Genomic DNA, 115343 nt, shown 5'->3' with positions numbered 1-115343 from the left:
GGGCGGCGCCCCGGTATCCCAGCGCAAGTCCCGACCCGCGCAGCTGCGTGGTTGAACGCCTATGACGTGCTGGACATCGTCGCCCTCGTCCACCCGTTGGCGGGAGCATTCGACGAGTCCTTCGCCGGCCAGCTCGCCGATGAGCGAACCCACAACCCGACCGGACCCCATGCCATCGAAGACTATCTCGCCGACCCGGACGTCGCGGTGCCGATCGCTCGTGCGATGGAACGATGACCCTCCTAGCTGATCCTGATCTGTGGATTCGGCGAGGCGGGATTGTCGGCGCGCATGCATAACAGGTGAACGGGGAAGCGACATGGTTGAATCTGCGGAGTCTGGCGACCTGGCTCGCCTGCACGAGGACCTGCGTGCCGAGTACGCGCAACTGCTCGACATCGTCAACGGGTTCGATCAACGACTGCTCACCATCAAGGGCTGGGGGGTCACGCTGAGTCTGGCCGCCCTGGGCCTGGGATTTCAGCAGAACCACTACGGCTTGTTCCTCGTCGCTGCCGCCAGCGGGGTCGCGTTCTGGCTGCTCGAGGCATTCACCAAAGCTCACCAGGTGCACTACTACCCCCGCATGCGTGCCATCGAAATGACTGCGCACACACTGTTCTCGGTAGTGTTGCCCGGCGGCGAACGTGCATCCTCACCGCTCATCGACTGGAGTTGGTGGGTCGCCGAAAACCCGGTCCGACCCGACGGGCACCGGGCCGACCCTGCCGATCCCAAACCGGGGGAGCGCCCATCCTCGTGGTGGCGGCGGCAGCCGTGGTTCTTTGCTCACGTCATGTTTCCACACGTCGTCGCTATCGCGTTGGGAACCGTGTTGTTCGTACTCGGCCTCGCCGGGGTCTTCGGCCCGATCTGAGAGCCTGATTTCGCCGAGACCAGTGGATCTCAGCGTTGCCGCCCGATACCGGAATTCACCGATAGACGACGTCCGAATTCACAGCAGCTGGGGGCCGCGGAGTAACGGTCGCGTGTGGTGGTGATTTGGACGGCGGCCCCGGGGCGGTGGAAACTCCGATCCGACGTGGGCGCCGAGGGTTGTCAGCGTCGCTCGGGGGAGGATAGTGCCGTGTGTGATGGTGTTCTCCTGACCCACCGACCGAGGAGTGCGTAGTCCGGCTCGATAGGTGCAGACATGAGCGACAGTTCCGACTCCGGGAATGGGTTCGGGCGACCAACGGCGGGAATCGAATTCGGCGCCGTGGCTGCTTTCGCCGCCGCGTGGGAAGCCGATGTCGAGCCGCCGCTCATCGCCGACTACCTGCCGGGCGCACGCCTGGATGCGCTGATCGAACTGATTCGGATCGACCTGCGGCATCGGCGGCTGCGCCGACCGCCCGCGACCCACCCCGACGATCCCGTCGCGGCCACCCCCAGGCCCAAGCGGCTGCGCGAATACTGTGCCGAATTTCCCGAGCTGACGCGGGATCGAATTCCGGCCAGTCTGGTGTACGACGAGTTCGTGATCCGCCGCCACAGCGGCGAACGCGTGGATGCGGGCGAATATCTGCGGGAGTACCCCGAGCAGGCGGCGCGGCTGCGCGAGCTGCTCAACGCCGACCACGAGGACCAAACCACCCGGCGCGGCGGCCCGGAACTTACCGCCGCGACCTCTGTCGATTCGATCACCTCGTCGGGGGATGCGACTCGCACTGCCGCCGACCCCCGCACCGCCAACGACCCGACCGGTGCCCCGGCCACCAGACTGGGCCGTCTCGTGATCGGCGATCGCATCGATGATTTCGATCTGCTCACGGCCCTGGGCAGCGGTGCGTTCGCTCGGGTGTTCCTGGCCCGGCAGCGCTCGATGCAGCGGCTGGTCGCGGTGAAGATCTCCGCCGACCGCGGCACCGAACCGCAGACCCTGGCCCAGCTCGACCACGACTACATCGTGCGAGTCTTCGATCAGCGGCTGCTGGACGAGCCCGACCTGGACAGAGATCCCGGTGGGCCTCGGCTGCGACTGCTGTATATGCAATTCCTGCCCGGCGGCACCCTGCTGGGCGTGTTGCACCGGGTACGGGCCACCCCACCGGACCAGCGCAGCGGACAGCTGCTGCTGGACGCGGTGGATGCCGCGATGGCGGAGAAGGCCGAGATCCGGCCGACCGATTCCAGTGTGCGCGCGGAGATCGCGAGGCTGTCGTGGCCGGAAACCGTCGCCTGGCTCGGGCGCAGGCTCGCCGAGGCGCTGGCCTACGCGGACGCGAATGGCGTGCTGCACCGTGACGTCAAACCGGCCAATGTGCTGCTCACCGCCGAGGCCGTGCCGAAGCTCGCCGATTTCAACGTCAGTTTCAGCCGCGATCTCGACGAGACCAACCCGGTCGCCTATTTCGGCGGCACATTGTCGTACATGGCGCCCGAACAGCTGGAGGTCTGCCACCCTGGCTACGACCGGTCCGTCGACGATCTCGATACCCGCGCGGACATCTATTCGCTCGGCGTTGTGCTGTGGGAGCTGCTCACCGGGGACAAGCCATTCGACGACACCACCGCGGGCGAACACGACGATGCCACCACGCTGGCGGCCATGGTGCAGCGCCGTCGCACCGGGGTGGATCCGGGCGCGCTGGAGCGGATTCCGCCTGACTGCCCGGCGGGGCTGCGCCGGGTGCTGCTGATGTGCCTGGCGCCCGAGCGTGACCAGCGGTGGGCCGGTGGCGCGGAATTGGCTCAGCAGCTGGAAGTGTGCCTCGACGAGCGCGCCCGCGACCTGGTGGACCCGCCACCGTCCAGCTGGCGGCTGCGACTACGGCCCTGGCTGGTGCCGGTGGTGGCGCTGGCCCTTGTCGTCCCGAATGCGCTCGCATCGGCGTACAACATCGAGCACAACGCGACGCTGATCTTCGAACGGCTGAGCCTCCCGGCGCAGCACGCGGCACGGTTCACCGCAGCCATGACGAACGTGGTGTTCTTCCCGTTGGGCATCGCCCTGGTGCTGTACATGGCGCGGTATCTGCTCATCGTCCCGCGCGGCCTGCGCCGGGGTCGGGAATACGACGCACGGGTGCTGGCCCGGGCACGATCGGATGCCCTGTTGTTCGGTGATCGTGCTGTGCTGGTGTCGTTTTCGCTGTGGACTCTGGCGGCGATCATCATCCCGCTCGTGATGCACTTCACGACCAAAGAGCTCACCGGGGAGATGCTGCTGCACTACCTGGGCGGAGCAGTGGTCTGCGGTGCGATGGCAGTGGCCTACCCATTCTTCCTGGTGACGTTCTACATGGTGCGCTGTCTCTATCCGATGCTCCTCTCACACGGCGACATCACGGCGGTCGATGCGCTGCGCCTGCGCGGACTCGATCGCCGGTGCACCGTGTATCTCGCCGTGGCGGCGGCGGTGCCGCTGCTGGCGATTGCCGGGGTGACCTTGCTTCCGCCGGACGACATGCCGTTGGTGCTCCTGGCCGTGCGAGTGTTGTGCGTTGGCGCGGTCCTTGCCTTCATCGTCGTGTATGTGCTGTTCCGGGCGATCGAGGCCGATCTGAGCGCGCTGCGACGTGTGGTGGATCCGGTCGGCGGACAGCGGGAGCCGGACGCGATGCGATCTTGACCGCTCTCGTCACAGCGGCCTCTCGACTTCGTGCGGAGTGGGTCGCCGATAACCAGGCTTGCTCGATCTCGCTACGCGGGTGCGACGGTGAAAAGCCGGGTTGCGCCACGACGCCTACCCCCATAGCTGGTGACGTCCCTCCGCGGTACCGAAACATGCTGCCTTGGAATAGCTTTCGGACGTCAAAGTAGATACCGACACTCTGGCGGAATCGCCACTGTCATCGGCTGTTTGCCTGTGGAATAGGTCCCGAGTCGTCTGAACGCAGACGCACGAGCGGAGGTCGGCGCCGAGGAGGGCTCCGTAGAATCGTTCGACGTCCGGCAACGCCTCGCTGCATGCACGCTCATGAATCTCGGAAAAATAGTCGCGAAGCAGTGCCCTCGCGGCGTGAACAACGGGCTCACTACCGCCGGCATCATCCATGCCGAGAATCTCGCGGACCCGGGCCCGAAATTGGTTACGGGACAATGAGAAGCCGTCGCGGATCTCCTCCGCCGACGGCCCGCCGACCGGCTGTAGCCGGAGGGCGAAGTCGATGATGGCTTCTTCTTCGGGGTGCATGCTCGCAACCCGGTCAGAAGGCGGCTTCGTCGAGGTCCATGATCTCGCGGTCGAGATTGGCCAGGACACCACGGGTAGCAGTCAACTGCGGCAGCACGTTGCGGGCGAAGAACCCTGCCACGGCGACCTTGCCGCGATAGAAGGAGGCATCACGCGCTGCCGTGCCGGCGGTCAACGCCGCCTCGGCGACGATAGCCTGCTCCAGCAGCCGCCAGCCGATCAGCAAATCACCCACGGCCACAAGGAAACGCACCGAACCGAGGCCGACCTTATACAACTCGCGCGGGTCCTTCGCGGCGGACATCATGTAGCCGGTCAGCGCGACAGCCATGGCTTGGACGTCGGCCAGAGCGGTGGCCAGCAGTGGCAAATCGGCTTTGACGGCCGCGCAGTCGGATTTCACGGTGAGTGTGATCCGGTCGGTGAGATGTGCCAGCGCGGCGCCCTGCCCGCGAACGATCTTGCGGAAGAAGAAGTCCAGAGCCTGGATGGCGGTGGTCCCCTCGTACAGCGAGTCGATCTTGGCGTCCCGGACGTACTGCTCGATCGGATAGTCCTGCAGGAAACCCGAGCCACCGAGGGTCTGCAGTGACTCGGTCAACATCTCATACGCTCGTTCGGACCCGACGCCCTTGACGATCGGCAGCAGCAGATCGTCGACCTGACGCGCCATCTGTGCATCCGCGCCCGAGACCGCCTGGGCGACAACACTGTCCTGATGCGCTGCCGTGTAGAGATAGACCGCGCGCAGACCTTCGGCATAGGACTTCTGCAGCATCAGACTGCGCCGCACGTCAGGGTGGGCGATGATCGGCACCCGCGGAGCGGTCTTGTCCAGCATCTGGGCCATGTCGGCGCCTTGGACCCGTTCTTTGGCGTAGGCCAGCGCGTTGAGATACCCGGTGGACAGGGTGCCCGCAGATTTCACGCCGACGGTCATGCGAGCGTTCTCGATCACCTTGAACATCTGGGCGATGCCGTCGTGCACGTCACCTACGAGATAGCCAACGGCCGGGATTCCGTGTCCGCCGAAGGTGATCTCGCACGTCGGCGAGGATTTCAGGCCCATCTTGTGCTCGACGCCGGTGACGAAGACACCGTTGCGGTCACGCAGATCCAGGGTTTCGGGATCGAACAGATGGTTCGGGACATAGAACAGGCTCAGCCCCTTGGTCCCCGGACCCGCGAACTCGGGACGGGCCAGCACGAGGTGGAAGATGTTCTCGGCGGTGTCGCCGACATCGCCACCAGAGATGAATCGCTTGACGCCTTCGATGTGCCAGGTCCCGTCGGCCTGGGCGATCGCCTTGGTGCGTCCGGCGCCGACATCGGAGCCGGCATCCGGCTCGGTGAGCACCATCGTCGCCGACCAGCCTCGTTCGATGCCGATCTTGGCCCAGCGCTTCTGCTGCTCGTTGCCCACGCCATACAGCACAGTGGCCATTGCCGGGCCCAGGCTGTAGAAGAAGGCCGCCGAAGGGTCGGCACAACTGAGTATCTCGTTGACCGCCCAGGTCAGTGCCGCCGGCGCCGGCTGGCCGCCCATGCCTTCGGCCATCCCGACCCGCCACCACTGTGCGTCCTTTGCCACCTTCACGGTGGCTGCCAGCGCCTCGGACACCACGATGCGATGTTCCTCGGGGATGAACGTGGGTGGGTTGCGGTCGGCGACGGCGAACGATGCGGCCAGCGGACCTTCAGCCAAGGCGGCAGCCTCGCTCAGCATCACCTTCGCGGTCTCGGAGTCCAGGTCGCCGAATGCCCCGGAATCAAGAATGGAATCCAATCCCAGTACTTCGAACAAGTTGAATTCGATGTCCCGAACATTCGCGATGTAATGGCCCACGTTCCGACTCCATTTCCCGGCGTTGACGGTTATGGGGAAACGATGCACAACAATCCGGGATCTACGCAACCGTAACCCGGGAAACCTACGGCAACGAAACCGTAGGAAACCAGGAACGGCCCCTTTGTGAGCTCGATCACTGCCAGTTCTGGTCGCTTGCCCATCTCGCTGTGTTGCGTCTCGAATGGGAGCGCGCCAAAACCTTGCGATGTTCGTCGACTCGCGAGCGCGAGATAGAGCGCCGCGGCGTCTTACGTCAAAGTTGCTATGCGTGTTGCCATTTCGGCAACCATGGGTCAACCTCGCGTTGCACGTAAAGAGATGCGAACACCGTCGACAACCAGCTCGGCCGACTGCATGTCCTTATTCAACCCGACGGCGCCCATCATGAGATGGGCATTTCAGAGCAAGGCATCATGCCCTTGTCTGGAGATTCCTGTGTCCGAAAATCTGAGTGCCCACAAGGCTCAGGATCCAACTAGGCTCGAAATAGTCGCAATGCCGAGCCCTTGACATTGCTGCAACCCACTGCTGGACATTCCATGACGGACTGTAGATATCGATTCTTTACTGTCTCGCAGCGGGTCCTTGAACACCCAATGGTGAGCACGTCGTTGTCGGCGGCGATCGTCGCTGCGGCGTCGGTCTCGATGACCGCGGCGGTCGGTGTCAGCCCGGCGCTGTACCCGATGGCGCCGAGTCGGGCAGCGAGGTGCGCTTTTCGGCCGGTCAGGCGCCGGGGTCGATGAGGACTTTTCCTTCGACCTGTCCGGCGGCGAGGCGGTCCAGGCAGGCGCCCAGCTGCGCCAATCCGACCGGTGGTTCGGCGAATTCCTCGCCGAGGATGGGCATTTCGGTCAGGATCTGCAGGGCGGCGGGCAGGTCGGTGTCGCAGACGTGTGCCAGTGTGGTTTCGAGGGTGATCTCGCGGAAGATCATCGAGTGCAGGTCGAGTTCGGGTTTCTGCTTCGGGATACCGACGGCTTCGACGCGGCCGCCGTCTGTGACCAGGTCCAGCGCGAGTGCCAGTTGGCCCGGCGCGCCGCTGGCCTCGATGACCACATCGGGTTTGGCGCCGTCGAGGGCGTCAGTGATGTCCGCTGTCAGCGACGACGACGCGGTCACGGTGATGTCGGCACCGAGGCGCTGGGCGCGAGCCAGGCGTGAGTCCGCGATGTCGACGACGGTGATCTCGTAGTCGCCGAGATGACGTAATCCGGCCAGCACGAACGAGCCGATCGCACCCGCCCCGATCACCACGACGCGATCTCCCGCCACGGCGCCGGCGCGGCGCGCGGCGTGGATGCCCACGGCCAGCGGTTGGGCGAGGGCGCCGTGGTCGCTGCTCAGGCCGGGTGGCAGGGTACGCAGTGTCGCGGTGGGCACCGCGACGTATTCGGCCATCCCGCCGTGGATATTGAGGCCCAGCGTCCGGTACCGCGTGCACTTGTTGGTCCGGCCCTGGTGGCAGCGCCGGCACTCACCGCACCAGATGCCTGCGCCGCTGGCGACCAGGGTGCCCGGCACCAGCGGGGACTGTGGGTCGACCTCGACGATCTCGCCGACGAATTCGTGCCCGGGGATGAGCGGACCGAGGTGCCCGCTGTGCGGGTGCGGCTGGTGGACGGGAAAGACTTTCGGCCCGGCGGTCCACTCGGCGGCATCGGTGCCACAGATTCCCGATCGCAGGACTTTCACCAGAGCTTCCCCGGGACCGGGGGTCGGAATCCGGACTTCCTCTACCCGAATGTCCTGTGGCCCATGGTAGAAGGCGGCTCGCATCGTCGATGGCACAGCAGTGTCTTTCTGCTCGAAAGGAGGAGTTCGGTCTCAGTGGGGGTTTGGATCCGGGCCGGTGAGGGCACCGGCCCGGATCCGCGGTGTCACACGGTGGCGGGAGCGCCGTCGCGCGGGTCGGAAACCGTTTGGGCGGCAACAGTTTCAGTGACGGCTCCGGTGCGCGGCAGCAGCAACGCCACTACCGCGGCGAGGGCGAAGAAGCCCGCGCAGACGATCAGACCGCCCTGGAAACCGATGCTGGCGGCCAGCCCGGCCAGGATGAACGGCGCCAGCGCCGAGACACCGCGTCCGACGTTGAAGCAGAACCCGGCACCGGTGGCGCGGGCCCTGGTCGGGAACAGTTCGCCGAGGTAGGAGCCGAACAGGCCGAAGAAGGCGGTGAAGGCGCCGAAGAGGGGGCCCAGCCACAGCAGAGCGGTCAGATCGGTGGTTATCGCGTAGATCGGCAGGGTCGCCGCGACCCCGAACAGGGTGATGACGATGGTGCGGTGGCGGCCGATGTGGTCGGCGAGGTAGCCGAATCCGTTGTAACCGGCGAACATTCCCAGGTTGACGATGGTGACGAACAGTGCGACCGATCCCTTGTCGAGGCCTCGCTCGGTGGTGAGGTAGGTGGGCAGCCAGGTCATCGCACCCCAATAGCCGAACAGGGCCAGGGCGGCCATGAGGGTGCCGAGCAGCGTGCGGCGGCGCAGCGAAGAGCCCAGCACATCACGGACGGAGACGACCTCGGCGGCCTTCTGCGCGGCCCAGGTGGCGGATTCGGTGAAGAAGATCGCCACAATGGCGATCGGCAGCACGACCGCGGCGCCTGCTACCAGGAACATCAGCCGCCAGTCGGGCAGGAACCAGCCCGAGATGGTGGCGGCCATGGCACCGCCGGCGGGGAATGCGCTGATCACGAACGCCGCGGCGCGACCACGGTGCTTTTCCGGCCAGGTTTCCACAACGTAGGCCGAGACCACGCTCCAGACCGCGCCGAGGCCGATACCGGCCAGGAACCGCAGCAGGAGGAAGACCTCGAAACTCGGGACGACCGCGATGGCGGCGGTGAACAGGCCGAAGGTGGCCAGCGAGGCGAGCAGTGCCTTCTTGCGGCCGAAGTTGTCGGCGATGTAGCCGCCCAGCACGCTGCTGACGCCGATCCCGACCAGGGTGGCGGTGGCCAACAGGCCGCCCTGGGTGATCGTCAGGCCCATGTCCTTGCGGATCGCGGGCAGCCCCATCGACAGCAGGACGATTTCCAGGGCGTCGAACAAGTAGGCGAGGAAACACCCGCCGAGCACGATCCAACGTGTACGTCGCATCGTTGTACCTCCAGTGTGAGCTGCTGGGGTCGTGCCCCGGGCAGCGGTGATCTTCGAAAGCGGGCAGAAGCGTTGCCACGCTGGGTGTGGAATCAGAACCTGGGCACGCCGCCGGCACATGCTGGTGAGAGCTTCGGCTTGTTCCGTTCGATCCGTGCCTCGACGGGCCGGTCGTATGGTTCCGGGGGCTGCGCCGCCCGGACGAGTTGCCGCTGGTGAGCGGGCTATCGGGCTTCGTGGGGAGCGAGCACCAGATCGAAGGTGATGCTCGTCCACTCACCTCGGGGGTGAGCGCCGTCGGGTGCGGCGGTGTCGGTGTGCCGGGTGACCTCGACGACGAGGCTGTTCTTGACACCGAACACTGCGTCGCAGTCCAGGTAGGCGTCGCCGGCGACGAAGAGGTGGGTGATCAGCTGCCGGAAGCCCGGTGCGGTGACCAGGAAATGCAGGTGTGCGGGCCGCATGGGGCCGCGGCCGGTGGCGGTGAGCAGGTCGCCGACCGGTCCGTCGTGTGGGATCGGGTAGGGGGCGGGAAGCACCGACCAGAACCGGTACTCGCCATCGGCGCCGGAGTTCAGCCAGCCGCGGCCCGCGGTGCGGTTGTCGGGGTATTGGACGTCGTAATAGCCGTCGTCATCGGCTTCCCATACCTCGATCCGGGCGCCGACCACCGGGTCGCCGGTGGTCGAGCGCACCTGGCCCGACACATGACAGGGAACTCCCGATGCGCCTTGGGCGATATCCCCGCCCAGGGCGATCTCGGGGGCGTCGTCGACGAAGAACGGCCCGAATACCGTCGACTCCGTGGCGCCGGGTGCGTCGGGTTCGTTGATCGCGACGGTGAGCATCGACAGGCCGAGGACGTCGGAGAGCAGGATGAACTCCTGCCGTCGGCTGTCGGTGATATGTCCTGCGCGGGTAAGGAATTCGATCGCGGCTTCCCACTCGGACTCGGTGAGCCGGATGTCTCGGGCGAAAGCGTGCAGGTGCTGGACGAGGCTGTGCATCACCGCGCGCAGGCGTGGGTCGGGAGTGCCGGCGAAACTGGCCAAGACTTCCGCGGTGACGGCGGCTTCCCGATCCGTTGCGAGAGCCTGCTCGGCGCTCATTGCTGCAGTCCCGCTGGATCAGATCCGGCCCACGCACCGGACAGGATGGCGCGCACTCCTTCCTCGGTGACCGGCGTGGGGTTGTCGGCAGGGGCGATCGCGGTGATGTCGTCGATGACGGTATCTATCTCCGCTTCGCTCATGCCCAGCTCACCAAGGCCGGCGGGAACGCCCAGCCCGGCGCCGAGTTCACGCAATGCGTCGACGATGTCGGTGCGGCCCAGCGCTCGGGTGATGCGGTCGGTGGCTTCGGCGGCGTTGGGGGCGTTGTAGGCCAGTACGTAAGGCAACACGATGGCGTGGGTCTGGGCGTGGGGCAGGTCGAACGCACCACCGAGCACGTGACAGATCTTGTGGTGCAGGCCCGATCCGGCTACGGCGAACGCCGATCCGGCCAAGTAGGCACCCAGCAGCAGTTCACTGCGACTGGCCGGGTCGGTCGGGACATCGGCGAGGGTGGCCAATCCGGCGACGAGATGACGGATGCCGTCCTCGGCAACCGCGCTCGACACCGGGCTGCGCCGCGGCGCCCAGAACGCCTCCACACAGTGTGCCACCGCGTTCAGGCCGCTGGCCACGGAAAGGTCCACCGGCAGTGAGGCGGTGAGCTCAGGGTCGTAGACCACGGTCTTGGGCAGGACCCGTTGATCGGTGCCGGTGGTCTTGCGGCCGCGATCGGTCATGCCCCACACCGGGGTGACCTCGGATCCGGCGTAGGTCGTCGGGACGGCGAGGATCGGCAGTCCGGTGGTGTGGGCGACAGCTTTGGCTGTGCCGGTGGTGGATCCGCCGCCTACCGACAGCACCAGATCGGCATCAGCCTCCGTGGCGGCCTTGCGGGCCAGTTCGGCGACCTCGACGGGAACATGGGGCCGGACTTGGGCGAAGGTGGCCACGACGCGGTCGGCGAACGGCGCGCACATCCGGGTCGCGACCTCGCCTTCGGCGTCGGTGGCGATGAGCAGAATGCGCTGGGCGCCGAGCAGATCCAGTTCGACGAGCAACCTGGTGCGAGCCGTGCCTGCGCCGAAGACGACACGGCCGGGGAGGCCGTCGTAGGTGAAGGTTGTCATCGGATCTCCCCGGGAATGACGGTGGGCCCGTAGGCCAGCAGCAGCCACTGGTCGTTCGCGCGCACCCAGATCGCCTGGGCCCGGTTGGCCAGCTGCTTGCGCACCCCGCCTGCGGTGATGTCGGCGTGCATCTCCCCGGAGACCACCGCGGTGTCGCCCACGACGACGATCTGGTGCACAGGATGGTCGATGGAGTGGTAGACGTAGTGGCCGGTACGCAGTTTGCCCAGGTAGGTGTCGAGTGTGTCGACTTCGGCGTTGGAGTGGGTGTAGAGCAGTCGCGGGTGCGCCGTAGCGGCGAAAGCGTCGATGTCACCGGCCAGCACGGCGGCGTAGCGTGCGTCCTCGAGTGTGCGGATGGTCGATTCGATCTCGGTGGTGTCGAGGGTGTCGCCGGTCATGAGAGTGCTCCTGTCTGCGGTGTGGGGGAAAGGGTTTCGGACAGCGCAAGTGCGCTGCGGCGGCGCAAGGTGGTCAGGACTTCGGCCATGTCGGCTGCTGCCAGCCCGCTGGTGACAGCGTCGTCGAGCACGGCGAAGGCGGCCTCGGATCCGGGCAGGGTGAGCCGGTGGCGGTGGGCCAGCTCCAGCGCCAGGGCCAGGTCCTTGCGGATCAGCGACACCGGTGCCGCGACCGGGGTCGATTCCGGGGCGAGGTAGGCCTGCTGCTTGTAGCCGACATACGGCGCACCCGCCGCGCTGCTTGCGAGGATGCCGTAGTAGGTGGCGGGGTCGAGGCCGCCTGCTTCGGCGAGCATGATTCCCTCCGCCACAGCCTGACTCAGGCCCGCCAGGACGGCGTTGACGGCGAGTTTGGCCGTGGACCCGGCACCGACCGGGCCGGCGTGGAACTGTGCTGCGGTCATCGCGGCCAACACCGGGCGCACCCGCTCGAACTGTTCGGGACCGGCGCCGACCATGGTGGTGATCGTCGCCGACTCGGCCATGGACACGCTGCCCGAGACCGGTGCGTCGACGACTTGCAGCCATGGCAGAGCGGCGAGTTCGCGCACGACCTCGGGACCGACGGTCCCCATGACGATGTGCAGGTGGCCGGGCGCGACGGTACGCAGGCTGTCGGTGACCAGCGCACGGGTGACCGCACCGTCGGGCAACATGCTGATCGACAGTTCGGTGTCGGCCAGCGCGTCGGGGGCCTCGACCAGCGTCACCGACGCGCCGGCCTGATCGACCATCGGGTCATAAGCGTGGACGGTGTGCCCGGCGGCGGCCAGGTGGTCGGCCATGGGCCTGCCCATCCGGCCGAGGCCGGCGAACCCGATCAGCATGAGTACCCTCGCCCCGCCGCAGAGTTTGTCGCCGGGTGCTGGACCATGGTGGTGGAAAGCTGGGACAGCCGAATCGGCCGAGGTGGAGCGAGCGGGGAAGACACGGGTCTCCTTCGTCGTCGATGACGGAAGTGGGGCGAAAGCCACCGAATGTGTTCAGTATCATTAAACATATGGCGAGTGATGTCAACCACTTCGCGGTGGTTATCTCATGAGAGTGAACAAGTTGCCGTCGATGGTTGCGTCTGACAGTTGCCTGTATGCAGCCTGTGAACAGCGAAGTCCCTGCGCCGCAACGGGTTAGCCGGGGTACGCCACATCGGGGCGGTATGTTCATTTCGGGTGAACGGATATTGTTCATTGATAGTTGACGAGTGGACGAGGAGTGCGCTGATGCAGGACAGGATCGGGCCCGCGCTGAAGCGGGCACGTCAGGACCGCGGGTCGAGCCTGCGCGCGGTGGCGGCTGCGGTCGGCATCTCGGCCAGCCAGCTCTCCCAGATCGAGAACGGCAAATCCCAGCCTTCGGTGAGCACCCTGTACGCCTTGGTGAACCACCTCGAAGTCTCCCTCGACGAGCTTCTGGACATCAGGTACGGACGAAACGCCGAACCGTCCGCCGAACCCGTCGACGATCCCGCGACGCGAGTGGTGCAGCGCGGTGCGACCAATCCGGTGCTCGAGATGGCCGATGGCGTGCGGTGGGAGAAACTCGCGGTCGGCTCGGGCGCTGATGTGGATGCCCTGCTGGTCACCTACGAACCGGGCGCGGCGAGCTCGGCGGACCGGATGCCGATGCGCCACTCCGGAACCGAGTACGCCTACCTGTTCGCCGGGGAGCTGACCCTGCTGCTCGACTTCGACAAATACACCGTCACCGCCGGCGACTCGCTGTGTTTCGACTCCACCCGTCCGCACCTGTACGTCAATCAGTCCGACGAGCCCGCGCGCGGAGTGTGGTTCGTCGCCGGCCGTCACGAGTCCGGTCCCAGTCGAGCGTGGGTGGCTGAACAGCTGGGGGAGTCCACGACCGGATCGCCGCTGCGTGTGAGCAACGCGGTCGATGCGCTGCTCGGAGGAGCCCCGGGGCGGCCATCGGCCACCGGCCGCGACTCCTAGCCGCGAGCGGTGCCGTGGAACCCGCGGGTCGTCGAGCGCAATCTTCCAGCTGCGTAGCACTGCCAGTGTCTGGGCGGCGAAGGCCTCGTTTCGTCGCTGCGGCCCCGTCGAGCTGGCGCCGCGGTATTGTCGCTTCCTCGACCACACGCCGAAACCAACACGACGCGTCAGCAGCAATCTGCCGACGCCCAACAGGAGACCTGAGGTGGATTCCGGTACCGGAATCCGTTGTTGGCGAGCAGCTTCGAACCCGCGACGCCGAGAGTGGTAGTTCGGCCGGCGTCGGCTCACATCTTCACGGTCGCAGCCACCGATGAACGACCGTCCATGCCCAAACCAGGGCGTGCCGGGTCCAGGCCAAGGCCGCTGGGATCGTCACCGTCAACACCGGTGTGTGCCGGAGCTCGTCGGTCATGCTGGACCGTCGGGGTTGGCGGGGGTGATGACGGCCAGGGCTCCGGGCGCAGCCGCGAAGTCGGAAGGCCTGCGGACAGCGACCCGGGCACGGGGTTGCCGTGGCATGTCAGCCCGGGCGTTACGGGTGATGCACTGCCCCAATGGTATTCCCAGGAAGACGGTGGTCGCGACGGTGCCGGTGGGGTCACTCATGGTGCTGTGCTCCTATTCGGGGTGGGGTGCGGGTTACGCCGGTGTCCGCTTCATTGCGCTGGTCCCCTCCTGCGTGGGTGACGGTCGCTTGCCGACGACGCGGGACCGACTGAGGATCTGATCACGAGAGTGATGAACTTCGGCCTCCCGACGGTCCGTCACCGGGCGGTTTGCCCCGCCGCGTCGGCGATTCGTTCATGTCGATGTGCCGGACTCGATGCCGAGCGGAATGCGTTCACGGCCTCCGGCGAAGCTGGTGAGCCGCTCGTCGAGCGTGGCGTGGCCACCGGCCGGCACCATCCCTACAGCCGAACCAATTCTGACACGAAAGCTATGCGCGGACAACGGGTTTGGTGCCAGGCGGGCGCGGTAGCCGAGCCGAAGCTTGGCATCCCTATCGCTACCGGGACGGTATAGGCGTGGAAGCGGCTGTGACGGGGGCATTCAGTCTGAAGCGCTGTCGAAATGCTCGAAATACCCACTGTCTCAACGTGAATCACCGTAGACTGGTGCTCGGCGGGCCATCATGTGATGGACGCGAGTCGAGCCGACCACGATAGGGCAGCGGCTCCATGACGTCGCACGGGCTGCTCGTTGCGAAATGTCATGGGATCGGTAAGTCGCGGTCGTTGCCACCATTTCCGCTGCCGGTGGAATAGTTCCGCGCCGGCGTCAGTCGTAATACTCCACGCGCTCATGGCGATTGTCGGACTGCGAAGATCTGTGAAACAGGAATGGCTTGTCGCTGCGAGAGTTTGACCGACTGCCTGGTCGGATTGCTGAAATATAGCTTCGGGGCGAGCAAATTCTCTGCGTCTTGTCGCTTCTCCGGCCACTATTGACAGCGCATCAGTGGTGAGGCAATCTTGGTTTACCCAGCAGTTCCACCCTTATTCGACCTTCGCAAGCTTTCCAGTCACCGAGTGGGACTTTACCCGGACATCTGATCGAATACCTTGTAGGGGCCAGTGTGAGTGCAAATAGATCCGATGTAGAGCACGCAGAATTCGCCGTGGTGGAGAATGATCTCAACTGTCTGGAATATTCGCTCATCGAAAATCCCGACGACCTATTCGACGACAGCTTCGAGCCGCAAGTGTGCGACATGGCGGACCTCGGCGGCGATGCGGCGGCGCAGAGTCGCTTTATCGATCAACTCGGGGCAGCCATGGAGGACGTCGGACTGGCCATCTTGATCAACCATGGTGCTGAAACGGTCCTGCCCGGCGCCGCTGACGCGGCACTGCAGATGTTCACGGCGACACCCATCGAAGAAAAGATGAGGTACATCGCGACGGACTGCACATTCGGCGAGCCGCTGCAAATGGGGTACATCCCACTCCAGGAAAGTACGGCTTCACTGCCGAATTCGGTAGAAGCGTGGGAACTCGACAAAACGGCTTTCCGTATTCCGGGCGAAGACCCGGAAAAGGCTCTCACCTTCTGGCCGGGTGAACGTTTCGAAGTGGCGCTGCGACCCTACTGGCAGGCTTGTGAGCGGATGGTGCTTCCACTCGTGCACGCCATGTTCCGATATCTGGGCGTCGCCCCTTCGTTGTACGACGAAGAACTCTCTCCACCGAACAGCGTGCTGAGGTTCAACCACTACCCGCCGATCGCCGATGCCGTCGCGGATGCCGGGAACACGGGCCGAGTCATCGCCCACGAGGACTACGGGCTGATCACGCTGTTGCCCGCTACCCCGGTAGAGGGCCTGCAGCTCTACCACCCGCGACACAAGACGTGGAGCAGGGTCCACGCGCCGGCCGGGTCCTTCGTCCTGAACAGCGGCGACTGGCTGAAGATGATCAGCAACGATCGCTTCCATTCCTGCACCCATCGCGTCAGCGTCCCTCGCGACCGCACCCAGCGGGCCGTGCCCCGCCTCACCATTCCCTATGTCGTACACCCTCACGAGACGTCGATCGTGGAAGTTCTGCCGGGCTTCGATCCGAAGTATCAGCCGATCAGCGGCCGGGATTTCATGACGAGGCTGGCTGCCAGGTATCTGGATCGCTGAGGTCTGCTGTGCGTCGGATCGACGCCGTGCGCAAATGTAGTCGTCCGTCGACGGCTCGGATTCATTCAGAGGTGACAACGTGGGTTCCAGCAATTCCAATGAAGCGCTCGGCAAGTTCGGGGTGGTGGAGAAAGACCTCGATTATTCGCTCGAGGAAAGCCCCGACGACGTGTTCGACGACAGTTTCGAGCCGCCGATCTGTGATATGTCAGACCTGCAGGGTGACTCGGCGGCGCGGAAACGCTTCGTCGATATGCTCGGTCGCGCCATGGAGGATACCGGGCTGGCGATCTTGGTGAACCATGGGATCGATATCGACTCGCTCCAGGCCACCGACGCGTGCGCTCTGGAACTGTTCGCTTCGGTTCCCGAGGAACAGAAGCTGAAGTTCGCCGCGACCGACTACGTGTACGGCGGAGCGTTCCGCCGCGGGTACTTCGCGGTCCAAGAGTGGACACCGACACGGCCGAATGCCGTGGAAGCATGGGAGTTCTTTCGCGATTCCTTCCGTGTACCCGGTGAGGATCACGACAAGGCGCTGACCTTCTGGCCGGAGGAGAAGTTCGAAACCGGTCTGCGGCCGTATTGGCGGGCGTGCGAGGAACTGACGCTGCCGCTCGTCCGGACCCTGCTCGAGTATCTGAACATCGATCCGTCGATCTACGACGAGGAACTTTCCCCACCGTACGGCGTACTGCGGATCAACCACTACCCGGCGCTGGCGGGCCGGGCGAGTGATACCGAGAACACGGGTCGCTTCATGACCCACGAAGACTACGGCCTCATCACCTTGCTGCCCGCCAATCCGATCGAAGGGCTGCAGCTCTTCCACCCGCAGCGCAAAACCTGGAGCAGGGTCACCGCCCCGCACGGGTCCATGATCTTGAACAGCGGCGACTGGCTCCAGATGGTCAGCAACGATCGTTTCCGTTCGTGTTCGCATCGGGTGTGCGCGCCTAGGGATCCGGGCCATCGGGCGGTATCCCGGATCTCTGTTCCCTACCTCGTTCTGCCCCGGGAGGACTCGGTTCTCGAGGTATGGCCCGGCCGCACACCGAAGTACAGACCCATCGGCGCCAAGGACTTCATGGCGAAGCTGGCAGGCAAATACGTGGACTACGACGACTAGACGCGCTCCGAGCGGGATTCTTCCTGACATCCGGTCTGCCCCACTGTGCCTGAACGCGAGGAATGAATGGTGCCATGATTGACCACAGAGACTCCGGGCCGGGTGGATTGATTGCGATCGTAGGCATGGACTGTCGTTTCCCCGGCGCCGATGATCCGGACGAGTATTGGCAGCTTCTTTCCGAAGGGCGACATGTTTCCTACGGCCTCCCCACCGAACGTGGGTGGGACCTCAGCCGTGTGTACAACGAGGACCCGGCCGTCGAAGGGTCCACGTACATCCGGCGGGGTGGCTTCCTGCGTGACCTCGGCGACTTCGATGCGAGCCTGTTCGGGATAGGCCCGCGTGAGGCCACCACGATGGATCCGCAACAGCGGATGCTGCTGGAAAGTTCTTGGCTGGCGCTGGAACGTGCGCGCCTGAGCCCACGGTCGCTGAGTAACGTCCGCTCCGGCGTGTATGTCGGAGCGACCGACAGCTATTACGGCCTGGCGGGCTCGAGAATTCCTGGCCTGGAGCGGCATCTGCTGATGGGGACGATGCTGAGCGCGACCTCGGGCAGGATCGCCTATGCCCTCGGCCTCAACGGCCCTGCCATCACGGTGGATACAGCCTGTTCGTCAGCTCTGGTGGCCGTGCACCTGGCGGTTCGAGCACTCCGCTCCGGTGAGTGCGATGTCACGATCGTCGGCGGCGCTACCGCGATCTCCGATCCGTCGATGCTGGCACGATACTCACGGCACAGGGTCCTGTCGGTGGATGGCTACTCCCGCGGATTCTCCGCCGACGGCAACGGATTCGCGCCGGCGGAGGGGGTCGCATCGTTGATCTTGATGCCGTTGGAACGAGCCCAGCGCCTCGGCAAGCCGGTGCTGGCGGTGATCCGCGGCAGCGCCGTCAACGAGGACGGGGCAAGCGCCACTCTGCAGGCGCCGAACGGGCGTGCGCAGCAGGCCGTGATCGCCGCCGCCCTCGACGACGCCGGGTTGCTTCCCCAGCACGTCGGTGCGATCGAAGCGCACGGCCCCGGAACGCCCCTCGGCGACACCACCGAGGCCGCGACTCTGCAGACCAGTTACGCACGGCACCATTCCGCGGACGACCCCCTGTGGGTGGGTTCGGTCAAGTCGAATATCGGCCACACACTCGCCGCCGCCGGACTCGCGGGCCTGGTCAAAATGGTGCTGGCGCTACAGCACGAGCGATTGCCCGCCACACTGCATGTGGAGAACCCCATCGCCGGTGTGGACTGGTCGACGGGCGGGATGCGGCTGCTGCAGCAGTCTCGTCCCTGGCCGCGTACGACAGAGCCGCGTCGGGCAGGCGTCCTGTCGTATGGGATCACCGGCACCAACGCCCACGTCATCCTCGAAGAAGCGCCCGAGCCCGCCGCTGTCGGGCCTCGGCCCACGCGCGGGCGTGAGCCTTCTCCACTGCGCACGCAACTACCGATGTGGTCGCTGTACGCGGCGTCGCCGTCCGCTCTCGTCGCACAGGCCGCGGCGCTGGCCGCGCACGTGCGCAGCAATAGAGGCCTCTCGGAGGTGGATCTCAGCTGGTCGCTCGGCACCACGCGCAGCGCTCTGACACATCGAGCTGTGGTCACCGGAGGTGGGAAAGAGGAACTTGTCGGGAGGCTCGACGCGTTCGCCACGGAGGCGATTCCGGCCCCGCTCGGCGTTGCCGTGGGGAAGGTGCGGCACGGACCCGGTCCCGTTTTCGTCTTTCCCGGTCAAGGGTCGCAATGGGTCGGGATGGGCGATCGGCTGCTCACCGACTCGCCCGTTTTCGCTCGATCGATGGCACGCTGCGCCGAGGCGCTGAGGCCCTACGTCGACTTCGACGTCGTCGCGGTGTTGCGTGGGGAACGGAGCGCACAAGTCGAGCGGGCCGAGGTGATCCAGCCGCTGCTGTTCGCGATGTACGTGTCGCTGGCCGAATTGTGGCAGAGCCTCGGGGTCAGGCCCGCCGCCGTCATCGGGCACAGTCAAGGTGAGATCGCCGCAGCTCATATCGCCGGAGCCCTCACACTCGACGAGGCCGCCCGCGTAGTGGCGCTGCGCAGTGCCGCGCTCCGGGTGGTCGACCGGCGAGGAGCCATGGCGTCGGTGGTGATGCCCGCCGAGCGCACAAGGGAATCGCTGTGCCGGTGGAACGGCCGGCTCGAGGTGGCAGTGGTCAATGGACCGTCGGCCACGGTGGTTGCCGGCGATGCCGACGCGATGACGGAGTTTCTGCAGCAGTGCGAACAATGTGGTGTCGAAGGTCGGCTGCTGCCCGTGGATTACGCTTCCCACAGCCGGCATATGGAGATACTGCGCGATCGTATCCTCGCCGATCTCGGCGCGATCCCATCGCGTGCGGCCCGGCTGCCCATCATTTCCTCGACCACCGGCGAGATCATCGATTCGACCAGCTTGGACGCTGCGTACTGGTTCGAGAACCTGCGCCGGACAGTGCATTTCGACGAGGCGATACGCCGTGCGCTGACCGCGGGATATCGGCAATTCGTCGAGGTATCTCCGCACCCCGTACTGACCGGCGCCATCGCCGAGATCGCATCGATGGTCGACATCGACGCCGGGGTCACCGGCACGCTGCAGCGCGGGCGAGGAGGAGGTGAAGACTTTGTTGCCGCCGTGGCCGACGCGCACGCCCAGGGCGCCGAGGTGGATTGGGAGGCACTGTATCCCGGTGCCCGCGAGGTCGACCTGCCCACGTATGCGCTGCAACGTCGGTCCTATTGGCTACCGACAACCAGTACGTCACGGAATAGGCGAGAGGGATCGTTCGACATCGCAGACCACCCGCTCATCACCGCCACCACCGACCTTTCCGACGGCGGCATGGTGTGTGTGGGTCACCTCGATCTGACAGAACACTCGTGGCTGGCAGACCACAAGGTACTCGACCGGGTCATCGTTCCCGCCACGGTAACGGTCGAAATTCTCACCTGGTGCGCTGTGCGGGCGGGGGCAAGCGGGGTGCAGGACCTGGTCCTGAGTTCTCCTTTGCCGCTGACCGATACCACAGTCGATATCCAGGTGATGTGCGGCCCGGAGGGACAGGACGGACGCCGGCGGTTGACCCTGCACTCCCGTGATCGTGGGGACAAGGGGCCATGGCGCTGCCACGGCGAGGCAACAACCGTCGACATGGTCGCGGTGGAAACCGAAGATGTTCCACAGGAGCAGGTCTGGCCTCCGTCGGGCAGTCATAGCCTATCTGTGGACGGATGCTATCGCGCGCTGCGGGACAGAGGTTACGACTACGGTGCCGCCTTCCAGAACCTCGCGGCCGCGTGGAGCAAAGACGGCACGCTGTACGTCGAAGTCCATCTGGCGCAGCATCAGGCCGCGCACACCGAAGGCTTCGCTGTTCATCCCGCTCTTGTCGACTCGATCCTGCACGCCCTACTGCTGACCGGAGCCGAGCAGAGCACGATACTGCCGTACTCCATCGGATCCGCGCGGATACTGCCGCGGCGGAGCGACGATCTGCGCGCCACGATAAGCCCGGCCGGACAGGACCGCCACCACGTCCGGGTCACCGACCCTGACGGAAATCCCGTCGCCGAATTCCGAGATCTGCTCCTGCGTCCGGTGACGAAACGTGGACTGCGCGGAATGCTCGCCACCGGTGCTCGCCATGCGTTCCGATTCCATTGGAGGCCAGTGGATGTGGACACCGTCGGCGAGGCGGATTGTGCGCGATGGGTGGTTGTCGGCTCACATCGCGACCTTCCAGGGAACGACGTTCACCCCGACGCCCGCTCGTTGTTACTTGCGCTGCGGCACGGGCGAGACGTTCCGGAGGTCGTCCTGCTCGATCTTCGTTCCTCGACACAGGGCGACGAGCTGCCCGAAGAAACCGCACTGCGGGAACACCTTTCCCGCTCGATGGCCGATGCGCAGACACTTCTGCGCGAAGAGCTGCTCCACCAGACGCTGATCGTCTGCGTCACACGCCGCGCCCACTGCGCGAGCATCGCGGAGAGCGCGCCGGACGCTCTCGGCGCGGCATGCGCGGGCATGATGCGATCGGTCTCGAGCGAGCATCCGGGCCGTGTGCAATTGATCGATCTCGACGCAGGCCCAGTCGATCACCGGTTGATGACGGGTGCGATCGCCACCGACCATCCGCAGGTAGCTCTGCGCGGCGCGAGGGCGTTGGTCCCACGCCTCGCTCCCGCGGCCGAAGGCCTTCTCCGGCCCCCTGCGATCGAGCAACCCTGGAGGCTGGTGCCCGGTCGAGACAAGACCTTGGACAGTGTCACGGCCGCACCGGCACCCGACCTCACGATGCCGCTCGAACCGGGCCAGGTGCGCATCCGCGTGCTGGCCACCGGCGTGAACTTCCGTGATCCTTTGGTGGCGCTCGGCATGCTCGACGAAACCGCACTCGGTTTCGAAGTGGCCGGTGACGTGGTGGAGGTCGGCGAGCAGGTCGGCGACGTAGAGCTCGGCGCCCGGGTCGCCGCGGTCGTACTGCATGCGGGCGCGAGGCCGGGGGCTTACGGGCCCGTCGTCGTCGTCGACCGACGTGCCGTACTCACCGTGCCCGCGCACTGGAGCCGTGCTCAGGCCGCAGGCGCGCCCATCGTGTTCCTCACGGCCTACCACGCGCTCGTCGAGCTCGCCGAGGTGAAGCCGGGCATGCGGGTCCTGATCCATTCGGCGGCCGGGGGAGTCGGCATGGCCGCTGTCCAGATCGCCGCCATGCTCGGCGCCGAGATCTACGCGACCGCAAGCCTTTCCAAGCACGGGGTCGTCGAGAAGATGGGGGTCCCGCGAGAACGCATCGCCGACTCCCGCACCCTCGAATTCGAACAGCAATTCACCGAGGTCACGGATTTCACCGGTGTGGATGTCGTCCTCGGCAGCCTCGCGGGCGAAGCGGTGGATGCCTCGCTCCGAGTTCTCCGGCCCGGCGGGATCTACCTCGAGATGGGCAGGACCGACCTCAGGGATCCAGCCACTGTCACCGCCGGGCATCCCGAAATCACCTACGATTGCATCAATATCGCGGTACTTCCGATGTCTCGTGTGGAAGTCGTTCTCGGCCATCTCCAGTCGCTGTTCGCCGACGGCCTGCTGAGCCCTCTGCCCGTCCGAACCTGGAACATCGGTCACGCGAGGGAAGTGTTGCGACACCTCAGCCAGGGGCACAGCACAGGCAAACTCGTCCTGACTCAGCCCACTGCGCTCGCACCCGAAGAGACAGTTCTGATCACCGGCGGTACGGGAAGCCTGGGTCGATTGCTCGCGCGTCATCTCGTCACCGCGCACGGTTGCCGCCACCTCGTCCTTGTCAGCCGCCAGGGCGACGAGGCGGCCGAGGCCCGGAACCTGGCAGCTGAACTCGGTGAAATGGGTGCCCAGATCACCCTGGCGGCCTGCGATGTCGCAGACCGCGCCGCCCTGTCCTCGGTGATCCGCGATATCTCGCCTCGCAACCCACTCGGCGCTGTCGTTCATGCCGCCGGGATCTTGGACGATTGTCTGTTCACCGACCTCACCCCCGACCGGCTCCAGCGGGTTCTGGCGCCCAAAGCGATCGCCGCCCGACATCTCCATGAGCTCACCGCGGACATGAACCTGCGCGCGTTCGTGCTGTACTCGTCCATCGCCAACGTGGTCGGCACGGCCGGACAAGCGAACTATGCGGCAGCGAACGCCTTCCTCGATGCGCTGGCCTACCACCGGCACAGCGTCGGCCTGCCTGCCACATCCATCGCGTGGGGACTGTGGCGGCAATCCAGCGCACTCACCGCCCACCTCGACGACACCGACCTGGCACGTCTTGCCCGGCAAGGTCTTGTCCCACTCGACACGGCCGGCGCGCTGGACGTTTTCGACATGGCCCTGGAGCAGGATGAGCCCCTTCTCGCCGCGACGGCGCTCTCGCCCATCGACCCCGGTACGCCGCCGGCCGCGGTCCTGGCCGAACTGCCTCGGCACCACCCGCGTTCACCTGTCGGCGAGGGGTCCGGCTCCGCCACACAAGACTTCCCCCGATCGAAACTTCTGGGCTTGCGACCCAGCGAACGGGTCAAAGCACTGACAACCTTGATTCGCACCCACGCCGCTGTCGTGCTGGGACACCAGGATCCCGACGCCCTCGCCGCGGATCGGACCTTCCGAGACGCCGGGTTCGACTCGCTGTCCAATGTTGAGCTGCGCACTCGCCTCAGCAGCGCTACCGGCGTCCGGCTCACGGTCGCAGGCATCCTGGACCATCCGACCCCGACCCGCCTCGCCGCCCATATCAGCGAGGTTCTCGACCGAGACAGCGGCTCCCGACCCCTCGACTTCCCGTAGGCGGAAAAATGCTTTCGAAGGGAAAACACATGCCAACAGGCGAAAACCTTCCCCGTACTTCTGTTCGAACCGCCGGTGGAGACGATATCGCGGTTCGCAACCTTCGGTTATCCGACCTGGATCAACTGGTGAGCATGGAGCGCACCAAGTGGGACCACGAACAGGCAGCGACAGCCGAGGAGCTGTTCGCGAGAATCGATCAGCTACCCGAACATGCCGCGGGCGCATTCTCGCCGGACGGGGACAGGCTCCTCGCGTCCATGTTCGCTCGGCCCGTCACCAAGGAAACGATTCGTGAGGCGGAGAATTGGAGAGCGTGTGCCTACGCCCCACTTCCCCCACACGGCAGTACCGATTGCCTGTTCGGCGTGAGCCTGACCAGTACCAGCTCCGCAGCGGCCGGAGCTCTCTTTCGCTCGTTCTTGCCGCAGCTGGCCGAATTGGGTTATCGGAACCTGTACGGCGGGTCGACCGTCCCTGGACTGCGCGAATGGATCAAGGCCAACCCGGAGGGCTCACCCCTCTCCTACGTGCGGGCGACAAACGATGACGGGGCGCCCATCGACCGGCAGCTTCGCTACTACTATTTGAACGGCTTCACGACGATAGTCTCGGTCAAGCCGAATTACTTTCCCCACCCGCAGTCCCTGGACTACGGGGTCGTGATCCACAGGTCTTTGATCTAGGGGAGAAGAAATGCTGCAGCTACGACCGGCAACCGGACCATTGAGCGAGTACATCGCCAGAAAGGAACCCGCGTTCCTTCCGGGGCTGGCCGCCAGTTGGCCGGCCGTGCATCGGTGGGATTTCGACTTCCTCGGAAGGCTGCGGCCCGAGATGACCATCGAGTTGGTTCGGGGGGATCGTGAGAGCGCCGCGACACATTTCACCGAGTCGACGCTGGGAGCGTACATGGAGTTCCTCGCTCTCGACGATCGCGGCGGGGAATCCCTGTATCTCAAGGAATTCGACCTTTTGCGTAGGTTCCCGCAGCTTCAGGCCGACATATCGCCTCGAAAGAGACTCTTCCCACGGCGGGTGGTCTCCCCACCCCCCGGCGTCTGGGTTGGCCCCGCGGGCGCGCGCACCGGTGCTCACTACGACCTGCTGGGAAACATTGCCGTAGCGATCCGCGGAAACAAGCGCTTCCGCATAGCGCCGCCCGGTTTCGTCGAAGGGGCCGATGCGCTGTCCGCGAAGTACGACCCGTGGGCACGTCTTTCGGCCCGGCCCTTGGCGGAGATAGCCGCGGTGTCGACGAATTCCGACAAGAGTCTGTTCGAAATCGAGCTCCGGGCCGGTGACGCACTGTACGTGCCCGATCACTGGTGGCATGAAGTGTACAATCGCTCGGCCAGTATTCTGCTGAGCGGCTTCTTCGGTACCTACAAACACGTCGCGTTCTGCGCGATCCAGGTAGCGGCACGTCACATTCTGCACCTTGCGCACCTCGACCGTGTCACCGCGTGCACCTGCCACGAAGCCACCGTCTGACCTTTGTCACCCGATCTGGTTCAGGCACCGGTGAGTCGCTGCCTTTCCGATAAGGAGTACTGATGAGAGAGTTCGCCCTCGATGATTTGAGTCGACTGTATCGGGCGTGTGAAGGAGTCGACCTGGAACTCACCGAGAAGACACTCGACGAGCCCTTCGAGGAACTCGGGCTGGACTCGCTCGGCACGATCGAATTGGCCGAACGAATCCAGCGGGAATGGCACGTCCCGATACCGATGCTGCTACCGAATGAAACCGTCGAGATTCTCCGGACGCCGCGGCTCGCCCTCGAGTACGTCAACAAGCTCTTGGCCGCGCCGCACGGAATGCAATAGAAGCGGGAGGAGCTCACCGGTGACGCGAGCAGTCGACGACCTGATCACGACGTTCTACCGCGGTTTGAGCGGCGACGTCGGCCTACTCGACGGCGTGATGGCCCGTGACTGGGTCGACGACTCGTCCGGGCCGGCGTCAGGCCGTGCGGGGATCGAAAGTCTCGTTGCCGCCATCGATCACGCGTTCTCCGACTTCACGATCGTGGTGCACATGATCGTCGACGGACGCGGGGAGGACGGCAACGGGATGGTGGCGGTCCGCGGGGAGATGCGCGGTGTACACGAGGGGGAGTGGCTCGGTGTTCCCGCCACCGGAAGAGCTGTCCGGATTCGGATTCACGAATTTCACCAGATCGCCGACGGACTCGTTGTCCGGTCCTGGGGCCTCGAGGATTGGTTCGGATGGCTTCGCCAGGTCGGGGCCGTCTGCGGCGATGGTCCAGGGATCTATGAAGGGAAACGTAGCGTCTCATGACAGAGCTCTCCTGCGAGATACCGACTGCGCCGGGCGCCCGGCCTGTGGTCGGCCATCTCCTGCCGTTCTTGAAGCAGCCCTTCACATTTCTGGCTCAGCTACCCGAACACGGTGATCTCGTGAAGATCCGCCTCGGCCCGAAGGCCGCTGTGGTGATCTGTGATCCCGGGCTGACGCGTAAAGTTCTGATCGACGACCGGACCTTCGACAAGGGTGGTCTGTTTCTGGAACGAGAGCGGGAGTGGCTGGGCGAAAGCGTCGCCACGTGCACACACAGCAAGCATCGGCACAAGCGCCGTCTGGCCCAGCCTGCCTTTCATCCCCGACGTCTCGCGGACTACGCGCACACGATGACAACGCAGATCGCCTCCGTCGTCGACGGTTGGCATTCCGGTCAAGTCCTCGACGTCTGTCCGGAGATGTTCACGATCACGTCCAGGGTATTCGGCGCCGCCATGTTCTCCAGTACCCTCCCGGCCGGGGTGCTGTACGAGGTGATCGGCGATCTCACCGCCACCTTCGACGGCACTTTTCAACGCACGCTGCTGCCCGACGTGATCAGCCGTCTACCGATTCCCAGTACCAGGCGGTACAACCACGCCAATCGTCGGCTGCGCAAGACGATGAACGGCATCATCGCCGATCGCCGCGCGAGCGGCATCGACAACGGGGATCTGCTCTCGGCGCTGATGGCGGCCCACGACCGTGAGAGTGACGCTCGGAGCAGCATCGACGACGATGTCAGCGATGCTGTCGTCACGTTCTTCGTCGCAGGAACGGAGACTACTTCCTCCGCGTTGGCGTGGGTGCTGTGTGTGCTCGCGCAACACCCCGACATCGAGGCGCAGTTGCATGCCGAGGTCGATGCGGTGCTTTCGGGACGGCAGCCCGAATACAGTGACCTGGAGCGGCTGCAGGTCGCGAGCAGGATTGTCACCGAAACCCTTCGCCTCTATCCTCCTGCGTGGTTCTTCACACGGACAGTGACCGCCGGGGTGGGGCTCGGCCCCTACGATCTACCAGTCGGCAGCACCGTCGCCCTGAGCCCGTACCTCATTCACCGGCGGGCCGACCTCTACGACGAGCCCGATCGTTTCGATCCCGACCGTTGGCTGCCGGAACGCGCGGCATCGCCCCCTGGAAGCCTGCTGCCCTTCGGCGGCGGGGCCAGGAAGTGTATCGGGGAAGCCTTCGGGATGACCGAGGTCGTGCTGGCCCTGGTGATTATCGCGAGTCGCTGGCGGTTGCAGACCATCCCCGGTCTGCGCATCCGCCCCCCACTTTCCGTCTCCTTGGTACCAGGAGGACTGCATCTGCGTGTTCTCGACCGCCGGGCCGGTCGATGAGGGGCTGAAGTGAGTCCGGACAGCAATGACACAGCTTCCGGACGTCGTGTTGCCGATGTGAAAGAGGTGTTCGGTGTTCGAGTTGACAAGTGCTGAACAAGAATTGCTCCCTTCCGATGACGATGTCGAGTTCTATCGGGAGCACGGCTGGTTCATCACACCACGGTTGTTCACCGAGGAAGCGGTCGACGATGCGTTGAACGCATTGGAGGCGCATCATCGACGCGAGCGTGATTACGTCCTCCCGGGCGCGATCGACGAACTCTACGACTGGGCCCCGGGTGCGGTTCACCAGATCCGGTTCAACGACTATGTTGCGCTGACAAATCGCCGCCTCCGCGATTTCATGCTGCAGCCGATAGTCGCGGCCGTTGCAGCGCGGTTGGCGCAAACGAGCCAGATCAGATTGTGGCAGAGCAGTATTGTGTACAAGCAACCACAAACCGCCGGCGGCGATACCACTATAGGATGGCATGCCGAACGCGCCTACCTGCGTACCTGTACCTCCACCAATATGTTGACTGCGTGGATCGCTCTGCAGGACTGTGACGAGTCCATGGGTCCGGTGGTGATGATCGATGAAAGCCACCGCTGGCCCGATACCGAAGACATTCGTGCCATCAGATACGGCCGAACATTTTTCGGCGCCGATCCCGCATTGTTGCAGGACCGCCTCGAGCGCACCGGCATGCCACTGCGAACCGTTCCCATATTGTTGCGCAAGGGAGAAGTCAGTTTCCATCACTGCCTGACGCTCCACAGCAGCGGCCCCAATCTGAGCGGGCGTGCCAGGGTCGGTGCAACAGTCGATATGCAGGATCGCGTGAATCGCTACCAACCGGTCTACGATCAAGCGGGAGAATTGCTCACTACTGCCAACGATCGGATGTGCCGCAAGCTACCGAACGGCGATTTCGACTACAGTGACCCCACAATTTGTCCCGTGCTGTGGGATAAGTAGCACACCGTCTTAGATATTCTTTCTGTAGATTTGGAACGAGGTATTATGTTCGAGTTGTCGCCGACCGAACAGGAGTTGCTGCCATCCGACGACGATGTCGAGTTCTATCAGCAGCACGGCTGGTTCGTTACACCACGGTTGTTCACCGACGAAGTGGTGGACGCCGCGTCGGCTGCCTTAGCGGCTCACCACAGGGGCGAGCGCGACAGGGCGTTACCCATCACGCTCGACGAGATGGACGACTGGATCGAGGGCTCGCCTCATCAGCTCCGATTCAACGATCACGTCGCACTGACCAGCAACCGTCTCGGAAGCTTCATGCTCCAGCCCTTGATCGGGGCCATTGCGGCGCGGCTGGCGCAGACCAGTCAGATCAGGCTCTGGTTGAGCAGCTTGATATACAAGCCACCGCGCACGGAGCACACCATCGAATGGCATTCCGACCGTGTTCATTGGCACACCTGTACCTCCACCAAAATGTTGACCGCGTGGATCGCCCTACAGGACAGTGACGAATCCATGGGACCCGTGATAATGATCGATGGGAGCCATCGATGGTCGGATACCGAGCAAATACGCGCGGTTCGCTATAACGACGAATTCATTTTCGGCGCAGACCCGGAAAAGGCGGATAGTTTGCTCATGGGCACCGGAATGCCAATTCGTCGGGTGCCGCTCTTGTTACGCAAAGGGCAAGTGAGCTTTCACAGCTGCATGACGATTCACGGCAGCGGCTCGAATCTGAGCAACCTTGCGAGAGTAGGACTGATCGTGCACATGCAGGATGACGCGAACCGATACCAACGGGTTTTCGACGAAAATGGGAAACTGCACTCACATGTCAACGATCAGATGTGTGGCCGACTCCCGAACGGTGATGTCGACTACAGCGATCCCAAGATTTGTCCCGTGCTCTGGGATACGGCTGAATCCCCTCTCCGGTGACTATCGAGGTGGTGCCGAGCAGGGATGGAGGGTTGGGCGTGAGGCCGGATGTGAGGCGCGCCGGCGAGGTGCGTGTTCTCTTCGTTGCGACGGTCTTCGACGGCGGGGTGGAAGCGGTGCTCGAGGTGCTGATCCGGGGGCTGGAGGAGCGTGGTGTGCGGTGTGGGGCGTACGCGCCACAGGGCAGCCCTGGTCGGATCGGGTCGTTGTGTGCGCTCGGCGTGTGGATCGGGTCGCCCGCGCCGGTGGCGGGACGACTCGCGCGAGGTGATTTCACGGTGGTGCACGCGACATCGGCGTGCCCGACCTGGCCCGGTCTCGGTTCGCTGCTGCGGTGGGCGGCGCTGTTCGCGGGGACGGTGGTGACCGCGCACGTCAGCACCCCGACCGATGTGACCGAGGTGCGGTTCGACGGGTACACAGCGGTGTCGGCCGACGCGGCCGCGGCGTTGATCACGCGCACGGCGACCTCGCCTCAGGTCATCGCGAATGCTCCGGATGTGGCGGTGTGCACGCCGGGGCCAGGGCGAGCGGGTGCGCGTCCCCAGCTGCTGTGGGTGGGCCGGGCGGTGGATACCGACTGGCCGGCCAAAGGCATCCACGGGCTGTTGTATCTGGTGGCGGCCGGTGTGCTGGCGGATTTCGAGGTCGTGATCATCGACACCGACGACAATGCGGAGACACTGGGGCTCGACGATTGGCTGGCCGGGCGGGTGGACTACCGGCCCGGCCTGTGTTCGAAAGCCGCTCTGGTGCAGTTGTATCGGGATGTGGCCGCCGGTGGTGGCGCGCTGATCTCGACCTCGCGGTCCGAGGGGCATCCGATGGTGATGATCGAGGCGATGGCCTCGGGCTGTCCGGTGATCGTGCCCGACAGTGCCGGCTTCGACATGGTCACCGATGGGGTGAACGGGCTGAAATACCGTCGGCGCGCGGCATTCTCCGAGATTCCCCGGTGTCTTCGCGAGCTCGGAGATCCGCGGATCCGGGAAAGGATCGTCGCGGGCGCGTTGGCCTCGGTCGCCGGAGACGGGCACCCGGATCGAATGGTCGAGGCGTACCTGCGGGTGTATCGGTCGTTGCCGCCGCGATCGTTCGGGCATCGGGCCGGAGGCGTTCTGGAACTGGTTCGGGGGTCGTTGTGGCATCGACGATCGGGTGCTCGAACGGCGCCGGCCTGGGGTCCCAGCAACTGAGTTGCGCTGAACCCCAAGGCCGTTCGACGCCAGTCGGTTATCGATCCGCTGGAACGTAGTCGGTGTGGGGGACAGCTTTTGCCCACAGCGCGTCGCGTACGGCGATCGCGCGTGCGACTTCGACCGGATCATCCGTCAGGCCGTAGCCCACGAAATCCTCCTCATCGAACAGCGTCCAGGCGAGCGTGTCGTCGTCGATCAGGCACCATTCGTCCGTGGTGTAGTCCTCCGGATTCAACCAGTGACGGGGGAGCCAGCGAATATCTTCACCGTGTGCCTGGTTGCGCCCGGTCACCGCGTGGAGAAAACGGATGTACTCGGTCAGGGGTTCGGTGACGACCCGGACACGTTGCATGGCGACTCCTCGGGCGGTGGTCGTGTCGCTCAGGTCCTCCCATTCCTTCCACAACACCGGGTAATCATCCGGGTCGAGCGGCACCAGGCCGGCCTGATAGCGGCGCATCGGTTCGTGTTCGTCGCTCACGACATGCTCATCCTCCACCTCGAATTGGAAGGCGCGGTACCGAGCCTGCTCGAACAAAGAAGCCAGGTCGGACCGAGGAAGAAACAACACAGTCACCGCCCCCCGTCGATCGACCGTCGGCTCCTGGCATGACCAGGGATATTCGGGTTGAATCGAATATTCACTAAATCGCATCCGATCTCGATATGCTCGGGCAGTCTGGATTGCCCGAGCTGGGAAAGGTTTTGGTCTTCGGCCAGGAGAATCTCATGGCTGATCCGTCAACAAACGGCATCGTTCGGACAGTCTGTCGGCAACCCGTGTCATGAAATCTCTGCCACTGATCGACGGATGTTTCGGCTGGAACCCTGGCAATACTTTGACGAGCGCCGCTTCATAAGGATGAAGCGTATAGAGAACGGTGACCCGGGGCACGGCGCGCTGGGCGGGATCGCGTGGCACGCTGACGCGATGGGTGCAGGCACGAAAGCGATCGTTGCTGATGAATCTGAGCCATTCTCCGCTGATGACGACAAGGGAATCGGCCGGGGTGCACACCCTGCTCCACGCCTTGCTTCGAGGGCGATATACCTGTAGCCCTTCTATCGGACTTCCCGTCATCAAGCTGAGCAGCCCATAGTCCTCGTGGGACAGCACGCGGGCCGGCGATGCAAGGTCGTCGACGGGAGAGCTGATGGGCGGGTAGTGATTCAATCTCAGCACGTCGTTCGTGGGGGAGATGTCCTCGTCGTAGAGCGAAAGATCGACGTCCAGGTACCGGAGCAGAGCTCTGCCGAGCTGCGGGGTCAACTCCTCGCACGCGTGCCAGAAACCTCTGAATGCTGCTTCGAATTTCTCGTCCGGCCAGGAGGCGAGAGCCTTGTCCGCATCTTCCCCGGTGATTCGGAAGGCGGATCTGTCGAATTCCCATGCTTCCACCGCATGCGGCAGCGCAGGCATGCTCTCCTGGAGTGGTACGTACCCCAGATAATAGGGCTCACCATAGGCACAGTCCGTTGAAACGAACTTCATTTTCTGTTCATCGGATGTCGTTGTGAAAATGTTCAACGCATTGGCATCGGTGGTCTGAAATTCATCGGCGTCGATACCGTGGTTGATCAGAATCGCGATCCCGACATCCTCCATGGCGGTACCGAGCTGGTTGATGAAACGATCTCGTGCCGCCGCGTTGCCGTGCAGATCGGCCATGTCGCAGACCTGCGGACGGAAATTGTCGTCGAAGTTGTCGCCGGGGCTCTCGACGAGCGTGTACCCGGAATAGTCGGAATCGGTTTCTTTGTCGCTCACGCCTTCACCCCTGGACGCATGATGATATCCGAGCACAATAACTCGGGCCGGTGCCCGACAATAATCGAGTAGAGGTACACAATAGAAGCACGGACCAAATCGGTGAGACTGTTGAGGCCGTGTCCGTCCACGTCTCGGCTGTCGCGGACTGTACTGTATTCAACATCGCATCACCACAGGCGCGCTGTCAATAGATGTCGCACATTATGGCGCCTTTCGCGTCGTGGACCGGATTCGCAACGCGTGCACAGCGATCCGAGGAAGTTCGCCGAGTGTCAAGCCCTGTGGACTACAACCTTCGGCGCCGCGGGCCCCGCATCTCCCGGTCTTGCTTGGACTTCCGAAAGCCCGTCGGACGCCGCCATAACGCAGGCATCTGTGCGCGCCGACATCGGCGCGCCGCCCGACTCCCTGCGCGCCGATGCTCGCCGTGGAGTCCCAAGTTCGGTTGTGCCACACCTGATTTCGGCATGTGGATCCGGATTGCTGTGTGACACTGATGATTCGGAACATGTGTCGGGTCGCCGCGATGGTTTGGCGGCGGACCTCGGAACGAAATCGGATGTCGCTCGCGATGCCGGTAGTGCTTGGCACCGCGCCCGCGAAGGCTTGGGGGTCGTCATGGGGTAGGTCGCACGTTCGTCGCCACACATCAGACGCGAGTACGACTGCCGCGAGCGCTGCGGTTTCGCACGATCGCGGACGCAGGGTGCGGCGATGGCTTCGCTGGTGATCGACGACTCTGAAAGGTGCGTTGCGACATGAGCACGACTGCGGACCGACGGACGTTCCTGAAGGCCACCGCGCTCGTCGCGGTGGCGGAAGCCCTTGGGGTATCGGCGCTGTTGTCGGCATGTTCGGGCGGATCCCGTGGAGCCGGAACGGTCGGTGACACGATCCGGTTCGGATTCCTGGCGGACATGCAAGTGCCCGACCCGGACATCTTCTACGAGGGAGAGGGTCTGCAGGTCACCCTGAGTGCCTACGAAGGCTTGGTCGCCTACAAACCCGATTCGCCCGAAATCGGGCCCGGACTGGCCGAGACGTGGACGATCTCCGACGACGGGCTCACCTACACGTTCGAGCTACGTGCCGGTGTCACCTTTCACGACGGAACGCCGATGACGGCCACCACGTTCATCAAGAGCTATGCACGGCGTTTTGCCGTCAACCAAGCGCCTGCCTACCTGATCGCCGACATCGAGTCGATGTCGGCGCCCGACGACTCCACGCTCGTGATCGAGCTCAAAGAACCTGTCGAACCGTTCCTCGATTATTTGGCCTGCCCTTGGGGGCTCAAAGCAGTGAGCCCGACCGCGGTGCAGGACCACAGCGTGAACGATGATCTGGCCCAGGGCTGGTTGAGTACGCACGATGCGGGAACCGGGCCCTATCGGATCACCGAGTTCGTGCCGAGCAGCCATTACACGCTCACCGCCTACGAGGGCTACTGGGGAACGAAACCGGAATTCACCACACTGCGTATCGAGATCATCCCGGACATCACGACGCAACGCCTCCTGCTCGAGCAAGGCCAGTTGGACATCATCACCAAGGGCCTGCCGATCGCCGCGATCGAGGCGATGAAGACGAACCCGGCGTTGACTGTGACGGAACATCCGACGGCGTTCAAGTCCTCGATCTTCCTGAACTGGAAGAAGGGTGCGTTCTCCGATACCGGGTTCCGTCGAGCGATGCGCAAGGCGGTGGACGTTCCCGCGCTGATCGAACCCGCCTACGGCTCGACAGTCTCACGATCCACCCAGTTCTACCCTGCCGGAGTGTTGCCGGACGGGGTCGCGCCGGATGCGCCCGACCACGACGTCTCCGAGCTGACGGCGCTGATCGCGAAACTGCCGGACAGCGACAAGCAGATCGACCTCGCCTACGACGAGGCCGGTGGTGCCACCGATGCCCGTGTTGCCGAACTCCTCCAGACGCAGCTGGCAGCGTTGGGACTGGCCGCGACGGTGCGGGCCATGCCGACCTCGCAGGTATTCGCACTGCATTCGACGCCGGTCGGGCAGCAACCGCACATGCTGGTCCACGGGTCCGGCGGCGACGCGCTCAACGCCGACACCACACTGCGGATCTTCTTCCGCACAGGCGTATCGCCGATCAACTGGTTCAACTACTCGAACGCCGTGCTGGACGCGGTCATGGACGCCGGGAAGCGATCACCCAGCAAAACGGCGGCCGAAAGGCACTGGGTCCAGGGCGCTGAGATCGTGATGGATCAGGCCTGGGTCATCAACCTCTGCGACATCGAAGACGTCATCGTGACCGCCTCCGGCATCGGCCAGATCGTCCACACGCTGCTCGGCACGGGAATGGTGCCTGTCAACCTGCTTCGGAAGGTGACAGCGAGGTGAAGCACTTCCGTACCGGAGCAGCCGACGGGGACGAAGGTGGGCGGCCAACCGGCACGCTCGCGCCCCGTGCCTGTGTGAGCGACCTCGAGGTGACGTTCCGCCGCCGGGGCGTCGCGCTGCGCGCGGTTCGGGGAGTGAACATCGATATCGCGGCCGGGGAGATCATCGCGCTCGTGGGCGAGTCCGGTTCCGGCAAGAGCGTTGTGGGGCTGAGCCTGCTCGGAGTGCCGGTCGGCGATCCACCTGCCGTCATCACCGGGCGGGCAGAGGTGTGTGGCGTCGACATGGTCGCCGCCTCGCCTGCCGAGCGACGCAGGGTCCGGCGCGCCCACCTGGGTGCGGTGTTTCAGAACCCGATGACTTCGCTGAATCCGACGATGCGGATCGGCGACCAGGTGCGGGAAGTCGCAGGCTCGACCGCGGAGGCGGTCCGGCTGCTCGACCTGGTCGGGGTCGCGCAGGCAGGGCGCAGGCTTCGGTCGTACCCCCACGAGCTTTCCGCGGGATTGCGGCAACGGGTCATGATCGCGATCGCGATCGCCGCGCAGCCGGATCTGATCATTGCCGACGAACCGACCTCGGCGCTCGATGTCACGGTGCAGGCGCAGGTTCTGGCGTTGCTCTCCGACCTGCGGGCCGAGCTCGGTTGCTCGGTGTTGCTGATCACCCACGACATCGGCGTCGCCGCAGAGGTCGCCGACCGGGTCGCGGTCATGTACGGCGGCCGCCTCGTCGAAATCGGCGCCATGACCGATGTTCTCGCCACTCCATCTCACCCCTACACGGTCGGCCTCCTGGGTTCGCGACTCGATCTCGGCCTGCCGTTGGGCCACCGAATACCAGTGCTGACCGGAATGCCCCCGAATCCCGGTGCCCTTCCGCCGGGTTGTCCGTTCGCTCCGCGATGCGCGTTGCGCACCGACGACTGCGAGAAGTCGCTGATCCCCCTGGCACCGGCTGCCACCCACACCGGTCTCGCGGCGTGCATCCTCCCGGCAGAGGTCGACCGAACCCAGGTACGTGGGCCGACTCCCGCGTTCCCGCCGCTGGGCCTCCCGAACCGCTCGCGACCGGCCGTACGCTGCACTGCCGTCGGCAAGGACTTCCGAATTCGCAACGGTCTGGCCAGGCGCGAGGTGCTGTCGGTGCTGCGCAACCTCGACCTGCAGGTGGAAGCAGGCGAGGCCGTCGCGGTGGTGGGCGAGTCCGGATCGGGCAAATCGACACTGCTGCGGATGCTGGCCGGATTGGAGAAACCCGACAGCGGTGTCATCGAGCTGTCCGGGTCATCGACGCAGATGATCTTCCAGGATGTCAGCGCGTCGCTGACACCGTGGCTGACCGTCGGCCGACAGGTCGGTGAACGGCTGCCACGGACACTCGGCCGGGACGACCGCCGGGCACGGGTGATCGCAGCGCTCGAACGTGTGGGGCTGCCGGCGGACGTCGCCGACTTCCGGGCCGAGAGCTTGTCTACCGGGCAGCGCCAGCGCGTCGCGTTCGCGCGGGCGACGATCGTCGTACCGGCAGTGCTGCTGTGTGACGAGCCGACCTCGGCGTTGGACGCGCCGCTGGCGGCGTCGACGTTGAACTTGATTCAGACGCTGCGGCGCGAGTTCGGGTTGACGGTCATCTTCGTGACCCACGATCTGGCTGCGGCGCGTTTCATCGCCGACCGCGTCGCCGTGATGTATCGCGGGGAGATCGTCGAGGTCGGTGCCGCAGAGGAGGTGGCCCACGCACCGTCGCACTCCTACAGCAAGGCATTGGTGGCTGCGGTGCCGACTATCCGGAGCGCACCAAAACAGCAGCGCAGCAAGCCGACAGGGGAGTCGAACGTTCCGACGTCATCTTTGCTCAGCAGTGGCGCGGGCAGTGAATCGGCGCCCGAAGCAGTAGCGCCGCGCCGACGCGTCAAACCAGGTGATGTGATCACGTTGTGTGTGCTGGCGACCCTGATCGCCGTCATGCTCGGCGCGTCGTGGATTGCCCCCTTCAACCCCGATCTCCCGGTCGGGCGCCCGACAACCCCACCCAACGCGGCGCATTGGCTCGGCACCGACGAGGTCGGGCGCGACATCCTGAGCCGCGTCCTGATCGGCATGCGCTCCAGCTGGTGGGGTGCCCTCTGCGTGATCGCGTCCGGAATTGTCTTCGGCGGCGCCGTGGGGCTCGTCGCCGGCACCCTCGGCGGGGTCGTCGACCGGATCCTGATGCGTATCACCGATATCTTCATCGCCCTGCCTGCGTCCTTGCTCGCGATCGCCGTCGTAGCCGCGATCGGGCCGTCGTATGTGCATACGCTGGCGGCGGTGGCACTCGTGTGGTGGCCGCTGTACGCGCGCGTTGTCCGGGGCGAGGTGACCAGGCTCCGATCGCTGCCGCACATCGACGCCGCGCGGCTGTCCGGTGCGGGCCGATTCCGGCTCGGCTGGCTGCACCTGCTACCTGGCGCGTGGCCGCCGACCATTATCGCGGCCAGTCTCGACGTCGGCGCCTTGATCCTGATGCTGTCCGGCCTCTCCTTCGTCGGGCTCGGTGCTCCCGCGCCTGCTCCCGAGTTGGGTGCGATGTGCGCGAGGGGACTTCCCTATCTGCTGGATTCCTGGTGGGTGCCGATCATGCCCGCGATCGGGCTCTTCGTGCTCGCCACGATCGCGAACTTCGCCGGTGACGTCCTTCGCGACCGCCTCACCGATCGCTGACCGCCAGCCGGCATTGCCCCTTTCTTCCACCGCAAGAAAGAAACTCCGAATGCTCGAAGTCATAGCCCGGCGCGGCAGTTCGACCATCGTCGTGCTGCTCGCGCTCGTCGCGGTGGTGTTCCTGCTCCGGAACGTCTCGCCGGTCGATCCGGCTCGAGCGTTCGTCGGCGACAGGGCCTCCGCCGAGGTCGTCGAGCGAGCACGGCACGATCTCGGTCTCGATCGGCCGCTGCCGGTGCAATATGTCGACTACGTCGAGAAGGCGGCTACCGGCGACTTCGGGCAGTCCGCGGTGACGCGGCGGCCGGTCAGCTCCGATATCGCCGACTTTCTGCCCGCCACAGCGGAACTGATCATCTGTGGCTTTGTGCTGGCCGTTCTGCTCGGCTTGCTGCTCGGTATGGCGACAGCACTGCGGTGGCCCGGGTCGGGCGCCCTTCGATTCGTGCTGATCGGCGGATCGTCGATGCCGATATTCCTCGCCGCCTTGCTCGGAATCCTGTTGTTCTACAAAGAGTTCGGAGTTCTCCCCGCGCGCGGACGCAGCTCCTACAGTGACGCACCCGACGGACCGACCGGGTTCCTGCTCATCGACTCGCTGCTTGCCGGGCGGCCGAGCGTATTCATCGATGCGGTCGAGCACTTGATTCTTCCCGTCGTGTGCTTGTCCATGGTCCCCGCGGTCGCTATCGGCCGGGCACTCCGGAGCAGCCTGCAGCACACCCTGCGCTCGGACTTCGTTCGCACCGCCCGTGTCAAAGGCATGACCGAGCTACGCGTCGTCGTCAAACACGCGTTGCGGAATTCGGTGAACTCGACACTGGCGATCGCGGGTATGCAGGTCGCTGCCATGTTCGGAGCCGCCATCCTGCTGGAACTGATCTTCGCCTGGCCCGGCCTCGGCCTCTACACCGCGCAAGCCGTCAAAGCCGGCGACTACACCACTATCGCCGGAATCACCCTGACACTCGGTGCGATCTACGTCCTGACGAACTTCCTCGTCGACCTCGGTCAAGCACTTGCCGATCCCCGGACCCCTACTGACTGATGAGCGCGACAGATTCGGCGATCGAAACGGCCGTCGACAGCTGGCGGCGCGTGACTTCTTCGGCGCACGCATGGGTGAAGCATGCAGATCGTCATTAGGACTGCGAACCACCAGTGACAGGGCGCGCTGGAACGGAGAATCATCGATGGAGCCGACCAGTCGCCTGATGTAGCCGTTTCTCTGGTGGCCGGCCGACTTGAAGGCGAAGCCAGGAGTCCTGACACGCACTGTCATGAGTTCGGACTGCTCACCCCGGTGTCGGCATCATTCTCGCCGTCACCCTCGGGACTTCCTCGAGCCTCCTGTTGATTGTCCAAGGAGAAGACTATGACTAGATCATCAGTTTCTACGGCCTGGGTCGACGAGTTCGCCGAGCGCTGGGGATCCGCCTGGAACTCCCACGACCCCGAGCAGGTCCTCGAACTGCTCACCGACGACATCGTCTACGACGATTCTGCCTGGCCCCAGACCATGCACGGCAAAGCCGACGTGCGCGAATTCCTCGAGCACACCTGGCGCGCGTTTCCCGATCTGACCTTCGAGTTGGTCACCGGCCCGCACGTGGCAACCGATGGCCCGCGAGCCGCCTACTGGTGGAAGGCCGGCGCAACCCACCGAGGCCCGCTCGACCCCCCTGGCATCCCCGCCACCGGCAGGCGCATCGAATTCGACGGCGTCGACATCCACGAGTACAGGGAAGGAAAGGTCGCCAAGCTGCGGATCATCTTCAACATGACCGACATAGCCGCCCAGTTGGGCCTGCTCCCAGCGCCAGGGAGTGGGACAGAGAAGGTCATGGTCGGCATGCAGAAGCTCAGGTCCCGGTTCACTCGTTCCTGAGCACACCCAACGCAGGGTGCGCGGTGTTCCCGGAGGCTGATTCGTGGTGCTCGCGGGGGAGGTCTGTCATCCGTCGTGCCGGTCGTTGCGAAGGTCTGCTTCGAGTCGCTGCGCGCGGCGAGCCTTGCTGGGCAACACGAGCTTGACGGTGATTGCTGCCAATCCTTGTGCCTGGCGGCGGCTGCGCTCGTCGAGATCGAGCGTCAACGCCACCGATGACAGGGCACTCTTCTGGCGGGTTGGTCACAGCGGTCAGGAATCTGCGTTCGTCGATTCCGCGAGGTAACCTGAGGCGCGCGGTACAGCGGGAGGGATGTGGTGCCATGAGGACGATCCTCGGCTGATTCACGACGGCCCCAACCAATTCGGCATCGTGCTGTCCTCCAAGCGAGGCGAGTGCGCGGGCGGCCCGAAGTCCTTGCTGAATGTCGCGGTGCACAACCTGTCATGGCCCGATGTACTCACCCTGGACGGTTGGTGGGTCGAGTCGAGCGGCATTTGCCGACATAAGGATTGGGGCGAGACCACGTCCCGTGAGGACCAACCCGACTGTCCGATACCACCGAGCGGCATCGAAAACTACCTGGAGACACTGCCCGACGACACAGTGCTTGTTCGGGTCTGTTGCCGCGGCTAGCAACACCCTCTCTTGGCGCTGCGCACTTGGCGAAGGTCCGCTTCTGCCGATCATGTGACGTGCGTTGCTTATTCGAAGGACCCGGGCGAGCTGATCATCAGGTCGCCCGAGGCACGCTCCGAAGGGCTCAACCGAAGATCGGGGTCTCGGTGGTGTAGAGGAAACGGGTCAGGGAGCGATCGATGAACTGCTCCTCGTCCGCGGCGACGGTGGTGGTGTAGGTGTCGGAGGTGAACCAGCGGGCAGCGTCGGCGATGTCGTCGACCCACACCTCGGCGACGCCGTCGTAGAAGATGCTGTTGACGCCGGGGATCTCGTCGTCGGTGGGCAGGAGCTGCACGTAGCGCCGGACCGGGACTTCACCGCCGGGCAGGCTCGCGATCAGCGGGGTGTGCTTGTTCGTCCAGTAGTCCACGAACTCCTCGTGGGTGAGGTCGGCCCGCCGGGTCAGGAAGATGCTGAGTTTGATCATCGAAGGTTCCTCTAGGTCGAGATTTTACTTGCCTGGGCAACTCACAAGGTAGACGGATTCACTTGCCTGGGCAATAGATATCTGTTTCCTGGGCAAGTAAGATGCTCTACATGGACGAACCGTCACCGTGGCTCGACGCCGAGCAGCAGGAGCTTTGGCAGGACCTTCTCACCGTCGTGATCGCGCTCCCCTCGGCCCTGGACCGCCAGTTGCAGCGCGACGCCGGTATGTCGAACTTCGAGTACAGCGTGCTCGCACGGTTGTCGATGGCCGATCAGGACACCATGCGGCTCAGCGAGCTGGCCCGCGACTGCGACAGCACGCTCCCGCGGCTGTCGAAGCTGATGGACCGCTTCGAGGCACGCCAGTGGATCCTTCGCCGAATCGACCCGAGCGACGGCCGCTACACCCTGGCCACGCTGACCGAGGCAGGTAGGCAGAAGGTGGTCGACAGCGCGCCCGGACATGTCGAGCAGGTGCGTCGTCTCGTCTTCGACCCGCTGACGGCCGCGCAACGCCGCCACCTCGGCGCTGCGCTTTCCCGCGTCGCCGAGACCGTGCGGCGGGAGATCGCCGCCGGTCCCGGTCCCATCCACTGAGGGAAACGGCATGCCGAGCCGCGACCGCACACTAATGACTATCGCTGGGATTGCGCGATCTTGTGCAGTATCGGTTCAGCCCTCGCCTGGAGACCGCTTGTGCCGCGCGGCATATTACGAAGGCCACACCGGTAACGGGCCCACAACTCGAACCCGCCACCCATCCCACTGCTCATCGGGGTCGGCCGATTCTCCGGCCGTGCGCCGACGACCAGAATTCGAAAACCACTGCCCTCCGGGAGTTTTCGCACCGCCGCGAATCCGTCGAACACATCGTCGCTATCGGCGACCCATTCCCCGCCCGCCCCATCGGTCAACGTGACTCGCCATCGACTTGTTTCAAGGGCTCTCGCTGTCACCGACCGGCGCTGGATGCGTCCGTCGGGCGAACGCACCGCCACCAGATCGCCGCATTCGCCGCGCAACTCATCGGACCTCACAGGTCCCCCCGACCACCGCCATTTCAGCGAACTGTAGTCCGCGACCCGCGCGGTTAGCTGTGGCTCGGCGGCCAAACGCCAAGGCATGCCGATGGGTAGCCGGATAACAGCCTTATGGGCGTCCGGTCGCGTGCTGCCGCCGGCGGCGAACCACGGCCATGGCGGCGGGTCTACTTCACGTCGCCGGCCTGGAACTGTTCGACATCGCCCCACTCCCACGCGATCCGTCCGTCGTCAGCAGCGTCCTTGATCAGCGCCCACACGATATCGATGTTGCTGCCGGGAGGCAGGTCGATCGCGATATGGCGGTCCCCGCTCCATTCCGATATCAGGCGGCATCGCGCTGTGGCGTCGTCGATGGCGCCGTGCAGTTGTGTGGCCTCGTTGTCTGACAGCGTCGGCAGCAGGAGGACGCGGAAGACGCGGTGCCCGGACTTCTCGAGCAGTTCTGTCACCTGCTGACCGGCCGGATCCAACCCCACTCGATCACCGAGCGCGAGGCCGTAGACGCGGAAGGGAATGCAGGCAACCTCGAACGTATCCTCACCCCGCGACGTGAGCCAGAGCTGTTCGAGGGAGGACGGAAAGCCGTATGGTTCGAGGTTGGCCATGGCTATGTAATCGGAATTATCACGGCCAACCGGTGATTCATGAGTGATGTAGTACGGTCCGGGCAATTGGGCGACTCTCTATCTGGCGGGACGGCGCGACACCGGTGTGCCCTCACCTGTGGAGGAGGACAGACGTCATAGGTTGCGCGGGGTGACCAAGCCTGCTTCGTAGGCCAGGACGACCAACTGGGCGCGATCTCGGGCGTGGAGTTTGGTCATGGCCCGGTTGACGTGGGTTTTCGCGGTGAATGGGCTGATGACCATATGGTCGGCGATCTCGTCGTTGGACAGGCCCTGAGCAACGAGAGTCACAGCCTCGCGTTCCCGGATTGTCAGTCCGTCCAGCCGGGTCGCGGTGCCGGTCGTCATCGGCTGTGAGACATACCGGTTGATCAGTCGACGGGTGATCGAGGGGGCGAGCAGAGCATCGCCGCGGGCCGCGACGCGAACGGAATGCAGGAAGTCTTCCGGTCGGATGTCTTTGACCAGGAACCCGGCGGCGCCGGCACGAAGGGCATGAAAGACGTATTCGTCCAGGCCGTAGTTGGTGAGGATCACGACATGCACCCCAGCCAGAGCGGGGTCTGCCGCGATGTGTCGTGTCGCCTCGATGCCGTCGAGAACGGGCATCTGGACGTCGATGAGCGATACATCGGGCAGATGCTGCCGCGCCAGGGTGAGGGCTTCGCTTCCATCGGCGGCCTCGGCCACCACCTCGATATCGTCTTCGAGGTCGAGAAGAGCACGGAATCCACTGCGAATGAGCGGTTGGTCATCGACCAGCAGGACACGGATCACGCCGGGGCCACCGGAAGTTCCGCGCGGACGCCGAAGCCACCCTCGCTGCGCGGCGCCGCAGATAAGCGTCCGCCCAGTGCCGCGACTCGTTCGTGCATCCCGAGCAGCCCGACCCCGTACGCCGGCGCACCATCGAGCATGGCCTTGCCGTCGTCATCAACCTTCACGACCACCAGGTCAGGGCAGTAGTCGATGTGGACCGAAGCCGTCGCCGCGTCTGCGTGCCGGGAGATGTTGGTCAGCGATTCCTGAACGATCCGGTAGACGGTTCGGTCCACAGCGGCCGGAACGTTCCGATGTTGTCCCTCGATAGTCAATGTTGCGTCCAAACCCGTTGCGCAGAACCGTTCCAGCAGCTCCGGAACATGCTCAAGACCGTACCGAGGCGCGGCCACGTCCTCGCGCAGTGCCTCCAATGTCGCACGTAGTTCCCGGGCTGCTTCCCTGCCGGCCTCCCGGATCGCCAGCAGCGCCTCCGGCACTTGTTCGCCGCGTTTGCGGGCGACGTGAACCGCGGCCTCGGACTGGATCTTGATCACCGAGATCTGGTGGGTGAGCGAGTCATGCAATTCCCGCGCGATATGCAACCGCTCCTCATCGGCTCGGCGCCGCGCGGTCTCCTCCCGAGTGCGTTCGGCTTCATCAGCGCGCCGCTCGGCTTGGCGCAGCGCCTCACCGGCCGCACCGGCCGCGATCAACCACGCCAGTTGCAGCGCGTCGCGTGCCTGGGCGAAAGCCTCACCCAGCGGCAAATGGGGATGAGCGAGCAGCATCGCGAACGGCAGCGCGAGCACCATCAGTATCGACCCCGCCACTGCGACGAGTCGCTGCCCCGCCCGAACAGTGGCGTACAGCGCGACCAGGAACCCGATAGCGGGAATCTCGAAACCGATTGCCTGATAACCCAACACACACAATCCCGAGATCGCCAGGACAGCGATCGGAGCCCGCCTACCCGCGGCGAGCGAGAGCCCGGCGATCATCAACAGCGCATAGCCAAGCGCATCGAGATTCGTGGAATCCCGGTGCCCGGACAATGCGGTGACCAGCAGCACGGCCGAGACCGCGACGGAGACCGCCCAGTCTGCGATGCCGATCCGCGCCCTGCTCATGGGTGCACCCTAGCCGCAATCGCGTAGCAGCAAATCCGGCGCACGGACGATCAACCGCCTACCACGAACGCGGTAGTTCCGCGACGGCTACGGCATACGCGGCAGTCGACTACCGCACCGAACTCAGCACGAATTGTCCACGCCTGCACGACGATCAGCGGTGTCTCCGGCGACATGATGAAGCGCGAGCACGTCACCGAACGTTGAAGGAGCGCCCGATGTCTGTCCGTTATCTCCCTGCCGTCGTTGCAGCGGCCCTACTCGGAAGTATCGCGGTTGCCGCACCGGCTGCGGCCGAGGTCGAACGCAGCGCCGCCGATGCCGGGTTGACCTCCGGCCGACTCGGGCCCACCGTGACTGCGCTGCTGGGACTCACAGCAATAGTGATCGGCACCCGCGCGTTCACTCGGGTCGGCCGAAGCGGCATCGGCAACGGCCGGTACCAGGCTGTGCTGGCGCTGGTCTCAGGGCTGGTCAGCCTGGCTCTGGGGAGCTGGTTCGCGGTCACAGCCGAGGGTGGTCCCGGTACCGGCAACGGGATAGTCGGGGCCTGGGCAGCCATGGTGTTCGGACTGATCGCGCTGGTCCTCGGCGCGCTGACACTGAACCGATCCCGCCAGGCCATTTCCACGCCGCCCGCGAATCCCTCGTGATCGGAATCCGCTGACCGCCAAACAAATCCGCGACCGGCCCCTGCGACCCGGTGGCCAGGCCGGGGAAGTGCTCGGCCTGGCCACCGTCGCGAATCTCGTGCAGCACAACGACTGGCCGCCGTCGGAGCCCCGATGCGGTTCGTAGCGATCGGCGAACCATGCGTCAACTAGTAGTTGACGATACGCTATTCGTCAACTACTAGTTGACGCATGGCGATAGTTCGTGAGTGGTTTTCGCCGACAGCACATCGAACCGAGGAGTCGCAATGGAAGCCTTCGAAAGCGCAGCGCGTGAGCAAGCCGAGTCATCGGGCAGGCGGGCGACGGTCGTCGGCGCAGGGATCGCAGGCTTGGCTGCCGCGTTGCGATTGCGTCAGCAGGGCTGGGACGTCGTCGTGGTCGAACGCGCGCCGAGTCGCCGCAGTAGCGGTTACCTGGTGAACCTGCACGGACCCGGATATGCCGCTACCGAGCGGCTCGGGCTGCTACCGGCGTTGACCCCGCGCGATATCGGATTCTTCACCTCGGTCCTCGTCCACGCCGACGGCCGGGAGAAGTTCAGGATTCCCGCCGCTGTCACCGAGGCCGCTGTCGGGAACCGGGCCCTGAGCTTGTTCCGCGGCGATTTGGAGTCAGCGCTGTACGACGCGGTCGCCGAGTTCGCCGATATCCGTTTCGGCACCACGGTGCGGGCCATTACCCAGACCCCGGGGGCGGTCGAAGTCACCCTCAGCGACGACACCCACCTCCACACCGAACTCCTGGTCGGCGCCGACGGCGTGCACTCCCGGGTTCGGGAGCTCGTATTCGGTGCCGAGTCCGAGTATTTCGTGGACCTGGGCCATATGGTCGGCGCATTTCCGCTGGAAACACCGTCCGCCCACATGCCCGATGGTGTCGGCACCACGTATATCGGTCCCGGACGTACGGCCGCGGTGATGAACCTGGGACCGGAAAGGTCCTCGGCGTTCTTCGCCTACCGCAGCCCCGCCCCTGAAACCGAACTCGCTCTCGGCGCCGCACCCGCCCTTACCCGAGCGTTCGGGGATCTCGGCGGCGGTGTCGCCGACGCACTCCGTCAGCTCGACGCCGAGCCCGGCACCGCCTACTTCGATTCGGTCGGCCAGATCGTGATGGACCGCTGGAGTCGGGGCCGAGTCGTCCTGCTCGGCGACGCGGCCTGGTGCGTAACGGTATTCGCCGGTTACGGCGCCGCCCTCGCCCTCGACGGCGCCGACCGGCTCGGCACCGCGCTGGCGACACACGGCGATGACATTCCCGCCGCCCTCGACACCTGGGAGACCGCGTTGCGCCCGGAGGTGAAGAAGCGACAGGCGTTGGCGCGGAGGGGAATCAGCCGATTCGCCCCGCCGTCACGCACCCATGTGTGGGCGGGCGAACTAGTGCTCCGCGCAATCCAGCTCCCCGGCATCCGCGGCCTGGTCCGACGCTCCATCCAACGCGCCAACAACTGACCGCCGAGTCCGCTGATCGGCCGGGCTCAGCGGACTACTCGGCGGCGAGCCCGGCGCAGGAGGCCGCGGACAATCTCCGCGACTCGGCCGGTCGTGCACAACGCCCGTCATGAAGCGCGCCTTTGCTCCTCCACTCGATGCACCCCCACGGTTGCTGATGGATTCGTTCTCGCACAGGTCGCGGAGTAGCGCAAGAGAACCGCGTCGGGGAGTTATCCCTGAGCCCATGTCCACTCCCGCAAAGATGCCTTGGGTAATGCTGTTCGCCAGGGCGAACGACGCGCATTCGCGAACGACCATGCAGTCGCCGCAGATGCGCCGAGCCACCGTCACGTATCTGGCTCGGTTTATGCGTGGTGGAAAGAAGACGTCCGGGTAGACATTTTGACATGCAGCCCGCTGCCGCCATTCCGCTTGCATCCACACCTCACTTGGTCGGACCAATTGTCTACTGCTGTCACAGCTTCCATTTGCGCCGCCGACCTGGCAAAGGGCCTTCCGGCCTCGACTCAGAGGACCGAAGTCCCATCGGCGAAACCAGCAGATCGGTCGCCGCGCGCGTGTTCCTGGCTGAGAGGACCGTGAGGAAATGCCAACGCGAATCATCTTGTGTAACAGTCTTTCTCGATTCGACATCGAGCTCTGTCGGTGACGGCGCGATCGGACTCTCGCGCCACCGGTAGGAAATGACGAAAGTCCCTATGCGGATAGACCGTCGGCTCTGCACTGATGTCGACGGCCGCGGCAGTGTGGTGTGTATTGGCACCACCTCGGTGGTGCGGGTGCAAGAGCTGAGGACGAAGAGTTGCTACCGATATCGCAAGCGTGGTCGACGACGAGATATCCAGAGATAGTCGTTTTCGCCGCCGGGTGTGTGCCGAAACTCGAGGGTCAACGTTTCGCTGGAGCGGTTGCCCGGCTGCTCCGCAAGGAGGGTGTTACCGGTGGCTGTCGGCTGCGGATCGCTGGTGCGCAGGGCCGCGAAGCGCCGATGTTGGTGCAGGTCAATCTGAGTATCGGTGGCCCGGCTCGAATCCAGGTTCCGACGAGCGGTCCAGGCGATGCGCTGCCGGTTATTGCTCGAGTCGAGGAGAGACTGGCCCGGCGGGGGGTGTGCTGGCGGCCCCGTCCGTGGCCGGATCCGACACGGCCTGCCCTCGCGGTGGCGGGGCCGGGACGCCTGACGCGTCGAAAGATGGTGGCCCCGGTCACGTGCGGCCCATACGCGGCGGCACAGTTGATGGACGCGATGGACTACGACGTGCATTTCTTCGTCGATGCCGAGACCGGCCAAGATGCTGTCGTCTACCGCGCCGGACCGTACGGAGTACGCATGGCCCGTCAACGCGAGCTCCGTCCGCCACGTGCGGGTGTCGGTGTGGACACCACACCGATCATCCTGACCCCTCGGTGTGCACCGGTTCTCACCGAACCCGAGGCCGTGATTCGGATGTGCGGGTACGGGCTGCCGTTTCTGTTCTATACCGATGACGGCTCCGGGCGTGGCCATCTGCTCTATCGCCGATACGACGCCGACCTGACCCTGCTCACCCCCGCTGATTCCGGGGCCTGCGACAGCACTCGAACCTGCTGAATCCCTTCCTCGACATCGAAAGGCAGACAACGACAGTGGCACGCCTGCTGACCCAACGCGAGATCCTCACCGAGCTCGAACCTGTTGCCGAGACCGCGGTGAACAAGCACCTGGCCATGGCCAAGGACTGGCATCCGCACGACTATGTCCCCTGGGAGGACGGCCGCAACTTCGCCTTGCTCGGTGGAACCGATTGGGAGCCAGGACAATCCAGGCTCTCCGAGGTCGCCAAAGCGTCACTGATCACCAACCTGCTCACCGAGGACAATCTTCCCTCCTATCACCGTGAGATCAGCGAGAACTTCTCCCGCGACGGTGCGTGGGGGACCTGGATCGGACGGTGGACTGCCGAAGAAGCCCGCCATTCCATCGTCCTTCGTGACTATCTTGTCGTGACTCGTGGTGTCGACCCGGTCGCGCTCGAGAACGACCGGATGACACACGTGGGGGCTGGGTTCAGTGCGCCCGCCGACCAGGCCATAGCCGGCCAGCCCGGATTCCTGTACTCGGTGGCGTATGTGTCGTTCCAGGAATTGGCCACCCGTGTCAGTCACCGCAATACGGCAGCCGTGTGTGAGGATCCGGTCGCCGACCGGATGCTCGCCCGGATCGCCGCGGACGAGAACCTGCATATGATCTTCTATCGGACCCTCTGCGGTGCTGCCCTGGATGTGGCGCCCGACCAGACCATCGATGCCGTCGCGGCCATCGTGCGCAACTTCCGGATGCCCGGGACCGGGATGCCGAACTTCCGCCGCCACGGCGTCCTGATGGCCAAACACGGCATCTACGACCTACGCCAGCATCTGGAGGAGGTCCTCCAACCGGTGCTACGGCACTGGAGGATCTTCGAGCGCGACGACTTCGGCCCGGTGGGTGAGCGGGCACGCGACGATCTCGCAGAATTCCTCCACGATCTCGAACGCACCCGCGTTCCCCGGTTCGAGGAGCAACGGGACCGGGCGCTCGCCCGGGAGAAGGCCAAGGCCGGGGCCGACCCGCGCTGACCTACCGCCGCCTGGCGAGTCCGACTCGGACAATCTGAGATGTGAGGGTGGATCGACGGCTGCGATCGAGCGGTCGGGCAAGGTGGACTATCTGGTTCGTGTGTCCGTCGGGTCGCTCGCCGCCGCAGCATGCACCTTGTAGAGCACGACCTGCTCATTGGTGAACGGTATGACAGTGGCTGGGCTGGCGTTCGCCTGGCGCGGCACCATGTGCACCGGGAGGTTCGGCCGAAGCTCGAGCACGAAGTCGCGCATGGCATTTCGGTCGGGATCGTCGAGTCCGCCGCCGATGACGACCAGGTCGACTGAACCATCTGTTACCGTCGCCTCAACGATCGCGCGATCGTTGGTTGCCATGACGTCGCGGCCGAATCTGCGCAGCTCTTCCGCGAGCACATCGAGTGTCGACTGCCGTCGTCCGATGAGCAAGATCCTGGGTTCGGTCATCGTGAAATCCTAAGGCGGGCATTACGGCATTGTCGACGATGCGTGCGGTAGGGCAGGGCCGCGACCCGCCACACCACCGATCGGTTCCCGAAACCCTCTCCGCCCCCATGCAACAATGCCGAACATGGACCACTCGTCGGCGACCAGTGGGCGGCCTCCGGTGACGGAAACCCCGTCCCAGCTGCGGTTACGTGAACTTCTCGCTGAGGTGCAGGAAAGAATCGCCCACTGAGGGATGGACTTGACACAGCACAGCGAGAACGCGCACCGCTCGACGTCGGCTCCCGTCGTCGTCGGCATCGATGGCTCCGACGCATCGGCCGCAGCCCTGCGATGGGCTGCCCGTCTCGCCGCCGATCGGGACCGCGAGCTGCACATCATCCACGCCATGAACCCGGTGGCCGCGGTGACACCCCACAATGCCTACGACGCGTTCGCGTTTGCGACCATGCAGGACATCCGGCTCGCCGCCGAACGCGAGCTCGCCACCGCGAGCGACCAGGCCAAGGCCGCCGCGCCGGACATCTCGGTGACCACCGAGCTCAGCACCGGAAACCCGGCCGCGACGCTCATCGAACGCTCGGCCACGGCCTACCTTGTCGTTCTGGGCGCGACAGGATCCACCGGCACCCTCGCCCATCTCGGCTCGACCCTGCTTGCCGTGAGTTCGCACGCGCGCGGTGCGGTCGTCACCGTCCGCGGCCCCGATCCTGACCGACGGACGGGCCCGGTCGTCGTCGGTGTCGACGGCAGCGAGGTCGGTGAGCCCGCCATCGGGGCGGCGTTCGCGGAGGCGTCTGCGCGGGGGGTCGAACTCGTCGCGGTCCACGCGTGGAGCGATCTGTCCCAAGGTGCCTTCGGCGGCTCGGGCTACCTCGAGTTGCCGATCGCGGACTTCGAGGAGGCCGAATCGGCGCTGCTTGCCGAGCGGCTGGCCGGGTGGACGGAGCGTTTCCCCGATGTCGCGGTGCGGCGAGAGGTCGAGGTTTTCGGACCGCGCGAACGACTGGCCACGTGGTCGCGGACCGCTCAACTCCTGGTGGTCGGCAGCCGGGGCAGAGGTGGTTTCCGCGGATTGCTGCTCGGCTCGACCAGCAATTGGCTGGTACAGCACGCCGACTGCCCGGTAATGGTCGTCCACCCCGGCTGAAGTGACATCGAGAGCTCAGAAAGGCGAACCATGACCCCGCACTCCGATCGGAATCGCCCTGTCGTCGTCGGAACCGACGGTTCCGAACAATCGCTGACCGCGCTTCGCTGGGCAGCGCGGTATGCCGCGCACCACCGCGCGCCGTTGCAGATCGTCTACGTCATCGATGTCCCAGTGGAGTACGGACCTGGTGTTTCCGGGCCGCTCTTCGACCAGGAAAGGCTGCGTGAGCACGGCGAGTCCGTTGTCGCGGCGGGCGCCGCAGCCGCCGCGGAGGTCGTCGGGCCGATCGCCGACATCCCGATCGAGACGGCCGCGGCAATGGGAACGACGGTGGCGGTCCTGCGCCACTACAGCGCGTCAGCGCGATTGCTCGTCGTCGGCAGCCGAGGGCGCGGCGCGATACGACGCACCCTGCTCGGATCGGTCAGCACATCGCTTGCTCGACACTCCGACTGTCCGGTAGCGGTGATCCCTGAGCAGGAGGCCGATTCCGGCGGCCGCGTGGTTGTCGGTGTCGACGGGTCCGCCTGTAGTGCCGACGCGGTCGCGATCGCGTTCGAAGAGGCCTCCCAGCGCGGGGCCCGGCTGGTCGCTGTCCATGCGTGGTCGGAGTTCTTCCGTTACGAGTCCCGCGCCACCATGCAGACCGAAGGCGAGGCGCTGCTGGCGGAGAGCCTGGCCGGGTATGCCGAGAAGTACCCCGGTGTGGAGGTCGGACGTCTCGTGGTCGAAGACAAACCCGCCAGGGCGGTACTCGACTTGTCCGCCACAGCTCAACTCGTAGTGGTCGGCAGCCGAGGCAGGGGCGGGTTCTCCGGGATGACTCTCGGATCGGTCGCCCAGGCGGTCCTGCACGGCGTGGCTTGCCCGCTGATCATCGCCCGGTGCGAAGCTCGAGACGACTGACGGTCACGGCACAAGCACCGCCGCACCGTCGAAACCGCCTCGTGCCAGGTCGACCAGTGCGCGATCGGCCTGATCGAGTGGATACCGATGTGTGGTGACTGCCAGCCGATGCCGTTGTGCCACCGCGAGGAATTCTCGGGCCTGCGCCCGGGTATTGGCGGTGACACTGCGAATCTGGCGTTCTCGGAACAGGTGTCGCTGGTAGTTCAACGGCGGAACATCGGTCAGATGGATGCCGGCGATCGCCAGCGTCCCGCCGGCGTCGAGGGCTTCCAGCGCGTGTGGCACCAGTTCACCGACCGGCGCGAACAGGATCGCCGAGTCCAGCGCTTCCGGGGGGTGATCCGCCGCGCCCTGCGCTGAATCCGCGCCGAGCGCAAGAGCCAGTTCCCTGGCCGCGACGTCCCGGGTCATCACATGGACCCGGGCACCTCGGGCAAGGGCTACCTGCGCGGTCAGGTGCGCGCTGCCGCCGAACCCGTAGATTCCGAGCACCCCGTCCGCGGGGACCTCGGCGCGTGTCAATGCGTGGTATCCGATGATCCCCGCACACAGCAGCGGTGCCAGCTCCTCGTCGCTGTATCCCTCGGGCAAGGGCAGGGCGAACTCAGCGGGAACGGTGGTGAATTCGGCGTATCCGCCGTCGGCATCCCACCCCGTGTAGCGCGATCGCGGGCACAGATTCTCAGCTCCGCGCGTGCAGTAGTGGCACACTCCGCATGTGTATCGCAGCCAGGGAATACCGACCCGGTCACCCACCGCGATGTCGGCGTAGTCGCGGGGAGCCTCCACCACCTCGGCGACGATCTCGTGTCCCGGGATCACCTGCTGCCGGTGGACCGGCAGATCACCTTCCACCACGTGAAGATCGGTTCGGCAGACTCCGCAGGCGAGCACGCGCACCAGCAGCTCGCCGACGCCGGGTACCGGGACAAGCTCCCGTCGCCACCGAAGGGGGCCGGTTGCGACCTGGCCGGGGTGATCGACTCGCCATGCTCGCATCATGTCGTCGCTCCGAGGATAGGTTCGATCGTCACCGTCGACCTTGGCACCCTCAGCCGCGAACCGACAAGGGGCGCAGGTCCTGAGGAGGGGCATTCGGCAACACACCAAGGACCCCTCGGTGAGGGCGTTTGTGCCCTGCACCCGAGGGGGAGTTGTCCAGGAAGATCGAAGGCAGTGCCTGTCGAACGCGAGAGGGAGGCCATGAGATGCCAGCACGTCATGCATCCCCCGTTGTGGTCGGCGTCGGCGGCTCGGACGCGAAAGGACGTGAGTGCGTGCACTCGGGTGCTGCCGGCTAGCCCTGAATCTGTGATCGGCCGCCAGATTTGGGATGCTCGCCTGGTCGAGCATTCGGCGCGCAGCTCAGCTCCTCGGACTGCATCCGAATCCGGGGCCCTAGCCGCGTTCACCGAGTGGCGGCCAGTACTGCCGCGAGGCCTTCTCGCAGGTCCTTGACGAAGTACTCGGGAACCTCGAGCGATGGGAAGTGTCCCCCGGTCGCGGGCGTCGTCCATCGGACGATCTGCCGGTACCGCTGCTGTGCCCAGGGTCGCGGACACTTCTCGGTATCGCGGGGGTACATGGTGAGGGCCGACGGGACATCGACCTGGAGTTCGGGGTCCAGCGAGTTGTGACTTTAGTAGTAGAGACGGGCCGCCGATGCGCCGGTCCGTGTCAGCCAATACAGGGTGACGTCGTCGAGAATGCGGTCTCGGGACATCGTCTCGAACGGGCTGTCCTCGGTATCGCTCCACTCGGCGAATTTGTCGAGGATCCAGGCGAGGAGCCCCACCGGTGAGTCGACGAGCGAGTAGCCGATGGTCTGCGGTCGGGTCGCCTGCTGCTTGGCGTATGCCGCACGGTGGCGCCAGAAATCGCGGGTTTCCTCGGTCCATGTGCGCTCGGCCGCCGTCAGTCCGTCCGTCGTCAACCCGGGCGGTGCCTCCGCGAACGTTGTGTGGATGCCGAGAACCTGTGCCGGGAACCGGCCGCCGAGAACCGTGGTGATATTGCCGCCCCAGTCGCCGCCGTGGGCCACGAACGTGCCGTAGCCGAGCCTTCCCATCAGTTCCACCCATGCGGCCGCGATCTTTTCGGCTCCCCACCCGGTAGTGGCCGGCTTGTCGCTGTAACCGAAGCCCGGTAGCGACGGAACCACAACGTGGAACGCCGGCGCGCCTGCCTCTTTCGGGTCTGCCAGCTCGTCTATGACATCGATGAATCGAGCAATGCTGTCCGGCCAGCCGTGCGTCAAGATCAGGGGAGTGGCATCTGCGCGCGCGGAGCGGCGGTGCAGGAAATGGATCCCCAGACCATCAATGAGCGTGCGGAACTGGCCAATTCGGTTGAGGCGCTTTTCGAACGATCGCCAGTCGTACCCGGTGCGCCAGTAGTTCACGACCTCGACGAGGTCGGCTAGCGTCACACCCTGGCCCCATCGGCGAGGGTCGGGTGCGGCGCGATAGACCGTTTCAGCTTCCGGCAGTCGCGCCGCAGCCAATCGCGCGCGCAGATCGTCGAGGTCGGCGTCGGTTGCGTGGGCTTCGAATGCTCGGACGCGCATTCCCACGCCGCAGCGACTCGTCGACTGGCTGGCCGAGTACGGCCTCGGGGTGGACTCCTGCACCACCGCCCAGCTCGAACGTGCTCGGGAACTGCGGGAATCGATTCACGCCGCCGCGACAGCGGCCGCGATCCACGACGTCCTTCCTGTGTCTGCAGTCCACGTCATCAATGACTTCAGCATCCAGGGTCGGGCCGCGGCCGTCCTGACGGCGGAGGGCAACCGTCGATGGCAACTCGGCTCGGCTTCCTGCGTCGAAGATGCCCTGGGCGTCATCGCTGCCGACGCGATCAGCATCATCGCGGGTGAGCGAGACGGAAGATTGGCCTTGTGCGCAGCGCCGACCTACCTGGCTGCCTTCTTCGACACCAGCCAGAGCCGCACCCGCAAATGGTGCGATATGAACACGTGCGGGAATCGCCAGAAGAAGGCACGCTTCAACGCCAACCAGCGCAAATAGTCAGAGGCTGACAACGCGCGGGCGACCTCGCGCGGGCCGCCGACCTGTACGTGAAGGCGGCGGATACGGCGACCAGTGTCCCGGAACGCGACCACCTCACCCGCGAGGCCGTGGACGTGCGGGAGACCCTGCGCGCGTAGCCGGTACGCCGGTGCCGGCTACAGGAGTCCAGGCCGGTGAACTCGGATAATTGGGAGTTTTCACTCGGGCAATCGGTGCTACTCGCAGCGCCTTCCCGGTGCTGTCGGCGCTTGGTTTGATACTGGCGCGCGATGTGGACCGACCTGCTCGAACCAGCAGTTCAGCACCTGGAATCGCGCTATCGCGAGCCGGAGGAAGACTTGCTGGAGATACGGAACATCACCGTCCGGTTCGGTGGGGTCACCGCCTTGGACGACGTCGGCTTCGCAGTCGGCGAGTCGGAGATGCTCGGGCTGATCGGCCCGAACGGAGCAGGCAAGACCACCCTGTTCAACTGCCTGACCGGCCGCGGCAAGCCCGTGTCGGGCACGGTCACCTACCGCGGGCTGCCACTGCTGCGGCGCCGCCCCGATGAGCTGGCCGGACTCGGCATCGCCAGGACGTTCCAGAATCTAGGTCTCTTCGAGCACATGTCCGTCCGCGACAACGTGCTGGTCGGCGCACATCACCGGGCGAAGGCGGGATTCGCCGCGGCGGCGGTGCGACTGCCCGTGGTGCGGCGCGAGGAGAAGCGCCTCGCCGCCGACGTACACCAGGTGCTGGAACGCCTCGACCTGCTCGACGTCGCCGACCACCCGGCCACCGGATTGCCGTTCGGCACCCTCAAACGCATCGAACTGGCCAGAGCGCTGGCCTGCCGCCCGCGGCTGCTGATGCTGGACGAGCCGGTCAACGGGCTCAGCCACGGCGAGGTGGCCGAGTTCGCCGCGCTCGTCCGCGAGCTGCGGGCCGAACTCGGGCTCACCGTCATGGTGGTCGAACACCACATGGGTTTCGTGATGGGGATCAGCGATCGGGTGGTGTGCCTGGACTTCGGCCGGGTGATCGCCGAGGGCACACCCGCCCAGGTGCAGCAGCACCCCGACGTGATCGCCGCCTACCTGGGGAAGCCGGCATGAGCGAGTTTCTCGTCGTCGACGACCTGCACGCCGGTTACGGCGCGGCGCAGGTCCTGCACGGGGTGAGTGTGACGGTGGGGCGCGGTGAGGTGTGCGCGATCCTCGGACCCAACGGCGCGGGCAAGACCACGTTGTTGCGCACGCTGAGCGGGATGGTGCGCGCGCGTGCGGGCAGCGTGCGGGTCGACGGCGTGGTGCTGGGCAAGCGCAACCCCGAAGCGGTGGCGCGGCTCGGCATCGCGCATGTGCCGCAGGGTCGTGGCACGTTCGCCCCGCTCAGCGTGGCCGACAATCTGCGCGTCGGCGCGTTCACGCGGCGCGACGCCGCGGCGATCCGCGCGGACCTGGACAGGGTCTTCGGCTACTTCCCGATCCTGAAGGACAAGCTGCATCAGCAGGCGGGCGGGCTGTCCGGCGGACAGCAGCAGATGCTGGCCATCGGGCGCGCCCTGATGATGCGGCCGCGGGTGCTGCTGCTCGACGAGCCGTCGCTGGGTTTGTCGCCGCTGGTCACCCAGGAGCTGTTCGGCATCATCGCCGCCGTCAACACGGCGGAGCAGACCACGGTGGTGGTCGTCGAACAGAACGCGCACCTCGCGCTGGCCATCGCGGATCGGGCGCACGTGCTCGAGACGGGCCGGGTCGTGCTGTCGGGCACGCCGGAACAGATCAACGCCGACGAACAGATCGCACGCTCCTATCTCGGATACCAGGTATGAATCAATTGCTCGAACACACACTGGGCGGTCTCACCGCGGGCGCGATCTACGCGAGCCTCGCGCTGGCGCTCGTCCTCATCTACCGATTCACCGGGGTGGCGAACTTCGCCCAGGGTGAGCTAGCCATGTTCTCGGCGTTCCTGGCCTGGCAGTTCGGCCAGAGCGGAATGCCGTTGTGGCTGGCCATGATCACGGCCCTCGCGGTCTCCTTCGCCGGCGGCATGCTGATCGAGCGGGTGGTGATCCGGCCGGTCGAAGGCGCGCCGGAACTGACCCTGGTGATCGTCACGGTCGGGCTGTACTTCTTCGTCAATGCCGCCGCGGGCTGGATCTGGTCGTTTCAGCTCCAGTCGTTCCCCAGTCCGTTCCCCGGCGGCGCGATCAGTACCGGCGGGGTGAGCGCGAGCTATCAGAGTCTCGGGGTGCTCGCGGTGGTCGCGGTGGTGATGACCCTGCTGTTCGCGCTGTTCCGCTTCACCAAGATCGGGCTCGGAATGCGGGCGGTCGCCGCGAATCCGGAGTCGGCCCGGTTGACCGGCATTCGGGTCGGCGCCGTGCTGGCGCTCGGCTGGGGCTTGGCGGCGCTGGTCGGGGCCGTGTCGGGAATTCTCGCGGCGCCGATGCTCTTCCTCGAACCCAACATGATGGGCGGCGTACTCATCTACGCCTTCGCGGCGGCGACGCTGGGTGGGTTCGACTCCCCGGTCGGCGCGGTCGCGGGCGGTCTGATCGTCGGTGTCACCGAGACGCTGGCAGGCGCCTATATCGAGGCGATCGGCACCGAACTCAAGATCGGCGTGCCGCTGTTGATCATTCTTCTGGTCCTGCTGGTTCGTCCGCAGGGTCTGTTCGGTACGGCGGCGGTGCAACGAGTATGAGCGACATCGAGATTCGGGAATCCCGTCCGGCTGCCGAGGCGACCGCACAGCCGGTGCGCCGGAGCGGGTTCGTGCTGCGGAACCGGACCGCGCTGGTGCTCGCGGCGGTGGCCGTGGTGGCCTGTGTGGCGCCGTTCCAGCTGGCGCCGTTCTACACCTTCCAGCTGTCGATGGTGCTGGTCTACGCCGTCGCGCTGCTCGGCCTGAATCTGCTCGTCGGCTACACCGGGCAGATCTCGCTCGGGCACGGCGCGTTCTTCGGTGCCGGTGCCTATGTGACGGCGGTGCTGATGCAGCGCTGGGACACACCGTATCTCGCCGCGCTGCCGGTGGCGGCCGCGGTGACTTTCGTGCTCGGTGTCGCGGTCGGCATTCCGGCGCTGCGGCTGCGTGGGCTGTATCTGGCCCTGGTGACGCTGGCCATCGCCATCTTCACAGTGCCGCTGCTGAAACGTTTCGACTCGATCACCGGCGGCTCGATGGGGCTGACCGTCGCCAAGCCCGCCGCGCCCGCCTGGACCGGACTGGCCGAGGATCAGTGGCTGTACTTCCTGGCCTTGGCCACGGCGGCAGGGTGTTTCGCGCTGGTGGCCGGACTCTTGCGGTCGCGCGTCGGGCGGGCGCTGCGGGCGATCCGCGACAACGAGATCGTCGCCGAGATGATGGGTGTGCGCCTGGCGTACTACAAGACCCTCGCCTTCGCCTGGAGCGCCATGCTGGCCGGGATCGCCGGGTGCGTCTACACCTGGGTGATCGCCTATGTCTCGCCGGACTCGTTCACCGTCGGCCTGTCGATCACGCTGCTCGCGGGCATCGTCGTCGGCGGTCTCGGATCGCTGTGGGGTGCGGTGCTCGGCGCCGCGTTCGTGATGTACGTGCCGAGCCTGGCGCAGGACGTCAACGACGCCGCGCCCGGGGTGATCTTCGGTCTTGTCGTGATCGCCCTGATGTACATCGCACCGACCGGATTGGCCGGACTCGCCGGCCGTCTCAGCCGTCAGATCATTCCCGTGCTTGTTCGGAAAGGCGAGAAATAATGGGAACCAAGGCAATTCGGATCGCCGGCGTCGCCGCGGCGGCGCTGCTCACACTCACCGCCTGCGGTGGGCGTGGCGACACGGCGACCACCGCCGGCGGCGACTGCCAGGGGCAGCAGACCGTCGGCATCACCGACACCAGCGTCAAACTGGGTGGGGTGTACCCGCTGTCGGGGCCCGCGTCGGCCTACGGCGAGGCGGGCAAGGCCGGACGCGCCTACTTCGACTATCTCAATGCCGAAAAGGGCGGGATCAACGGCCGGAAGGTGGAGTACCTGGTGCGCGACGACGCGTATCAGCCGCCCAAGACCGTGGAGGAGACCCGGCGGCTGGTCGAGCAGGACCAGGTGTTCGCGATCTTCCCGACCCTGGGTACCGCGACCTCGTCCGCGGTGTGGGACTACCTGAATCAGCGACAGGTTCCGCAGGTGTTCGTCGCCGGTGGCGCGACGAAGTGGGGCGCCGACACCGCCCACCCGTGGACCATCGGCTGGCAGCCCAGCTACCGGTCCGAGGCGCGCGCGTACGCCAGCTACGTGCGTCAGGAACGGCCGGACGCCACCGTCGCCGTGTTGTATCAGAACGACGACTTCGGCAAGGATCTGCTCGACAGCTTCCGCGCCGCCGTCGCGGGCAGTGGTGTGCGGATCGTGGCCGAGCAGAGCTACGAGGTGACCGACCCGACCGTCGAACCGCAGCTGCGCACCCTGTCCGGATCGAAGGCCGATGTGCTGCTGAACTTCTCGACGCCGAAGTTCGCCGCGCAGGCGCTGGCCGCGGACGCGCGCGCCACCGAGTGGAACCCCCGCCACATCGTGACCACCGTCGCCAACTCGGTGACCACGCTGAAGTCGGTCGGCTTCGACAACGTCCAGGGCGTCATCTCGGCCGCCTACACCAAGGACCCCGCCGACCCTTCCCGCGACACCGACCCGGCGATGCGCGAGTACAAGGACAAGCTGGCCCGCTACGGCCAGGGCATCGATCCGACCAGCGTGTACGCGATCATCGGCTGGGCGAGTGCGGACAGTTTCGCCAAGACCCTGGCGGCGGCGAGCTGCCCGACCAGGGAGGGGCTGCGCGATTCCATGCGCAACCTGAACAACATCCCGGTCGATCTCCTGCTGCCGGGCGTGACGCTGAAAACGGGCGCAGGCGACGCGTTCCCGATCGAGGCGCTGCAGATCCAGCGTCTGACCGGTGACCGGTGGAGTCTCGTCGGCGACATCATCGACACCACCAAGTAGGCCGTCCCAGGGCGACCCGGCGCAGCGAGTTCCCCTCGCCGCGCCGGGGCTGTCTGAGGCGCACTTCCGGGGGTCGGCTTCTGTCGCCGAAGCTCAGTCGGGAGCGAAAGATTCGTCGAATGATGCAGTGACACAGCTCATTCGCGCATCGATACTGGCTCCGACCCGGGTTGCGGGAGGCACCGGCGCCGACCCCGACACGCCCGAACTGCGGCGGTGAGATGGTCGTCGCGCCGAGACCGGCGCCGGAGTGCCTGTGCGGTGCCCGCGAGGAGATGAGGGACAGTGCGAGTACTCGCGCGGCTGACTGTGGGGCGACCGAAAACCGTGGTCGCGGTGGTGGTGTTGCTGCTTCTCCTCGCCGGCGCGGGCGGCGCGTCGGTGCAGCAGCGGCTCTCCGGCGGTGGGTTCTGGAACGCGGACGCCGAATCCGCGCGCGCCGCCAGGATCCTGGCCGAAAAGTACACCACCGGAACGCCGAATGTCCTGGTGCTGGTGGAGGTTCCGGCCGAGGTGGGCACCGTGGACACGCCCGCGGTCGCCACCGCCGGTCGGCAGCTGACCACCGAGCTGGCCGCCGTGCCGGGTGTGCGTTCGGTGAGCTCGTACTGGTCCACCGGATCGCCCGAGTTCCTCCGCGACGCCGACCGTGGAAAGGCACTGGTCGCCGTAGATATTCCGGGTGACGAGATCGTGGTGGAGTCGGTGGTCTCGCGGTTGGTCGACAGCTATCGGGACCGGGACTACGGCGTGCTCCACCTGCGCCTGGGTGGCGCCGCGGTGAGCTATCACGATGTCACCGAACAGCTCTCGCGTGACTTGAAAGTCGGTGAGGCGGTATCGATCCCGATCCTGCTCGTCCTGTTGGTGCTGGTTTTCGGCAGCCTGGTCGCCGCTGGACTGCCGCTGGTACTCGGGCTGGTGTCGATCATCGGCACCTTCGGAATCCTGCGCGTGCTCACCGAGTTCACCCAGGTCTCCAGCTACGCATTGAATCTCACCACGGTGCTCGGTCTCGGTCTCGGCATCGACTACAGCCTGTTCGTGGTCAGCCGGTTCCGCGAGGAACGGCGCGCCGGCCGCGACGTGCCGAGCGCGGTGCGGGCGACCGTGACGACCGCCGGTCGCACCGTCCTGTTCTCGGCCGCCACGATCGTCATCGCGATGCTGGCGATGCTGGTGTTCCCGATGCCGTTCCTGCGCTCGCTGGCCGCGGCCTGTCTCTCGGTGACACTGCTGGCCGCACTCGCCACAGTGACCTTGCTCCCGGCCTTGCTGATGCTGTTCGGTCACCGCATCGATGCGCTCGATCTGCGTCGCGGCCTGCGACGGCTGCGCGGGCGGCCCGAACCGGCGCCGACGCCGCCCGAGCAGGGCTTCTGGTACCGCATCGCGCGGCGAGTCACGATGCGTCCCTGGCTCTTCGGCGGTGCGGCGTTACTGGTGGTGATCCTGCTCGGCCTGCCGTTCACCGGCCTGCGGCTGGGCCTGACCGACGATCGGGCCCTGCCCCCCACGGTGGAGAGCAGACAGGTCGGCGACGTCCTGCGCGCCGACTTCCCGGCGACCGCGGCGGGCCGCTTCGATGTGGTGGTCGACGGGCCGATCTCCACGACCGAACTGTCCGACCTGACCCAGCGGCTCCAGAACCTGCCCCACGTGCGGCTGGTGCGCGGTCTGCCCGGGCCCGACGGCGCGCACCTGACGGTCATCCCCGACCTCGATCCGTATTCGCAGGCAGCCGAGGTCCTGCTCGACGACATCCGCCGCACGGCCTCGCCCGCGCCGCTGCTGGTCGGTGGCGCCACGGCCGAGAACGCCGATACCAAATCCGGGTTGGCGGGGCGCCTGCCCCTGGTCGTCGCGCTCATCGTGATCGCGATGCTGGTGCTGTTGTTCGCGTTCACCGGCAGCGTGGTGATCCCGCTGAAGGCGGTGCTGCTCAACACGTTGAGCCTGTCGGCGACCTTCGGCGCGATGGTCTACATCTTCCAGGACGGGCACCTGAAGTGGCTGGTCGGTGACTTCACCGAGACGGGCTATCTCGCCGCGCCGGTGCCGGTGCTCGTCTTCTGCCTGGCTTTCGGGTTGTCGATGGACTACGAGGTGTTCCTGCTGTCGCGGATCGCCGAGGAGTACCGGATGCGCGGTGTGACCGCCGACGCGGTCGCCTACGGACTGGAGCGGACCGGCCGCATCGTCACCGCCGCTGCCGCCCTGATGGCGATCGTCTGCCTCGGGCTGGCCTTCTCCCAGGTCGCTTTCACCAAGCTGATGGGCGTGGGCCTGACGCTGGCGGTGCTGATGGACGCCACGGTGATCCGTGGCGTGTTGGTGCCCGCCTTCATGCGCCTGCTCGGCGCCGCCAACTGGTGGGCGCCGGGCGTGCTCCGACGAGTCCATCGTCACATCGCCGTCCGCGAGAACTGATCCGGTTGCCGGGCGGCGGTTTGGTTCCTGATGCAGTGTTCCGTCCGCCGCTTCGTCGCGCACGACCATCGATCCGGACAATTCCCCACCGATCCGGCCGATTTTCCGCTGTAGGTGACTTCCGTTACCGCACAACAACATTGGCTATCAGCCAGCGTGCGTGACACAGTGGCCGTAGTGCCAGTCGAGCACACGGATCATTTGTGACATCGCCCGATCAGCCGGGCGAATACCACCACCGGACGGAACTCCGATCGCAGCAGTGCCGCGCGATCGAGCACACTTCAGCGCTTCACCTCAGGGGTATATCCATGTCCGTTTCCATGCGCTATCCACTCACCGCCTACCAGCGCGACATCTGGACCGTCGTGGAACACTTTCCCGGTCTGCCCAGCTATCTCTCCAGCGTGGTCGGCCGCTTCGCCCTCGCCATCGATGACGCCGCGATGATCGCCGCGATCGAGCGGACCTGGGCGCGCAACGATGGGCTGCGGCTGCGCTACCGCGTCGTCGACGGTGTCCCGGCCCAGGAACTGTCGACCGGGCCGATGCCGCCGGTCCAGGTGATCGACGTCGGCGACGCCCCCGATCCGCGTGCCGAGGCGCAGCGCCGGATCGAGCAGTGCACCGGCTCCGCGATCGACCTCCTCGGCGCGGTGCCGTTCCGGGCGCACATCATCCACGCGGGAGCCGGCTCGTCCTACGTCGTCCTGACCACGCACCATGTCGCTGCCGACGCGACGGGACTGTTCCACATCGGTGCCCAGGTCCTCACCGACTACGCCACGACGATGTCGGGGAACCCGATCGAGTTGCCGGGATCGTCGTTCCTGCGGTGCCTGGCCTTCGAACGCGACTACCGCGCGAGCGATCACTACGGCATCGACCGTGACGCGGTGGTGTCCCAGCTCACCGGGACGACCCCCGCCCTGTTCGACCGACCGCGCGCGACCGAGGGGCTGGCACCGGTCGCCGCCTACGAGTTCACCCTGGATCGGCTGCTGGTCAACCGTATTCGCGCGTCCGGTCTGTCGCTGTACCCGTACTTCTGCGCGATGCTCGGCCTCTACCTCTCGCGCGTGCTGCGGGCCGAGGACGTCGTCATCGGCATCCCCTTCGGTAACCGCAACAATCCCACCGAGCAGGCCACCATCGGCCACTTCGCCAACACCCTCCCGCTGCCGATCCACACCGGCGGCCGCGCCACCGTGCGCGAGCTGGTCGCGGCGGTGAAAGCCGATGTGCGCCGGATGAAGCAGCACGAGCGCTACCCGCTCGGCGATCTGATGGGCGAATTGCGCCGCCTCGGCCATCCGGCGAAACAGCTGTTCGACGTGACCGTCGCCTATCCCCGCCTGCCCTCGGCCGCCGGGCTCATCGAGGGACTGGAGGAGGTGCAACAGCCCTCGCAGGGCTACAGCCCGCTGGCCATGGCCTGGACGATCTCCGAGATCGATGACGACGGTCCACTGCTGATCCGGCTCGATCACGCGACCGACATCTTCGACGCCGATTACCCGATCGAATCCGTCGCCGACCATCTGGTCGCCTTGTTGCGCGCAGGCGTCGACGCCGTCGACAGCGATCCCTCGCGGCTGCCGATGCTGTCGGCGACCGAGCACGACCTGCTCGTCGACCGCGATCGCGCGACATCGCGGCCCTATGCGGACCAGAGCACTGTCATCGCCGAAATCCTGGCCAGGGCCGAGCGCACGCCGGACGCGGTCGCGGTGCACACCGCCACCAGGGACACGATCACCTACCGCGACCTCGTCGACCGCACCGCCACCCTGTCCGGGTTGCTCCGCGAATCCGGGGTCGGGGCGGGCGATCTGGTCGCGGTGCTACTCGAGCGCGGGCCGGACATGCTCGTGGCGATCCTGGCCGCCTTGCACGCCGGCGCCGCCTATGTCCCGATCGATCCCGGCTACCCGGCCGATCGGGTCGCCTATCTCCTGGCCGACAGCGCCGCCAAGGTAGTGCTGACCGCCGCCGAGGTGTCTGGTGACGCGATCGTGCTGCCGCCGGAGCTCTGGTCGACGGGAACACCGGCGCGGACTCCGGTATCCGTCGGCTCCGACCCTGCCTATGTGATCTACACCTCTGGCTCCACCGGCAGGCCCAAAGGGGTTGTCGTAGAGAATCATTCGGTGATCAACCGGATCGGCTGGATGCAGCGGCGGTACCCGCTGCGCCCCACCGATGTGATCCTGCAGAAGACGCCGTCCTCGTTCGACGTGTCGGTGTGGGAGCTGTTCTGGTGGGCCGTCGAGGGCGCCCAGGTGGCGCTGCTGCGGCCGGGCGGCGAGAAGGACCCGCGCGAGCTGCTCGCCGCTGTCGCCGACTTCGGCGTCACCGTCATGCATTTCGTCCCGTCGATGCTGACGCCCTTCCTCGACCTGCTGGAGTCCGACCCGACCGCGGTGACCGAGGCCGCCGGTCTGCGCACGGTGTTCTGCAGCGGTGAAGCGCTGCTCCCGCATCAGGTCAACCGGTGGAACCGGGCTTTCGCCCGTCTCGGGGCCGACGCGCCCCGGCTGGTCAACCTGTACGGCCCGACCGAAGCCACCGTGGATGTGTCCTTCCACGACTGCCCGACGGACCCGGCCGAGACGGTGACCCGGGTGCCGATCGGCCGACCGATCGACAACACGCGCCTCTACGTGCTCGGACCGGCCGACCAACCGCAGCCGGTCGGCGTCGCGGGTGAACTGTGCATCGCCGGGGCCGGACTGGCGCGCGGCTACCGCGACCGCCCGGAGCTGACGACGGAGAAATTCGTCGCCGACCCCTTCCATCCGGGCGAGCGGATGTACCGCACCGGCGATCTGGCCCGCCGCCTCGCCGACGGTGAACTGGAGTACCTGGGCCGCATCGACCGGCAGGTGAAGATTCGCGGCAACCGCGTCGAGCTGGGTGAGGTCGAGAACGCGCTGGCCGCGCTGCCCGGCATCACCGCCGCGGCGGTCATCGACAAGCAATCGCCGGACCGCGGCGCGTATCTGGCCGCCTACTGCGTGACCGAATCCGCCCCGGATCCCGGCGCGCTGCGCAAGGCGTTGGCGACGACGCTGCCGGAGTACATGATTCCGTCGCAGTTCGTCCGGGTCGACGCGATCCCGCTGACTCCGAGCGGAAAGACCGACCGTGCCGCGCTGGCCGCGATCACCATGGAGAACCGGTCCGCCGGATACACGGCGCCCCGAACGCTCGTCGAAGAACAGCTGGCGCTGATCTGGCGCGAGGTCCTCGACCGCGAATCGGTGTCGGTGTTCGACAACTTCTACGACCTCGGCGGTGACTCGATCCTGCTGCTGCGCGTCCGGGCCAGGGCCGAGGCCAGGGGACTGGTGATCAGCGCTCGCGACATCGCCGAATGCCCCACCATCGCCGAACTGGCCGAACGGGCAGGCACCGGCGCCGTCGCCGCTGTCGCGCTCGCGCCGTTCGAACTGGTGGCCGGGATCGACCGCGCGAGTCTGCGGCATGTGGTGGACGCGTACCCGTTGACCAGGTTGCAGCTCGGCATGCTGTTCCACAGCCGCGAGCGCGCCGAATCATCGCTCTACCACGATGTTTTCCGGTATTCGCTGCGGATGCCGTGGGACGAGGACGCCCTGCGGGCCGCGATGGCGCGCTCGATCGGCCGGCACCCCATGCTGCGCACCTCCTTCGAACTGGCCGGTTACTCCGAGCCGCTGCAACTCGTGCACGCCCACCTCGAACCGCCGTTGATGATCGTCGACCTGCGCACGACCGGCACCGACGAGGCCGAGGCGCTGGTTCGCGAGCATGTCGAGCAACGACGACGGCGCGGATACGTCTTCGAACAGCCCGGCCTGTTCGATCTCGCGGTGTTCCGGCTCGCCGACCGGATCGAGCTGGTGCTGTCGTTCCACCACGCCATCCTCGACGGCTGGAGTGTCGCGACGCTGATCTCCGAACTGCTGGCGGACTATCGGGGCGTCGCCACCTTCCCCGCGGAGCTCCCGTCGTTCGCGGAATACGTTCGCGCCGAGCGTGACTCGCTGACCGATCCCGCCGATCGGGACCACTGGGCCAGGGCGCTCGACGGCGCCGAAACGATCCGGATCCCCGGACTACGACCCCATCTTCCCCTCGATGCGGCACCTGTCGCCGGGCCGTCGGATGCACGGGTATCGGTGTCGGTCCCGGTCGGCGCCGATCTCCTGTTCCGCGCCGACGAGGTCGCCGCCGCCGCGCACATCCCGGTCAAGGCCGTCCTGCTGGCCGCGCACCTGTGCACCGTCGGCCTGCTGTCGGGACGCACGGATGTCACCACCGGCGTCGTCACCCACGGACGGCCCGAGCGCATCGACGCCGAGCGGATGGCCGGGCTGTTCCTGAACACGATGCCGCTGCGGCTGGACTTCGCCGGTCGTAACCGGCGCGAGGTGCTGACGGGTGTCTTCGAGCGGGAACGCAACAGCGCACCGCACAAGCGGTTTCCGCTCACCGACGTGCAGCGCGAGTTCGGTGTCGTCCTCGACACCGCGTTCAACTACGTGCACTTCCACGCGGCGGGCGCGGCCATGAGCGCGCTCGATGTCGCCCTGCTCGGGATCGATATTCGCGAGGACACCAACTTCGCGCTGCTGATCAACGCCATCCGTAACCCGCTCGACGGGACGCTGGCGCTGCGCATCGACGGCGACCCCGCCGCGTACACCCGCGAGCAGCTGGCCGCCATCGGCGAGACCTACCTGCGAGTTCTGGACCTCCTCACCGGCGACCCCATGGAAGCGGCGGACTTGGGTTCCCTGGGTGGGGTGCCGGAGACCCTGTCCGCCGCGACGTCGTCGGGCACCGTGATCGATCTGTTCGACGCCCGCGCTGCCGGCTCTCCGGACGCCGTGGCCATCGAATTCGGCTCCCGGACACTGACCTACGCGCAACTGCGCGCCCTGGCCGACCGCATCGCGGCGACCCTGGTGGCACGTGGCGCACGCCCGGGCGACCGCATCGCGCTGGCGGTGGACCGGTCGCCCGAGCAGATCGCGACGGTGCTCGGAATCGCCAAGGCGGGCGCTGCCTGCGTGCCGCTCGACGTGACCTATCCGCTGCCGCGGCTGCACGCGATGCTCGCGCAGGCACGGCCGTTCGCGGTGATCACCGGCCAGGACCACGAGGCCTTGGTACCACCGGAGCACGCGCGGCTGTCCCTCGACGAACTGGTCGCCCCCGGGACGACGGTTCCGCTGCCCGACCGCGATCCCGCAGCCACCGCCTACGTGTTGTTCACCTCGGGCTCTACCGGGACACCGAAGGGCGTGGCCATGCCCCATCGCGCACTGGCCAATCTGATCCGCTGGCAACTCTCGACGGCGAGCGGCCTGCTTCCCGGCCGCGACACCGCGCCGGCCACGACACAATTCGCACCGCTGTCGTTCGACGTGTCGTTCCAGGAGATCTACTCGACACTGTGCGGTGGCGGCCGCCTCATCCTGCTCGACGAGGACCAGCGTCGCGACCTGCCCGCGCTGGCCCGGGTGCTCGCGAGCACCGGCGCGGAACGGATCTTCCTGCCCTATGTGGCCTTGCAGCAGCTGTCCGAGGCCGCGATCCGGCTCGGCACCGCACCGGCCGGGCTGCGGGTGATCATCTCCTCCGGCGAGCAGCTCCGCGTCACCGACGAGATCAGGGCGCTGTGCGCGGCCGGAACCGACGTACTGCTGGAGAACCAATACGGCCCCACCGAAACCCACGTCGCCACCCGCTACACCATGACCGGCGACCCGGCGCTGTTCCCGGCGCTGCCACCGATCGGCACCGCCATCGACGGCGTGGAGATCCTCGTCCTCGACGACCGGCTGCGCCCCGTTCCCGACGGCGCGCCCGGCGAGATCTACCTCGGCGGAGCCGCACTCGCGCACGGCTACGAGCACCGGCCCGACCTCACCGAGGCGGCTTTCGTCCCGCACCCCTTCGCACCGGGGCGGCGGCTGTACCGGACCGGCGACATCGGTCGCAGGCTGCCCGGCGGCGAGGTGGTCAGCGACGGCCGCCGCGGTGGCCAGGTCAAGATCCGCGGCCACCGGGTGGAACCGATGGAGGTGGAGCTGGCGCTGCACCGCGTCACCGCGGACCTGTCCGGTGTCAGCGAGGTCGCGGTGGTGGCGCACACCGCCGCAGGGGGTTCCAGCGCGCAGACGCTGCTGGTGGCGTTCCTGGTCGGCTCCCGCGCCGAGGTCGACGAGCCGGGGATCGTCGCGGCACTGCGGGAATGGTTGCCGGACTACATGATTCCCAGCCGCTTGGTCTGGCTCGACGCGCTGCCGCTGACACCGAGCGGCAAACGGGCCGACGCGGTCCTGGCCGGGATGGCACTACCCGCCGCCACCTCGGCGAACCGGGTCCGTCCCCGCACACCCGCCGAATCCGGACTGGCGGCGCTGATGGCCGAAGCACTCGGCCTGCCCGAGGTCGGCGTGCACGACGACTTCTTCGCCCTCGGCGGCACCTCGCTGACCGCGATGCGGCTGATCGTGTCCATCGAACAGCGCTACGGGGTGTCACTGCCGGTCTCGACCCTGGCCACCGGTCCCACGGTCGCCGCGCTGGCCGGACAGCTCGACGAACGGGCCGAGACAGGGTTCGATCCACTGGTGCCGTTGCGTCCTGGGACCGGAACCCCGCTGTTCCTGGTGCACCCGATCGGCGGAAATGTGCTCTGCTATGTCGAATTGAGCAAACATCTGCCCGACGGACAACCGCTGTACGGCTTGCAGGCAGCCGGCCTGGAGACCGGCAGTACCCCGGCCGAGTCCATCGCCGAGATGGCGGGCAACTACATCGCCGCGATGCGCCGCGTCCAGCCGACCGGGCCCTACCATCTGGGCGGCTGGTCACTGGGTGGCATGGTCGCCTTCGAGATGGCCCACCAGCTGGCCGATGCCGGTCACGAGATCGGCAGCCTGGTCCTGATCGACACCATGACCGTGCGTCACGGTGACGGCATGCCGGTGCCGGAGCACGCGCTCTACGAGTTCTTCCTCTGGGAGCTGCTGTGGCTGGCGCGCGGCGCCGACACCGCGGTGATCGAGATCCCGGTCGACCTCGCCACCGAGGAGGAGGTCTTCGACTTCATCCTCGCCACCGCCGTCGACGCGGGCGTGCTGCCGCCCACCGGATCCCGTGCACTGGTCCGGCGGTTGTTCGAAGTGTTCGTGGCAGGGTGGCGGGCGATCGACGCCTACCGGCCACGAGCCTACGACGGCGACATCACCCTGCTGCGTGCCGCGGAGCCGCTGCCGCAGGTGCTCCGCCCCGCCCACGATCGGGCGGGCACCCTGCATCGAGATCCCACCAACGGCTGGGACGCCTACGCGACCGGGCATCTCGAGGTGATCGAAGTACCCGGTGACCACCTGACATTGATCCAGTCCCCGCAGGTCGCCGAGGTGGCGGCCCGCCTCGCCCGCTTGCTCGGCCAGGCGGCGGCGACCGCATGACGACGAATCCCACTACACAGCAAGGAAAACCAGTGATCTCTCCCGCCAAGTCGGCACTAGTGGTCGGCGCCGGAATCGGCGGACTCACCGCCGCCGCGGCCCTGCGCCGGGCCGGAATCGATGTCGTGCTGTGCGAGCGCGGCCCCGAACTGCGCGCGGCCGGATTCGGGCTGTCGGTGCAGTCGAACGCGATGAACGCGCTGCGCACCCTTGATCTCGGCATCGACGAGGAACTGCTCCGGGTCGGCGGACAGGCCCGATCGTTCACCTTCCGCCGACCGGACGGCTCGGACCTGCGGCGCGTCGACGTGGCGGCCATCGATGCCGAGCTGGGTGCGCCCGCCGTCGCGGTCAGCCGCAAAAGCCTGCACGATGTGTTGCTGGCGGCCTGTGGCGAGGACTTGCGGGTCGAGCTGGGCGCCGAGGCGGTCGGCTTCACCGAGACCGCCGACGCGGTGCAGGTCGAATTCGCCGACGGCCGTGTTCTTTCCGCCGATGTCCTCGTCGGCGCGGACGGCATCAACTCCGCGATCCGTGCTCAGCTGCACGGATCGCAGGCTCCTCGACCGGGCAAGTTCGTGTGCTGGCTGGCACTGGTGCCGTTCGCCCATCCGGCGATCGAACCGGGTGCTTCGATCCACTACTGGGGCCGGGGCATGCGCTTCGGCATCCACGACATCGGGCACGGCAACGTCTACTGGTGGGCCACCATGACCACGACCGCCGAGCAGGCCGCCGACTGGCGGCACGGCAAAGACGACCTGCTGCGCAGATTCGCGAGCTGGGCACCGGAGATCACCGAAATCATCACGGCCACCCCGGAATCGGACATTCTCGCACTGCCCGCGCAGGACCGGCCACCGCTGACCGCCTGGGGTCGCGGCCGGGTGACCCTGCTCGGCGACGCCGCCCACCCGATGCTGCCCAGCCTGGGCCAGGGCGCGAACTCGGCGATCGAGGACGCCGTGGTGCTCGCGCACGCGCTGGCCACCCACGACGACGCCGAGACCGCATTGCGGGTCTACGAGCAGCGACGGATTCCGCGCACCACCATGCTCGTCGACGGCTCCCGCAAGCTCGGCAGGCTCGAACAGACCCGCAATCGCGCGGTGATCGCGATTCGCGACAGCTTCATCGCCAAGGGCAACGAGGCCAAGCTGCAAGCGAGTCTGGCCGAGCCGATGACCTGGCCGGGCCTGGGCGATCCCGCGCCGGTAGCCGCGCTGCCACGGCCGTTGTCCACGCTGGAACGCTGGCACTGGACCGTGGACCAGGTGGCGCCCCTGCACATCGTGTCGCGAGTGCGCGTCACCGGCGATCTCGACGCGGACGCGGTGCGCGCCGGTCTGGCGGCTCTGGTCCGGCGCCACCCGATGCTGCACGCCGTGGTGCGCAGCGACGGCGGCCGCGATCCACGGTTCGTTCCGGTCGCGCTGCGCCCGATTCCGTTGCGCGAGGTAGCGTCCGGTGACTGGGTCGCCGAGGCCGACGCCGAGTTGCGGACCCGATTCGACGCGGAGGCACCGCTGCTGCGGGCCACCCTGATCACCGTCGCCCCCCACGTCCACGATCTCGTGCTGACCTCCACCTACACCATCGCCGACGCGGTAACCGTGCTGTCGTTCGCCCGGCAGGTGCTCGAGCTCGCCGCCGGCGCGGGTGGTTGGGTCGCCGAGGTGCCGGCCCCGCCCGCACCGGAAGCATTGTTCCCCAAGCCTTTCCACGGCTGGCGCGGCAAGCGCAAGGCCATCGCCCGCCTCGCGGTCGACGGGGTGCGTGATCTCCGGGTCAAGCCGGTGCGGCTCGGCGCCGGTGCCGATGTGGCGCCGACGCAGCGTTTCACCAAGCTGACGCGGCGAGTGCTGGACGGGACCGAGTACCAGGCGCTCCTGGCCGCCTGTGACGAGCGTGCGGTGCCCCTGTCGAGTCTGGTCGCTGCCGCGCTGGCGCGGGCTGCCGGTAGCGATGCCGGTGCGCCGGACGCCCATTTCCCGGTCGGCGTCTCGGTCCTGTTCCGCGAGCAGCTCGACCGGCCGCTGACCCCCGCCCACACCGGTGCCTATCAGGCGATGATCGCCCTGCCGACGCCGGCGGGCCAACCACTGTGGTTGACGGCCATCGCGTTCGCCGCCGACTTCGCGCGCCGGATCGAACAGCGCCAGCACCTGGCCAACCTGGGCGGAATCGGCTTCATGCTGCCCGAGACACCGGCACACCCGGACAAGGTGGTCGGGCTACTGGACGCCCGCGGTCCGGGCAACCTGTGCCTGACCTCGCTCGACACCCGCGATTTCCCCGCCCGCATCGGTGACTGGGAGATCTCGGGCGCCGAATTCGTCTCCGGCATGTCGATCAGCGGTCTCATGATGCTGACCGTCGGCCTGGGCACCAGCGAGTTGTCGTTGAATCTCGGCTACATCGATGGCCTGTTCTCGGCCGAACGCGCCGACGCGCTGATCGACACCGTCGTCGATGCCCTGCGCAGTGTCGTCCCCGCGACGGAGATCGCCTCGGCGCGCTGAGTCGGGTCTGCGTCCATCCCACGGGCCGCCAAGGCTATGAAACGACCTGGGAGCTCAGGTAGCTCAGGAGGATGTGGACGTCGTCGCCGTAGTCGATGTGGGCGGCGGAGGCGTAGAAGTTGGCCATGTCCACGCCTTGGCGGCCCAGTTGGACGAGCTCATCGACGGTGGCGGGGTCGGTGATGCTGAGCAGGGTCCGGGTGGTTGCGTGGAGGTCGGCTCGGATGCCTGCGGCGACGGGGCCGAGCACGGAGCCGGTGAGGTCGGCGCCGGTGACGGCCAAGGTCGCCAGGTCGGCGGCGGCGGCGATGGGGTCGTTGCGATCGAGGGATTCGACCGCACGCCAGAGGATTTCCTGAATCTGGCCGACCCTGTCGGCGATGCTCAGAAAATCGATGTGCATCAGGGCGTCGGCGATGACGCTGACGCCTGCGGTCCGACCAGAGGGGTCGACGGCGGCGGCTGCGCGGATGACCTGGGCGACCAGGACTCGGTCTACACCCGCGGCGGCCTGGACCAACGGGGCCAGGTCAACGTTCAGGTCACGCGCCGTCTGGTGCGCACCGCGAATGTCACCCGCCGCGATGGACTCCGGGAGGCGGGTGAGGTTGTCGAGAATGGTAGGCAGGTTCGCCGCGGTGGCGGTCCAGCCCGCGCCCATGGTGACGGCTTGCGCGATCAGGTTGCTGGGATCGGCCGTGGCGGGGAGGAAGTTCGCGATCGGTGTGGGATCACCGCTCAGGACCCTGCCCAACACGGCGAGGAACGGAGAGGTGGCGGCATCGAGGGAGCAGTACAGGTCGCCGTCGGCACACAGGGTGCGAACCCGATCGCTCAACGCGCCGAAATCCCGGCTTCGCATTCCGGCTATGCCTCGGCCGGGCTGCGGATTTCCCAGGGAGAGTGTGGTATTCGGGTCACGATGCGGATCGGCCAGTAGTCCGACACCGACCACTCGATCGGCGTCGATGGGACCGTCGCCGTTGCCGATCTCGGTGGCGAGATCGCCGATGCCGTCCGCGCCCTGGCTGTAGCCGGCGAGGATGACCCGCGTCGAGCTGCACAGGCCGCGCAGCATCTGGCGCAAGCCGGATTCCAGGGTGCTCAGGGACTCCGCGTAGCTCATACCCTGGTCGAAAGCACTTGCGGCATAGGGGACGTAGAGAACCGAGATGTCACGGCCGAACTGCCGTTGCAGGCCATCTCCGACGGGCCGGAGCATGCCGACGGGCAGCTCGGGATCGGCGCCCGGCGTGGTCTCCCAGGTCCCCGGCCCGAAAACTGCGGTGTACGGGGTGCAGGGCTGCGCGCCCGGCGATTCCGCCCGCGCGACGCCGGCCGCCGCGGTCCCGGTCGCGACGACGGCGGCAACCAACGTCGCCGCGGCGGATCTCGACAACCTGTTCATCGTCCAATTCCTCTGTTGCCGAAGGGGAGTCGTGACGATGCGGCAGGTGGTGAGTCGCGCCGAACCGTCGGGCCAATTCTCGCCACTCGCCGTCGGTTTCGCCGACACTTTCAGACACAGTTTCATTTCAGATCCGGTGACGGGGCCACCGGGCCGCACGACCCACCCGCGGTCGAGGGAGTGTTCCTGCTTCTGGCTTCGGCCTGTGAGTGGAGTGCCCAGCGCTCTAGGTGGGATGAACCTCGAGCGGGCACGGAGTTGGCACGGCGGCAGCGCCCCGAAAGCGACCAGTCGGTCGTAATTCGTTGGGGTGAAAGGGAATCGGATCGCCATCCATCCGCCCGGCCACCACGAATACCCTGTGATCGCTTCCACCCCCGGCAGGAACGGAGTCGCGGAATGCTAGGAATTCTGTTGCAGCTGGCGGTATTGGCGCTCTTCGTGGGCGTCGCGGTGGGGATCTTGGTGCTGGGGGATCGGGTGCGGCCCGAATCGTGGCGGCACGACGACGATTCGGGTGCTGGTTCGATGATGCTGGACATGGTCAACATGTTCTTCGCCGCCATCGTGGCGTTCGTGGTGGTGATTCTGTGGCAGCAGTACGACACCTCGCATGCGCACACCGTGTCGGAGGGCAAGGCCCTGGTGAGCGTGTACGAGTCCGCGAACAGCATGCCCGAGCCGGATCGTGAGAAGATCCAAACCCTCGTGACGGCCTACACCCGGCAGGTGATCAACGAGGAGTGGCAGGTCATGGACGAACAGCGCCGGCTGAGTCCGTCCACGCAGGCAACGCTGGATGATCTACGGGAGGCGGTGGATTCCGTGCCTACCGCCACCCCGGAAGCGAAGGCGGACCAGGACGAGACTGCCGCTGCCGTTGCGGCGATCACCGAGGCCCGCTTCGACCGTGGCCTGGACGCCGGCTATCGATTGCCCGGTTTCCTCTACATCGCCCTGTGGTTCGCCACCGCCATGCTGTTGTTCGGCACCGTCTTCTCCGGTGTCGTGGTCACCAAGCGCAGCATCCTCATGACCGGGTTGTTCGGTCTGGTGATCGGTGCCGTCATTGTGGCTGTCTATCAACTGGATCGGCCGTTCGCCGGCGGCAACCATGTCGCCAAGGATGCCTACGAACTCGCGCTCGCACGCTTCCAGCACCTTGCCGCGGAATCGTCGTCCAGCGGCGATATTCCTCGTTGACCAGGTCAAACAGCGATCGGTACTGGGCTTTTGGAGGCACGGTGAGCGGAAAACGAAGAACAGTACAAGTATTCGCGACGGGGTCGGCGGCTGCGGCTCTGCTCGTCGTCCACGTACCGCTCGCTGCGGCTGCCCCGGGAATACCGACGATCGACCAGATCATCAGCGGCAGTGCGGCTCCGGGCACCGTGGCCGCCCCGAGCGACGGACAATCAGACGGGCAGGAGTTGGGGCTCGGCACCGGCAGCAGCCTCGCGAGTGGACCGGGCTGGTCGGCGGCGCCGACCGGCAGCTCGGCGGGGATGGTCCCGAATCCGGCGGCCGCGCAAGCTCTCGGCATCGGCCCGAGCACTCCCAGTGGCACCGCGATGATCGATCCAACCGTTGTGGATCCCACGCCATCCGATCGCGCGCCTGGTACGGCACTGACGACTCCGACCGCCGCCCCGGGCACGCTCGGCGGCCTACTGCTCCCCAACCCCGATCATGTGCTTCCTGCCTGCGTCGGCAGCGCGGCAGTCGGCAGCGCCGCGCTGGGGTCCGGCATCGTCACCGGTAGCGGCTTGGGCTCGAGCCTGATCGGCCCCGGTTCCAGCGGAATCGTCGGCTCCGGCTCGGCCGGTGCGGGCAGTGTGGCGGTCGGCAGCGCCGCGACCGGCAGCGCCCTGCTGACCTGCGCGCTGTTGCTACCGGTCCCGGGTCTGCCGGAACCCGGTATCCCCCTGACCATTCCACCGGCAGCGGTGGCACCGGCCGTCGTGCCTATCCCAGTGCGATTGCCCGAGGTGATCCCAGCGATCCCCGCAGCGATCCCGCCGCTGCCAGTGCCGCAGCCCCCAGTCGAGTACGCCGCACCCGCGCAGTCACCCCCTGCACTTCCACTCACCGCGCTGCAGGTTATGACGGTCATGATCATCACGATCATCGCAGGCGCGCGTGCTCGCCTGCGTGGCCGGTAGCAGCCGCTCCGCCGTGCGGCCACCGACGCGTTGACCTGGGCACAGGACAAGGCCGACGCACAGTTCGCCGGTCGCGGGGCGGCCCGCCGACTAGAGTATGTCGTGTGTCAGGCTGTCGCTCGATCCTCGGTGCTGGAATCGCATGAGGGCCGTCGTGTACGACCACTACGGCGGCCCCGAGGTGCTGTCGGTCGTGGAGGTCCCAGCGCCTTCCCCAGGGCCGAAACAGGTGCTCGTCCAGGTGCACGCGACGTCAATCAACCTCTCCGACTGGGAGACATTGCGGGGGACGCCGCTGTATTCGCGTATCGGCGGGCTCCGGGCACCCGGACGCCCGGTTCTCGGATCCGATATCGCCGGACGGGTCGAAGTCGTCGGCTCCGAGGTCACGCTGTTCGCGCCGGGTGACGAGGTCTACGGCGACAATCTCATGCTCAAGGGTGGGTTCGCGGAGTATGCGGTGGTTCCTGAATCGGCGCTGGCTCACAAACCGGTGTCGCTGAGCTTCGCCGAGGTGTCGACGCTGCCACAGGCGGGGGCGATAGCACTGCAGGGCACGGCCGGCATCACCGCCGGTATGTCGGTGTTGATCAACGGAGCGGGCGGCGGGTCCGGAGCGTTTGCTATCCAGCTGGCCAAGAGTGCCGGGGCGCATGTGACCGGGGTGGACAACGCCGCCAAACTGGCGTTCATGCGCACGCTCGGCGCCGACGAGGTCATCGACTATCGCGCTGAGGACTTTACCCGAAACGGACCGTACGACCGGGTACTCGACCTCGTCGCCCACCGGTCGGTCTTCGCCTATCGCAGGTCGGTCGCGCGTGGTGGCCGGTACCGCTGCGTCGGCGGCACCACGCGCGCGTTGCTGCGGTTGACGACGGTCGGCGTGGTCGCCGGAATGGTGACCGGTCGCAAGCTCGGGGTCCTCGCGGTGAAGGAAGGGCCCGCGCACTTCACACCCCTCGCGGAGTCGTGTGTCGCGGGACGGATCGGTATCCACATCGACCGCAGTTTCCCCCTCGACGAGACCGCGAACGCGCTGGCCCACGTCGGTGCGGGACGCGCCCTGGGCAAAGTGGTGGTCGAGATCCGCTGATCGGCACCACCGGATATTCTGAGCCGCAACCGGTCTGGCCGGCCAGCTACCACGACGTGGCCGCTTGGCTCAGCGCGGTAGGCGGCATGAGCGCGCAGGGTGGATTGCGTGGGCTGAGGTGCAGCGCCTCTTGCTCAATTGTTCAGGGCCAGAGCAGCTTCGATGCTGCCAACGCGGCAGAATGATAGGTCGGTAGAACAGCCCCGGCAGGGTATGTCTCGACCAGCTGCTTTTCTTGCAACTCGTGCCACAGCTGAGAACTCAGGTAGTCGGAAAGTCTCGCCTCCTCCACACCGACCTCGGTCTCGACGAGATACAGCCAGGAGGCTGGATTCGCCGCCGCGTGTTTCGGTGACCGATACACCCTCCTGACCGCAGTAACGCCCCGCCCTGCGACGGACATGGCCATCAGACGATCTGCGGCAAGAGGTTCGGGGATGTGCTCCGGCGCATCGGGTGTGAACGAATACGCCAGCGTCGGCGGAATGTCCAGGAGGGAAATATGCAGCTCGTCCTCTTGCAGATCACCCACTTCGAGGAGGTCTCGAACGAGGAGCCACTCCTCTCCGGTCACACCGATACCATCGTAGTCCAGCCCGAGAACGACCGCCTGCACAGCCATGGCGTCTTCGTTGTGGACAAGGCCATACGCTACGCCGAGATAGTGATCCGGAACTCGTCCCGTCAAGCTCCGGAACAGCCGAATGGCCTTCGAGTACTCCTCGTCATTCACATCTTCACCACCTCTGTCGGCTTCGTCCGCGATCACGTTGACGCGATGCTTCAAACCCGCCATTCAACCTATCGATCCCAGTACCTGCACACCCAACTCGGCATGATGGTGCGTTCGGCCGGCGCCCGATCATCTTGGCCCGTCGACCTTCGCCCCGCGCGCACTGACCGGTCTGGTCGGCGCGATAAGCGGCAGTACAGGATCTGCCTCTTGCGGGTGTCGATGGGAATGACGAGGGAAGTGCCGGTGAGGGGGTCGTCGGTGGCGGTGTTGGGGAGGTCGAAGGTGCGCGAGACGAGTTCGTTGGCGATGACATCGCGTGGGTTGCCTTGTGCTACAACGCGTCCGCCGTTCATCGCAATGATGTCAGTGGCCTAACGGGCGGCGCGATTGAGGTCGTGCAGGACCGCGACGACGGCGCGGGCCTGCTGGTGCAATTCGTGCAGCAGGTTGAGCACCTGGATCCGGTGGGCTATATCGAGGTAGGGTCGTAGGTTCGTCGACCAGGCGGTCGACAGGTCCGCGGTGACGGTGGCTGAGAGTGCTTGGGCGGCAGCGCCTTCGTCGGCGCGTGACCATTGGCGCAGCGGCCGCTGGTGCGGGAACCTTCCGCGGGCGACCAGTTCGACGACGGTGATCCCATCGGGTGCGGTGGCCGACTGCGCCATGGGGAACCCCGGGCTGAGATACAACCGCGCCCCGGTGCCATCGATTGTGTCGGTGACATCCGGGGCGCGGAAGGGTGAATCAGCCCAGGTCCGGGTGGCCGACCCACTCGACAATCGTCCAGCCCTTCTGCGGGCTGCCCTCGAGGACGACGCGGCCGCCGTTGCGCATCGGATCGGTGCCGAGTTTGCTCTTGTCGGCGTTGTCGGCGTTCATCATCGACCAGAACATGATGGTGCCGCCGTGCGAGAAGATCACCGGGTTGGCGCAGCCGCGGCGCTGCACATCGAGCAGTGCCTGATCGACGCGGCCGTCGAACTCGTTGCCGTCGATGGAGCCTGGAATCCGTGCGGTCAGGTCGCCGGAGAGCCACTTGACCGGCGCCTGCAGGTACCCGGACAGCGCCTCGGCCTCCGGGGTGCCCTCGTACTGGCCTGCCTCGATCTCCCGGAAGCCGGGCTGAATGTTGAGGCTCAGGTCCTGTTTGGCGACGGTCGGTGCCGCAGTCTGCTCGGTACGCACCATGTTGGACGCGAAGGCGCAGTCGTAATTCTTGTCGGCCAGCTGGATGGCCAGATTGTCTGCCTGTGTCCGGCCGCGTGAGGTCAGGTCGGGTCCGGGCACCTTGGTGTCGATCAGGCCGGAGGTGTTACCGAGGGACTCGGCATGGCGCACCAGGGTGATGACCATGTCGCCGCTGCTGCCGGAACTGCTGCCGGAGCTTCCGAAGTCGATATCGGCGGACGCGACGCCGGTGGTAGCGGTTGTGGCCGCGACCGCGGCCGCCATCACCGCACTGGACAATCGAAGAGATCGGATTCGCATGGGTGAGAATGCCTTTCATCGTGGCGAACGCCACTTCAGGTATGCCGAAGCACCGGAACTAGGGGTGTCGCGTCTCACAGAAGCAGCTACTTGCCCGAATCAAATGCGGGGTATCCCATTCATCGGGATCTTTCGCGCACTGGACCGCGCGCAGGCGAAACCACCGGTAGCGGAGGTGCGAGCGGCATGTCGACTCGCGCGACCCGCTCACCCGGCCGTTTCGATGCCGCCGATCCCGTCAGGCGACCTGGGAAGATCACTCCGTCCCGCTCAGGCGGATCACGGGCTGAACTGGCTACTGGGTGGCCGCGATGAGCCTGGTCATGTCACGTTCCCCGGAGGTGTTCCGGCTGTGCGCCTGCGCAGGGTGATCGGGCCGCCGTCCATCGGAATCGGTCCGGTGCCCCAGGCCAGTGGTGGTTCGTAGTCGGCGGGCACGCTCCACTCGAAATTCAGCAACAGTCGATGCATCACCGACTTGACCGTCATGCCACCGAAATACAGGCCGATGCACTTGTGTGCGCCACCGCCGAACGGTGCCCAGGCCATCTTGTGAGAGCGATCTTCACGGCGATGCTCGGCGAAGCGTTCGGGATCGAACTCATCCGGACGAGCCCACCAACGCTCGTTGCGCATGGTCGGGAACGCTCCGATCATGACGTCGGTGCCTGCGGGAATGTGGTAGCCGAGCAACTCGGTGTCCCGGATCGCCTGCCGGAACAGCGTCCCCGCCGGCGCGTACATGCGGAGTGTTTCCCTGAAGGCGAGGTCCATCGACGCCAGCTGCTCGATGTCGTCGTAGTCCAGGACCGGTTTGCCCAGCGCGATCGACTCCGCGCGCAGCCGCTGCTGCCACTGTGGATGCTTGCCGAGCAGCATGATGAACATCGACAGCGCGAGCGCGCTGGTGTCATGTGCGGCCATGAGGGTGAAGATCATGTGGTTGACCACGTCGTCATCGGTGAAGGCGCGGCCGTCCTGGCTGCGGGCTCGGCACAGCACGCTGAACAGATCGTTGTCGTTCCCGGCCCGTTTGGCGGGCAGTTGCTCGCGGAAGTACTTCTGCAACGTGCGGCGGCCACGGAGGCCACGGGACCATTTGCCGCCGGGCACATTGGTGCGGACAAGGGCTTGTCCACCCTCGAGGGTGGACACGAAGGCCTGCTCGATCTTCGCCGACTCCGCGCCGAGCTCGGTGCCGACGAAGACCTCGGACGCCAGATGCAGCAGCATGGCCTTGACGTGGGAATATGCCGGGAAGTCCGCGCCGGGCTGCCATGCGTCGAGTTCCCGCTCGATGCCCGGCTTCAGTAGTTCGAGGTAGCTGATCAGGCGTTGGCGGGTGAACGCTTGCTGCAGGATTCGCCGATGGTGCGTGTGCTCCTCGAAGTCCAGCAGCAGAACGCCCCGGCGGAAGAACGGTCCGATCGCCCACTCGAAGCCCTTCTCGCTGGAGAACGCCTTGTCCCGGTTCATCCACAGCGCTTCGAGCGCCTCGGGTCCGGTAGCCAGCACGTACGGGCGCCCCAGCAGATTGGTCCAGGACACTGCGCCGTACTTGTCGATGACGGCGCGAGCTCCTTCCAGCGGCTCGGTCAGCATCGTCAGAGTTCGCCCGACGAGCGGGGCCCCGGGATCGCCTGGAACCGGCAGCAGGCCGGAGTCGGGAGGGGGCGCCGCCAATGGTCGGGAGGTGGCTGGGTACAGGTCGAGAACCTGCGCTGCGCGGCGCTCGAGTCCGTGCACAAGAGTGCGGTACATCAGCGCTCCTTTCGCGACGTTGCGAGTCGAACGACCGCCCGATAGGTTGTTGGCAGGTGTCAACAATTTAGGCGGATGCCTACAAATTAGAGAAGGGCGGCTGCGACTTGTCAAGATGGAACCATGCCGAACTCTGAGCGGCTGTGGGGCGGCCGAACGGCCGACGAGCGGCAGGCCGAACGCCGCGACAAGCTGGTCGACGCTGCCAAGGACATCTGGGTCGAGTCCGGTTGGGCTGCGGTCACGATGCGTCAGGTATGTGCCCGGACGAAGATCGCCGACCGCTATTTCTGGAGCAGTTTCGAGGACCGGGAAGCCCTGTTGGCCGCCATCTGGGACGAGGAACGCGATGGCGTCCTGGCCGATCTGACCGCGATGCTCGCCGAATCCACCGGCGATCATCCGGTCACGATCCTGCGCCGAGGTGTCGTGCTGGTGACCGATCGCGTCGCTGACGACCCGCGTCGAGCGCAGATTCTCTTCGGTGATCATGCCGGTAACGGGGTGCTCGAACATCGCCGCCACGAGCTGCTGCACATGTTGACCGATGTCTTCGTCGACGCGGCGATTCCCTACGGCCGCAAAGACATCGACGCGAAAGCCTTTCGGCTCAGTGCCATCATGTTCCTCGGCGGCTGGTTCGAGATGATGGTCACCTGGCAGGCCGGGGCGATCGACGCCAGCGCGCGGGAGCTCATCGACCTCACCGTCCAGCACGCAGAAACGCTGGGGCAGCTCTACTTGCGCGCCGACTTCGTCGGCGACCGACAGGCGACCCGCAAGGTGTGATCGTGACCACCATCACCGCCCTGCGCATCGGACGAGACCGGTTCCCGCCCGGGTAGCCGAGCCAGTTCGGGGGAGACCAGTGAGGTCGGCAGCAGGAACACGATCGCCGGGATCAAGTACAGGAAGACGCACGCGAGCCCGTAGACGGCCATCGGCGGTACCGGTGAGAGAATCCGGCACGACAATCGAGTTTGTTCAGCAGTGTTTGTGCGATTCGTCGACTTCGAAGCTCTGGTGTCGGCGAATGTGAATCCGAGTCTGGCCCGTGGCGTGCGCCTGCACAGTCGAATATCCGACGCCATCGACAGCGACGTCGGGCCCTGCTCGAACCCGTCATCTGACGATCTCAGCGAAATTTGGATGGAATCGAGCCAGCTCGGATACTAATCGACCGGTTTCTTCCGAACAATCCATCCTGTGGCCTGGTTATCGAACCGATAGCAACGTGGAGTGCGGCCCGTCGAGGGTGGGACGATGGCACCTCGGGACCGCCGATCTGTGCCGGTCCACGGTCGGCCGCCCGATCGCGCTCATCTCTCGTGATTGCGCGACGTCTTGTCCAGCCACATCTTGTTTACAGGAATCCGTTCCGGTAAACTCTGAGCAACCCCACGAATGCGGATAATGTATCCCCGCAGATACTTTCGCGGGGCCATACGATTCTCGATGATGCACCATGACACCGAGCGAACAGTCGCGCACGGAAAAGGGGCATCCCTTATCGTGACTAACCACCACAGGTGGTCCACTGACAAATGGATTCGAACAAGTAGAAGTTTCCAACAGGACCTGCATCCATTCAACGGCGGATTTGCCTGGTGTCGAGTGGGCGGTCCTCAGCATCACCGAGGAGTCGACCATGACCGCACACACGTCTTCGACGCCCGACGTCACACCCGGGGCAGAGCCCGTCGAGCGGCAGGCCGTCGCCGAGGGGATATCCATCGCGGCCGCGTTCATGCTCGTCATCTTGGCGGCGGTCTCCATTCTGCAGGGTATCTCCGCGATCGTGGACGACAAGTTCTACGTCGCCGGAATCGAATACGTCTACGAGTTCGACACCACGACGTGGGGCTGGATTCATGTCGTGCTGGGTGCCGTCGCCTTGATTTGTGGCCTCGGCCTCGCGATCGGATCGACATGGGGTCGGTACGGCGCGCTGGGAATCGCCGCGCTGGTCATCATCGCGAACTTCATGTCCCTGCCGTACTACCCGGCATGGTCCATCGTGATCATCGCGCTGAGTGTCGTGGTCATCTGGGCTGTCTCCACCTGGCGACCCGAACGCTGAGCCCTTGTCGGATGTCTGCTCGATAGCTCGTCCAGCGGTGGGCGAGGCGCCGACCAGGAGGAACGATGGCTTCCCTGTCGATCGACCAACGCGATCGGTTGCACCGCAACGATGTTCGCGCGTTCACCGTCGGCGTCGAGGAAGAGTTCGTGCTGATCGACCCGGCCACCGGCCGCCCTTCCCTGACCAGCACCGCCGTGGCGGCAGCCGAGACCGACATCGAAGTGCAGCTGGAACTCTCGCAATGCCAGATCGAAACCTGCACTCCGGTCTGCGCGAGTATCGAGGCGGTGCATCGCGAGGTTCGGCGGGCCAGGGGCGCGATCATCGACGCCGCGGCTCGGTCCGGTTCGCTTCCGCTGGCGGTCGGGGTTCCGATCTGGGGCCCGCCTGCCGGTTCCATCACCGACACGCCGAGATACCAGCGCATGGCCGAACGCTTCGGGGCGCTGGTCCAGCAGGTGACCTGCGGTTGCCATGTCCATGTCTGCGTCCCCGAGCGCGACCTCGCGGTGCAGGTCAGCAATCACCTGCGCCGTTGGCTGCCCACGCTGTTGGCGTTGACAGCGAATTCACCGATCGCCGATGGCATCGACACCGGGCACGCCAGTTGGCGCCACATGCTGTGGGAGCGGTGGCCCAGCGCGGGCCCACCACCGTATTTCCGGTCAGCAGCGCACTACGACGACATCGTCGCGGGACTCGCCGAAGACGGACAGATTCTCGACCCCGGGATGGTCTATTGGGATGTGCGATTGTCCGATCATCTGCCGACGATCGAGATCCGGATCAGCGACGTGCCCGCCACCGTCGTGGAAACCACACTGTTGGCGAGTCTGGCGCGGGCCCTCGTCATCACCTCGGTCGCCGCCATCGGCCGTGGGCATCTCGCCGTTCCGGTCGCCCGGACGCGCCTGCGCTCAGCGTGCCGCTCCGCCGCCCGCGCCGGGCTCGCCAGCACTCGATTCCCCACAGCCGTCGCGGGTCGTCGCCATGCCCTCGCCCGATTGCTTCGCCACGTCCGTCCCGCCCTGGAGGAATCCGGTGACTACGAATTCACCTCCGACACGCTGGCTGCAGTTCTCGCCGGCGGCAACGGCGCCGTCCGGCAACGCGGTGCCCTGCTGGCCGGCGGCCCGGCGAACGTCGTGGATGTGCTCTCGCGCCTGACCGTCGAAGGGTGCGGAGCCGACGATTCCCAGTGGGCGAGATGACGCGACCGGCGAGTCCCGAGCGAGCAGGCGGTGGGTGATGCGAGACGACAACGAATCTGTGCAGATCGATCAGGTGATAGAACGCCTGATCGCCCGTTTCCCCGCGGAATCACCGGCGGAGATCGAGCTCCTGGTTCGCCGTATTCACGAGCGATTCGCCGACGCCCGCGTCCGGGATTTCGTTCCGCTGCTCGTCGAGAAGGCCGCTCGGCAAGCTGTCGGCGTCTACCCGATCGTGGCCATCGGCGAGGAGCCACACAGCGCTGAGACGATGGCTACGATCTAGAGGTTCCCCCACCTGCTGAAGTGCTCTGATCGAGAAAAGGACGGCGCGCTATGGCTGCCACGGACACGGTGCACGCCGTCGTCGAGCCGCCGGCCCCGGTGGCGGCCTTTCCCGCGCGGGCACGAGTACGCTGAGACAACCCGACCATGCCGTGGAAGGAGCGCGTGACCGCCTTACCCGGGATCGCGACAGCCCGCGGATATCGCCGCGCGTGGCTGCGAGCCGATGTCACCGCGGGCCTCGTCCTGACCGCGCTGTTGATCCCCGCCGGTATGGGCTATGCCGAAGCAGCGGGACTTCCCGCGTACGCCGGGCTCTACGCGACCATTGTGCCGCTGCTGGCCTACGCGGTGGTCGGGCCGTCCAGAATCCTTGTTCTCGGCCCGGATTCCTCACTCGCCCCGCTGATCGCGGCCGCGGTGCTACCACTGGCCGCCGTCGATGATCCCGACCGTGCGCTGGCCCTGGCGGGAGTCCTTGCCGTCCTCGTCGGGCTCATTCTGCTCGTCGGTGGATTCCTTCGTCTCGGGTTCGTCACCGAACTGCTGTCCAAGCCCATCCGGCTCGGCTATCTGAACGCGATCGCACTCATCGTCGTCGTCGGGCAACTTCCCAAACTGCTCGGCTTCTCCGTCGATGCGACCGGCCTGCTCGCCGAAATCGCCGAGATCGGGCAGAGCGTGGTCCGCAGCGATATCGATCCCATCGCGACCGCTATCGGCCTCGGCTCGCTCGCTGTCATCCTGGCCTTCCGCCGGTGGCTGCCCGCGGTGCCGGGGGTGCTGGTCGCGGTCGCGGGCGCCATCGCGATCTCGGCCGCTGCCGGACTCACCGACGACATCGGGATGGTCGGTGCCCTGCCCGAAGGCCTGCCGCTGCCTTCCATCGGCGGCATCAGCTGGGCCGACATCGGGCACCTGATCGGACCCGCGGCGGGGATCGCGCTGATCGCGTTCGCCGACAGCGGCGTGCTGTCGCGGACCTTCGCTTCCCGGCACGGGGAAGATGTCGACGGCAGCACCGAGATGAAGGCGATCGGGGTCGCCAATGTGGCGGGTGGACTGTTCGGTGGATTTCCTGTCTCCGCGAGCGGGTCACGAACTCCGGTCGCCGAACAGAGCGGCGCCCATACGCAATTGGCGTGTATCGTCGGCGCGATCTCCGTTCTGCTCTTCGTGCTGCTCGCCCCCGGACTCACCGCGTACCTGCCCGACGCCGCGCTCGGGGCCGTCGTCATCGTCGCGGCCACCGCGTTGATCGACATCCGCGGCATGGTCCGGATGTGGCACATGAGTTCGGTGGAGTTCGCGCTCGCGACGGCAGCGTTCGTCGGCGTCGCGCTGGTAGGCGTGTTGCAGGGGATCATCGTCGCGATCGGTCTTTCGTTCGTCGCGGTGGTCGCGCGAGCTTGGCAGCCCTATCGCACCGAGCTCGTCCAGACGAAGGACCGTCCCGGCTACCACGACATCGAGCGTCACCCCGACGGCCAACGTATCGCGGGCCTGGTGCTGGTGCGGTTCGACGCGCCCCTGTTCTTCGCCAACGGACAGATCTTCGACGAATACGTACGCTCGGTCGTCGCGAACGCTCCGTCCCCGGTCGAATGGGTCATCATCGCCGCAGAACCCATCACCGATCTCGATACGACGGCCGTCGACGAACTCGTCGATCTCGACAATTACTTGGCAGGCAAGGGAATTCGATTGGTCTTCGCCGAGATGAAGGGGCCGATCAAGGACAAGATCATTCGCTTCGGTGTCAGTGACCGGTTCGACGGGACACACTTCTATCCCACCGTCGAAGCCGCCGTAGAGGCCTTTCGCCATCGAAGCGACCGTGCGACGGATATTTGAGCGTTTCCGGTGTTCTATTCTCCCACAATCGACTCGAGTGCGCGGATGATGGACGGTCGAGCGTCGGCCCCTCCGGAAGGACGGAAGCCATCACCTCGCCGGAGACGTAGGTATTGCGGCTGTGCCGATGATGGTGTTCCCTGCATGGTGGCTGTTGGTGCGTCTCGACAATCGCGGACCGATCGATCGAAGCTGAAGCTGCGAAGGGGATCAAAGGCACTGCTGCGCAGGTGATCCCCACATTCTTCGATCCAACCGAAAACTAGGTGAGAGGTCCGTCGCTGACGACCCAGCCGCCGATGTCAGCGGTTCCCGGCGGTCCGGGCTCCGCGAAGATGACCGAACCTTCGCCGTGATTGATTGTCAGTCTGCGACCGAGTACCGCGGCCAGGCGCATCGAAGCCGATCCGCAAGCCTCGTCTTCCATCGTTTCGAATCGGGTGGCGAACGCTCGGGCGCGCGCTATACCGGCCGCCTCGTCTTGCCAAGCCCACAGTTGGGTAGCGTCCTGTTGTGGTGGCAGTGGCGCGGTCAGCGCTTCGATCTCGACGGCGGTGTCGAGGCGTTCATGCCACCACGGTGGTGTCGAGGCCAGTGGGCCCCGGATCCAGACCACCCCTTCCTCGTTCCAGGTTCGGATCATTTCTGTAGCGGTCTGCAGGTAGCGCGGTTGATATCCGAGCTCACGGGCCAGCACCCACGCTGCGCCGATCAGGGATCGTTCGGCGAAGGTCGATTTCGCTGGGTGGTTCGCGATCTGGATTCGCGCGCCCTCGAAGTCATCGATAAAGACGGTCTCGCACGACAGCCGATCGGCCAGGGATCGCCGCTCATCGGGGTCGATTATCGATGTTCCGTCGACGACACCGAGCGAGGTACCCCACCGCCCATCCGGGTCGGTGAATATTCGGAGGATTTCTATATGTGGCAGCCGAAGTCCTCGCACGGTGCTCGAGCTGGCGCGGTTGGTGCGCTGCGGATGTGGGGTCACTGCTGCGGGGAGTCGTTGTCGGTTTCGGTGGACGAACCGGCTTCGGTAACGGAGGCGGTGTTGGCTTCATAGGCGCTGGCCACCAGAGCAGCTTGCAGATACCACAACCCGTGGACAGTGGCTGGGTCCAGGCCGGTATGGACGGCAACCCGACGCAGGCGGTAGTCGACGGTGTTGGGATGCAGGTGCAGGATGCCGGCGGTGCGTCGACGATTGCGTTTGTTGCGAATGTGAACGATCAAAGTTTCGAGCAGTTCGGGTTGATCACGCAGCGGATCCAGCACCGCCGCCACCTGTCGTCGTCCGGGCCCTGGGCGAGTGACCTGGTACTCCACCACCAGATCCGACATCCGGTACACACCTGGCGGGCGGTACAGCCGTGCTGCGAGGTCGACCAGCTCATGTGCCTGTCGGGTGGCCTCAGGCAGGTGATCGGTCTGAGCGTGGACCAGTCCGAAGCGCAGTGGTGTCTCGGCCGTCGCGGCCTGCAGACGTTCGTACAAGTCCGATACGTCGATCGCGCCGAGGTCTTCATCGCCGATCAGCAACGTTCCACCGCCCACACCGAGCAGCGCCGGTGGCGAACCGTCAGGCAAGGATGCCAGTTCCACGCGCAAGCGCCGCAGCCAGGTTTCGCGGTGGCCGGCAGTGTCGGCAACACCGTGCTCCTGGGCTAGTGCGAGCACGGTGTAGGACTCGCTGAGCACGAATCTGCTGCTGCGCGTCCACGACGAAGTCATCGCAGCCCCGGTGATCAACGCCGAGGCGAACACCTCGCCGGAGTCATCGTGTTCAGTAGTCGCGGCGCGCACCACGCGGAGATAGGCGGTGGTGAAGCTGGTTTCGACCTCTTCCAATACGGCCGCGAGACGCTGCCCGGCAATCGCCAGTGCTCGGCTGTCGGCACTGGTGGCTCGTCGCGAGAGCTCGTCGAGCACGAACCGAAATGCTGCGTGCGTGGCATGCTGCACGGCCTCGAGGGCCACGCCCTGCGCCGCCCAGTCGCCGATCCTGACCCTCGACATCGCGGGAACTGGGCTGGGTGGCAATCCCTCCAGCGCGGCCGCGATCAGATCCAAGCAGCCTCGCAGCACCTCCTCGGCTTCGGCCCATCGAACTCCGCACGGCATTACCGCGCCGGGTTGGGGGCCGCGCTGCCCCCCTATCTTCGCCAGCACCTGCTGGGGTAGGCGAGCATCACGGCGCAGGTGCACGGCGGCAGGCGCACCACCCAACGCGAGATTCTCTGCGTATGTACTGCTGGTCGTCACCATGGTGGGCACCTCCTGTGGTGTGCAAACGAACCCACCTGCTCGCCGCCCCCTCGGCGCCGCTTCGTTGATTACAGTGATCACTGTAACAGTCTGGCTCATGTGCACGCCACGATTGCTCACTTCACGGGATGATCGGCGAGAGCGGCCGCTCGAGTAGCCGAGAACGCTCAGACTGAACCACCGTCTATTGCAATAGTGGGTAGCGTCGACACACTACGATCGCAGCGAGCAGGTTGACGGACGGAGGCGTGGAAATGGGAGATGAAGAAGCTGAGTACCGGGTCTCGGAGCTGGCCGCGGCCGCCGCCGTACCGGTGCGCACTGTGCGTTACTACCAGCAGAGGGGGCTGCTCGCCCCGCCCGTACGCCAAGGCAGATACGCGATCTATCACGCGAGCCACCTCGAACGGTTGCAATTGATCGCCGACCTCCTTGCTCGCGGGCACAGCCTCGAGGGGATCGCCGACCTGTTTGCCAGCGCCGAACAGGGCGGCGGGGTCACCGAATTGCTGGGCTTCGAATCAGTTGCCTCGACTGCGTGGAGCGACGACGAAATCGAGCTGGAGTTGGATCAACTGTTCGCCCGGTTCGGTGAACAACTCACTGCCGAGAACCTGGCCGAAGCGATGACTCGCGGATTCCTCCGCGCCGAGGGTGATCGCTTCTTCTTCAGCAGCGCACGGCTGCTCGACTCGGTCACCACCTTGGTAGCGGCGGGGATCCCGCTGAACTCGCTGCTGACCTTGTCCTACGAATTGGAGGCCGCCTTCGACCGCATCGCCTTCGCGTTCGTTCAGCAGTTCCGCACGCATCTGCTCGGACCAGTCCTCGATCAGCCCTCACCGCAGCAAGTACATCACCTCAGCCACACCCTCGACGATGTGCGCCCAGTTGTTCGTCAGGTCGCCGACGAGTTGCTGGCTAGTGCGATGGACCGCCGCATCCGCATCGATCTACCCGAGGTTTCCCAGCTGCTCAGCGACGCGGCCGTGGCACCCGAACCCCCGACCTCTGCACAAGCCTAGGGCGCGGGTGATCACTGCCGTAGCGGTCAGCACGAAGGAGGTACCGGTGCGACCACGACCTTCGATGGTGCTCGGAAAGGACGGTGCCGCATACTCGGCCGTATTCGCACGGCTGTCAGTCGGACTCATCGGGACGATCGTCGCGGGTGTTCGGATTCGACGCCGTGGTGTCTCCGCCCGAAACGGTCTGTGTGTCGTCTGGTGGCGTGCCAGTGTCGGTGTGGGGAGCCTTGAACAGGTTGTCTCGCAACAGTGCTCTAGGCGCACGAAATGATCCTTCGCCAGGCGGCCGGGGCGGCCTGATCTAGGCCATGAGGTGGTGGGCGAGGGTGGCGGCTTCCATGGCCAGACCGGGCGGGTTCGTGGCGATGAACAGGGAGTCGGCGGCCAGATTGCCCAGGGCGTGCCAGGTGGGATCGGGCCGGTCCGCGACGAGCAGGCGGCGGGTACCGGGTTCGATGCGCAGGCCGCCGGTGGCCGCCGATTCTGCTGCGCCGCTGGCGAGTAGCGCGCTGACGAGAGGTTCGGTCTCCTGGGGCGTGGTGTACGCGGGCGGGTTGACGGCGTTGAAAACCGCGTCGGCGTGCCATTCGGCGTCGTCGTGGACGGTGAAACCGGCGCCGGGGCGCGCCTCGATCTTGCCGAGGCCGGAACGGAGCCGGAGCTGGCCCGAATCCAGCAGCCGCAATACGATTTTCGCGTTGCGCGGCACCATCGGTGAACTCAGGCTGCTGATCGTACGGAAGTACTCGGAGCGCAGTATGCTCCGGTCCTGCTCGGCCAGCAGCGGCCAGACGATCGGGCCGAGCACTCGGATCGCCATGGTGAGCAGGCGGCGTCCCTGATGCGGGTTGTCCAGCTCTGTCAATTGGCGGCGCAGCCGGGTCACAGGTTCCTCGGTGGCGCGGATCTCTGCGGCGAACGACTCGAAATCCTGTCCCAGCTCGGCGAGTTCGGCGCGCATGAGCTCGACCAGCTGGTGGAAGTGCACCACGCCGGCGGCGGCCAGCCGCAGCCCATTGGCCGGAGTGAGGTGTTGTGGTGCGAGCGGAAGGGGACGCTGTTGCACGAACGGGAGCACTCCGCTGCGGGATAGAAGACTGATCGGTCCAGTGTGGTTGTTGGTCGTCAGCGCCACGGCGATATCGACCGCCGTCAGACCGCTGCCGACAACTGCGACGCGCGCGTCGGCCGGTATCCCGGCAATCGTCTCGGCCAGTGGGTACGGCTCGTTGACGTATCCGGGCGCACCGGTGAGCCCGTAATGGTCACGTGGACGCCCACTCCCGACGCTCAGCACCGCGCGATCGACCGGATGATTGCCGCCGTTCGCGGTGTGCAGGACCGCCCGGCCGTCGCTCGCGCCACGGCGGGAGAAACCGACGACCCGCGAGTTCACCACGCTGACCTGCCAGCCATTCCGTCGCAGTCGACCGATCGCGGTCTGGGCGGTCTGCTCCAGGTATTCGCCGTACACGCTGCGGGGGACCAGCGGCTGACCGAGGCCCTCGTCGAGATATCGGGCCACCTCGTGCCGGTCCTGCAGCCACCGTTCGTAGTGCGCGCGGTCGGTGGCGCGCACCGACATCAGCGCGGGCGGCGCGTTGACCCGGACCGCCTCGAGGTCCGGCTGGTACGGCCGCCCCCGCCACACCGCGGACGAGCCGTCGAACACTGTGATGCTGCCGGGCGTGCCCTCGGTGGCCGCGAGTGCGTCGAGCAGTCCGACCGCCGCAGCGCCCGCACCGATAATGCCGAGATCCATTGTGTTTCCTTCCGATCACTGGGACCGGACCAGCGTCGCCCGCCCGCCGCCACCTCGACCATCCCCCGATCGCGGGGTTCGCTCCGTCTCGGGAATTTCGCGCGCGGTCGGTCGATTACCCCTCATCTGTGGGATGGCGGCCGCCGGTCCGGGACGGCAAGGTTGCGGGCATGGGTGTGATTCCGCTCGGGATGCGTGGACTGCTGGCCGGGATCGAGCAGGCCGCGGACGCGCACGCGCTGTTCGCGGAGACCTCGACGCGGTTGCGCCGCGTCACGCCGTTCGACGCCGCGGTCTGGGTGGCGACCGATCCGATCAATGGACTCACCACCGCGCCCGTGCGGGTGGAGAACCTCCACGAAGGCGGGTGCGGCACCTATTGGGAGTCGGAGCTCTTCTCCGAACACGTGAACCTGTTCCGGGATCTGGCGCGGGCGCCGGTCCCGGTCGCGGGTCTGCGCGCGGTGACCGGCGATGACCCGGGACTGAGCCCCCTGTATCGAAACTTCATGTGCCCGCGCGGTTTCGACGACGAATTGCGCGCCGTACTCCGCGTGGACGGACAGCCGTGGGGCCAGCTGAGCTTGTTCCGGGAGCGCGGTCGAAAGCCATTCCAGGACACCGATGTCGCGCTGGTGAGCGGATTGTCCACGCCAATGGCCCGGCGGCTGCGCAGCTTTGCCCAACCGCTGGCCCCCGCTGCGGCAGGGCGCGCGGAAGCTCCCGGCATGCTGCTGTTCGACCCGGAAGGTGGCCTGGTCTCGATCAACGACGAGGCCAGGCACCTGCTCGCCCAGATGCCGCCCGGCCCCGCCACCACGACCGCACGAGGCATCGAATTGCCGCTGCCCGTGTGGATTCTCAGCACCGCGGGCCGGGCCCGGATCACCGGCGAGAACTCCCGGATCCGCATCCGCACCACGACCGGGCGATGGCTGGTGTGCCACGCCTCCTGCCTACGCGACCTTGCCGGGACACCGGCAATGACCGCGCTGGTCATCGAGCCCGCCACACCGTCAGAGGTGGCCTCGCTGGTGGTGGCCGCCTACGAGCTCACCCGGCGCGAGCTCGACGTCACCGAACTGATCGCGCGTGGCCAGTCCACCGGCGAGATCGCCGCCACCCTGTTCCTGTCCGCACACACCGTGCGCGACCACGTCAAAGCGATCTTCGACAAAGTCGGCGTCACCAGCCGAGGCGAGCTCACCGCCAAACTGTTCACCGACCACTACCAGCCCCTCGCCGCCACACAAACTTTGCGAGTGTTCGACGGCGAAACGCCCGCTTAGCCATATTTACCTGCGTAAATCTGCCTCGGGACAGCGTCGTCGCCTACTGCGCTGGGACCAGCTCGGTGACGAGGTCTTCGATTCGCTTGCGGATTTCATCGCGGATCGGACGGACCGCCTCGACACCCTTGCCTGCCGGATCCTCCAGCGTCCAGTCGCGGTAGTCGACGCCCGGGAAGTACGGGCAGGCGTCACCGCAACCCATGGTGATCACCACTGTCGAGGTCTCGACAGCGTCCGGGGTGAGGATCTTGGGTGCCTGGTTGGTGATGTCGATGCCGACTTCGGCCATCGCCTCGACCGCGGCCGGGTTGAGGGCATCGCCGGGAGCGCTTCCGGCGGAACGTACTTCGATGGCGTCGCCGGCGAGGTGGGTCAGGAAGCCTTGTGCCATCTGGGATCGTCCGGCGTTGTGGACGCAGACGAACAGCACGCTGGGCTTGGTCGACACGGGGGGTCCTTTCAGTGGGTGGTGATGTCGAGAGAGGTAAGTAGGTCGCGGACGCGGTCGCCGATCTCGTCGCGGATGCCGCGTACGACCTCGAGGGACTGGTGGTCGGGGTCGGTCAGTTCCCAGTTCTCGTAGCGGCGGCCCGGGTAGATCGGACAGGAATCGCCGCAGCCCATGGTGACGATGACATCGGCGGCCCGCATGATCTCCTCGGTCCACGGTTTGGGGAACTCGCCGGTGATGTCGATGCCGATCTCGGTCATCGCTTCGACGGCGACCGGGTTGACGTGGGTACCGGGTTCGGAGCCGCCCGACCACGCGATGGCGGAGTCACCGGCCAGATGGGCGAACCAGCCCAGTGCCATCTGAGAACGGCCCGCGTTGTGGGTGCACAGGAAGAGCACCACCGGCTTGTCGGTGTGGAGCTTGCCCTCGACCTTGGCCAGTGCGAGCAGCCGCTGCCGGGCGAATCGTTCGGCCAGGAGTGGCAGGTAGTTGACTACCGTTGCACGGGAGGCGAACTCGTCGTAGCTGGAGATGAGGAAATGCTCGATGGTCTCGCGTCCGTAGGTGTCGGCGAAGGCCTCGTGTAGCCGGGTCGCGGCGGTGGTGAGCGCGTGACGCTGGTCGATGGTCAACGTCGCACGATCAGCGTGGGTGACGGGGCTGTCGGACATGCGTGCTCCCGGGGAGGGCTCGGTCAGTGAGTTGTCGGGTCGGATGAGCTGGAGGCAGGACGATCTGAGGTATGCGGGATCACCGCGTTGTCGGCAGCCGCACTCGCCGAGCGGGGGTACAGCACCACGATCAACGCCAAGCCCAGTGCCGCACCGACGAATTGGGCGACGATGAATCCAGGTGCGGACGTGGGTGCGATGCCGGCGAAAGTGTCGGAGAAGACGCGGCCGACGGTGACCGCGGGATTGGCGAAACTGGTGGAGCTGGTGAACCAGTAAGCCGCACCGATATATGCCGCTACCGCCGAAGCGGACAGGGCGGCTCGACCGCTGCGGGCCAGCGCGAAGATCACCGCGATCAGTCCGGCGGTGGCGACGACCTCACCGACCAGATGGCCCGTGGTGATCCGGTCGTGGGTGGAGATCTGCCAGGCACCGAGGTCGAACATGATGTTGGCCAGCACAGCGCCGCAGACCGCGCCACTGATCTGCGCGATCGTGTAGGCGAGGGCGTCGATGAAGTCCAGGCCGGTGCTATGGCGTCGACCGAGCAACCAATCCGCCAGGGAAACAACGGGATTGAAGTGCGCGCCGGACACGGGTCCGAACACCAGGATCAGCACGCCGAGGCCGAAGACGGTCGCGGTGGAGTTGGCGAGCAACTGCAAGGCGACATCGTCGGTGAGCTGCTGGGCCGCGATACCCGAACCGACCACGACCGTGACCAGCGCGGCCGTGCCGACGAACTCAGCCAGGAACCGGCGTTGAATATCGGTCACCGCGCACCCGCCTCGACCGCCGTGACATCGAGCAACTGCGCCAGCGGGGCCAGCGCGCGCGGTTCGATCCGGTAGTACACCCACGACCCACGCCGCTCACTCGACAACAGCCCGGCCTCGCGCAGCACCTTGAGATGGTGGGAGATGGTGGGCTGGCTCAATTCGAACCCGGCGGACAGATCACACACGCAGGCTTCGCCGGATCCACGGCTGGCGACCAGGCTGAGCAGTCGCAACCGCACCGGATCCGACAGCGCCTTGAACGTTGTCGCCAGTTCGGCGGCGGATTCGGCGGACAGAGGTTCCCGGGTCAGCGGGATGACCTCACACGAGGAAGAGTCCTGCGGCTGACAGGACGAAGGCGGTTTCGACACGCATCGATATTGACGGTTGTCGAATCAGTCGACAAGCAAACAATGGGTGAACGCCGCCGTCTCGGCGGAGCTATCAGCAAGCTGATGGCTCACACGCGTCGGAAGAACCGCCGTCCGAGGCGGCGCGACGTTCGAGCAGGACGGTATCGCGCCACGCCCCGTCGAGGATCGCGATGCGCTCCCGCACGCCGACTGTGCGGAATCCCGCCGAGTGATGCAGGCCGATGCTGGCCCGGTTCTCCGGGAAGATCGAGGTCTGCAGAGTCCACAGGCCGTCGGCGTCGGCGGCGATCACCTGTCGATGCAGCAGGGATTTCCCGACGCCGCGCCCACGCGCGGTCTCGGCGACATAGACGGAGTTCTCGGCCACACCGGCGTAGCAGTCGCGACCCGACACCGGCGCGAGTGCTGCCCACCCGACTACTTCGCCGCCGATCTCGGCGACCCAACGATGGTCGGGCAGCCAGGTGGAATCGAGGTGCGCGCGATCCGGTACCTCGGTGGCGAAGGTGGCGTTGCGGGTGGCGATGCCCTCACCGTAGATGCGGCGCACCGCCACCCAGTCGGCATCGGTCATCGCGCGCACCGACACGTCGGCGGGCAGATCCGTCGGGCAGCACGGCCGAGGGGTGAGAACACCCATGACCGCGTCGGCGGCGTGGGGGAGGCCGGTGCAGCAGGCCGGATTGACGGTCACCACCGTCGACGTGCCGTTCTTGTGCACCCGTACGAACCCGACATCGGCGAGCTTGCGGACGTGATGCGACACCGTCGGCTGGGAGATGCCCAGCGACTCGGTCAACTCGCCGACCGTGATCCCGGCGGGCCGGGTCGCGACCAGGTGAAGCAGCCGAACGCGGGTGGGTTCGGCAAGGCAGGCGAACCATTCCGCGTAGGTGGTCGCATCGTCGACAGGCAACACGTCGACGCGACGCGCGGCGGAGTCGCGGACGGTGGGCATGTCCAGAGACGTCATGCCTCCGATTATATCGACGTTGATCGATGGTTGCATTCATCGACGTGTGTCGATACAGTTTGGATTGTTAGATCGATGAGTGTCGATGAATGGAGTCTGTGATGACCGAACTGCCTGTCGTCGTCGTAGGAGCCGGCCCCATCGGGCTGGCCGCAGCAGCAGAACTGCGCGAACGCGGACTGAGCCCGATCGTGTTCGAACGCGGTCCCCAGGCCGGTGCCGCCGTCGCGCAGTGGAACCACGTTCGCCTGTTCTCCCGCTGGGCCGAACTCATCGCCCCCGCGGGCCGCCGCCTCCTCGACGGCACCGACTGGACGGCCCCGGCCGACGAGGATTACCCCACCGGCCAGGACTGGGCCCGCGACTATCTGACGCCACTCGCCGACGCTCTCGGAGACGCGGTGCGCTACGACACCGAAGTCGTCGGCGTCGCCCGCCGCGGCCGCGACCGCGTCGTGGACTCCGGACGCGACACCGAACCACTGTCGGTACACCTGCGCCGCGCCGACGGATCCGAAGACCGGATCCTGGCACGCGCGGTCATCGATGCCTCCGGCACCTGGACATCACCGAACCCACTCGGCGGCGAAGGGCTTCCCGCGCTGGGCGAACGTGGCCACCAGGCCGTCGACTACCGTGTGCCCGACCTCGAATCCGTCGCCGACCTGGTGCGCTATCGCGGTAAGCACACCGTGATCGCCGGAAGCGGGCACTCGGCCCTGACCGCGATCGTGGCGCTGTCACAACTGGCGAACGAACCCGGCACCCGACTGACCTGGGTCCTGCGTCGCGGCCAGACCGATGCCACTTTCGGCGGCGGCGAAGCAGACGAACTGCCCGCCCGTGGCGCACTCGGACTGCGCGCGAAGAAGGCCGTCGAGGACGGACTGCTCACCGTGGTCACCGGATTCCGCACCGCCGCAGTCGAAACCGGTGACGACAACCGTACGGCCCTCGTTGCCGACGACGCGCGCCGCCTCGACGGAATCGACAACGTCATCGCGCTGACCGGATTCCGCCCCGACCTGTCGTGGCTGTCGGAGATCCGCCTGGAACTCGACCCCGTCCTGCAAGCCCCGGTGGGTCTGGCGCCGCTGATCGATCCGAACGTGCACTCCTGTGGCACCGTCTACCCGCACGGTGTCGCCGAACTGTCCCATCCCGAATCCGGCGTCTACCTGGTCGGCATGAAGAGCTACGGCCGCGCACCGACGTTCCTGGCGATGACCGGCTACGAACAGGTCCGTTCCATCGCCGCCGAACTCGCCGGTGACCACGAATCCGCCGCCCGTGTCGAGCTGACCCTGCCCGACACCGGTGTCTGCGGCGGCGCCGGAGTCTTCGACGACCCGAACGGTGCGAGCTCCGGCGGCTGCTGCGCGCCCGCCGCGCCCGAGGTGCTGACGCTCACGGTTCCCGCGCGCTGACCCGCCCATGTCGTCTACCGTGACGGCCACGCAGACCGGACCGGCTTCGCCCGGTGCCGGTCTGCGGCGGCGAGTCCTGATCACGTTGTGCCTCACCGAGATCACCAGCTGGGGCATTCTCTACTACGCGTTCCCCGTCCTGTCGGTATCGATCTCGGCCGACACCGGATGGTCACTGCCGATGCTCACCGCGGCGTTCTCACTGGGCCAGCTCGCGGCCGCCCTCACCGGTATCCCGGTCGGACGCATCCTCGACCGCATCGGCCCACGCACCGTCATGACCGCGGGCTCAGTCCTCGCGATCCCTGCCCTGATCGTGGTGGCACTCGCCCCGAACCCGGTGGTCTTCTTCCTGGGCTGGCTCGTCGCCGGGGTCGCGATGGGCGCGGTGCTATACCCGCCCGCGTTCGCGGCACTGACCCGCTGGTACGGCACCGACCACGTCAAAGCCCTGATGATCCTGACGCTGGCCGCCGGTCTGGCCAGCACCGTGTTCGCGCCACTGACCGCGGTCTTGGTCCAGCGCACCGATTGGCGCGCAACCTATCTCGTCCTCACCTTCGTGCTGGCGGTCATCACCGTGCCCGGACATCTGTTCGGCCTCAGAGGTCCGTGGCCACCAGCACCGCCGCCGATCACCCCGCACGACGACGACCATCAGGCAATCGCCCGCAGCCCCGCGTTCCTGGCCCTGGTGATCGCCCTGAGCCTGGGCGCGTTCGCGGCATTCGCCGGGGTGTTCAACCTCGTCCCCCTGCTCATCGAACGCGGATTCTCCCCATCGCTGGCCGCACTGACCCTCGGCCTCGGCGGCGCCGGGCAAGTTCTGGGCCGCCTCGGCTACATTCCGCTGATGACCCGCACCACCCCGGCCGCACGCATCGTCGGCGCGTTCGCCACCACCGCCATCGCGACCGCGCTGCTGGGCTGGGTCACCACGGTATTCGCGCTGATCGCGGTGTCGATCGGCGCGGGTCTGCTCCGCGGGATCATGACCCTGGTGCAAGCGACCGCGATCACCGACCGGTGGGGCGCAACCCATTACGGCCGACTCAACGGCCTGATGTCAGCGCCCGTGGTCGTGGTGATGGCGGCCGCACCGTTCGCCGGCACGGCACTGATGAGCTGGACCGGCACCTGGGCCCGCACCTACCTCGTCCTCGCCGCCGTCGCGGCCGTCGCGGCGGTCATCGCCATCGCGACCATCCCACGCACACCCAAGCCCATCGACTCGTAAGGACGTCGTGATGACGCTATGACGCGGTCGGTGCGGTCTTCAGGTCAATCTCGTCGGCGCGATCGAGGTCGACATCGACGCCGAACTCGCCCAGGTCGGCCCAACCGGCTTCTGGCCGCTGTGGGTCGCTTGCTTGCCGATTCGGCTCGGCGACACCAGGTGCTGGGGTAGCCGAGCGAGCGAGGACAATCGAGATAGGTGAGGTGGAGGGCGGCGTGAGATGAGCGACGATCGCATTGTCGACCGGGCCGGGATCGATGCCGAGCTCGAGCGTGTCCGCCGGGAGTTCCACGAGCTGTTGGACTCTGTGGATGCGGACGACTTCGAACGGCGCTCGGAGGGTACGCGGTGGACCAATGAGCAGTTGTTGTTCCACATGGTGTTCGGTTACATGGTTGTGCAGCGGCTGCTGGTGCTGGTGCGGCTGCTGGGCCGGTTCCCGGCGGGGGTGAGCCGCGCGTTCGCGCGAATGCTCGACGCGGAGACGCGGCCGTTCGATTGGATCAACTACCGAGGCTCGTGTGCGGCAGCGCGGGTGTACGACCGGTACCGGATGGGCCGCAAGCTCGACCGCGTGATCGGATCGCTCCGCGCGAGCCTGGCGTCCGAGTCCGAGGCGAGCCTGGTCCGTGGCATGCATTTCCCGACCCGGTGGGATCCCTTCTTCAGCGACTACATGACACTCGAGGACGTATACCGTTATCCAGCAAAGCATTTCGACTTCCATCGCGAACAGCTGACGATCGGCCGCCCGGATGGGCCGCCTGGGCTCCGGTAGCGCTGCACCAGCGCGGCAGTCCTCACCAGCTTCCGTGCGCCCATGCGCTCGTGGAAGCCGCGCCCGAACCCTTCGGATCCTGGCCGCACTACTACGACAGCCTCACCCTGTTCTCGCCCGCTCGAATGGCAACGCAGCCTGTCCTCGGCCTCGCTACGCGGCGTTGGACGCGACTCGGCGTGGCTCATCGGCCGCCTCACTGCGCAACCGCAGCGAACTACGCCTATTCGACAGCGGGACAACGACAACGGTGGATCGCGATAGGTCGGCCGCATCGGACCGACCGGGGATCAGGCGCAGTGGACGTGCCGGGCCAAGGCATCGACGCGCGTGGCCAGATCGTCGAACGCGAGATCGAACGCGGCGCCGTCCTCGGCACCGACAGGATCGGGAACCGACCAGTGCAGCATCGGAACATCGGGCAGTTCCTCGTGCGCGCGGTCGCACACCGACACCACCAGATCACCCTCGCGCAGAACATCGTCGAGACGCTGCGGCGACGCCGACACCAACGCCAGCCCACGCCGTTGCGCGACACCGACCGCGCCAGGATTGATCCGCTCGGCAGGATGCGTGCCCGCCGAGGTCGCCGGGAGCTCGCTGGCCCGACACCACAGGGCAGCAGCCAGCTGGGAGCGAGCCGAGTTCGCGGTGCACACGAACAGCACCCGCTGCGCGGCCATCACCGTCGTCGACGACAGTGGCGCCAGAGCGTGAGGCAACAGTCGAACGTAGGTGCGGCGACGATCACCCTCGGACCGCCGTCGCGTCACGACTCCGGCATCGGTCAGGGTTTGCAGATGATGGGCGACAAGGTTCGACCGCATGCCCAGCATCGACGCCAGATCGGTGGGGGAGGCGTCACCCACCGACAGCACGTCCACGATCCGCAAACGTGCGGGATCGGCCAACGCCGCGTGGACCGCGACCCGGCTAGCCAAGACATCGTCATTCCACTCAGCGTTCATTGACTCAATCATTGCTGACTAATACTGTGGAATCAAGGACGGGCCGCACAGGCCGCCCGGCACCTTTCACCGACATGCCGCGGCGACCGCCGCGATCGACTCGTTTCAGGAGCGTTGACCCATGCCCGCCGACTTCGGGATCACCCTGGCCACTGCCATCACCACCGCGGAACCGCTGGTGCCGACAGTGGTCGACGACGACCGCGTCCACGACGTCGTCATCGTGGGATCCGGGCCGGCCGGATACACCGCCGCCATCTACACCGCCCGCGCCGAACTCTCACCCCTGGTCTTCGAAGGCACCCAATTCGGCGGCGCGCTGATGACCACCACCGAGGTCGAGAACTTCCCCGGCTTCCGCACCGGCATCACCGGCCCCGAACTGATGACCGAAATGCGCGAACAGGCCCAACGCTTCGGCGCCGACCTGCGCACCGAAGACGTCGAAGAACTCCACCTGGACGCCCCGATCAAGACCATCGTCGCCGCAGGCGTCCGCTACCGGGCAAAAGCGGTGATCCTCGCGATGGGCGCCGCGGCCCGCTACCTCGGCATCCCCGGCGAACAAGAACTCCTCGGCCGCGGCGTCAGCGCCTGCGCGACCTGCGACGGGTTCTTCTTCCGCGACCACGACATCGCCGTCATCGGCGGTGGCGACTCCGCGATGGAGGAAGCCATCTTCCTCACCAAGTTCGCCCGCAGCGTCACCGTCATCCACCGCAGCGAAACCTTCCGCGCCTCCCGGATCATGCTCGACCGGGCCCGCCACAACGACAAGATCACCTTCCTCACCGACACCACCGTCGAGCGCGTCAACGGCGACACCACCGTCACCAGCCTGACCGTCGCCGACGTCACCACCGGCGACACCCGTGAACTGCCCGTGACCGGAGTGTTCGTCGCGATCGGTCACCAACCACGCAACACCCTGGTCGCCGACGAGGTCGACCTCGACGACAGCGGCTACGTCACCGTCGCACCGTCCTCGACCGCGACCTCACTGCCCGGCGTCTTCGCCGCCGGAGACCTCGTCGATCACCGGTACCGCCAAGCCATCACCGCCGCCGGATCCGGCTGCGCCGCAGCGATCGACACGGAACGCTGGCTTACCCACCAAGCCACCAGCGTGGCCACCGCGAAACGACCCACCGTGCTGTTCGTCTGCGTGCGCAACAGCGGCAAATCCCAGATGGCCGCCGCGCTGATGCGCCAGAGCGCCGGAACCGACATCGACGTCCACTCCGCCGGAACCGATCCCGGCTCCGACCTCAACGCCCTGTCGGTGCAGGTACTCGACGAAGTCGGCGCCAGCACCGACGGCGAACACCCCAAACCGATCGACCCCAACCTCTACTCCGGCATCGATCTCGTCGTCGTCCTCGGCGCGGAGGCGAAAGTCGAAGCTCCCGAGGGACTTCCCGTCCAGACCTGGATCACCGACGAGCCCTCCGAACGCGGCATCGACGGCATCGAACGCATGCGGCTCGTCCGCGACGACATCACCACCCGCATCACGCGGCTCGCCGAGCAGATCCGAACCGGGCTGACCGTCTCGGCCTAGGCGATATCGGCTGTGCTCAGCGGAGTCGAGCGCTGGGCCAGTGTGGATGTGGCAAAGGCGGCGACACCGGTGGGGTAGTCGACTGGCCGCCGGCCGGCACCCACTTCGTCCATGCTGGTAGGTATGGCAAATCGATGGGTTGGGATCACGATCGACTGCGCGAACCCCGCGCGGCTGGCATCGTTTTGGAGCGCGCTCCTGAGTATCCCCGCCACCGCCGAACACGGCGATGATCCGGGATGGGCAACCGTCGGCTCGCGCTGTGATGACAGGCCGCGCTTGACCTTTCAACGAGTGACCGAGCCCAAGATCGGAAAGGTCCGCATCCACCTCGACCTCGAGGTCGACGACATCGAAGCCGGTCGCCGCCAGGTGGAGAACTTGGGCGGCCGCTGGTCCGGTGAGCGGCACGACTACGACGAAGGAGTTGTCATGGTCATGCGTGATCCCGAGGAGCACGAGTTCTGCCTGGTCCAATACTTCCGTTGAGAAGCCGGCTGGTCACTACACAGTTTGACGAAGCCCGAAGGGACACCTTCGATTCCGAGCTGCCACGATCACGGCCTGTGGATCGGCGCATGCCTCGATCGCGGCGAGGTGGCGACCGAGCCGGGTGTCGGACAGACGGTCGTCGACGGGTTCGATGTTGTCGGCTTCACGATGTGGGACGCTGTCATAACCCCGTGCCGGTCGCGCAGAAGATCACTGCTGGGTAGGTGGCGACGAATGCCCAGGTGAAAGTGGACAGGCGCATGAGGACGGCGGTACCGAGGTGCAAGAGAGCTCCGCTGATCAAGAGTGCGTAGGTGAGCGGTCGAATGCCGAGGAGCGCCAGGGGAAACGCGCACTCCAGCAGGATGACCGACCAGCACATCGCCGTCGCGATGCCTCGATGGCGCGCCAAGATCTTGCCGGCCCGCGCGTGCCCATAGGCCTGTGTCGCCAAGACGCCCGGTAATGCCGCTCCGCTGCGCCACGACGGGCTGACCAGCTTCGCCGCGCCTGCCGTGAAATACGCGAGACATACTTGTGCTGCCAAGAACCAGAGCACGATCTCGTTGGCGCGCTCTTGCCCGATGCCGAAGGCGAGAGCCAACGATGCGAAGACGATGATTGTCAACTGGTCTGCCCCGTCGCCTCCGAAGCGCGAGCGCATACTCAGCAAGATGTAGGTCACGGCAATCACGCCGGCAGCCAAGGAATTGAAGGCCGACGAGGGGTGCAGCGCCAAGAGGACCCCGCAGGCCAGGCAGACGGCGACAAGGCCGAGCACTCCCGGATACGCCAGCAGCCGTCCGGCGCTGCGCTGGAAGGGCCTCCTCGTCAGCATGGCGACACTCGTAGTCGACACAGGCCAGCTGGCGAGGGCGCCATCGGAAAGATGCCGAGGCATCGCCAGCCTCTCCATCGACCCGATGATGACGGCAACGGAGCCGATCGCCGCCGAAAGATGCAGCGCGTCCGAGCTGGTGAACATCGGCTGCTTACCTCTCGCCGAGCAACTGTTCTGACAGATGCATGGTCGACAAGAAAATCACGTGGTGATCCGGATCTTCGTCAGCTCCCTTCGACCGCATGATGAGAAACTGGGTGGCCTGGGCGCAATAGTCTCGTGGCAGACTGCAGACAAAGTTGAGCGTCGCGATATATGGCAGCGTGAGTTGCATCTGGGCAGTGTCACGGTTCAGCGACAAGCTGGCCTTGACGAGTTCGACCGTCACGTCGATCAGTGCCTTGTTATGCCGCCTGCCTGGATTCCAGACCGGTCCTATCCATTTCGGAGACGGGTGCGGACGAACCTCGCACCAACGAGTTATGTAGCCATCCGGCAGCCGATCGCGGTACAGCAGATGAAGATCGTCCGTCGCCGGTGTAGGCGCAAAGAAGTTCCAGCGCGGTATGAATCCGAATACGTCGTGCGCGCGAATCCACTTCTCCGCCCTGCCGGCTTCCCACTTCTCGACATTACGGGGTATCTGACAGACGGCAGAAACTGAAAACCACACCAAGAGAAATATGGCAAGCGCAGCTGATATCAGATGGTCGATCGCCATCTTGATCAATGCACATGCCCGAGAGCTTCGCGGCGGATATCGAGCAATTCCCGTGCGGTGGTGGCCGGGCCCAATCTCCGAATTTGCTCGTCCGAGAGATGCCGCTCCTCCTCCTCTGCGGCCATGACGGCTGCTGTACACAGGACAGCGACGGTGACGGCCATGGCGGCCCACGCGACAAAGGTGCCGTTCTCGCAACAACTTGCGTCCGCCGTCAGGTTCGCCTCCAGCTGATCCTCCGGCACCTGCGCCAACGCGGCCCGTTCAGCAGGGGTCAGCGGCGGCTCGTGTTTGAGGGCCACGGCCGCCAATGCGTCGTCGGTACCGTCACGCCGGTGCTCGACGAGAGTCAGAGATTCCGGGCTCAGCTGTCCACCGTTGTACGGGTTGTCCAGGATAACTACGCCGAGGTCGTCCGGTGGGAAGATGTTCGTCGCGAGGGTCCGGCCGCCATATCGAACGCTCGCGAATACGGGAGAACGCTGCAGTAGACGCCAAGCCTGGTACGTCGACAGTCTCGTGCGACCTTCGAAACGGGGCCGGAGCTCGTTCTCGACCATGGCGACATCGTCGCCATTTCGCAGGGTAGCGGCATCTCGAACTCGCTGCAGTATCGGATCATCCTGGGCGGCGACGAAAACCCGGACGGATCCGGGCAGGCAAAGCAGCGCACGATCAGGCTGTGTAGGGACGTAGTCCAGAATCTCGATCTCGCGATACCTGAGCGATCGCATCGCAAGCTCGTCAGCGGCGAGCTGCAACAGTGTTTGTTGATCCACGTCTCGACCTCCCAGCTACGGGTGACGCCTTCTGACCAGACCAGACGGAAACGTAGCACACGCACTCGTCGACGAGACGGTATTTCGGGTCAGGCGGGCCATCGCGCGGCCGCGGCGCCCCGATTGGTGGGGCGTGCACGAGTTCGTCGGCCATGGTGAACGCGTTGAATTGCTCGGGGCGATTCAGTGTGATGGTCAAGACGGTGTATCAAGCGTCGCGAATACCGACCTCGAGCAGGTGCAGGGCGGCGTCGACTGTGGCGGCGACGAGGGTGTCGTCCAGTGGGCCGGTGGCGGGGAGCATGGCGTGCAGGAGTAGCGGCCCGGTCAAAATGTCCGCGACGAGGTTGGAATGAGTGACCGGTGGTATTTCGCCGCGGTCGACCGCGCGTTGGAACATCGCCTGGGTCGACCGGCGGCGAGGGGCCATGAAGGCCTCGTGGAACAGCGCGCTCCACTGCGGGTCGGTGCTGAGATCGCCGAGCAGGCCTGCGATGCCCGCTGCGATGATCGGGGTGTTGAAGAACTCGATCTGTGCGCGTTGCAGCGAGATCAGGTCGTCGCGCAGGTTGCCGGTATCGGGCGCAGGATCGGTGCCGAAGTGCGTAGCCATGCTGTTGGCAATGAGTGCGACGCGTCCCGGGAAGCGGCGGTACAGCGCGGTGCGCGTAGTACCTGCCAGCGCGGCGACCTTGTCGATAGTGATCGCGCTATAGCCGTCTGTCAGCAGTAACTGCTCGACGGCGGCGGTGATGGCGGTGTCCAGGGCCGTGTTGCGGGGGCGGCCCATTCCGGCGGGTTTTCCCTTGTCAGACATACGCGACACATCGTAGCGGTTCAACTCTTGTCGGACATACGATACACGATGTAGCGTATGTCCATGGGTGAAATCTGGATCATCGGAGCGACCGGTCGCGCCGGGCGAAACATCGGTGCCGAGTTGCGCGGCTGCGGGCATCGGATCGTGCTGGTCGGCCGCAATGCTCAGCGATTGGCCGAGGCTGCGGCGGCGCTCGAGGCGCTGGGCGGGGCACCTCCGCGAACGTTGATCACCGATGACCCGGTCGGCCGGATCGCCACGGGCGGACCGGATGTCGTCGTCAACACGGTCGGCCCCTTCGGTGCGACGACCATCCCGACCGCGCGGGCGTGCGTAGCCGCGGGCAGTCACTATGTGGACCTGGCGAACGAATTCCAGCCGGTGCGGTCGTTGCTGGAGCTGGATTCGGTGGCCCGCGCCGCAGGGTCGACGCTGGTGACGGGTGCGGGGTTCGGCACTCTGGCGAGCGAGGCACTGGTCTACGAGCTGTGCACGGGGCGTCCCGCCCCGATCCGCGTGCGAGTGGCAGCGATGCCTGTCGTGGACGGCTTGGGATCGGCCGTGCTGGCCAGTGCGGTGGACGCGGCGGCGACCGGCGGGCTGACCTACCAAAACGGTCGCCTCGTGCGGACCCGGCTGGGTGCTCACCCGCACCACATTCCGCTGCCGGACGGTACGACGCGTGCCACCGTGGCCGTACCCACCGGTGAGCTGGAGGCCGCGCGCCGGGCCTCCGGTGCCGACGAGGTGATCGCGACCTCCAGCGAGGTGCCCACCGGCCGGGTAGCTAGAGCCGCACTGCCGATCGTGGGTGCGGTGCTGCGAGTAGATGCGGTGCGGCGCAACGTAATCCGGATTGTCGACCGCTGGCAGCTGACACCACCGAGCACGCCGGGTGAAGTGTCGTGGGCCTACGCGTCCGCGGAATGGCAGGGCGGGGAAAGAACGCAGGGCGTGGTTGCACACCGGCGAGGGCTACCAGTTCACCAGCCGTGTTGCCGCCACAGTCGCGGGAAGGCTGGCCGACGGTGATGCCCGCCCCGGCGCGTTCACCCCCGCCGCATTGTTCGGCGCCGACCTCGCCCGATCCGCGGGCGCCACCATCACTCTCGACACGACCGCGAAGGATCCGCGATGACTGACACCACCCGCGAGCATGTACGTATTCCGGCAGGCGCGGACACCGAATTGGACTGCTGGCTGTACCTCCCGTCGTCACCGGCGCCGCATCCGACGGTGGTGATGGCCCACGGCATCGGCGGAGTCAAAGCCGCCGGCCTGGCCCCGTTCGCGGAGTTCTTCGCCGACAACGGCTTTGCCGCCCTCGTCTTCGACTACCGGCACTGGGGGCGGTCCGGCGGCACTCCGCGCGAACTCCTCTCGATCCGCCGCCAGCGAGAGGACTACCGCACCGCCCTGGCCTGGGCGCGTCGCCACGACTCGCTCGACAACGATCGCCTGTTCATCTGGGGAACATCCTTCGCCGGCATGCACATCCTCGATGTCGCCGCCACCGACCCGGCGCTGGCCGGAGCCATCGCGCAATGCCCCCTCGTCGACGGCCTGGCCGGGACGGGAAAGGTACACCCACCGCGCGCGCTGCGTCTGATCGCCACCGCGGTGGCCGACGTGCTCAGCGGCGTCGTCGGCAAGCCGCCGAAATATCTGCCCCTCAGCGTCGCACCCGACAGCATCGGCGTGATCGCCACAGACGACGCACTCAGCGGACTACACCGACTCGCCCCGGCTGACGGCGAGCCGTGGCCGAACCGCATCACCGCACGATCACTGCTCGACATCGCTGTCCACCGCCCCGTCCGCAGTGCGAGCCGGATCCGATGCCCCTTGCTGATGGTCGTCGCCGAGACCGACACCATGGCCCCCACCGGACCCGCCACGCAGACCGCCGCGCGAGCACCCCGCGGCGAGCTCTACCGCAGCCGAGGCGGGCACTACGACGTCTACGCCGGCGGCCTCGACCACCCCGATGTGCTCCGCGTAGAACTGGAGTTCCTCACCAGACACGCCGCCGGCCGCGGTCGATAGGCTCGCTCGTCCTTCTCGGCGCGCATCCTCCCGACACGAACGGTCATGGCATAGCGGGTCGACCTACCAGTCCGCGCGCTACTCGAATGTCGCCGAGCTTCACCGGCTGGGGTGCGGCCGAGGCCGGTCCGGCCGACCTCAGCCGGCCGCGAAGCGCGGACGCTCTGATCGAGCGCAAGCCCGCCGGTCTATCACCGATGACAAACTCGACCGACATCGATTGGACCGCACGCCAGACTGCCCCCTCGTTGGTTGCAACAGGACCGGTCGGTACCGCAGGATCGACTCCTCGAGAAGTCTCAGCGTGAGTTCGTCGCACCGAGTGGGTGATCGCGAACTCGAACAGTCACCACGGTTGGCCTCGCTCCACCGGCCACCATGCTTTTCCTCGAACAATTCTAATGGTCGGAGGTTGTGGAGTGGTCGATCCGATGGGGCGGCACGAGTGGTACATCCGCACCGTGATCTCGCTGCCGGAGATGGAGGCGCATGCTCGAAGTCCGCTCTGCGCCGACGGCCGGCTCCGCACCCCGACCGATCAGATCTTCGGGTGGCAAGTCGAATGCAGTTGCGGACAATGGCGTGGGAAGCTGTGGCAGCGCGCGGCTCGACCGCTCGATCACAACGTCCCCGAACGCGTCCTGTTCAGCGCGGACGGGGAGCTGTCGCCCGCGTCACGGCAGGCGGTGCTGGCGGACTGGGACGGCCACGTTCATCGCGTCTGGACAGTCATGCCGGTTCGCCTCGCGCACGAGTTTCTGCTCGAAGCTCAGCTTCGCCTGACCGAAGCGGTCCGATTCGCTCGCAGCACCGATGCTTCCTGGGATGACATCGGCTCCGCCGCAGGCGGCATCGCCGGACCAACTGCACGCGAGCTCTGGGAGGGTGTTTCCGCACCGGAGCCGCAGGTCATTGGTTCTCTCGACGACCAATGGAGGATCTGAAGGACTTGCTGCAGCCGCAGAATAGAGCAAAAGACCCAGCCTCTTTTGATCTCGCAGGGTCGTACGGCAGGACAGTGGCGTCCGTTCCAAATCTAGAAGTTAGCTATTCTTCACAGGCGCGTGCTCGGATTTCTGAGGTGCCTGTTCAGGAGATCATCGTGCATGTTGACACAATTCTGAATCTCGCGGCTCGAAAAGTGAGCATGGCCGGGTTGTCGCCGAACGAACTCGCGTGGTGACTCCGACGATGGTGCACAATCCCGGTTTACGGATACCTCCCCAGTACGGTCCGTTTCTGTCACCGCAGGATCTGCTGCGTGCGGTCAGTGGATCCGCCGACAGTGATTGCCCGCTGGCGCAGTGGGCGGGAACGCTGGGTTCGTTGTATCGAGCGTGGCTCGGTGATCCGTCGGCCGAGACGATTCGCCGGCAAGTCGCGGGGGTTGTCCACGAGATCGATGCGTGGATCGCCGCGCAGTTGCCCCGGCCGCGGGCCGGGACGCCTCGGGGAACCGATTCGGTGGGTGGGGTGATCGCGCGGGTCGCGGAAGCCTCGGCGTGCGCGCATTGGGCCCTGCATCATATGGAGGATGCCGTCCAGCGGCACCGGGCCTGGGATCACCTCGCGGAGATGCGTGAGGGTTATGAGGATCTGGTGTTGCTGGCACTGGGTGGCTTGATCAGATTGCCCAAGTCCTGGCCCGGAATCAGCTGGCTGGCCGGCGCCACGACGAAGTAGCCTGGACAGGTCGCATTGCGCCTCGACAGCCCGTCGAGCAGGCGAATGTGCGTCGGTGAGTCCGGCGGAATCGCCTGGGGGACTGTCGACTTCGTCGAAGCTGGTTCGCGAGAGCCCGGCCCCGCCGCACTGATGCGAGATGGGGCCGGGCTCTGACCCGACCGCTACTTCACGAAGTTGCGGACGCCCTCGAAAACCGTCGCCGACGACAGCAGCGAGATATGGCCGATGCACAGCGTCTGGGTGTTGGTGGCACCGCTGAGAATGGTGCTCGTATCGGGGTTGATGATTTCGTCGCACGGTGACCACCAGGTGCCGTAGTTCACCTGTCCCGGGGTTTCGTCGCCGCTGTTGAGTTCGGCCAGGAATGCCGAGCCGGGCCGCATCTCCACGCACGAGTCGTCATAGCATCCGTCGGCAACTTCGGTGCCGTGATTGGGGCCGCCGATGGAGACCCAGTCGTCGACGAAACTCAGGCCGTCGAGCTTCTTCAGGTACCAGCGGCTATTGAGGCCACCCATCGAGTGGGTGATGATGTCGACTTTGGCGGCACCGGTTTTCGCGCGCAGTGCATCGACTTGCGTTTTCACCTCCAGCGCGATGTTCTCGTTCGATTGGGAGGTGTCGTAGCTGAATCGTGCCAGCTCGTCGATGGAGTATCCCGCCGCCAGGAACCGGCCTCGCATGTAATCCCAGTTCGACGCCGATCCCTGCCAGCCGTGGACGAAAAGAATCGGATCCCGCTCTGCGGCCGCAGCGGCCTGTGGCGTGGCGATGCCAATTGAAGCGATAGCGGTCGCGGCCAGGGTGATTGCGGCCGTCGCGACACGACGCACGATCGATGTGTTGTGCATGAAAATGACTCCGATCTGCTCGCGGCACTGCGAGCAGACAGAAGATACTTCGCGAGGACTCATCCCGTGCACTGTGAAATTTAATTGTTCAACTTGCCGCCGTATTCTTGGAATTATCGCGGCACCGAAGAGGCATAGGGAAAGTGGCGTCGAACCGCCTGGTCGAGTGGCGCAGTCGGGTGGTCGCGGCTGACGAGGGGAGCTGGGCATCTCCCTGATCGACTGTGCCGCAGCATGATTCACTGATCGAGTGGAAGTGGCTGCACTGTGTGCGGCAGTCTCCTTGTTCGCTTGTCGCACATGCGGGGGACTGATGTGTCACGAGCCGTCTTCGATGGTGTCCGCGGCGGTGACATCGTCGTTCGGCCTGGCAAGATTCTGACCGGCCGTGGGGCCTTCGAGGATGCGGATGGTCAGTGCCGCTGCCAGGGTTCGGCCTTCGCGGGGCTGCGTCGGGTCCAGACCGGTGAGTTCGGTGATCCGGTTGAGCCGGTAGGTGAAGGTGTTCGGATGCACGAACAATTCCCGTGCGGCTGCTTGCCGGTCGGCGCCGTGCTGCAGGTGCGCCTGCAGGGCGGCGATCAGGTGCGGGTGTCCGGCCACGGGCTCCAGTAGCTCGATCAGGCGTTGTTTGGCCCGGCCGGGCCGGGTGATCTGAAGCTCGAGCAGGAGATCGTCGAGACGGTAGCAAGCGGGCGGGCGGCCCCTGAGCCGGGCGAACAAGGCGAGTTCGCGGGCATCGGCGACGGCGGAAGGGATCTCCTCGAGAGCCACGCCAGGCAGGAGTCCGAGATAGGGTCTGGCATCCAGTGTCGAGCGCAGCCTCTCGGCGAGCTGATCAAACCGATCCGGGGCGATCGCGGTGTCGGCGAGCAACGCGATCCCTGTGCTGCCGTCGAACTGGAACAGGACGGTCGAGGTGGAGAGGTCGTCGAGACCGCGGGCGATGACCTGTTCGCGGCGCCGGGCAACGAGTTCGGGGACATCGGGGGCAGCAGTGGCGTCCAGGTCGATCGCGAGCACGGTGTAGGAGCCTGCCAGCGAGATCCCGGCCTTCGCCGCATGGCCTTGTGCCGGGGAACCTGACAGCAACGCGGCCAGCAACTCCCGTCGCGCACCCCGGTCGCGCCCGAACGTCTCCCGCTCGACCACAGAATAGGACTCGGCCGCGATGATGACGATATGCCCGGTCACCTCGAGCAGTCGCTGCTCGATGTCGGCGAGCTCGGACCTCTGCTCGGGCGTGGTGGCCAGGGCGGTTGCCCCTGACACCGCTGCCCGCGCCGTTGCGTGCACCAGTTCCAGCAGAGCCGACAGGGGGAGCCGGTGCTCGGCGTGACGCTCGGCCAGTGGTGCTATCGCCCGCGCGATGTCGGTGCGACCGAGCGATCGCTCCGTGCTCATTGCGTCGAGAAGCACCCGCGCGCATGTGCTGATCGTGGGCGCGTACTCGGCCTTGACATACTGCTCAGGTAAGCCTGCGGCCTCGCTCGCAGTTCGCACGCTCTGTTGTATCTGCTGAGCGACAGCAGAGCGGCGCTGCGACAGCAGCACCCGCAATGCCGGCGGCTGCCTAGTGCCCTCATCCACAGACATCGCCCCATTGTTGTCGGTTGCGGTCCGGCTGTGAAGTCACGGGCGGCCTCGAAAACGATCAGCGATGACGCGCCCGTGCGGGTCGGTGATTTGAACCTGGCGTCCGAGGCCGTTGCGGATGATGGTGGTTGTTGCGCCGAAGGGGTCGGTGCCGGGTGGGTCGACCTCGAGCTCGCTGACATCGAGCGCTTCGCGGCTGGTCGCCAGGATCCGCAGGCGCGGACAGGCGCCCAGCAGTGTTTCTCCGGACAGCATGCGGGGCGGCCAGGTGACTGTCGTCATAGCTTGCCCTCCGCACGGGGCCGCTATTGTGTTAGTGACTAACAGTTGTTAGTGGATAACACTTACCTCGCGCGGGGTCGTCGACGCGACGACCGAGAATCGGAGGATTTGCGATGGCGTCATGGCTGTACCGGCTCGGCCGGTTCTCGTTCCGGCACAAGTGGCGGGTGATCGCCGCCTGGGTGATCGCCGCGATCGCGGTGGCCGGGTTGGTCGGTGCGCTGAATCCGAAGTTCGCCAAGGATTTCGACCTGCCGGGAACCGATTCGGGTACGGCGACGACTCAGGTGGAGAAGTATTTCCCGGAGGTCATGCAGCAGCAGATGCGTGCCTCGACGAGCGTCCTGATCGCGGCTGAGGACGGCATCGCCAACCACACGGCGCAGATCGACGCGCTGGTGGCGGATCTGCGAACACTGCCGGATCTGACCGATCCGGCGACCGTGGTCGATCCGGCGCTGGTGGCACAGGCCGATCCCGTGATGGCAGCGTCGGTCGTGGGCGACGACGGCAAGGTCGGGCTGATCCAGGTTCGCCAGAACACCGAGATCATGGACCTGAAGGTGGACCAGAAACACCACCTTCAGGACATTCTCGCCCAGCACAACGGCGACGGGCTCCAGGTGGAGGCCACCGGTTCGCTGATGCAGGTGATGGAGCCGCCAGGCAAGGCCGAGATGATCGGCTTCGCGCTCGCCTTCGTCGTCATGATCGTGGCTTTCGGAGCGCTGATCGCCGCGTTCATCCCGCTGGTGACCGCCGTGGTCGGGGTGCTGATCACGATCCTGCTCGTCACGTTGAGCGCGGAGTTCATCAGCGTCAACGAGAGCGCGACCGGCATCGTGACGATGCTGGGCATCGCGGTATCCATCGACTACGCGTTGTTCATCGTGTCCAGGTACCGCAGTGAGCTGTCGCGTGGCGGCGAACGCGCCGAGGCTGCAGGGCGTGCGGTCGGTACCGCCGGTTCAGCGGTGGTCTTCGCCGGGCTGACAGTGATCATCGCGGTGGTCGCGTTGACGGTGATCGGTATCCCGTTGATCTCGCAGATGGGTATCGGCGCCGCGGTCGCGGTGGCGATCGCGGTGTTCGCCGCGTTGACGCTGATTCCGGCGATTCTCGGTGCGGTGGGGCGCTTCGCGTTCCTGCCGCGCGTGCCCTGGATCAAGCACGCGGAGCAATCCGGGACCGCCGACACCAACGGGGTGAAGTTCGGGCGGATGGTGGTGCGCCGACCGGTGCCGTTCATCATCGCGGGCCTTGCGATCCTCACGCTGGTGGCACTGCCGATGAGCAAGCTCGAGCTGGCGTTGACGACGAGCACCCCGGACGAAACGCGCGCGATGACGTTGCTGCAGCGCGGATTCGGGCAGGGCATCAACGGCCCCTTGCTGGTCATGGTGCACAGTGACGACGGCGACGTGAGCGCGGCGGCCGAGGCGAGCGTGGCCCACATCAAGACCCTGCCCGATGTCGCCAACGCCGACACCCTGATGTGGACCGGCAACAAGGCCGCGCAGCCGTCGCAGGTCTCGGACACCGCGTTGATCATGGTGATCCCGACCAGCGCTCCCGCGGACGAAGCGACCCACGATCTCATGGAGCGGATTCGCGACTACGCCCCTGTCGCCGAGACTGCCGGCGCGCAACTGCATGTCGGCGGCCAGACCGCGATCATGTCGGACCTGTCGGCCAAACTCGATCGAGCGTTGCTGCCGTACCTGATCGTCGTCGTCGGGCTGGCGTTCCTGATCATGATCGGGGTGTTCCGATCGATCTGGGTTCCCCTGGTCGGCACCCTCGGCTTCATCTTCTCGGTGCTGGCCACCTTCGGTGCCACGGTCGCGATCTTCCAGGAGGGCGCTTTCGGCCTCATCGAACAGACCCAGCCGATTGTGTCGTTCCTGCCGATCTTCCTCATCGGCGTGGTTTTCGGGCTCGCGATGGACTATCAGGTGTTCCTGATGACCCGCATGCGGGAGGAGTACATCCACGGCATGACGGCAAAGGACGCCATCATTTCGGGTTACCGGCACGGGGCGCGGGTGGTGACCTCGGCCGCGATCATCATGGTCAGCGTCTTCGCTGCGTTCATGCTCGCTCCCGACACCATGATGAAGATGCTGGGCTTCGCGCTGGCGATCGCGGTGTTCTTCGATGCCTTCATCATTCGCATGATGGTGGTGCCTGCCGTCATCGCGATCCTCGGCGACCGCGCCTGGGGTCTGCCGAAGTGGCTCGATAAGCTCGTGCCGAACTTCGACATCGAAGGTGGAGCCGTCCGCGACCGCGGCGTACCCGCGGACACCGGCGCTCCCGTCGCTGCCGAACTCGTCGAAGCGAGGAGTTGACCCGGCACAGCCGATGAAGGAGCCGAGATGACGAACGCGATTGCCCCGGGCGAGAGCCCGGGGCGTCGGGTCGGGTTGCGCGAGAAGCAGAAGATGCGCACCCGCACCGCGATCCGGGAGGCCGCGATGCGCCTGTTCGAGCAGCAGGGCTATACAGCCACCACTGTCGAGCAGATCGCGAAAGAGGCCGACGTCTCCCACACCACGTTCTTCCGCTACTTCACCTCGAAGGAGCAGGTCGTCATCAACGACGACCTCGCCGAGGAACGGGAAGCCGCGATCGCCGCGCTGCCCCAGGGGCTCGATCATTTCGATCTGCTCCGCGCGATAATCCATGAGCTCTATCGGCTCGCCCTCGAGAATCCGTGGGCATCCAGCCCCGAGCGGATGAAACTGATCCACGCCGAACCGGCCTTGCGGATGGCGTATCAGATCGAATCCGATCGGGCGATCTCCGAAGCCAACGAGTTCTTCGCCGGCTATCTCGGCGTCGCACCGGACAGTCTCCGGCTCCGGGTGTTCATCGCGGCGGCGGGTGGGGTCATGTTCCATATCGCCAACAGCACCGTGGATCCCCGCGACGACCAGGCATTCGCCTCGGTGCTCGAGGCGGTCGATCTGCTCGAGCAAGGACTGCCGCTGTAGCGGTGGTGGACGGTGATCAGCTGATCGCCGCCGGCATGTGTGAGAGTCGTCTACTTCGGCCCGGCAATCCGGAAAAATTAGAACGCGTTCTAGTAGGGTTCGGCTATGGAACGACTCACTGGATTGGATGCCAGTTTCCTCTATCTGGAGACCGATACCCAGCATCTACACGTCTGTGCACTGCTGATTCTCGACCCGGCCGACGGGCCGTACTCGTTCGCGAATCTCCGCGACGAACTGCGCAGGCGATTGCCTCTCATCCCGCATATGCGCCGCCGGGTTCACCCGGTGCCATTCAACCTCGACCATCCGCTCTGGGTCGACGACACCGACTTCGACATCGACAACCACATCCGGCGCGTCGACCTGCCGGAGCCGGGCGGTCAAGCCGGTCTGGCCGCGCTGATCGGTGACATCGCGAGCCGGCCGATGGATCAGAGCCGGCCGCTGTGGGAGATGTCGGTGGTGGAGGGGCTCGACGACGGCAAGGTGGCGGTTGTCTGCAAGTACCACCATTCGGCCGTCGACGGCATCACCGGCACGAACATGATGATGCACCTGTGCGATCTGGAGCCGGGGCTCGGTCGCCCGGAACCCGAACCGTGGCAACCGGAACCGGTGCCCGGCGATCTCGAGCTCATCGCGCGTGCCGCGGTCCGGTTTCCCGCCAGGGCCGGGATGCTCGGCATGGTTCCCAAAACCCTCGGCATGGTCGCGGGTTTCGCGCAACGGCGGCGGAACAATCAAGCGGGGATGGCGCTTCCGTTCTCCGCGCCACGCACGCCGTTCAATCAGGCCGTCACCGGGACGCGGTCGGTCTCGTTCACCAAGACGGACCTGGGCGTGATCAAGGAGATCAAGGCCGCGTTCGGGGTGAAGGTGAACGATGTCGTGCTGACCGTGGTCGGCGGCGTGCTGCGCCGCTACCTGGCGGATCGGGGCGAGCTGCCCGATCGCTCCCTGGTCGCCTCGGTGCCGGTTTCTGTGCACGAA

At 66.1% G+C, this 115343-nt stretch carries 96 protein-coding genes and 2 pseudogenes (2 of these 98 cut by a window edge); 58 read left to right on the top strand and 40 right to left on the bottom strand.

Going from position 1 to position 115343, the window contains the following annotated elements; all coding sequences use genetic code 11:
* From ACFWF2_RS01090 to ACFWF2_RS01080, 3 genes are all read left to right on the top strand, one after another.
* Positions 1 to 237: the final stretch of a hypothetical protein gene (locus ACFWF2_RS01090; RefSeq protein WP_379303278.1), read on the top strand. 765 nt of this gene lie to the left of the window's left edge; the window shows 237 of its 1002 coding nt (coding positions 766-1002); its start codon lies off the left edge, out of view; the stop codon is at positions 235 to 237.
* 82 nt (positions 238 to 319) lie between these two features.
* Positions 320 to 877 carry a hypothetical protein gene (locus tag ACFWF2_RS01085; protein WP_379303276.1) on the top strand — a complete coding sequence of 186 codons (558 nt, stop codon included), beginning with the start codon at positions 320 to 322 and terminating at the stop codon, positions 875 to 877.
* Positions 878 to 1153: 276 nt separating this feature from the next.
* On the top strand, positions 1154 to 3574 hold the full coding sequence (locus ACFWF2_RS01080; protein ID WP_379303274.1) for a serine/threonine-protein kinase: 2421 nt from the start codon (positions 1154 to 1156) through the stop codon (positions 3572 to 3574).
* A gap of 577 nt (positions 3575 to 4151) precedes the next feature.
* Here ACFWF2_RS01080 and ACFWF2_RS01075 read toward each other — a convergent pair.
* The 7 genes from ACFWF2_RS01075 to ACFWF2_RS01045 all read right to left on the bottom strand — a co-directional run bounded on the left by ACFWF2_RS01075 (position 4152) and on the right by ACFWF2_RS01045 (position 12561).
* Complete coding sequence (locus ACFWF2_RS01075) at positions 4152 to 5984, bottom strand: acyl-CoA dehydrogenase (RefSeq protein ID WP_379303272.1); 1833 nt, start codon at positions 5982 to 5984, stop codon at positions 4152 to 4154.
* Between the two features lie 729 nt (positions 5985 to 6713).
* Positions 6714 to 7766 (bottom strand): zinc-binding dehydrogenase, encoded by a 1053-nt coding sequence (locus ACFWF2_RS01070; RefSeq protein ID WP_379303323.1) that lies wholly within the window; start codon positions 7764 to 7766, stop codon positions 6714 to 6716.
* Between the two features lie 101 nt (positions 7767 to 7867).
* Positions 7868 to 9091, bottom strand: coding sequence for an MFS transporter (locus tag ACFWF2_RS01065; protein ID WP_379303270.1), 1224 nt, complete (start codon positions 9089 to 9091; stop codon positions 7868 to 7870).
* 224 nt (positions 9092 to 9315) lie between these two features.
* Complete coding sequence (locus tag ACFWF2_RS01060; protein WP_379303268.1) at positions 9316 to 10200, bottom strand: intradiol ring-cleavage dioxygenase; 885 nt, start codon at positions 10198 to 10200, stop codon at positions 9316 to 9318.
* A complete protein-coding gene (locus tag ACFWF2_RS01055; RefSeq protein ID WP_379303266.1) occupies positions 10197 to 11273 on the bottom strand; it encodes a maleylacetate reductase in 1077 nt (358 codons plus the stop codon). The genes ACFWF2_RS01060 and ACFWF2_RS01055 overlap by 4 nt, the downstream gene beginning before the upstream one ends.
* Complete coding sequence (locus ACFWF2_RS01050) at positions 11270 to 11674, bottom strand: nuclear transport factor 2 family protein (RefSeq protein ID WP_379303264.1); 405 nt, start codon at positions 11672 to 11674, stop codon at positions 11270 to 11272. Before ACFWF2_RS01050 ends, ACFWF2_RS01055 begins: the two co-directional genes overlap by 4 nt.
* Positions 11671 to 12561, bottom strand: a complete 891-nt coding sequence (locus ACFWF2_RS01045; RefSeq protein ID WP_379303262.1) for an NAD(P)-dependent oxidoreductase — start codon at positions 12559 to 12561, stop codon at positions 11671 to 11673. The genes ACFWF2_RS01050 and ACFWF2_RS01045 overlap by 4 nt, the downstream gene beginning before the upstream one ends.
* 393 nt (positions 12562 to 12954) lie before the next feature.
* Between ACFWF2_RS01045 and ACFWF2_RS01040 the strand changes: the two genes are divergently transcribed.
* Positions 12955 to 13680: a helix-turn-helix domain-containing protein gene (locus tag ACFWF2_RS01040; RefSeq protein ID WP_379303260.1), complete on the top strand. Its 726-nt coding sequence runs from the start codon at positions 12955 to 12957 to the stop codon at positions 13678 to 13680.
* 411 nt (positions 13681 to 14091) lie between these two features.
* Here ACFWF2_RS01040 and ACFWF2_RS01035 read toward each other — a convergent pair whose 3' ends face one another.
* A complete protein-coding gene (locus ACFWF2_RS01035; RefSeq protein WP_379303258.1) occupies positions 14092 to 14289 on the bottom strand; it encodes a hypothetical protein in 198 nt (65 codons plus the stop codon).
* A gap of 1015 nt (positions 14290 to 15304) precedes the next feature.
* Between ACFWF2_RS01035 and ACFWF2_RS01030 the strand changes: the two genes are divergently transcribed.
* The 11 genes from ACFWF2_RS01030 to ACFWF2_RS00980 all read left to right on the top strand — a co-directional run bounded on the left by ACFWF2_RS01030 (position 15305) and on the right by ACFWF2_RS00980 (position 30510).
* On the top strand, positions 15305 to 16309 hold the full coding sequence (locus tag ACFWF2_RS01030; RefSeq protein WP_379303256.1) for a 2OG-Fe(II) oxygenase family protein: 1005 nt from the start codon (positions 15305 to 15307) through the stop codon (positions 16307 to 16309).
* Between the two features lie 79 nt (positions 16310 to 16388).
* Entirely contained in the window at positions 16389 to 17438 is a 1050-nt protein-coding gene (locus tag ACFWF2_RS01025) for a 2OG-Fe(II) oxygenase family protein (protein WP_379303254.1), read from the top strand.
* 62 nt (positions 17439 to 17500) lie between these two features.
* Positions 17501 to 23758, top strand: a complete 6258-nt coding sequence (locus tag ACFWF2_RS01020; RefSeq protein WP_379303252.1) for a type I polyketide synthase — start codon at positions 17501 to 17503, stop codon at positions 23756 to 23758.
* Positions 23759 to 23892: 134 nt separating this feature from the next.
* Entirely contained in the window at positions 23893 to 24444 is a 552-nt protein-coding gene (locus tag ACFWF2_RS01015; RefSeq protein WP_379303251.1) for a hypothetical protein, read from the top strand.
* Between the two features lie 10 nt (positions 24445 to 24454).
* Entirely contained in the window at positions 24455 to 25252 is a 798-nt protein-coding gene (locus ACFWF2_RS01010; protein ID WP_379303249.1) for a cupin-like domain-containing protein, read from the top strand.
* Positions 25253 to 25314: 62 nt separating this feature from the next.
* Entirely contained in the window at positions 25315 to 25587 is a 273-nt protein-coding gene (locus ACFWF2_RS01005; RefSeq protein WP_379303247.1) for an acyl carrier protein, read from the top strand.
* A 19-nt stretch (positions 25588 to 25606) separates the two neighbouring features.
* A complete protein-coding gene (locus ACFWF2_RS01000) occupies positions 25607 to 26062 on the top strand; it encodes an ester cyclase (protein WP_379303245.1) in 456 nt (151 codons plus the stop codon).
* Positions 26059 to 27408: a cytochrome P450 gene (locus ACFWF2_RS00995; RefSeq protein ID WP_379303243.1), complete on the top strand. Its 1350-nt coding sequence runs from the start codon at positions 26059 to 26061 to the stop codon at positions 27406 to 27408. The genes ACFWF2_RS01000 and ACFWF2_RS00995 overlap by 4 nt, the downstream gene beginning before the upstream one ends.
* A gap of 73 nt (positions 27409 to 27481) precedes the next feature.
* Entirely contained in the window at positions 27482 to 28369 is an 888-nt protein-coding gene (locus ACFWF2_RS00990) for a phytanoyl-CoA dioxygenase family protein (protein WP_379303241.1), read from the top strand.
* A gap of 45 nt (positions 28370 to 28414) precedes the next feature.
* Positions 28415 to 29314: a phytanoyl-CoA dioxygenase family protein gene (locus tag ACFWF2_RS00985; RefSeq protein ID WP_379303239.1), complete on the top strand. Its 900-nt coding sequence runs from the start codon at positions 28415 to 28417 to the stop codon at positions 29312 to 29314.
* A 38-nt stretch (positions 29315 to 29352) separates the two neighbouring features.
* Entirely contained in the window at positions 29353 to 30510 is a 1158-nt protein-coding gene (locus ACFWF2_RS00980; RefSeq protein ID WP_379303237.1) for a glycosyltransferase family 4 protein, read from the top strand.
* A 37-nt stretch (positions 30511 to 30547) separates the two neighbouring features.
* Here the strand turns inward: ACFWF2_RS00980 and ACFWF2_RS00975 are convergent, their stop codons facing one another.
* Positions 30548 to 31168, bottom strand: coding sequence for a DUF6879 family protein (locus ACFWF2_RS00975; protein ID WP_379303235.1), 621 nt, complete (start codon positions 31166 to 31168; stop codon positions 30548 to 30550).
* Positions 31169 to 31240: 72 nt separating this feature from the next.
* Positions 31241 to 32281 (bottom strand): 2OG-Fe(II) oxygenase family protein, encoded by a 1041-nt coding sequence (locus ACFWF2_RS00970; RefSeq protein ID WP_379303233.1) that lies wholly within the window; start codon positions 32279 to 32281, stop codon positions 31241 to 31243.
* A gap of 761 nt (positions 32282 to 33042) precedes the next feature.
* On the opposite strand from ACFWF2_RS00970, the gene ACFWF2_RS00965 reads away from it, so the two are divergent.
* From ACFWF2_RS00965 to ACFWF2_RS00950, 4 genes are all read left to right on the top strand, one after another.
* On the top strand, positions 33043 to 34653 hold the full coding sequence (locus ACFWF2_RS00965) for an ABC transporter substrate-binding protein (RefSeq protein ID WP_379303231.1): 1611 nt from the start codon (positions 33043 to 33045) through the stop codon (positions 34651 to 34653).
* A gap of 74 nt (positions 34654 to 34727) precedes the next feature.
* Entirely contained in the window at positions 34728 to 37358 is a 2631-nt protein-coding gene (locus ACFWF2_RS00960; protein WP_379303229.1) for an oligopeptide/dipeptide ABC transporter ATP-binding protein, read from the top strand.
* Positions 37359 to 37407: 49 nt separating this feature from the next.
* On the top strand, positions 37408 to 38406 hold the full coding sequence (locus ACFWF2_RS00955) for an ABC transporter permease (protein WP_379303227.1): 999 nt from the start codon (positions 37408 to 37410) through the stop codon (positions 38404 to 38406).
* Positions 38407 to 38733: 327 nt separating this feature from the next.
* Positions 38734 to 39246: an ester cyclase gene (locus tag ACFWF2_RS00950; RefSeq protein WP_379303225.1), complete on the top strand. Its 513-nt coding sequence runs from the start codon at positions 38734 to 38736 to the stop codon at positions 39244 to 39246.
* Positions 39247 to 39312: 66 nt separating this feature from the next.
* On the opposite strand, the gene ACFWF2_RS00945 is transcribed toward ACFWF2_RS00950, so the two are convergent.
* A complete protein-coding gene (locus tag ACFWF2_RS00945; protein ID WP_379303224.1) occupies positions 39313 to 39459 on the bottom strand; it encodes a hypothetical protein in 147 nt (48 codons plus the stop codon).
* 551 nt (positions 39460 to 40010) lie between these two features.
* On the bottom strand, positions 40011 to 40355 hold the full coding sequence (locus ACFWF2_RS00940; protein ID WP_379303222.1) for an EthD domain-containing protein: 345 nt from the start codon (positions 40353 to 40355) through the stop codon (positions 40011 to 40013).
* Positions 40356 to 40465: 110 nt separating this feature from the next.
* Here ACFWF2_RS00940 and ACFWF2_RS00935 point away from each other — a divergent pair, with 110 nt between their 5' ends.
* Positions 40466 to 40954, top strand: coding sequence for a MarR family winged helix-turn-helix transcriptional regulator (locus tag ACFWF2_RS00935; protein ID WP_379303220.1), 489 nt, complete (start codon positions 40466 to 40468; stop codon positions 40952 to 40954).
* A gap of 610 nt (positions 40955 to 41564) precedes the next feature.
* Here the strand turns inward: ACFWF2_RS00935 and ACFWF2_RS00930 are convergent.
* The 3 genes from ACFWF2_RS00930 to ACFWF2_RS00920 all read right to left on the bottom strand — a co-directional run bounded on the left by ACFWF2_RS00930 (position 41565) and on the right by ACFWF2_RS00920 (position 43915).
* Entirely contained in the window at positions 41565 to 42005 is a 441-nt protein-coding gene (locus ACFWF2_RS00930) for a DUF4265 domain-containing protein (protein ID WP_379303219.1), read from the bottom strand.
* 135 nt (positions 42006 to 42140) lie between these two features.
* A complete protein-coding gene (locus ACFWF2_RS00925) occupies positions 42141 to 42803 on the bottom strand; it encodes a response regulator (protein WP_379303218.1) in 663 nt (220 codons plus the stop codon).
* The gene (locus tag ACFWF2_RS00920; RefSeq protein ID WP_379303217.1) at positions 42800 to 43915 is read right to left on the bottom strand and encodes a sensor histidine kinase; all 1116 of its coding nucleotides are present in this window, start codon (positions 43913 to 43915) and stop codon (positions 42800 to 42802) included. The genes ACFWF2_RS00925 and ACFWF2_RS00920 overlap by 4 nt, the downstream gene beginning before the upstream one ends.
* Positions 43916 to 44133: 218 nt before the next feature.
* Here ACFWF2_RS00920 and ACFWF2_RS00915 point away from each other — a divergent pair, with 218 nt between their 5' ends.
* Both ACFWF2_RS00915 and ACFWF2_RS00910 read left to right on the top strand, forming a co-directional pair.
* The gene (locus ACFWF2_RS00915) at positions 44134 to 44568 is read left to right on the top strand and encodes a DUF6223 family protein (protein ID WP_379303216.1); all 435 of its coding nucleotides are present in this window, start codon (positions 44134 to 44136) and stop codon (positions 44566 to 44568) included.
* 266 nt (positions 44569 to 44834) lie between these two features.
* On the top strand, positions 44835 to 46043 hold the full coding sequence (locus ACFWF2_RS00910; RefSeq protein ID WP_379303214.1) for an FAD-dependent oxidoreductase: 1209 nt from the start codon (positions 44835 to 44837) through the stop codon (positions 46041 to 46043).
* Here the strand turns inward: ACFWF2_RS00910 and ACFWF2_RS00905 are convergent.
* On the bottom strand, positions 45969 to 46463 hold the full coding sequence (locus ACFWF2_RS00905; protein WP_379303212.1) for a WhiB family transcriptional regulator: 495 nt from the start codon (positions 46461 to 46463) through the stop codon (positions 45969 to 45971). The genes ACFWF2_RS00910 and ACFWF2_RS00905 overlap by 75 nt on opposite strands.
* Positions 46464 to 47034: 571 nt before the next feature.
* On the opposite strand from ACFWF2_RS00905, the gene ACFWF2_RS00900 reads away from it, so the two are divergent.
* Positions 47035 to 47637, top strand: coding sequence for a sigma 54 modulation/S30EA ribosomal C-terminal domain-containing protein (locus tag ACFWF2_RS00900; protein WP_379303210.1), 603 nt, complete (start codon positions 47035 to 47037; stop codon positions 47635 to 47637).
* 35 nt (positions 47638 to 47672) lie between these two features.
* A complete protein-coding gene (locus ACFWF2_RS00895) occupies positions 47673 to 48644 on the top strand; it encodes an acyl-ACP desaturase (RefSeq protein WP_379303208.1) in 972 nt (323 codons plus the stop codon).
* Positions 48645 to 48731: 87 nt separating this feature from the next.
* On the opposite strand, the gene ACFWF2_RS00890 is transcribed toward ACFWF2_RS00895, so the two are convergent.
* Positions 48732 to 49091, bottom strand: a complete 360-nt coding sequence (locus tag ACFWF2_RS00890; RefSeq protein ID WP_379303206.1) for a hypothetical protein — start codon at positions 49089 to 49091, stop codon at positions 48732 to 48734.
* A 241-nt stretch (positions 49092 to 49332) separates the two neighbouring features.
* Between ACFWF2_RS00890 and ACFWF2_RS00885 the strand changes: the two genes are divergently transcribed.
* Together ACFWF2_RS00885 and ACFWF2_RS00880 are read left to right on the top strand one after the other, a co-directional pair.
* Positions 49333 to 50241: a universal stress protein gene (locus ACFWF2_RS00885; RefSeq protein ID WP_379303204.1), complete on the top strand. Its 909-nt coding sequence runs from the start codon at positions 49333 to 49335 to the stop codon at positions 50239 to 50241.
* A gap of 30 nt (positions 50242 to 50271) precedes the next feature.
* Positions 50272 to 51150, top strand: coding sequence for a universal stress protein (locus tag ACFWF2_RS00880; RefSeq protein ID WP_379303202.1), 879 nt, complete (start codon positions 50272 to 50274; stop codon positions 51148 to 51150).
* A 3-nt stretch (positions 51151 to 51153) separates the two neighbouring features.
* Here ACFWF2_RS00880 and ACFWF2_RS00875 read toward each other — a convergent pair whose 3' ends face one another.
* Positions 51154 to 52152 carry a zinc-binding alcohol dehydrogenase family protein gene (locus tag ACFWF2_RS00875; protein ID WP_379303321.1) on the bottom strand — a complete coding sequence of 333 codons (999 nt, stop codon included), beginning with the start codon at positions 52150 to 52152 and terminating at the stop codon, positions 51154 to 51156.
* Positions 52153 to 52561: 409 nt separating this feature from the next.
* A pseudogene (locus tag ACFWF2_RS00870) lies at positions 52562 to 53719 on the bottom strand (epoxide hydrolase family protein).
* Here ACFWF2_RS00870 and ACFWF2_RS00865 point away from each other — a divergent pair.
* From ACFWF2_RS00865 to ACFWF2_RS00825, 9 genes are all read left to right on the top strand, one after another.
* Entirely contained in the window at positions 53718 to 54179 is a 462-nt protein-coding gene (locus ACFWF2_RS00865; protein WP_379303319.1) for a CGNR zinc finger domain-containing protein, read from the top strand. The pseudogene ACFWF2_RS00870 and the gene ACFWF2_RS00865 overlap by 2 nt on opposite strands.
* 272 nt (positions 54180 to 54451) lie before the next feature.
* Entirely contained in the window at positions 54452 to 55279 is an 828-nt protein-coding gene (locus ACFWF2_RS00860; RefSeq protein ID WP_379303200.1) for an ABC transporter ATP-binding protein, read from the top strand.
* Entirely contained in the window at positions 55276 to 55998 is a 723-nt protein-coding gene (locus tag ACFWF2_RS00855) for an ABC transporter ATP-binding protein (RefSeq protein WP_379303198.1), read from the top strand. Before ACFWF2_RS00860 ends, ACFWF2_RS00855 begins: the two co-directional genes overlap by 4 nt.
* Positions 55995 to 56876, top strand: a complete 882-nt coding sequence (locus ACFWF2_RS00850; RefSeq protein ID WP_379303196.1) for a branched-chain amino acid ABC transporter permease — start codon at positions 55995 to 55997, stop codon at positions 56874 to 56876. The genes ACFWF2_RS00855 and ACFWF2_RS00850 overlap by 4 nt, the downstream gene beginning before the upstream one ends.
* Complete coding sequence (locus tag ACFWF2_RS00845; protein WP_379303194.1) at positions 56873 to 57913, top strand: branched-chain amino acid ABC transporter permease; 1041 nt, start codon at positions 56873 to 56875, stop codon at positions 57911 to 57913. Before ACFWF2_RS00850 ends, ACFWF2_RS00845 begins: the two co-directional genes overlap by 4 nt.
* Positions 57913 to 59160: an ABC transporter substrate-binding protein gene (locus ACFWF2_RS00840; RefSeq protein ID WP_379303192.1), complete on the top strand. Its 1248-nt coding sequence runs from the start codon at positions 57913 to 57915 to the stop codon at positions 59158 to 59160. Before ACFWF2_RS00845 ends, ACFWF2_RS00840 begins: the two co-directional genes overlap by 1 nt.
* 285 nt (positions 59161 to 59445) lie before the next feature.
* A complete protein-coding gene (locus tag ACFWF2_RS00835; RefSeq protein WP_379303190.1) occupies positions 59446 to 61590 on the top strand; it encodes an MMPL family transporter in 2145 nt (714 codons plus the stop codon).
* Between the two features lie 311 nt (positions 61591 to 61901).
* Complete coding sequence (locus tag ACFWF2_RS00830; RefSeq protein ID WP_379303188.1) at positions 61902 to 69062, top strand: amino acid adenylation domain-containing protein; 7161 nt, start codon at positions 61902 to 61904, stop codon at positions 69060 to 69062.
* Between the two features lie 32 nt (positions 69063 to 69094).
* Positions 69095 to 71584: an FAD-dependent monooxygenase gene (locus ACFWF2_RS00825; RefSeq protein WP_379303186.1), complete on the top strand. Its 2490-nt coding sequence runs from the start codon at positions 69095 to 69097 to the stop codon at positions 71582 to 71584.
* Positions 71585 to 71618: 34 nt separating this feature from the next.
* Here ACFWF2_RS00825 and ACFWF2_RS00820 read toward each other — a convergent pair whose 3' ends face one another.
* Positions 71619 to 72992: a cutinase family protein gene (locus ACFWF2_RS00820; protein ID WP_379303184.1), complete on the bottom strand. Its 1374-nt coding sequence runs from the start codon at positions 72990 to 72992 to the stop codon at positions 71619 to 71621.
* Positions 72993 to 73172: 180 nt separating this feature from the next.
* Here ACFWF2_RS00820 and ACFWF2_RS00815 point away from each other — a divergent pair, with 180 nt between their 5' ends.
* The 3 genes from ACFWF2_RS00815 to ACFWF2_RS00805 all read left to right on the top strand — a co-directional run bounded on the left by ACFWF2_RS00815 (position 73173) and on the right by ACFWF2_RS00805 (position 76250).
* A complete protein-coding gene (locus ACFWF2_RS00815) occupies positions 73173 to 74195 on the top strand; it encodes a DUF4239 domain-containing protein (RefSeq protein WP_379303182.1) in 1023 nt (340 codons plus the stop codon).
* A 41-nt stretch (positions 74196 to 74236) separates the two neighbouring features.
* Positions 74237 to 75154 (top strand): hypothetical protein, encoded by a 918-nt coding sequence (locus ACFWF2_RS00810; RefSeq protein WP_379303180.1) that lies wholly within the window; start codon positions 74237 to 74239, stop codon positions 75152 to 75154.
* 142 nt (positions 75155 to 75296) lie between these two features.
* Positions 75297 to 76250 (top strand): NAD(P)-dependent alcohol dehydrogenase, encoded by a 954-nt coding sequence (locus tag ACFWF2_RS00805; protein ID WP_379303178.1) that lies wholly within the window; start codon positions 75297 to 75299, stop codon positions 76248 to 76250.
* Positions 76251 to 76392: 142 nt separating this feature from the next.
* On the opposite strand, the gene ACFWF2_RS00800 is transcribed toward ACFWF2_RS00805, so the two are convergent.
* The 4 genes from ACFWF2_RS00800 to ACFWF2_RS00785 form a co-directional block, all read right to left on the bottom strand.
* On the bottom strand, positions 76393 to 77046 hold the full coding sequence (locus tag ACFWF2_RS00800; protein ID WP_379303176.1) for a hypothetical protein: 654 nt from the start codon (positions 77044 to 77046) through the stop codon (positions 76393 to 76395).
* A gap of 311 nt (positions 77047 to 77357) precedes the next feature.
* Positions 77358 to 77651 carry a hypothetical protein gene (locus ACFWF2_RS00795; RefSeq protein ID WP_379303174.1) on the bottom strand — a complete coding sequence of 98 codons (294 nt, stop codon included), beginning with the start codon at positions 77649 to 77651 and terminating at the stop codon, positions 77358 to 77360.
* A gap of 79 nt (positions 77652 to 77730) precedes the next feature.
* Positions 77731 to 78474, bottom strand: coding sequence for a histidine phosphatase family protein (locus ACFWF2_RS00790; protein WP_379303172.1), 744 nt, complete (start codon positions 78472 to 78474; stop codon positions 77731 to 77733).
* Between the two features lie 321 nt (positions 78475 to 78795).
* Complete coding sequence (locus tag ACFWF2_RS00785; RefSeq protein ID WP_379303170.1) at positions 78796 to 80235, bottom strand: cytochrome P450; 1440 nt, start codon at positions 80233 to 80235, stop codon at positions 78796 to 78798.
* 123 nt (positions 80236 to 80358) lie between these two features.
* On the opposite strand from ACFWF2_RS00785, the gene ACFWF2_RS00780 reads away from it, so the two are divergent.
* The 5 genes from ACFWF2_RS00780 to ACFWF2_RS00760 all read left to right on the top strand — a co-directional run bounded on the left by ACFWF2_RS00780 (position 80359) and on the right by ACFWF2_RS00760 (position 85668).
* Entirely contained in the window at positions 80359 to 81024 is a 666-nt protein-coding gene (locus tag ACFWF2_RS00780; RefSeq protein ID WP_379303168.1) for a TetR/AcrR family transcriptional regulator, read from the top strand.
* Positions 81025 to 81883: 859 nt separating this feature from the next.
* On the top strand, positions 81884 to 82315 hold the full coding sequence (locus ACFWF2_RS00775) for an acetyltransferase (RefSeq protein WP_379303166.1): 432 nt from the start codon (positions 81884 to 81886) through the stop codon (positions 82313 to 82315).
* Positions 82316 to 82380: 65 nt separating this feature from the next.
* Positions 82381 to 83529 carry a glutamate--cysteine ligase gene (locus ACFWF2_RS00770; protein WP_379303164.1) on the top strand — a complete coding sequence of 383 codons (1149 nt, stop codon included), beginning with the start codon at positions 82381 to 82383 and terminating at the stop codon, positions 83527 to 83529.
* Positions 83530 to 83566: 37 nt separating this feature from the next.
* Positions 83567 to 83815, top strand: a complete 249-nt coding sequence (locus ACFWF2_RS00765) for a three-helix bundle dimerization domain-containing protein (protein ID WP_379303162.1) — start codon at positions 83567 to 83569, stop codon at positions 83813 to 83815.
* 164 nt (positions 83816 to 83979) lie between these two features.
* Positions 83980 to 85668 carry a SulP family inorganic anion transporter gene (locus ACFWF2_RS00760; protein WP_379303160.1) on the top strand — a complete coding sequence of 563 codons (1689 nt, stop codon included), beginning with the start codon at positions 83980 to 83982 and terminating at the stop codon, positions 85666 to 85668.
* A 262-nt stretch (positions 85669 to 85930) separates the two neighbouring features.
* Here ACFWF2_RS00760 and ACFWF2_RS00755 read toward each other — a convergent pair whose 3' ends face one another.
* Entirely contained in the window at positions 85931 to 86659 is a 729-nt protein-coding gene (locus ACFWF2_RS00755) for a hypothetical protein (protein ID WP_379303158.1), read from the bottom strand.
* Positions 86656 to 87933: a PucR family transcriptional regulator gene (locus tag ACFWF2_RS00750; protein ID WP_379303156.1), complete on the bottom strand. Its 1278-nt coding sequence runs from the start codon at positions 87931 to 87933 to the stop codon at positions 86656 to 86658. Before ACFWF2_RS00750 ends, ACFWF2_RS00755 begins: the two co-directional genes overlap by 4 nt.
* A 254-nt stretch (positions 87934 to 88187) precedes the next feature.
* Here ACFWF2_RS00750 and ACFWF2_RS00745 point away from each other — a divergent pair, with 254 nt between their 5' ends.
* Positions 88188 to 88958, top strand: coding sequence for a MerR family transcriptional regulator (locus ACFWF2_RS00745; protein ID WP_379303154.1), 771 nt, complete (start codon positions 88188 to 88190; stop codon positions 88956 to 88958).
* Between the two features lie 304 nt (positions 88959 to 89262).
* On the opposite strand, the gene ACFWF2_RS00740 is transcribed toward ACFWF2_RS00745, so the two are convergent.
* Positions 89263 to 90723: an FAD/NAD(P)-binding protein gene (locus ACFWF2_RS00740; RefSeq protein ID WP_379303152.1), complete on the bottom strand. Its 1461-nt coding sequence runs from the start codon at positions 90721 to 90723 to the stop codon at positions 89263 to 89265.
* A gap of 170 nt (positions 90724 to 90893) precedes the next feature.
* Between ACFWF2_RS00740 and ACFWF2_RS00735 the strand changes: the two genes are divergently transcribed.
* Complete coding sequence (locus ACFWF2_RS00735) at positions 90894 to 92012, top strand: LuxR C-terminal-related transcriptional regulator (protein WP_379303150.1); 1119 nt, start codon at positions 90894 to 90896, stop codon at positions 92010 to 92012.
* Between the two features lie 43 nt (positions 92013 to 92055).
* Here the strand turns inward: ACFWF2_RS00735 and ACFWF2_RS00730 are convergent, their stop codons facing one another.
* The 5 genes from ACFWF2_RS00730 to ACFWF2_RS00710 form a co-directional block, all read right to left on the bottom strand.
* Entirely contained in the window at positions 92056 to 92463 is a 408-nt protein-coding gene (locus ACFWF2_RS00730; protein ID WP_379303148.1) for an arsenate reductase ArsC, read from the bottom strand.
* Between the two features lie 11 nt (positions 92464 to 92474).
* On the bottom strand, positions 92475 to 93140 hold the full coding sequence (locus ACFWF2_RS00725) for an arsenate reductase ArsC (protein ID WP_379303146.1): 666 nt from the start codon (positions 93138 to 93140) through the stop codon (positions 92475 to 92477).
* Positions 93141 to 93163: 23 nt separating this feature from the next.
* On the bottom strand, positions 93164 to 93919 hold the full coding sequence (locus ACFWF2_RS00720) for an aquaporin (RefSeq protein ID WP_379303144.1): 756 nt from the start codon (positions 93917 to 93919) through the stop codon (positions 93164 to 93166).
* Positions 93916 to 94293 carry an ArsR/SmtB family transcription factor gene (locus ACFWF2_RS00715; RefSeq protein WP_379303143.1) on the bottom strand — a complete coding sequence of 126 codons (378 nt, stop codon included), beginning with the start codon at positions 94291 to 94293 and terminating at the stop codon, positions 93916 to 93918. The genes ACFWF2_RS00720 and ACFWF2_RS00715 overlap by 4 nt, the downstream gene beginning before the upstream one ends.
* 73 nt (positions 94294 to 94366) lie before the next feature.
* Positions 94367 to 95269: a helix-turn-helix domain-containing GNAT family N-acetyltransferase gene (locus ACFWF2_RS00710; protein ID WP_379303141.1), complete on the bottom strand. Its 903-nt coding sequence runs from the start codon at positions 95267 to 95269 to the stop codon at positions 94367 to 94369.
* Positions 95270 to 95370: 101 nt separating this feature from the next.
* On the opposite strand from ACFWF2_RS00710, the gene ACFWF2_RS00705 reads away from it, so the two are divergent.
* From ACFWF2_RS00705 to ACFWF2_RS00695, 3 genes are all read left to right on the top strand, one after another.
* Complete coding sequence (locus ACFWF2_RS00705) at positions 95371 to 96696, top strand: FAD-dependent oxidoreductase (RefSeq protein ID WP_379303139.1); 1326 nt, start codon at positions 95371 to 95373, stop codon at positions 96694 to 96696.
* 7 nt (positions 96697 to 96703) lie between these two features.
* On the top strand, positions 96704 to 97933 hold the full coding sequence (locus ACFWF2_RS00700) for an MFS transporter (protein WP_379303137.1): 1230 nt from the start codon (positions 96704 to 96706) through the stop codon (positions 97931 to 97933).
* Positions 97934 to 98153: 220 nt separating this feature from the next.
* Positions 98154 to 98711, top strand: a complete 558-nt coding sequence (locus tag ACFWF2_RS00695) for a DinB family protein (RefSeq protein ID WP_379303135.1) — start codon at positions 98154 to 98156, stop codon at positions 98709 to 98711.
* A gap of 290 nt (positions 98712 to 99001) precedes the next feature.
* Here the strand turns inward: ACFWF2_RS00695 and ACFWF2_RS00690 are convergent, their stop codons facing one another.
* A complete protein-coding gene (locus tag ACFWF2_RS00690; RefSeq protein ID WP_379303133.1) occupies positions 99002 to 99652 on the bottom strand; it encodes an ArsR family transcriptional regulator in 651 nt (216 codons plus the stop codon).
* A 184-nt stretch (positions 99653 to 99836) separates the two neighbouring features.
* On the opposite strand from ACFWF2_RS00690, the pseudogene trxB reads away from it, so the two are divergent.
* From trxB to ACFWF2_RS00675, 3 genes and pseudogenes are all read left to right on the top strand, one after another.
* Positions 99837 to 100796: pseudogene (gene trxB, locus ACFWF2_RS00685) on the top strand (thioredoxin-disulfide reductase); the annotation flags it as partial.
* Between the two features lie 9 nt (positions 100797 to 100805).
* Positions 100806 to 101240, top strand: a complete 435-nt coding sequence (locus ACFWF2_RS00680; RefSeq protein ID WP_379303317.1) for a low molecular weight phosphatase family protein — start codon at positions 100806 to 100808, stop codon at positions 101238 to 101240.
* A 111-nt stretch (positions 101241 to 101351) separates the two neighbouring features.
* The gene (locus tag ACFWF2_RS00675; RefSeq protein WP_379303132.1) at positions 101352 to 101729 is read left to right on the top strand and encodes a VOC family protein; all 378 of its coding nucleotides are present in this window, start codon (positions 101352 to 101354) and stop codon (positions 101727 to 101729) included.
* Between the two features lie 184 nt (positions 101730 to 101913).
* Here ACFWF2_RS00675 and ACFWF2_RS00670 read toward each other — a convergent pair whose 3' ends face one another.
* The 4 genes from ACFWF2_RS00670 to ACFWF2_RS00655 all read right to left on the bottom strand — a co-directional run bounded on the left by ACFWF2_RS00670 (position 101914) and on the right by ACFWF2_RS00655 (position 104890).
* On the bottom strand, positions 101914 to 102717 hold the full coding sequence (locus ACFWF2_RS00670) for an HTTM domain-containing protein (RefSeq protein WP_379303130.1): 804 nt from the start codon (positions 102715 to 102717) through the stop codon (positions 101914 to 101916).
* A gap of 7 nt (positions 102718 to 102724) precedes the next feature.
* A complete protein-coding gene (locus ACFWF2_RS00665) occupies positions 102725 to 103294 on the bottom strand; it encodes a hypothetical protein (RefSeq protein ID WP_379303128.1) in 570 nt (189 codons plus the stop codon).
* A gap of 5 nt (positions 103295 to 103299) precedes the next feature.
* Positions 103300 to 104073: a hypothetical protein gene (locus tag ACFWF2_RS00660; protein WP_379303126.1), complete on the bottom strand. Its 774-nt coding sequence runs from the start codon at positions 104071 to 104073 to the stop codon at positions 103300 to 103302.
* A gap of 208 nt (positions 104074 to 104281) precedes the next feature.
* Complete coding sequence (locus tag ACFWF2_RS00655) at positions 104282 to 104890, bottom strand: TetR/AcrR family transcriptional regulator (protein WP_379303124.1); 609 nt, start codon at positions 104888 to 104890, stop codon at positions 104282 to 104284.
* Positions 104891 to 104953: 63 nt separating this feature from the next.
* Here ACFWF2_RS00655 and ACFWF2_RS00650 point away from each other — a divergent pair, with 63 nt between their 5' ends.
* The 4 genes from ACFWF2_RS00650 (at position 104954) to ACFWF2_RS00635 (ending at position 108622) form a co-directional block, all read left to right on the top strand.
* Positions 104954 to 105925, top strand: a complete 972-nt coding sequence (locus ACFWF2_RS00650) for a saccharopine dehydrogenase NADP-binding domain-containing protein (protein WP_379303122.1) — start codon at positions 104954 to 104956, stop codon at positions 105923 to 105925.
* Between the two features lie 102 nt (positions 105926 to 106027).
* The gene (locus ACFWF2_RS00645; RefSeq protein WP_379303120.1) at positions 106028 to 106939 is read left to right on the top strand and encodes an alpha/beta hydrolase; all 912 of its coding nucleotides are present in this window, start codon (positions 106028 to 106030) and stop codon (positions 106937 to 106939) included.
* Between the two features lie 419 nt (positions 106940 to 107358).
* Positions 107359 to 107883 (top strand): hypothetical protein, encoded by a 525-nt coding sequence (locus ACFWF2_RS00640; protein WP_379303118.1) that lies wholly within the window; start codon positions 107359 to 107361, stop codon positions 107881 to 107883.
* A gap of 232 nt (positions 107884 to 108115) precedes the next feature.
* A complete protein-coding gene (locus ACFWF2_RS00635) occupies positions 108116 to 108622 on the top strand; it encodes a hypothetical protein (RefSeq protein WP_379303116.1) in 507 nt (168 codons plus the stop codon).
* Positions 108623 to 108786: 164 nt separating this feature from the next.
* On the opposite strand, the gene ACFWF2_RS00630 is transcribed toward ACFWF2_RS00635, so the two are convergent.
* The 3 genes from ACFWF2_RS00630 to ACFWF2_RS00620 form a co-directional block, all read right to left on the bottom strand.
* The gene (locus ACFWF2_RS00630; RefSeq protein WP_379303114.1) at positions 108787 to 109539 is read right to left on the bottom strand and encodes an esterase/lipase family protein; all 753 of its coding nucleotides are present in this window, start codon (positions 109537 to 109539) and stop codon (positions 108787 to 108789) included.
* 255 nt (positions 109540 to 109794) lie between these two features.
* Positions 109795 to 110880 carry a PucR family transcriptional regulator gene (locus ACFWF2_RS00625; RefSeq protein WP_379303112.1) on the bottom strand — a complete coding sequence of 362 codons (1086 nt, stop codon included), beginning with the start codon at positions 110878 to 110880 and terminating at the stop codon, positions 109795 to 109797.
* 228 nt (positions 110881 to 111108) lie between these two features.
* The gene (locus ACFWF2_RS00620; protein ID WP_379303110.1) at positions 111109 to 111354 is read right to left on the bottom strand and encodes a hypothetical protein; all 246 of its coding nucleotides are present in this window, start codon (positions 111352 to 111354) and stop codon (positions 111109 to 111111) included.
* 113 nt (positions 111355 to 111467) lie between these two features.
* On the opposite strand from ACFWF2_RS00620, the gene ACFWF2_RS00615 reads away from it, so the two are divergent.
* The 3 genes from ACFWF2_RS00615 to ACFWF2_RS00605 all read left to right on the top strand — a co-directional run.
* Entirely contained in the window at positions 111468 to 113705 is a 2238-nt protein-coding gene (locus ACFWF2_RS00615) for an MMPL family transporter (RefSeq protein WP_379303108.1), read from the top strand.
* A 27-nt stretch (positions 113706 to 113732) separates the two neighbouring features.
* Positions 113733 to 114350 carry a TetR/AcrR family transcriptional regulator gene (locus ACFWF2_RS00610; protein ID WP_379303106.1) on the top strand — a complete coding sequence of 206 codons (618 nt, stop codon included), beginning with the start codon at positions 113733 to 113735 and terminating at the stop codon, positions 114348 to 114350.
* 105 nt (positions 114351 to 114455) lie between these two features.
* A protein-coding gene (locus tag ACFWF2_RS00605) for a wax ester/triacylglycerol synthase family O-acyltransferase (RefSeq protein ID WP_379303104.1) crosses the window boundary here: on the top strand, positions 114456 to 115343 show its 5' portion. The gene runs 501 nt beyond the window's last position; the window shows 888 of its 1389 coding nt (coding positions 1-888); the start codon lies at positions 114456 to 114458; the stop codon falls past the right edge of the window.

The sequence above is a fragment of the Nocardia sp. NPDC060259 genome, assembly GCF_042728775.1.
Taxonomy (GTDB): domain Bacteria; phylum Actinomycetota; class Actinomycetes; order Mycobacteriales; family Mycobacteriaceae; genus Nocardia.
This window is presented reverse-complemented; position numbering and strand designations above follow the sequence as displayed.

Coding starts and splice junctions, on each gene's coding strand:
- ACFWF2_RS01085 (WP_379303276.1), top strand. CDS start 320: ATGGTTGAATCTGCGGAGTCTGGCGACCTGGCTCGCCTGCACGAGGAC.
- ACFWF2_RS01080 (WP_379303274.1), top strand. CDS start 1,154: ATGAGCGACAGTTCCGACTCCGGGAATGGGTTCGGGCGACCAACGGCG.
- ACFWF2_RS01070 (WP_379303323.1), bottom strand. CDS start 7,766: ATGCGAGCCGCCTTCTACCATGGGCCACAGGACATTCGGGTAGAGGAA.
- ACFWF2_RS01065 (WP_379303270.1), bottom strand. CDS start 9,091: ATGCGACGTACACGTTGGATCGTGCTCGGCGGGTGTTTCCTCGCCTAC.
- ACFWF2_RS01060 (WP_379303268.1), bottom strand. CDS start 10,200: ATGAGCGCCGAGCAGGCTCTCGCAACGGATCGGGAAGCCGCCGTCACC.
- ACFWF2_RS01055 (WP_379303266.1), bottom strand. CDS start 11,273: ATGACAACCTTCACCTACGACGGCCTCCCCGGCCGTGTCGTCTTCGGC.
- ACFWF2_RS01050 (WP_379303264.1), bottom strand. CDS start 11,674: ATGACCGGCGACACCCTCGACACCACCGAGATCGAATCGACCATCCGC.
- ACFWF2_RS01045 (WP_379303262.1), bottom strand. CDS start 12,561: ATGCTGATCGGGTTCGCCGGCCTCGGCCGGATGGGCAGGCCCATGGCC.
- ACFWF2_RS01040 (WP_379303260.1), top strand. CDS start 12,955: ATGCAGGACAGGATCGGGCCCGCGCTGAAGCGGGCACGTCAGGACCGC.
- ACFWF2_RS01035 (WP_379303258.1), bottom strand. CDS start 14,289: ATGAGTGACCCCACCGGCACCGTCGCGACCACCGTCTTCCTGGGAATA.
- ACFWF2_RS01020 (WP_379303252.1), top strand. CDS start 17,501: ATGAATGGTGCCATGATTGACCACAGAGACTCCGGGCCGGGTGGATTG.
- ACFWF2_RS01015 (WP_379303251.1), top strand. CDS start 23,893: ATGGAGCGCACCAAGTGGGACCACGAACAGGCAGCGACAGCCGAGGAG.
- ACFWF2_RS01010 (WP_379303249.1), top strand. CDS start 24,455: ATGCTGCAGCTACGACCGGCAACCGGACCATTGAGCGAGTACATCGCC.
- ACFWF2_RS01005 (WP_379303247.1), top strand. CDS start 25,315: ATGAGAGAGTTCGCCCTCGATGATTTGAGTCGACTGTATCGGGCGTGT.
- ACFWF2_RS00995 (WP_379303243.1), top strand. CDS start 26,059: ATGACAGAGCTCTCCTGCGAGATACCGACTGCGCCGGGCGCCCGGCCT.
- ACFWF2_RS00985 (WP_379303239.1), top strand. CDS start 28,415: ATGTTCGAGTTGTCGCCGACCGAACAGGAGTTGCTGCCATCCGACGAC.
- ACFWF2_RS00975 (WP_379303235.1), bottom strand. CDS start 31,168: ATGCGATTTAGTGAATATTCGATTCAACCCGAATATCCCTGGTCATGC.
- ACFWF2_RS00965 (WP_379303231.1), top strand. CDS start 33,043: ATGAGCACGACTGCGGACCGACGGACGTTCCTGAAGGCCACCGCGCTC.
- ACFWF2_RS00955 (WP_379303227.1), top strand. CDS start 37,408: ATGCTCGAAGTCATAGCCCGGCGCGGCAGTTCGACCATCGTCGTGCTG.
- ACFWF2_RS00950 (WP_379303225.1), top strand. CDS start 38,734: ATGACTAGATCATCAGTTTCTACGGCCTGGGTCGACGAGTTCGCCGAG.
- ACFWF2_RS00940 (WP_379303222.1), bottom strand. CDS start 40,355: ATGATCAAACTCAGCATCTTCCTGACCCGGCGGGCCGACCTCACCCAC.
- ACFWF2_RS00935 (WP_379303220.1), top strand. CDS start 40,466: ATGGACGAACCGTCACCGTGGCTCGACGCCGAGCAGCAGGAGCTTTGG.
- ACFWF2_RS00930 (WP_379303219.1), bottom strand. CDS start 42,005: ATGGCCAACCTCGAACCATACGGCTTTCCGTCCTCCCTCGAACAGCTC.
- ACFWF2_RS00920 (WP_379303217.1), bottom strand. CDS start 43,915: ATGAGCAGGGCGCGGATCGGCATCGCAGACTGGGCGGTCTCCGTCGCG.
- ACFWF2_RS00915 (WP_379303216.1), top strand. CDS start 44,134: ATGTCTGTCCGTTATCTCCCTGCCGTCGTTGCAGCGGCCCTACTCGGA.
- ACFWF2_RS00910 (WP_379303214.1), top strand. CDS start 44,835: ATGGAAGCCTTCGAAAGCGCAGCGCGTGAGCAAGCCGAGTCATCGGGC.
- ACFWF2_RS00905 (WP_379303212.1), bottom strand. CDS start 46,463: ATGCAAGCGGAATGGCGGCAGCGGGCTGCATGTCAAAATGTCTACCCG.
- ACFWF2_RS00900 (WP_379303210.1), top strand. CDS start 47,035: ATGTTGGTGCAGGTCAATCTGAGTATCGGTGGCCCGGCTCGAATCCAG.
- ACFWF2_RS00890 (WP_379303206.1), bottom strand. CDS start 49,091: ATGACCGAACCCAGGATCTTGCTCATCGGACGACGGCAGTCGACACTC.
- ACFWF2_RS00880 (WP_379303202.1), top strand. CDS start 50,272: ATGACCCCGCACTCCGATCGGAATCGCCCTGTCGTCGTCGGAACCGAC.
- ACFWF2_RS00875 (WP_379303321.1), bottom strand. CDS start 52,152: ATGCGAGCATGGCGAGTCGATCACCCCGGCCAGGTCGCAACCGGCCCC.
- ACFWF2_RS00860 (WP_379303200.1), top strand. CDS start 54,452: ATGTGGACCGACCTGCTCGAACCAGCAGTTCAGCACCTGGAATCGCGC.
- ACFWF2_RS00855 (WP_379303198.1), top strand. CDS start 55,276: ATGAGCGAGTTTCTCGTCGTCGACGACCTGCACGCCGGTTACGGCGCG.
- ACFWF2_RS00850 (WP_379303196.1), top strand. CDS start 55,995: ATGAATCAATTGCTCGAACACACACTGGGCGGTCTCACCGCGGGCGCG.
- ACFWF2_RS00845 (WP_379303194.1), top strand. CDS start 56,873: ATGAGCGACATCGAGATTCGGGAATCCCGTCCGGCTGCCGAGGCGACC.
- ACFWF2_RS00840 (WP_379303192.1), top strand. CDS start 57,913: ATGGGAACCAAGGCAATTCGGATCGCCGGCGTCGCCGCGGCGGCGCTG.
- ACFWF2_RS00830 (WP_379303188.1), top strand. CDS start 61,902: ATGTCCGTTTCCATGCGCTATCCACTCACCGCCTACCAGCGCGACATC.
- ACFWF2_RS00820 (WP_379303184.1), bottom strand. CDS start 72,992: ATGAACAGGTTGTCGAGATCCGCCGCGGCGACGTTGGTTGCCGCCGTC.
- ACFWF2_RS00805 (WP_379303178.1), top strand. CDS start 75,297: ATGAGGGCCGTCGTGTACGACCACTACGGCGGCCCCGAGGTGCTGTCG.
- ACFWF2_RS00800 (WP_379303176.1), bottom strand. CDS start 77,046: ATGGCGGGTTTGAAGCATCGCGTCAACGTGATCGCGGACGAAGCCGAC.
- ACFWF2_RS00795 (WP_379303174.1), bottom strand. CDS start 77,651: ATGGCGCAGTCGGCCACCGCACCCGATGGGATCACCGTCGTCGAACTG.
- ACFWF2_RS00790 (WP_379303172.1), bottom strand. CDS start 78,474: ATGCGAATCCGATCTCTTCGATTGTCCAGTGCGGTGATGGCGGCCGCG.
- ACFWF2_RS00785 (WP_379303170.1), bottom strand. CDS start 80,235: ATGTACCGCACTCTTGTGCACGGACTCGAGCGCCGCGCAGCGCAGGTT.
- ACFWF2_RS00780 (WP_379303168.1), top strand. CDS start 80,359: ATGCCGAACTCTGAGCGGCTGTGGGGCGGCCGAACGGCCGACGAGCGG.
- ACFWF2_RS00775 (WP_379303166.1), top strand. CDS start 81,884: ATGACCGCACACACGTCTTCGACGCCCGACGTCACACCCGGGGCAGAG.
- ACFWF2_RS00770 (WP_379303164.1), top strand. CDS start 82,381: ATGGCTTCCCTGTCGATCGACCAACGCGATCGGTTGCACCGCAACGAT.
- ACFWF2_RS00765 (WP_379303162.1), top strand. CDS start 83,567: ATGCGAGACGACAACGAATCTGTGCAGATCGATCAGGTGATAGAACGC.
- ACFWF2_RS00750 (WP_379303156.1), bottom strand. CDS start 87,933: ATGGTGACGACCAGCAGTACATACGCAGAGAATCTCGCGTTGGGTGGT.
- ACFWF2_RS00745 (WP_379303154.1), top strand. CDS start 88,188: ATGGGAGATGAAGAAGCTGAGTACCGGGTCTCGGAGCTGGCCGCGGCC.
- ACFWF2_RS00740 (WP_379303152.1), bottom strand. CDS start 90,723: ATGGATCTCGGCATTATCGGTGCGGGCGCTGCGGCGGTCGGACTGCTC.
- ACFWF2_RS00735 (WP_379303150.1), top strand. CDS start 90,894: ATGGGTGTGATTCCGCTCGGGATGCGTGGACTGCTGGCCGGGATCGAG.
- ACFWF2_RS00725 (WP_379303146.1), bottom strand. CDS start 93,140: ATGTCCGACAGCCCCGTCACCCACGCTGATCGTGCGACGTTGACCATC.
- ACFWF2_RS00710 (WP_379303141.1), bottom strand. CDS start 95,269: ATGACGTCTCTGGACATGCCCACCGTCCGCGACTCCGCCGCGCGTCGC.
- ACFWF2_RS00705 (WP_379303139.1), top strand. CDS start 95,371: ATGACCGAACTGCCTGTCGTCGTCGTAGGAGCCGGCCCCATCGGGCTG.
- ACFWF2_RS00700 (WP_379303137.1), top strand. CDS start 96,704: ATGTCGTCTACCGTGACGGCCACGCAGACCGGACCGGCTTCGCCCGGT.
- ACFWF2_RS00695 (WP_379303135.1), top strand. CDS start 98,154: ATGAGCGACGATCGCATTGTCGACCGGGCCGGGATCGATGCCGAGCTC.
- ACFWF2_RS00675 (WP_379303132.1), top strand. CDS start 101,352: ATGCTGGTAGGTATGGCAAATCGATGGGTTGGGATCACGATCGACTGC.
- ACFWF2_RS00670 (WP_379303130.1), bottom strand. CDS start 102,717: ATGTTCACCAGCTCGGACGCGCTGCATCTTTCGGCGGCGATCGGCTCC.
- ACFWF2_RS00665 (WP_379303128.1), bottom strand. CDS start 103,294: ATGGCGATCGACCATCTGATATCAGCTGCGCTTGCCATATTTCTCTTG.
- ACFWF2_RS00655 (WP_379303124.1), bottom strand. CDS start 104,890: ATGTCTGACAAGGGAAAACCCGCCGGAATGGGCCGCCCCCGCAACACG.
- ACFWF2_RS00650 (WP_379303122.1), top strand. CDS start 104,954: ATGGGTGAAATCTGGATCATCGGAGCGACCGGTCGCGCCGGGCGAAAC.
- ACFWF2_RS00645 (WP_379303120.1), top strand. CDS start 106,028: ATGACTGACACCACCCGCGAGCATGTACGTATTCCGGCAGGCGCGGAC.
- ACFWF2_RS00630 (WP_379303114.1), bottom strand. CDS start 109,539: ATGAGTCCTCGCGAAGTATCTTCTGTCTGCTCGCAGTGCCGCGAGCAG.
- ACFWF2_RS00625 (WP_379303112.1), bottom strand. CDS start 110,880: ATGAGCACGGAGCGATCGCTCGGTCGCACCGACATCGCGCGGGCGATA.
- ACFWF2_RS00620 (WP_379303110.1), bottom strand. CDS start 111,354: ATGACGACAGTCACCTGGCCGCCCCGCATGCTGTCCGGAGAAACACTG.
- ACFWF2_RS00615 (WP_379303108.1), top strand. CDS start 111,468: ATGGCGTCATGGCTGTACCGGCTCGGCCGGTTCTCGTTCCGGCACAAG.
- ACFWF2_RS00610 (WP_379303106.1), top strand. CDS start 113,733: ATGACGAACGCGATTGCCCCGGGCGAGAGCCCGGGGCGTCGGGTCGGG.